Source organism: Streptomyces sp. NBC_00376 (genome assembly GCF_036077095.1).
GTDB lineage: Bacteria > Actinomycetota > Actinomycetes > Streptomycetales > Streptomycetaceae > Streptomyces.
Genome location: NZ_CP107960.1, coordinates 8,551,038 through 8,666,380, shown reverse-complemented (window position 1 = coordinate 8,666,380; position 115,343 = coordinate 8,551,038). Strand labels below are relative to the sequence as shown.

The 115,343-nt window shown below is 68.1% G+C and carries 100 protein-coding genes and 20 pseudogenes (1 of these 120 only partly in view); 64 read left to right on the top strand and 56 right to left on the bottom strand.

Features of this window, described 5'->3' with window-relative positions:
• Both OG842_RS38940 and OG842_RS38935 read left to right on the top strand, forming a co-directional pair.
• Positions 1-359, top strand: partial view of a hypothetical protein gene (locus tag OG842_RS38940; protein WP_266734151.1) — the 3' portion only. The gene continues 4 nt to the left of window position 1, outside the view; only the last 359 of its 363 coding nucleotides appear in the window; its start codon lies beyond the left edge, outside the window; the stop codon is at positions 357-359.
• 523 nt (positions 360-882) lie between these two features.
• Positions 883-1,470 carry a hypothetical protein gene (locus OG842_RS38935; RefSeq protein ID WP_266734152.1) on the top strand — a complete coding sequence of 196 codons (588 nt, stop codon included), beginning with the start codon at positions 883-885 and terminating at the stop codon, positions 1,468-1,470.
• Between the two features lie 72 nt (positions 1,471-1,542).
• Here OG842_RS38935 and OG842_RS38930 read toward each other — a convergent pair whose 3' ends face one another.
• The 3 genes from OG842_RS38930 to OG842_RS38920 form a co-directional block, all read right to left on the bottom strand.
• Positions 1,543-2,649, bottom strand: coding sequence for a trypsin-like serine peptidase (locus OG842_RS38930; protein WP_266734154.1), 1,107 nt, complete (start codon positions 2,647-2,649; stop codon positions 1,543-1,545).
• 572 nt (positions 2,650-3,221) lie between these two features.
• The gene (locus OG842_RS38925; RefSeq protein WP_266734156.1) at positions 3,222-4,079 is read right to left on the bottom strand and encodes a class I SAM-dependent methyltransferase; all 858 of its coding nucleotides are present in this window, start codon (positions 4,077-4,079) and stop codon (positions 3,222-3,224) included.
• 784 nt (positions 4,080-4,863) lie between these two features.
• Positions 4,864-5,883, bottom strand: a complete 1,020-nt coding sequence (locus tag OG842_RS38920; protein WP_266734158.1) for a carbon-nitrogen hydrolase family protein — start codon at positions 5,881-5,883, stop codon at positions 4,864-4,866.
• Between the two features lie 119 nt (positions 5,884-6,002).
• On the opposite strand from OG842_RS38920, the pseudogene OG842_RS38915 reads away from it, so the two are divergent.
• Positions 6,003-6,170: pseudogene (locus tag OG842_RS38915) on the top strand (IS5/IS1182 family transposase); the annotation flags it as partial.
• Positions 6,171-7,108: 938 nt separating this feature from the next.
• Here the strand turns inward: OG842_RS38915 and OG842_RS38910 are convergent.
• The 3 genes and pseudogenes from OG842_RS38910 to OG842_RS38900 all read right to left on the bottom strand — a co-directional run bounded on the left by OG842_RS38910 (position 7,109) and on the right by OG842_RS38900 (position 9,320).
• A pseudogene (locus OG842_RS38910) lies at positions 7,109-7,688 on the bottom strand (transcriptional regulator).
• A 385-nt stretch (positions 7,689-8,073) separates the two neighbouring features.
• Positions 8,074-8,823: a transposase gene (locus OG842_RS38905; protein WP_266734159.1), complete on the bottom strand. Its 750-nt coding sequence runs from the start codon at positions 8,821-8,823 to the stop codon at positions 8,074-8,076.
• A gap of 182 nt (positions 8,824-9,005) precedes the next feature.
• Positions 9,006-9,320, bottom strand: coding sequence for a hypothetical protein (locus tag OG842_RS38900; RefSeq protein ID WP_266734161.1), 315 nt, complete (start codon positions 9,318-9,320; stop codon positions 9,006-9,008).
• Positions 9,321-10,215: 895 nt separating this feature from the next.
• Between OG842_RS38900 and OG842_RS38895 the strand changes: the two are divergent.
• Both OG842_RS38895 and OG842_RS38890 read left to right on the top strand, forming a co-directional pair.
• Positions 10,216-10,461, top strand: a pseudogene (locus tag OG842_RS38895) (transposase family protein); the annotation flags it as partial.
• A 519-nt stretch (positions 10,462-10,980) separates the two neighbouring features.
• Positions 10,981-12,192 carry an IS110 family transposase gene (locus OG842_RS38890; protein ID WP_266731358.1) on the top strand — a complete coding sequence of 404 codons (1,212 nt, stop codon included), beginning with the start codon at positions 10,981-10,983 and terminating at the stop codon, positions 12,190-12,192.
• Between the two features lie 35 nt (positions 12,193-12,227).
• Here OG842_RS38890 and OG842_RS38885 read toward each other — a convergent pair whose 3' ends face one another.
• From OG842_RS38885 to OG842_RS38875, 3 genes are all read right to left on the bottom strand, one after another.
• Complete coding sequence (locus OG842_RS38885; RefSeq protein ID WP_053639247.1) at positions 12,228-12,563, bottom strand: hypothetical protein; 336 nt, start codon at positions 12,561-12,563, stop codon at positions 12,228-12,230.
• 762 nt (positions 12,564-13,325) lie between these two features.
• A complete protein-coding gene (locus tag OG842_RS38880; protein WP_266734163.1) occupies positions 13,326-13,751 on the bottom strand; it encodes a hypothetical protein in 426 nt (141 codons plus the stop codon).
• Positions 13,748-14,323: a hypothetical protein gene (locus tag OG842_RS38875; protein WP_266734165.1), complete on the bottom strand. Its 576-nt coding sequence runs from the start codon at positions 14,321-14,323 to the stop codon at positions 13,748-13,750. Before OG842_RS38875 ends, OG842_RS38880 begins: the two co-directional genes overlap by 4 nt.
• Positions 14,324-14,402: 79 nt before the next feature.
• Between OG842_RS38875 and OG842_RS38870 the strand changes: the two are divergent.
• Together OG842_RS38870 and OG842_RS38865 are read left to right on the top strand one after the other, a co-directional pair.
• Positions 14,403-14,588 (top strand): annotated as a pseudogene (locus OG842_RS38870) (transposase); the annotation flags it as partial.
• A gap of 93 nt (positions 14,589-14,681) precedes the next feature.
• Positions 14,682-15,227, top strand: coding sequence for an MOSC domain-containing protein (locus OG842_RS38865; protein WP_266734167.1), 546 nt, complete (start codon positions 14,682-14,684; stop codon positions 15,225-15,227).
• A 19-nt stretch (positions 15,228-15,246) separates the two neighbouring features.
• On the opposite strand, the pseudogene OG842_RS38860 reads toward OG842_RS38865, so the two are convergent.
• A pseudogene (locus OG842_RS38860) lies at positions 15,247-15,543 on the bottom strand (transposase); the annotation flags it as partial.
• Between the two features lie 155 nt (positions 15,544-15,698).
• Entirely contained in the window at positions 15,699-17,135 is a 1,437-nt protein-coding gene (locus OG842_RS38855; RefSeq protein ID WP_443064048.1) for an IS1380 family transposase, read from the bottom strand.
• Between the two features lie 511 nt (positions 17,136-17,646).
• Between OG842_RS38855 and OG842_RS38850 the strand changes: the two genes are divergently transcribed.
• The gene (locus OG842_RS38850) at positions 17,647-18,909 is read left to right on the top strand and encodes an IS110 family transposase (RefSeq protein WP_266734169.1); all 1,263 of its coding nucleotides are present in this window, start codon (positions 17,647-17,649) and stop codon (positions 18,907-18,909) included.
• 20 nt (positions 18,910-18,929) lie between these two features.
• Here the strand turns inward: OG842_RS38850 and OG842_RS38845 are convergent.
• From OG842_RS38845 to OG842_RS38835, 3 genes and pseudogenes are all read right to left on the bottom strand, one after another.
• A pseudogene (locus OG842_RS38845) lies at positions 18,930-19,632 on the bottom strand (transposase); the annotation flags it as partial.
• Positions 19,633-19,869: 237 nt separating this feature from the next.
• Positions 19,870-21,054, bottom strand: a complete 1,185-nt coding sequence (locus tag OG842_RS38840) for an IS701 family transposase (RefSeq protein WP_266726591.1) — start codon at positions 21,052-21,054, stop codon at positions 19,870-19,872.
• A 64-nt stretch (positions 21,055-21,118) separates the two neighbouring features.
• Entirely contained in the window at positions 21,119-22,252 is a 1,134-nt protein-coding gene (locus tag OG842_RS38835) for an IS630 family transposase (protein WP_328512621.1), read from the bottom strand.
• A 147-nt stretch (positions 22,253-22,399) separates the two neighbouring features.
• Between OG842_RS38835 and OG842_RS38830 the strand changes: the two genes are divergently transcribed.
• Positions 22,400-23,331, top strand: a protein-coding gene (locus OG842_RS38830; RefSeq protein ID WP_443064038.1) for an IS5 family transposase whose coding sequence is annotated in 2 segments (ribosomal slippage) — positions 22,400-22,765 and positions 22,768-23,331 — 930 coding nt in all. Because the reading frame shifts where the segments join, the coding sequence is not laid out codon by codon here.
• Positions 23,332-23,415: 84 nt separating this feature from the next.
• Positions 23,416-24,681 (top strand): IS701 family transposase, encoded by a 1,266-nt coding sequence (locus OG842_RS38825; protein ID WP_443063954.1) that lies wholly within the window; start codon positions 23,416-23,418, stop codon positions 24,679-24,681.
• Positions 24,682-24,914: 233 nt separating this feature from the next.
• Here OG842_RS38825 and OG842_RS38820 read toward each other — a convergent pair whose 3' ends face one another.
• Both OG842_RS38820 and OG842_RS38815 read right to left on the bottom strand, forming a co-directional pair.
• Positions 24,915-25,880 carry a hypothetical protein gene (locus OG842_RS38820; RefSeq protein ID WP_266734170.1) on the bottom strand — a complete coding sequence of 322 codons (966 nt, stop codon included), beginning with the start codon at positions 25,878-25,880 and terminating at the stop codon, positions 24,915-24,917.
• A 19-nt stretch (positions 25,881-25,899) separates the two neighbouring features.
• Positions 25,900-26,427 carry a SigE family RNA polymerase sigma factor gene (locus OG842_RS38815; RefSeq protein WP_266734171.1) on the bottom strand — a complete coding sequence of 176 codons (528 nt, stop codon included), beginning with the start codon at positions 26,425-26,427 and terminating at the stop codon, positions 25,900-25,902.
• A gap of 81 nt (positions 26,428-26,508) precedes the next feature.
• Between OG842_RS38815 and OG842_RS38810 the strand changes: the two are divergent.
• The 4 genes and pseudogenes from OG842_RS38810 to OG842_RS38795 all read left to right on the top strand — a co-directional run.
• Positions 26,509-26,831, top strand: a pseudogene (locus OG842_RS38810) (hypothetical protein); the annotation flags it as partial.
• Positions 26,832-27,023: 192 nt separating this feature from the next.
• Positions 27,024-27,188: a hypothetical protein gene (locus tag OG842_RS38805; RefSeq protein WP_266734172.1), complete on the top strand. Its 165-nt coding sequence runs from the start codon at positions 27,024-27,026 to the stop codon at positions 27,186-27,188.
• Positions 27,140-27,367: pseudogene (locus OG842_RS38800) on the top strand (IS6 family transposase); the annotation flags it as partial. The gene OG842_RS38805 and the pseudogene OG842_RS38800, both read left to right, overlap by 49 nt.
• 181 nt (positions 27,368-27,548) lie before the next feature.
• Positions 27,549-28,919, top strand: a complete 1,371-nt coding sequence (locus tag OG842_RS38795; protein WP_266734174.1) for an erythromycin esterase family protein — start codon at positions 27,549-27,551, stop codon at positions 28,917-28,919.
• A 291-nt stretch (positions 28,920-29,210) separates the two neighbouring features.
• On the opposite strand, the gene OG842_RS38790 is transcribed toward OG842_RS38795, so the two are convergent.
• The 5 genes from OG842_RS38790 to OG842_RS38770 form a co-directional block, all read right to left on the bottom strand.
• Positions 29,211-29,606, bottom strand: coding sequence for a hypothetical protein (locus OG842_RS38790; protein ID WP_266737395.1), 396 nt, complete (start codon positions 29,604-29,606; stop codon positions 29,211-29,213).
• Positions 29,607-29,660: 54 nt separating this feature from the next.
• Positions 29,661-30,917, bottom strand: a complete 1,257-nt coding sequence (locus tag OG842_RS38785) for a cytochrome P450 family protein (protein ID WP_266734176.1) — start codon at positions 30,915-30,917, stop codon at positions 29,661-29,663.
• 467 nt (positions 30,918-31,384) lie between these two features.
• Positions 31,385-32,020: a hypothetical protein gene (locus OG842_RS38780; RefSeq protein ID WP_266734178.1), complete on the bottom strand. Its 636-nt coding sequence runs from the start codon at positions 32,018-32,020 to the stop codon at positions 31,385-31,387.
• A 50-nt stretch (positions 32,021-32,070) separates the two neighbouring features.
• A complete protein-coding gene (locus OG842_RS38775) occupies positions 32,071-32,781 on the bottom strand; it encodes a hypothetical protein (RefSeq protein ID WP_328512622.1) in 711 nt (236 codons plus the stop codon).
• Positions 32,782-32,872: 91 nt separating this feature from the next.
• Positions 32,873-34,092, bottom strand: a protein-coding gene (locus OG842_RS38770; RefSeq protein WP_266737211.1) for an IS3 family transposase whose coding sequence is annotated in 2 segments (ribosomal slippage) — positions 32,873-33,837 and positions 33,837-34,092 — 1,221 coding nt in all. Because the reading frame shifts where the segments join, the coding sequence is not laid out codon by codon here.
• A gap of 563 nt (positions 34,093-34,655) precedes the next feature.
• On the opposite strand from OG842_RS38770, the gene OG842_RS38765 reads away from it, so the two are divergent.
• The 11 genes and pseudogenes from OG842_RS38765 to OG842_RS38715 all read left to right on the top strand — a co-directional run bounded on the left by OG842_RS38765 (position 34,656) and on the right by OG842_RS38715 (position 41,392).
• Complete coding sequence (locus tag OG842_RS38765; RefSeq protein WP_266734180.1) at positions 34,656-35,168, top strand: methylated-DNA--[protein]-cysteine S-methyltransferase; 513 nt, start codon at positions 34,656-34,658, stop codon at positions 35,166-35,168.
• A 49-nt stretch (positions 35,169-35,217) separates the two neighbouring features.
• Complete coding sequence (locus OG842_RS38760) at positions 35,218-35,709, top strand: RNA polymerase sigma factor (RefSeq protein ID WP_266734181.1); 492 nt, start codon at positions 35,218-35,220, stop codon at positions 35,707-35,709.
• A 5-nt stretch (positions 35,710-35,714) separates the two neighbouring features.
• Positions 35,715-36,323 carry a methylated-DNA--[protein]-cysteine S-methyltransferase gene (locus OG842_RS38755; protein WP_266737212.1) on the top strand — a complete coding sequence of 203 codons (609 nt, stop codon included), beginning with the start codon at positions 35,715-35,717 and terminating at the stop codon, positions 36,321-36,323.
• Positions 36,320-37,034 (top strand): annotated as a pseudogene (locus OG842_RS38750) (2OG-Fe(II) oxygenase). Before OG842_RS38755 ends, OG842_RS38750 begins: the two are co-directional and overlap by 4 nt.
• Complete coding sequence (locus tag OG842_RS38745) at positions 37,031-37,321, top strand: Ada metal-binding domain-containing protein (RefSeq protein ID WP_266734183.1); 291 nt, start codon at positions 37,031-37,033, stop codon at positions 37,319-37,321. Before OG842_RS38750 ends, OG842_RS38745 begins: the two are co-directional and overlap by 4 nt.
• Positions 37,309-37,833, top strand: a complete 525-nt coding sequence (locus tag OG842_RS38740; protein ID WP_266734184.1) for a hypothetical protein — start codon at positions 37,309-37,311, stop codon at positions 37,831-37,833. Before OG842_RS38745 ends, OG842_RS38740 begins: the two co-directional genes overlap by 13 nt.
• Entirely contained in the window at positions 37,830-38,501 is a 672-nt protein-coding gene (locus OG842_RS38735) for an alpha-ketoglutarate-dependent dioxygenase AlkB family protein (protein WP_266734186.1), read from the top strand. Before OG842_RS38740 ends, OG842_RS38735 begins: the two co-directional genes overlap by 4 nt.
• A 4-nt stretch (positions 38,502-38,505) precedes the next feature.
• Complete coding sequence (locus OG842_RS38730) at positions 38,506-39,123, top strand: DNA-3-methyladenine glycosylase I (protein WP_266734188.1); 618 nt, start codon at positions 38,506-38,508, stop codon at positions 39,121-39,123.
• Positions 39,120-39,992 carry a DNA-3-methyladenine glycosylase family protein gene (locus OG842_RS38725; RefSeq protein WP_266734189.1) on the top strand — a complete coding sequence of 291 codons (873 nt, stop codon included), beginning with the start codon at positions 39,120-39,122 and terminating at the stop codon, positions 39,990-39,992. Before OG842_RS38730 ends, OG842_RS38725 begins: the two co-directional genes overlap by 4 nt.
• A 163-nt stretch (positions 39,993-40,155) precedes the next feature.
• Positions 40,156-40,629 carry a hypothetical protein gene (locus tag OG842_RS38720; RefSeq protein WP_266734191.1) on the top strand — a complete coding sequence of 158 codons (474 nt, stop codon included), beginning with the start codon at positions 40,156-40,158 and terminating at the stop codon, positions 40,627-40,629.
• Between the two features lie 313 nt (positions 40,630-40,942).
• On the top strand, positions 40,943-41,392 hold the full coding sequence (locus tag OG842_RS38715; protein WP_266734193.1) for an ester cyclase: 450 nt from the start codon (positions 40,943-40,945) through the stop codon (positions 41,390-41,392).
• A gap of 197 nt (positions 41,393-41,589) precedes the next feature.
• Here the strand turns inward: OG842_RS38715 and OG842_RS38710 are convergent, their stop codons facing one another.
• Together OG842_RS38710 and OG842_RS38705 are read right to left on the bottom strand one after the other, a co-directional pair.
• A complete protein-coding gene (locus tag OG842_RS38710; RefSeq protein ID WP_443064037.1) occupies positions 41,590-42,855 on the bottom strand; it encodes an IS701 family transposase in 1,266 nt (421 codons plus the stop codon).
• Positions 42,856-42,931: 76 nt separating this feature from the next.
• On the bottom strand, positions 42,932-44,065 hold the full coding sequence (locus OG842_RS38705) for an IS630 family transposase (protein WP_328512621.1): 1,134 nt from the start codon (positions 44,063-44,065) through the stop codon (positions 42,932-42,934).
• Positions 44,066-44,231: 166 nt separating this feature from the next.
• Between OG842_RS38705 and OG842_RS45350 the strand changes: the two genes are divergently transcribed.
• A protein-coding gene (locus OG842_RS45350; RefSeq protein WP_434350968.1) for an IS630 family transposase occupies positions 44,232-45,310 on the top strand; the annotation gives its coding sequence in 2 pieces (ribosomal slippage) (positions 44,232-44,733 and positions 44,733-45,310; 1,080 coding nt in all).
• A 24-nt stretch (positions 45,311-45,334) separates the two neighbouring features.
• On the opposite strand, the gene OG842_RS38690 is transcribed toward OG842_RS45350, so the two are convergent.
• A complete protein-coding gene (locus OG842_RS38690; RefSeq protein ID WP_266734194.1) occupies positions 45,335-46,468 on the bottom strand; it encodes an IS630 family transposase in 1,134 nt (377 codons plus the stop codon).
• Between the two features lie 145 nt (positions 46,469-46,613).
• Between OG842_RS38690 and OG842_RS38685 the strand changes: the two genes are divergently transcribed.
• Together OG842_RS38685 and OG842_RS38680 are read left to right on the top strand one after the other, a co-directional pair.
• Positions 46,614-47,798 (top strand): IS701 family transposase, encoded by a 1,185-nt coding sequence (locus OG842_RS38685; protein WP_266726591.1) that lies wholly within the window; start codon positions 46,614-46,616, stop codon positions 47,796-47,798.
• Positions 47,799-48,017: 219 nt separating this feature from the next.
• Positions 48,018-48,551: an IS5 family transposase gene (locus tag OG842_RS38680; RefSeq protein WP_443064036.1), complete on the top strand. Its 534-nt coding sequence runs from the start codon at positions 48,018-48,020 to the stop codon at positions 48,549-48,551.
• A gap of 165 nt (positions 48,552-48,716) precedes the next feature.
• On the opposite strand, the pseudogene OG842_RS45345 reads toward OG842_RS38680, so the two are convergent.
• Positions 48,717-48,845 (bottom strand): annotated as a pseudogene (locus OG842_RS45345) (DUF6332 family protein); the annotation flags it as partial.
• A gap of 99 nt (positions 48,846-48,944) precedes the next feature.
• On the opposite strand from OG842_RS45345, the gene OG842_RS38675 reads away from it, so the two are divergent.
• Positions 48,945-49,103, top strand: coding sequence for a hypothetical protein (locus OG842_RS38675; RefSeq protein WP_266737396.1), 159 nt, complete (start codon positions 48,945-48,947; stop codon positions 49,101-49,103).
• Here the strand turns inward: OG842_RS38675 and OG842_RS38670 are convergent.
• On the bottom strand, positions 49,063-49,908 hold the full coding sequence (locus OG842_RS38670) for an alpha/beta fold hydrolase (RefSeq protein WP_266734195.1): 846 nt from the start codon (positions 49,906-49,908) through the stop codon (positions 49,063-49,065). The two genes, OG842_RS38675 and OG842_RS38670, sit on opposite strands and share 41 nt — an antisense overlap.
• A gap of 439 nt (positions 49,909-50,347) precedes the next feature.
• Here OG842_RS38670 and OG842_RS38665 point away from each other — a divergent pair.
• A pseudogene (locus OG842_RS38665) lies at positions 50,348-51,882 on the top strand (ISL3 family transposase).
• Between the two features lie 171 nt (positions 51,883-52,053).
• Positions 52,054-53,286, top strand: a complete 1,233-nt coding sequence (locus OG842_RS38660; protein ID WP_328512620.1) for an IS4 family transposase — start codon at positions 52,054-52,056, stop codon at positions 53,284-53,286.
• A gap of 216 nt (positions 53,287-53,502) precedes the next feature.
• Here OG842_RS38660 and OG842_RS38655 read toward each other — a convergent pair.
• The 3 genes and pseudogenes from OG842_RS38655 to OG842_RS38645 all read right to left on the bottom strand — a co-directional run.
• Positions 53,503-53,736: pseudogene (locus OG842_RS38655) on the bottom strand (IS5/IS1182 family transposase); the annotation flags it as partial.
• 96 nt (positions 53,737-53,832) lie between these two features.
• Positions 53,833-55,089, bottom strand: a complete 1,257-nt coding sequence (locus OG842_RS38650) for an IS701 family transposase (RefSeq protein WP_443064035.1) — start codon at positions 55,087-55,089, stop codon at positions 53,833-53,835.
• 148 nt (positions 55,090-55,237) lie between these two features.
• Entirely contained in the window at positions 55,238-56,494 is a 1,257-nt protein-coding gene (locus tag OG842_RS38645; protein WP_443064035.1) for an IS701 family transposase, read from the bottom strand.
• Between the two features lie 91 nt (positions 56,495-56,585).
• Between OG842_RS38645 and OG842_RS38640 the strand changes: the two genes are divergently transcribed.
• A protein-coding gene (locus tag OG842_RS38640; RefSeq protein WP_266734197.1) for an IS5 family transposase occupies positions 56,586-57,403 on the top strand; the annotation gives its coding sequence in 2 pieces (ribosomal slippage) (positions 56,586-56,928 and positions 56,928-57,403; 819 coding nt in all).
• Between the two features lie 8 nt (positions 57,404-57,411).
• Here OG842_RS38640 and OG842_RS45340 read toward each other — a convergent pair.
• Positions 57,412-57,666: pseudogene (locus tag OG842_RS45340) on the bottom strand (transposase); the annotation flags it as partial.
• Entirely contained in the window at positions 57,579-58,112 is a 534-nt protein-coding gene (locus OG842_RS38635; protein ID WP_443064081.1) for an IS5 family transposase, read from the bottom strand. The pseudogene OG842_RS45340 and the gene OG842_RS38635, both read right to left, overlap by 88 nt.
• On the opposite strand from OG842_RS38635, the pseudogene OG842_RS38630 reads away from it, so the two are divergent.
• Positions 58,112-58,532, top strand: a pseudogene (locus tag OG842_RS38630) (transposase); the annotation flags it as partial. The gene OG842_RS38635 and the pseudogene OG842_RS38630 overlap by 1 nt on opposite strands.
• A gap of 573 nt (positions 58,533-59,105) precedes the next feature.
• Here OG842_RS38630 and OG842_RS38625 read toward each other — a convergent pair.
• Positions 59,106-59,321: a hypothetical protein gene (locus tag OG842_RS38625; RefSeq protein ID WP_266737398.1), complete on the bottom strand. Its 216-nt coding sequence runs from the start codon at positions 59,319-59,321 to the stop codon at positions 59,106-59,108.
• On the opposite strand from OG842_RS38625, the pseudogene OG842_RS38620 reads away from it, so the two are divergent.
• From OG842_RS38620 to OG842_RS38610, 3 genes and pseudogenes are all read left to right on the top strand, one after another.
• Positions 59,250-59,411 (top strand): annotated as a pseudogene (locus tag OG842_RS38620) (histidine kinase); the annotation flags it as partial. The gene OG842_RS38625 and the pseudogene OG842_RS38620 overlap by 72 nt on opposite strands.
• Positions 59,412-60,051: 640 nt before the next feature.
• Complete coding sequence (locus OG842_RS38615; protein WP_266737400.1) at positions 60,052-60,468, top strand: hypothetical protein; 417 nt, start codon at positions 60,052-60,054, stop codon at positions 60,466-60,468.
• Between the two features lie 74 nt (positions 60,469-60,542).
• A complete protein-coding gene (locus OG842_RS38610) occupies positions 60,543-61,196 on the top strand; it encodes a response regulator transcription factor (protein WP_266734199.1) in 654 nt (217 codons plus the stop codon).
• A 271-nt stretch (positions 61,197-61,467) separates the two neighbouring features.
• On the opposite strand, the gene OG842_RS38605 is transcribed toward OG842_RS38610, so the two are convergent.
• Positions 61,468-62,700: an IS4 family transposase gene (locus tag OG842_RS38605; protein ID WP_328512620.1), complete on the bottom strand. Its 1,233-nt coding sequence runs from the start codon at positions 62,698-62,700 to the stop codon at positions 61,468-61,470.
• A 766-nt stretch (positions 62,701-63,466) separates the two neighbouring features.
• Here OG842_RS38605 and OG842_RS38600 point away from each other — a divergent pair.
• From OG842_RS38600 to OG842_RS45335, 4 genes and pseudogenes are all read left to right on the top strand, one after another.
• Positions 63,467-63,694: a ferredoxin gene (locus OG842_RS38600; RefSeq protein ID WP_266734202.1), complete on the top strand. Its 228-nt coding sequence runs from the start codon at positions 63,467-63,469 to the stop codon at positions 63,692-63,694.
• Entirely contained in the window at positions 63,691-65,082 is a 1,392-nt protein-coding gene (locus tag OG842_RS38595; protein ID WP_266734204.1) for an NAD(P)/FAD-dependent oxidoreductase, read from the top strand. Before OG842_RS38600 ends, OG842_RS38595 begins: the two co-directional genes overlap by 4 nt.
• 12 nt (positions 65,083-65,094) lie before the next feature.
• On the top strand, positions 65,095-66,315 hold the full coding sequence (locus tag OG842_RS38590; RefSeq protein WP_266734206.1) for a cytochrome P450: 1,221 nt from the start codon (positions 65,095-65,097) through the stop codon (positions 66,313-66,315).
• 424 nt (positions 66,316-66,739) lie between these two features.
• A pseudogene (locus OG842_RS45335) lies at positions 66,740-67,072 on the top strand (DUF4158 domain-containing protein); the annotation flags it as partial.
• Between the two features lie 371 nt (positions 67,073-67,443).
• On the opposite strand, the gene OG842_RS38580 reads toward OG842_RS45335, so the two are convergent.
• Positions 67,444-67,980, bottom strand: coding sequence for a GNAT family N-acetyltransferase (locus OG842_RS38580; protein ID WP_266734208.1), 537 nt, complete (start codon positions 67,978-67,980; stop codon positions 67,444-67,446).
• A gap of 537 nt (positions 67,981-68,517) precedes the next feature.
• Here OG842_RS38580 and OG842_RS38575 point away from each other — a divergent pair.
• Positions 68,518-68,727 (top strand): annotated as a pseudogene (locus OG842_RS38575) (pyridoxamine 5'-phosphate oxidase family protein); the annotation flags it as partial.
• A gap of 452 nt (positions 68,728-69,179) precedes the next feature.
• Positions 69,180-70,865, top strand: a complete 1,686-nt coding sequence (locus OG842_RS38570) for a hydrogenase maturation protein (protein ID WP_266734210.1) — start codon at positions 69,180-69,182, stop codon at positions 70,863-70,865.
• A 22-nt stretch (positions 70,866-70,887) separates the two neighbouring features.
• On the opposite strand, the gene hypB is transcribed toward OG842_RS38570, so the two are convergent.
• A complete protein-coding gene (gene hypB / locus OG842_RS38565; protein ID WP_266734212.1) occupies positions 70,888-71,622 on the bottom strand; it encodes a hydrogenase nickel incorporation protein HypB in 735 nt (244 codons plus the stop codon).
• 54 nt (positions 71,623-71,676) lie between these two features.
• Positions 71,677-72,006: a hydrogenase maturation nickel metallochaperone HypA/HybF gene (locus tag OG842_RS38560; RefSeq protein ID WP_124719196.1), complete on the bottom strand. Its 330-nt coding sequence runs from the start codon at positions 72,004-72,006 to the stop codon at positions 71,677-71,679.
• Positions 72,007-72,264: 258 nt separating this feature from the next.
• Here OG842_RS38560 and OG842_RS38555 point away from each other — a divergent pair, with 258 nt between their 5' ends.
• The 14 genes from OG842_RS38555 to OG842_RS38495 are packed head-to-tail and all read left to right on the top strand — an operon-like array spanning position 72,265 to position 85,505.
• Positions 72,265-73,320, top strand: coding sequence for a hydrogenase expression protein HypE (locus OG842_RS38555; protein ID WP_266734215.1), 1,056 nt, complete (start codon positions 72,265-72,267; stop codon positions 73,318-73,320).
• Between the two features lie 46 nt (positions 73,321-73,366).
• Positions 73,367-75,160 carry a nickel-dependent hydrogenase large subunit gene (locus OG842_RS38550; protein ID WP_266734217.1) on the top strand — a complete coding sequence of 598 codons (1,794 nt, stop codon included), beginning with the start codon at positions 73,367-73,369 and terminating at the stop codon, positions 75,158-75,160.
• Positions 75,160-76,104: a NifU family protein gene (locus tag OG842_RS38545; RefSeq protein ID WP_266734219.1), complete on the top strand. Its 945-nt coding sequence runs from the start codon at positions 75,160-75,162 to the stop codon at positions 76,102-76,104. The genes OG842_RS38550 and OG842_RS38545 overlap by 1 nt, the downstream gene beginning before the upstream one ends.
• Positions 76,101-76,754, top strand: coding sequence for a DUF5947 family protein (locus OG842_RS38540; protein ID WP_266734221.1), 654 nt, complete (start codon positions 76,101-76,103; stop codon positions 76,752-76,754). The genes OG842_RS38545 and OG842_RS38540 overlap by 4 nt, the downstream gene beginning before the upstream one ends.
• Positions 76,751-77,392, top strand: coding sequence for a DUF6084 family protein (locus OG842_RS38535; protein WP_266734223.1), 642 nt, complete (start codon positions 76,751-76,753; stop codon positions 77,390-77,392). Before OG842_RS38540 ends, OG842_RS38535 begins: the two co-directional genes overlap by 4 nt.
• Positions 77,389-78,792 (top strand): hypothetical protein, encoded by a 1,404-nt coding sequence (locus OG842_RS38530; RefSeq protein WP_266734225.1) that lies wholly within the window; start codon positions 77,389-77,391, stop codon positions 78,790-78,792. Before OG842_RS38535 ends, OG842_RS38530 begins: the two co-directional genes overlap by 4 nt.
• Entirely contained in the window at positions 78,789-78,908 is a 120-nt protein-coding gene (locus tag OG842_RS45330) for a DUF6893 family small protein (RefSeq protein ID WP_401878856.1), read from the top strand. Before OG842_RS38530 ends, OG842_RS45330 begins: the two co-directional genes overlap by 4 nt.
• A 35-nt stretch (positions 78,909-78,943) precedes the next feature.
• On the top strand, positions 78,944-79,114 hold the full coding sequence (locus tag OG842_RS38525; RefSeq protein WP_266734227.1) for a hypothetical protein: 171 nt from the start codon (positions 78,944-78,946) through the stop codon (positions 79,112-79,114).
• A gap of 7 nt (positions 79,115-79,121) precedes the next feature.
• Complete coding sequence (locus tag OG842_RS38520) at positions 79,122-79,649, top strand: hydrogenase maturation protease (protein ID WP_266734229.1); 528 nt, start codon at positions 79,122-79,124, stop codon at positions 79,647-79,649.
• A 2-nt stretch (positions 79,650-79,651) separates the two neighbouring features.
• Positions 79,652-82,204: a carbamoyltransferase HypF gene (gene hypF, locus OG842_RS38515; protein WP_266734231.1), complete on the top strand. Its 2,553-nt coding sequence runs from the start codon at positions 79,652-79,654 to the stop codon at positions 82,202-82,204.
• A 57-nt stretch (positions 82,205-82,261) separates the two neighbouring features.
• Positions 82,262-82,558: a HypC/HybG/HupF family hydrogenase formation chaperone gene (locus OG842_RS38510; protein ID WP_266734233.1), complete on the top strand. Its 297-nt coding sequence runs from the start codon at positions 82,262-82,264 to the stop codon at positions 82,556-82,558.
• Positions 82,555-83,658, top strand: a complete 1,104-nt coding sequence (hypD, locus tag OG842_RS38505; RefSeq protein WP_266734235.1) for a hydrogenase formation protein HypD — start codon at positions 82,555-82,557, stop codon at positions 83,656-83,658. The genes OG842_RS38510 and hypD overlap by 4 nt, the downstream gene beginning before the upstream one ends.
• An 8-nt stretch (positions 83,659-83,666) precedes the next feature.
• The gene (hypE, locus tag OG842_RS38500) at positions 83,667-84,755 is read left to right on the top strand and encodes a hydrogenase expression/formation protein HypE (RefSeq protein ID WP_323185827.1); all 1,089 of its coding nucleotides are present in this window, start codon (positions 83,667-83,669) and stop codon (positions 84,753-84,755) included.
• A complete protein-coding gene (locus OG842_RS38495; RefSeq protein WP_266734237.1) occupies positions 84,756-85,505 on the top strand; it encodes a DUF6390 family protein in 750 nt (249 codons plus the stop codon).
• 852 nt (positions 85,506-86,357) lie between these two features.
• On the opposite strand, the gene OG842_RS38490 is transcribed toward OG842_RS38495, so the two are convergent.
• Positions 86,358-88,385 (bottom strand): WD40 repeat domain-containing serine/threonine protein kinase, encoded by a 2,028-nt coding sequence (locus OG842_RS38490; protein ID WP_266734239.1) that lies wholly within the window; start codon positions 88,383-88,385, stop codon positions 86,358-86,360.
• Between the two features lie 455 nt (positions 88,386-88,840).
• Positions 88,841-90,073, bottom strand: coding sequence for an IS4 family transposase (locus OG842_RS38485; protein ID WP_266734240.1), 1,233 nt, complete (start codon positions 90,071-90,073; stop codon positions 88,841-88,843).
• 256 nt (positions 90,074-90,329) lie between these two features.
• Here OG842_RS38485 and OG842_RS38480 point away from each other — a divergent pair, with 256 nt between their 5' ends.
• The 3 genes from OG842_RS38480 (at position 90,330) to OG842_RS38470 (ending at position 93,483) form a co-directional block, all read left to right on the top strand.
• Positions 90,330-90,563, top strand: a complete 234-nt coding sequence (locus tag OG842_RS38480; RefSeq protein ID WP_266734241.1) for a hypothetical protein — start codon at positions 90,330-90,332, stop codon at positions 90,561-90,563.
• Positions 90,564-91,210: 647 nt separating this feature from the next.
• Entirely contained in the window at positions 91,211-91,909 is a 699-nt protein-coding gene (locus OG842_RS38475; RefSeq protein WP_266734242.1) for a TetR/AcrR family transcriptional regulator, read from the top strand.
• Between the two features lie 53 nt (positions 91,910-91,962).
• Positions 91,963-93,483 (top strand): FAD-dependent oxidoreductase, encoded by a 1,521-nt coding sequence (locus OG842_RS38470; RefSeq protein ID WP_266734243.1) that lies wholly within the window; start codon positions 91,963-91,965, stop codon positions 93,481-93,483.
• A gap of 1,092 nt (positions 93,484-94,575) precedes the next feature.
• On the opposite strand, the gene OG842_RS38465 is transcribed toward OG842_RS38470, so the two are convergent.
• From OG842_RS38465 to OG842_RS38445, 5 genes are all read right to left on the bottom strand, one after another.
• The gene (locus tag OG842_RS38465) at positions 94,576-95,013 is read right to left on the bottom strand and encodes a DUF4259 domain-containing protein (protein WP_266734244.1); all 438 of its coding nucleotides are present in this window, start codon (positions 95,011-95,013) and stop codon (positions 94,576-94,578) included.
• A 54-nt stretch (positions 95,014-95,067) separates the two neighbouring features.
• Positions 95,068-96,216, bottom strand: coding sequence for a transposase (locus tag OG842_RS38460; protein WP_443064080.1), 1,149 nt, complete (start codon positions 96,214-96,216; stop codon positions 95,068-95,070).
• A 159-nt stretch (positions 96,217-96,375) separates the two neighbouring features.
• Positions 96,376-96,663, bottom strand: a complete 288-nt coding sequence (locus tag OG842_RS38455; RefSeq protein WP_266734245.1) for a transposase family protein — start codon at positions 96,661-96,663, stop codon at positions 96,376-96,378.
• A 191-nt stretch (positions 96,664-96,854) separates the two neighbouring features.
• Positions 96,855-97,214: a DoxX family protein gene (locus tag OG842_RS38450; protein ID WP_266734246.1), complete on the bottom strand. Its 360-nt coding sequence runs from the start codon at positions 97,212-97,214 to the stop codon at positions 96,855-96,857.
• Between the two features lie 170 nt (positions 97,215-97,384).
• The gene (locus OG842_RS38445; protein ID WP_266734248.1) at positions 97,385-97,879 is read right to left on the bottom strand and encodes a cupin domain-containing protein; all 495 of its coding nucleotides are present in this window, start codon (positions 97,877-97,879) and stop codon (positions 97,385-97,387) included.
• 80 nt (positions 97,880-97,959) lie between these two features.
• Here OG842_RS38445 and OG842_RS38440 point away from each other — a divergent pair, with 80 nt between their 5' ends.
• Positions 97,960-98,811, top strand: a complete 852-nt coding sequence (locus OG842_RS38440; RefSeq protein ID WP_266734250.1) for a LysR family transcriptional regulator — start codon at positions 97,960-97,962, stop codon at positions 98,809-98,811.
• A 744-nt stretch (positions 98,812-99,555) separates the two neighbouring features.
• Here OG842_RS38440 and OG842_RS38435 read toward each other — a convergent pair.
• Positions 99,556-101,856 (bottom strand): M9 family metallopeptidase, encoded by a 2,301-nt coding sequence (locus OG842_RS38435; RefSeq protein ID WP_266734252.1) that lies wholly within the window; start codon positions 101,854-101,856, stop codon positions 99,556-99,558.
• 444 nt (positions 101,857-102,300) lie between these two features.
• On the opposite strand from OG842_RS38435, the gene OG842_RS38430 reads away from it, so the two are divergent.
• Positions 102,301-103,005 carry a GntR family transcriptional regulator gene (locus tag OG842_RS38430; RefSeq protein WP_266734254.1) on the top strand — a complete coding sequence of 235 codons (705 nt, stop codon included), beginning with the start codon at positions 102,301-102,303 and terminating at the stop codon, positions 103,003-103,005.
• 65 nt (positions 103,006-103,070) lie between these two features.
• Here OG842_RS38430 and OG842_RS38425 read toward each other — a convergent pair whose 3' ends face one another.
• The 8 genes and pseudogenes from OG842_RS38425 to OG842_RS38390 form a co-directional block, all read right to left on the bottom strand.
• Positions 103,071-103,325: a hypothetical protein gene (locus tag OG842_RS38425; RefSeq protein WP_266734256.1), complete on the bottom strand. Its 255-nt coding sequence runs from the start codon at positions 103,323-103,325 to the stop codon at positions 103,071-103,073.
• A 378-nt stretch (positions 103,326-103,703) separates the two neighbouring features.
• A complete protein-coding gene (locus OG842_RS38420) occupies positions 103,704-103,826 on the bottom strand; it encodes a hypothetical protein (protein WP_266734257.1) in 123 nt (40 codons plus the stop codon).
• A 173-nt stretch (positions 103,827-103,999) separates the two neighbouring features.
• Positions 104,000-105,022 (bottom strand): annotated as a pseudogene (locus OG842_RS38415) (proline racemase family protein).
• 213 nt (positions 105,023-105,235) lie between these two features.
• On the bottom strand, positions 105,236-106,237 hold the full coding sequence (locus OG842_RS38410) for a proline racemase family protein (RefSeq protein ID WP_266734258.1): 1,002 nt from the start codon (positions 106,235-106,237) through the stop codon (positions 105,236-105,238).
• A 1-nt stretch (position 106,238) separates the two neighbouring features.
• Positions 106,239-107,135, bottom strand: a complete 897-nt coding sequence (locus OG842_RS38405; protein WP_266734259.1) for a dihydrodipicolinate synthase family protein — start codon at positions 107,133-107,135, stop codon at positions 106,239-106,241.
• Positions 107,136-107,144: 9 nt separating this feature from the next.
• Positions 107,145-107,642, bottom strand: a complete 498-nt coding sequence (locus OG842_RS38400) for a (2Fe-2S)-binding protein (protein ID WP_266734261.1) — start codon at positions 107,640-107,642, stop codon at positions 107,145-107,147.
• Entirely contained in the window at positions 107,582-108,580 is a 999-nt protein-coding gene (locus tag OG842_RS38395; protein ID WP_266734262.1) for an FAD-dependent oxidoreductase, read from the bottom strand. Before OG842_RS38395 ends, OG842_RS38400 begins: the two co-directional genes overlap by 61 nt.
• A gap of 55 nt (positions 108,581-108,635) precedes the next feature.
• Positions 108,636-108,776 (bottom strand): annotated as a pseudogene (locus OG842_RS38390) (FAD-dependent oxidoreductase); the annotation flags it as partial.
• A 143-nt stretch (positions 108,777-108,919) separates the two neighbouring features.
• Between OG842_RS38390 and OG842_RS38385 the strand changes: the two are divergent.
• Positions 108,920-110,479: an aldehyde dehydrogenase (NADP(+)) gene (locus OG842_RS38385; RefSeq protein WP_266734264.1), complete on the top strand. Its 1,560-nt coding sequence runs from the start codon at positions 108,920-108,922 to the stop codon at positions 110,477-110,479.
• 52 nt (positions 110,480-110,531) lie between these two features.
• On the opposite strand, the gene OG842_RS38380 is transcribed toward OG842_RS38385, so the two are convergent.
• The 4 genes and pseudogenes from OG842_RS38380 to OG842_RS38365 all read right to left on the bottom strand — a co-directional run.
• Positions 110,532-110,669, bottom strand: a complete 138-nt coding sequence (locus OG842_RS38380; protein ID WP_266734266.1) for a hypothetical protein — start codon at positions 110,667-110,669, stop codon at positions 110,532-110,534.
• Positions 110,670-111,199: 530 nt separating this feature from the next.
• Positions 111,200-111,463: a phage tail sheath C-terminal domain-containing protein gene (locus tag OG842_RS38375; RefSeq protein ID WP_266734268.1), complete on the bottom strand. Its 264-nt coding sequence runs from the start codon at positions 111,461-111,463 to the stop codon at positions 111,200-111,202.
• A gap of 149 nt (positions 111,464-111,612) precedes the next feature.
• Entirely contained in the window at positions 111,613-111,864 is a 252-nt protein-coding gene (locus OG842_RS38370) for a hypothetical protein (protein ID WP_266734269.1), read from the bottom strand.
• 549 nt (positions 111,865-112,413) lie between these two features.
• A pseudogene (locus OG842_RS38365) lies at positions 112,414-113,441 on the bottom strand (IS256 family transposase); the annotation flags it as partial.
• Between the two features lie 173 nt (positions 113,442-113,614).
• On the opposite strand from OG842_RS38365, the gene OG842_RS38360 reads away from it, so the two are divergent.
• Together OG842_RS38360 and OG842_RS38355 are read left to right on the top strand one after the other, a co-directional pair.
• Positions 113,615-114,343, top strand: a complete 729-nt coding sequence (locus OG842_RS38360) for an SDR family oxidoreductase (protein WP_266734270.1) — start codon at positions 113,615-113,617, stop codon at positions 114,341-114,343.
• Positions 114,344-114,643: 300 nt separating this feature from the next.
• The gene (locus tag OG842_RS38355; protein ID WP_266737216.1) at positions 114,644-115,309 is read left to right on the top strand and encodes a nitroreductase; all 666 of its coding nucleotides are present in this window, start codon (positions 114,644-114,646) and stop codon (positions 115,307-115,309) included.
• Positions 115,310-115,343: the final 34 nt, after the last annotated feature.

Here is a 115,343-nt window from a genome sequence, read left to right as displayed (position 1 = left end):
ACAGCATCACGGTGTACGGCGCGCTTGGCGCCATCGCCTTCCTGGCGGTCGCCGTGGCAGCGAGCAGCGGTCACATGGTGAACACGTTCATGTGGGTCCGGACAGTCCTGCTCCCGGTGGCCGTCGTACTGATCTACCGGATGACCATTTCCGCTTCCCGGGGCTCTCGACGGGCCTTCGAGCGCGTGGGTACCCTCGCCGTGATCATGCCGATTGCGATCACCGGCGTCGACCTGATCCCCGGTGGCCGCCCACCGTGGTACGCAGCGATTCAGGCTGTCTGCATGCTGCCCGTCATCCGCGTCGCCTTCATGACCCGCGGCTCCGCACTGCGCGCTGTTTTCTTCGGGGGACGCTGACCGGGAAAGCACCATGACCATGGTGCAGATCGTGACGGCGTGAACGCGGTCGAGCGGCGCCAGCCCTCCACCGCTCAGGGGGGAGCCCCACTTCCTTCGCGGCGACCCGGTGTACAGCCGTCATCATCGCCAACTCGGTCTCCATCGGCGCCAGGGCCGCCACCGAGTCGAGCTCCCGCACCGACACGGACGGCTCCCCCAGCTCGCCTCGACATTCACGCTGCCGGGCGTGCGACGCGAGCGTCGGTGCCCGGTGCGGGGCCGCCGCGCTCTGCTCCCCCACCGCTTCGAACTGGGCGCGGTCGGCCCGGCGTGATGACCGGCGACGGCTGACGGCGCCTGCCGTCCGTGACGCCATCCCTGCGGGCTCCGGCGTGCCATCGCCCTGGCAGAGATCGCTGACTGAATCGGACCCGTGGCAGATTGTGGAACCCCGGCTGACGGATCGCGTACTCGATGTCAGTGCTCTGCGATAGACACTCCGTCAGTATCGTGAACGCGACACGCGGAAGAGGGACCCTCCATGGCAGACAACGCAATCTCAGGCACCACACCGGGAGAAGGCGTGATGGATCCGGCACCCGGGCTGACCGGGCGCATCGGCGTCGTCGGCGGTATCGAGTCGCTGACCCTCGACGGCCGCCGCCTGTGGTTCGGCTTCGATTTCACCTCCGACCAAGTACTCTCGCCCCTGATCGACGACGCAGGGACCATGGCTCGGTACGCCGCGCGGCACATGCGCCAGCGCACAGGTGCCCACGACGAGTCCTACTGGGCCCAGCTCGTCCAGGCCGCCGTGGAGAACTCAGATCTGGTGCGGTACGACGAGCAGCGAACCTTCACCACGCAATCACTGGAAGCAGGGGACTCCGGCCCCGCACACGGGCACCTGCTCTACCTCCTCGACGCGGCAACGGAGGACCCCGCTGACGGCGACCCCGTCGACACCGGGACCGGATCCCAGGAGCCGGCCACTCGGTCCGGCCTCCGGCCCGACGAAGTGACCCCCGACAACGAGGACGGGGAGTTGGGGACGACACTGGCCCGGACCACGGTCGGCAACTGGTCGCTGCTGTTCGCGCCGTACGCCCGCAGCGCACAAACCGCCTGACCGCCGGCTCGGACTCACCGCTGCGTCGGCCCGGCCGGCGGCGGGAACCGAACCGTGTTTCAGAGGAGGGGCCTAACGCGACTGCGCCCATTCGTAGAGACGGTGGGCGCTGTCACCGAAGCGCGTGGCGTAGAGCGTGGGTGCATGTCCGCCCGCGAGTTCCTCATCGGTGGTGGTGACGCCCACGACAGTGCCGGTGCCGGTGCGGGTATCGAAGTGGGCCAGGTGAGGGCCACCGCTTGACCCGGCTGACATGTCGCAGGTCTCACCCCACAGCAAGGGGGCCTCGGGACCGGGGTGGCTCGTGCCCGCGCAGTGGATCATGCGGGATCCGACGTATTTGTCCCCGGGGTCGTTGAGTCCGTAGTTCGGGTACCCGAAGGCGTGGACGAACTCGCCCTCCACGGGCCGGCCGAACCCGATTTGCTGGCTTCCGGTGACGTCCGCGATCGGGCGCCCCCCGGCAGTGGGGTTCGCCACGAGGAGTCCCGTGTCGTAGCCGGCGGCAGCGACGTCCGACGAATCCGTGGTGTCCGGATCGGCGTCCCAGCGGGAAGAGGTGGCCATGGTCCTGATGCTGAAGCCGCCGTGCGGTTTCGTTCCGTTGCGATAGCCGGGCACGAAGTAGAAGTTGTGGTTCCAGGTATCGTCGACAGAAGGCGACCCGACGCCTCTCAGGCAGTGTGCTGCCGTGATGACGGTACTGCGGTTGGCGCTGGTGACGACCGTCGCGGTGCAACTGCCGTCATAGCCGTCGGAGAAGGTGAAGAACAGGCGGCCGACGTTCTTCTGCACCGCCCCTCCGTGTGTCCACACGGTCCCGGAGTCCGGCGTGTTCACGGGAAGCGGCCGCGGGTCGTCCGGCGTGTTGTCGTCCTCGGGAACGGGGGTGATCTCGGGGACCAGAGCGCCTGCCAGCTTCATCCGCTCGGGGGTCCAGTAGGCGTTGATCCGGTTGCTCTCTTGTGCGGTCGTGGCGCCGGCGTGGGTGGTGGTGTCCGGTCCCGCCGCGCTGCCGCTGGTGGACGACGGGTTGTGCGGCGCGGCGTCGGCGGCCGCGGTCGGCGTGACCAGTGCGACGACGGCCGCCGACACCGCGACGGTGGCGCCGATCGCGTGCCGGAGGGGCCTGCGGGTGCTGTCCTGGTGACCGCATGGGCGGTGAGGAGAGGTGCGCATGCGCGGGACAGTAGTCGCGCGGTGTCAGGAAGCGGTCAGAGGAGTGTGAAGGCGGTGTTCGCACGGCCGGTCGGCGGTTCGTGCCGGACACGGTCGGTTCTCGCGGGGAGGCACCGGGTCGTCAGGAAGGGCCGCCTGCGGCGCGGCTGGCCCCCGGCTGAGGGAGGGGCGGCCCGGCCCGTCAGCCGTCACACGTCATCTTCGGCTTGGCGTCAACCGCTGTACCGATGTTCCAAGCGCCGCCAATTGCATCGGATGCGAACTGGCAGCAGTATGCGCAGCGCGGCCGGTGACGTGGAGGCTGCTGTCGCTGAACCGTTGGGCGATCCGCTGGGCCAGCACCTGCCGCCAGGAAACGGCCGGTGGGCGTGACAGGAGCAGCACTGTCCTCCGACAAGCAATCTTGACCGTTTGCCAGGCTAGTTTGACCGGTCGGTTCCACGCTGAACCGTTCCCCCTTGCAGGCGACGGCCCGGCCAGCCCGGGGTGGCAGATGGCGATGGGGTGCTGTGCCGGGTGATTTTGACCTGGCGGCGACGGAAGCCCGGGAGTCGGGACGGGACTGGCCGCCGTCAGGTGGACTTCACGGCGTTGACCATGGTGTATCCCATCTTGTCCCGGCACAGGGCGAGGATGCGCGGGTAGACGACATCGAGCTGCTCCATCGCGTCGGTGCCCACCAGCGCCGCGATCTGGGCGCGCCTTGCGGCAAACAGGCGCGGGATCAGGTCGTAGGTGGGCTTGAACTCCCGAGACATGTCGCGAGTGACTTGGATGGTGAAGCCGGCCTCGCCGAGCATGCGCGAGTAGTCCTCGGGTCCGGCGGGAAGGCGGGAGAGGGCGAACGCGGCCTGGAAGAGCTGGACTTCCTCGGGTGTGAAGGGCACGGCTTCGTAGCAGTCCGCGAGGACGAAGCGGCCCCCGGGCCGCAGCACCCGCCGAACCTCGCGGATCGCGGCGGGGCGGTCGGAGAAGTGAGCGAAGGACTCGATGGCCCACGCGGCGTCGAAGGTCTCGGACTCCTGGGGCAGGGCCATGGCGTCCGCCTGTTCGAAGGTGACGCGGTCGGACAGTCCCGCCTTCGAAGCGCGGTCGTGCCCGGCCCGGACCTGCGCGGCACTGACTGTCACGCCGAGCACGCTCGCGCCCGACTCGGTGCCGATCCGCACGGTGGGCCGGCCTGTGCCGCAGCCGACGTCCAGCATCCGCTGTCCCGGCAGCAGCCCGATGACGTCGATGAGGGTGCCGGTCCAGGAATCCTGAGCTCGGGTGAGTTCCTCCCACATCTCGTCGGCCGTCAGCTCCCCCGTCTCCGTCCGCACGCCGTCGGCCCACATGCCCAGGTGCATGCTGTCGCCCATGGTCAGGCCGTACAGGCCCCCGAAGCGGTCGTACCATTTGCCGACCTCCCAGGCCGATGGATTGCTCATGTCCAACTCCTCGCTTTCGGGCGGCCCACCAGATGGGCTGGCGCCGCCGGGCCGACCCGGCCGATCGGCCCCGTCGCCCTCCACCTTCCCCAGGACGGGCGCGCAATGAGGCCACACGGCGGGGCGCACAGAAGCACGGATGGATCCATGCACTGAATCGCCCACATGCGGCAGGCACGCTTCGTTGGCCGTTGGCGCTGGTCAGGCTGCCGGCGCGGCGGCTTCTGTTGACGATCCCGCGTCTTGCAGCTTCAGATAAGTGCATGGCCTGGTTCGGGTTCAGTGCATTCATCGTTGGCACGGTCGGGATGTTGGTAGGGAGCAAGGGACAACGAGGGTGGGATACATGGTCCCGTCAGCAACGAGTCGTGTGCTCAGTTGGCTTCGTGCTCGTACTTGCCGGGCTGGCGATCGGCTGGAGTGGCTGACGACCAGGCCAACAGCGGCACGGCCGACGCCTCCGTCCGCTCGGGGTCAGCGCGCCTTTCCCACCGGCGCGCTGGTCCGCTTCCCGTCCCATGTAGGGTCTCGCGGCCCATGGCATTCACCGAGCTTCTGAGCAGCAGGTTTTCCGCAGTCTCACGGCGATGGTCCACGGCCGCCGTCTCACGAGGCGTGGCACATCCTCAGAAAAACCTCAGAACGGTTAGTAGCACGAGCCGCTTGTCCTGTCGCAGTACATCTGGCAAATAGTGGCTCGCTGACCTACAGAGGGCCGCCGGGGCAAGGCCGCCGCCAGACACTTCTTCCGCCACGTGATGCAGAAAAAACCGATGTCGTCTGCTCAGGCCGTTTCGGCTGCCGGGGCGGCGGCGCCGTCGCTCGGGGCGGCAGGCCATTCGCGGTGTCCTTCGTCATGCCAGAGAGGGCGTCGGTCGACCCGTAGGCCGAGGATCTCCGGTCGCGCGTAGTGGCCCCGGGAGTCGACCCAGACCTTGACCGCGTTGATGTCGGCGAGGTCGATCTCGGCGGTGACGAGCTGCTCTTCGAGGCCGGTGTGCGGGCCGGCGAGGTACTGATTGAAGGGGTGGATCACGGCCGACCAGCCACCACCCGCAGTGATGTGCTTCTGCGGTCCGACAGTGGACTCCATCCACTGCAGGCACGTCTCGTCCACCGGGTTTCCGGCGGAGATGACGAACGCCTGCGCCGTGAGCGCGTGGGTCTTCATCATGGCGTCGATCTGGACGTCGGCGACAGTCTCGAAGCCGGTCATGGTGGACAGACCGGGCCATGCAGCTGCGTGGATCTGCTGGCCCTGGGTGATCAGGGACTGCCGGGCCAGGTTCATGGTGTGTTCCCAGCAGGCCAGACCGCCGATCCGGCCCAGAGCGCTATCGAAGACGCTGAGGGTGGCGCCGCCGCCCTGAGCCCACACGATCCTTTCGGCGTAGGTGGGCTGGAGCTTGCGGTGAACTCCGAGAAGGGTGCCGTCGGGTTCGATGAAGACCTGGCTGTTGAAACACGTGCGGGTCCCCGTGAGCCTCTCGCTGACACCGAGAACGACGCCGACCCCGGCGCGGTCACAAGCGGCTTGGACCCGGGCGATCTGCGGACCGGGCACCTCGACGGACGCCTCGGCGTACGCGATGTTGGCGCCCTGCTGGTCCAGCGGGGCGTAGGCCTCGATCCAGTACGGGTAACCGGGCACGAAGGTCTCGGGAAACACCAGCAGGTCGATGCCTTCCCGGCCAGCCTGTTCGATGAAGCGGATGACCTTGCCGACGGTCGCCTCGGTGTCCATGAACACCGGAGCGGCGTGCACCGCCGCGACAGTTCGTTTCGTGGAAGTGGGAGATGACATGTGGGAGTCCTCCTCAGAAGTGGAGCGCACCGGCAGGAACAGGTCGTCGAGCGGTGTTCCGGGGCGCGCGATCCAAATGCGGATGGATGGGTGAGCCGGTCACGGGGAAGCCTGCCATCAACCTCGGGCCGATACTCGCCTTCCAGCCGCGCAAGAGGCTCGCCAAGGACGCCGTACTGATCGTGGACGGCGCCCTTGTCCCGACCCGCGACCACGCCATCGCCATCGCCGAGCAGTCGCAGAATCGGTACTCCACCAACCACCAGGTCCTCATCGACACCGACTCGGGCATGACGGCCTCCCGGGAGACCACGGTGTCGAAGTCGGTGATCGGTTTGGCGGCGCACCCGGGCACGCCGCCATCACTGGACTCGGGGTCTACCGCGATCCGCCGGGCCAGCAGTTCCCTGGCCTCCTCGTACCGCTTGAGATCGATGAGCAGGTCAGCCAGTTTCACGGCGGGGTGCGGGGTCGTGGTCACAGCTTGCGCCTCTTCTTCAAGTACCTCACCAGGTCGTCGTGCATGCCGCTCTGTTGGCGAACGTCGCCTAATTCCCCTGTCGTTTGTAGGCTTCCAGGCTCCATGACCACTCACCATCAGCGATGGCCACCGCGTAGCCAGTAGGGCAAGGTGGGAAGCCGCAGGTATATCGCCGCCTCCCGAACCGAGGCCGACGCGAGAACCAAGGAAGTGGGCGCGGTGGCTGGACGGCAACGCGTGGGCACCGGACGGGAGGACCGAAGAAGCCGCTGACCAGAGAGACAGAGCACCTGCGGGATCGATACATTCCGCACTTCTCGTGGGCCAGCGACTCGTCGCGGCCGGCCAGGGACGAGCCCGGTGGTGGCATCGGCTTCGAGGTGAGGTCACCACCGGGCGGGAGCGGCTCCACATGAGGGTAGACGGCCTGTCACCGCCTCGGCCCCACCAGCCGGAGCGCATGATCGGGCGCGGCAACAGGTTGCACAGGGGTTCGGCAGCAATGCGGGCTCATCGTGACAGCGCCCACGGCCGGGGTGAGCAAGTATGCATCAGCTCGCCGGGCGGTGAACCGCTGCTGCTCGTACGGTCGGGCATGAGTGCCCTGACAGGACGGTGCTCCCGGGACGGCCCTGCGGCCACTTCGCACGTTCCGCAGGGCCAACCCACCTTCCAGACGTGACCACCGGCCAACCGCCAGCCGACACCCGCCGCCCCTGGAGACACCGGGGCGGCCTGGTTCCACTACGCGGCGAAGCCGATGTTGGTGACGCAGTCGTACTGGCCCCACTGGGAACCGAGGTCGGGCGGAACGTCGGTGGCCCACTCGTCGTCAAGGCCCTGGAGATCGCCCGCAACCCAGGCCTCGACGATCCGGTCCCAGCGGCGGACGTTCATCGTCCGGTACTCCACCACCCTTTGCAGAGGCGTCGCCGCCTGCGCCTGGTTCAGCGGGTGGATCTCCACCCTGGTCCCGCGTCCTTCACGGTTGAGACGGGCCAGGAGATGCCGGGCCACATTGCGGCGGCGCACCGTCCGGTAGGCGGCGTCGATGTGCTCCAGGTCGGCGTTCGACGGCCGGCGTCGTTCGTCCAGCCACGCCTTCAGCGTGCGGTCGGTCACACCGTCAGCCCGGCGTCCCTGGCCGCCCTACGGCTGTGCTCCGTCCTCGTCAGGGAGTGCAGGCACGCCATCAAGTCACGCTTCACGGTCACCAGGGTGACAACGCCGTCCGCGCCAGCTCGTCGAGTTTGCGTGCGACGGCGTCACTGCCCTTGATGCCCCGCGCGCTGAACTTCCCGAAGTCGATAGTCCACTCCGGCAAGTCACTCCCTCTCCGAACTCGCGGACGCTGCCTTCGCAATTCTCACCGTATCCGGCTGTCCTCCTTGTCGACTGCGCCGTCGTTCTTACGGCCCGGGGCCAGCGGGTGGACGGGCCAGCCGCTCCCTGCGCACCAGCGGGCAACGTCGTAGGGACTGACGGTTCCTGCGGAGCGGGGACCGCTGGTCTCACGTTGACGCGGCACGCTGATCGTCCTTGCCGAGGGGCCAACAGCCTGTTCAGTCTCTTTCAGTCCCTACGGCATAAGGGCAGGTCACAGCACTGCTAGCACCCAGAAAGGGACTGAAAGTCTCTGTTATGAGCCGCTCAGGATAGAAGACGTTTGTACTCGCGTGTACGCGTACACACACGCGTAATGAGTGTTTTCAGCGTTGCCTCTCCAGGGTGAGGACGACCTTGGCGATTGACGTCATGCGGTTCGGGCTGCATCGCGATCTTCGGAAGATCCGCCAGGACTTGAGTCGCGCCATGCCGCGTTCGACGGGTGCCCGGGATGTGGCCAGTGCCCGGTTGACGGTCCGTTCTGTCGGGGTCAGCTGCCCGCGGGGCGGGCGTCTGCGTCCGGTGGTGACCCAGGGGCCGGCACCTGTGTAGGCGCGGTCGGCCAGGATAGGGATTCCCTGGCGTTCGCAGATCCGGATGATGCGGTGGGTGCGGGCGGCGGTCAGGTCGTGGCACCGGCCCGGCAGGGCCGGTGAGATCCACAGCACTTGGCCGACAGGGTCGGTTACGACCTGCACGTTCACGCCGTGGCGGCGGTGCTTGTGGGAGTAGTCGGCTTTCCCGTCGCCCACTCGGTCGCACTCGGCGAGCGTCCCGTCGAGCAGGATGTACTGCGGGTCGGTGTCACGCAGGACCTTCAGCAGGCCCGGTGACCGGTCGGCCAGGAGGTCGATGACGGCGGTGGCGTAGGCGTGGGCGGTGCCGACTGAGATGCCGAAGCCGGCGGCTATCTGGGTCAGGGTGTCGTGCTTGCGTAGGTACACCAGAGCGACGAGCGCGCGTTGGTGCGGCGGGAGCTTACAGCGGCGATCACCCTCGCGGGTGACGATGAGCATGGTCACCCACTCGACCAGTGCGTGAGACAGGTCGAGTGCGGCAGGATATGGAACCAACGAGGCACCTGCGCTGATGAGTTGAGACGTCGAACACCTCCCTCAACGGCATGGGCGCATCGTGCGTTGCGGCCTTCCCGCCGTCACCCGATCGGTGGCCGCTCTCAAAACGCTCATTCTATTAGGGTAGTTCGTGGTCGAGGGCTCTCGGATGTCGCAAGCCCGGATGGGGCACTTTCCTCTCAGATAGTGTACGAGTTACTGTTCTTCGCCATGAGCCACATGTAATACCACTGGTCGTCGCGTAGCGTCCTCGGACTGTTTTCTGCGGTATTCCGGATGATTTCCCAAACCCCACCGGCCCCGGCCGCGCCGATGAGAGGAAGCGCCGCCGTCATGGTTGGCCCATAGACTGCGACAAGCACGGCTCCTACAGTTCCAATGACTGCACCAGTGACCGATACTGCGCGCTTTCTGCGGGCAATATTCATTTGCGACTGAACGCGCCTGATCTCATCTTCCAGCTGATTTCCGATCTTGCGCAGTTCGTGCTCCATGTGGTCACTTTGAACGACTCCATCGAGATCTGTGAGGCTTTGCTGCAAGAATCATTTGGCCGCACGGTAGGAGCCGAATTCCTCGACCGTGATGCGACTAGCGGTAGCCATCGGTACGCCATCGATGAATGGAAGGTCCATCTGGAGAATAGGGCGCACCACGCGGCTCTGTACCGGTCCACTGCCAGAACCTTCCACCTCCTCGATGGCTCTTCCGTCCCGTACTAAGAAGTCAAGTGCCGTCCGAACTAGGCTGGCTTGACTGTCGGTGCGACTTACACCTTCTGGACTGGCGGAAATAACGCTACCGCACGCTTTGGATCGAGTATTTGGGCAGATACCAAACAAGTCCAGACCTGAGCAGGGGCTCAGAATCGGCGATCCACTGCCCCAAGGTAAAAAATGTTGTCGCACACCAGAGAGAGACGTTCCGGCCATTCGGTTACAGTAATTCCACTCTGAGGGTCAAAGGAAGTGCTACGCCTAGAAGGGAGGAAAATGCGCTCGAGGAGGTCCGTGCTCCTGCTCGGGGGAAGTTGAACGAGCTCGCGCGCACTCCCTGGTCCATGATGTGCTAACAATAGGGTGTCGGATACGAGCAGGCTTCGTTTGGTGAGGCGTTCAAATCCGCCTTCGCTCACCCCCAGACCAACATAAAACGGGGAGTGAGATAGTTTCTTATCGTCGACCAGCTCCCGGCGCCGCTCATGGAACAAGTGCCGCGCATATGCCTCCGCCATCAGGCTGGGATCTTTCCTCTCGTGTGCCGTCACCCCCTTGAAGAATCTTTTCATGTGCTTCGCGACGATCGGACTTTGAATTGCTTTCCGGTGACTGCACATAATGGCATGTTACCCCCTGCGAATTTACGGCGTCGCGTGATCTCGTTCTCCTTATCCTGGCCGACCGCGCCTACACAGGTGCCGGCCCCTGGGTCACCACCGGACGCAGACGCCCGCCCCGCGGGCAGCTGACCCCGACAGAACGGACCGTCAACCGGGCACTGGCCACATCCCGGGCACCCGTCGAACGCGGCATGGCGCGACTCAAGTCCTGGCGGATCTTCCGAAGATCGCGATGCAGCCCGAACCGCATGACGTCAATCGCCAAGGCCGTCCTCACCCTGGAGAGGCAACGCTGAAAACGCTCAATGAATGGAACAGGGATGTTCAGTCCCTCCAGTCCCCTGGCCAGGCAGAGCAGGCGCCCCTGAACTGCGCTTTTGTCAGGTCCGAACCAGGGACTCAGAGACCAGGGACTCAACAAGACCCCGGTGACCGGACACCGGAACAGCAATACCCAGCCACTCCCGACCTCAGCCCCGCGCGAGGCAGTCCATTTTGCGAGAATTTCGAGCCGGTCCTCGATCACCTTCAGGACCAGACGGTGGAGCTTGCCCCCGTTATCTTTTTCGCGGTCCTGCAAGAGGGCCGCTGGCCTCCGGGCCCGGCATGACTGTGTCCCCCTGTCGACGGGATGACCTGGGGGGTGGTGTCACCGAGTCCGGGGGTGTTCGTCGGAGACGCTGATCAGAGGTCCGGCCACCGCCCGGTCCGGCGCAACGCCGGACGGTTCGCGGGCGGCAGGTCTGCATAACGTGGATGCGCGAGCACGACACCCGAGCCGAGGCCGGCACCGCCAACACCCCCGAAAGGGCACGATGTTCGAGATCGAAGACGTGGGTGTGTTCCTCGGCCTGGACGTCGGAAAGTCCGCTCACCACGGCCACGGGCTGACCCCAGCCGGGAAGAAGGTCTTCGACAAGCCGCTGCCCAACAGCGAGCCGAAGCTGCGGGCCGTGTTCGAGAAGCTGACCGCGAAGTTCGGCACCGTCCTGGTCATCGTGGACCAGCCCGCCTCCATCGGCGCCCTGCCGTTGACCGTCGCCCGCGACGCCGGCTGCCGCGTCGCCTACCTGCCCGGCCTGGCCATGCGCCGGATCGCCGACCTCTACCCCGGCGAGGCCAAGACCGACGCGAAGGACGCGGCCGTGATCGCGGACGCCGCACGGACGATGCCGCACACCCTGCGCTCGCTGGAACTCACCGACGAGATCACCGCAGAGCTGACCGTGCTGACCGGCTTCGACCAGGACCTCGCCGCCGAGGCCACCCGCACCTCCAACCGGATACGCGGCCTGCTCACCCAGTTCCACCCCAGCCTGGAACGCGTCCTCGGCCCCCGCCTCGACCACCAGGCCGTGACCTGGCTGCTGGAACGCTACGGATCCCCGGCCGCCCTGCGCAAAGCCGGACGCCGCAGACTCGTGGAGCTGATCCGCCCGAAGGCCCCGCGCATGGCCACCCGGCTGATCGACGAGGTCTTCGACGCCCTGGACGAGCAGACCGTCGTCGTCCCCGGGACCGGCACCCTGGACATCGTGATCCCTTCCCTGGCCGGCCAGCTCACCGCCGTCCACACCCAGCGCCGGGCGATGGAAGCCCAGATCAACAGCCTGCTGGAGGCCCACCCTCTTTCCAAGGTCCTGACGTCGATGCCCGGCGTCGGTGTCAGGACCGCCGCAGTCCTGCTGGTCACCGTCGGCGACGGCACCAGCTTCCCGAGCGCCGCCCACCTGGCCTCCTACGCCGGACTCGCCCCGACCACGAAGTCGTCGGGCACCTCGATCCACGGCGAACACGCGCCCCGAGGCGGCAACCGCCAGCTCAAACGCGCCATGTTCCTCTCCGCCTTCGCCTGCATGAACGCCGACCCCGCCTCCCGCACCTACTACGACAAGCAACGCGCCCGCGGCAAAACCCACACCCAGGCCCTCCTCCGCCTCGCCCGCCAACGCATCAGCGTTCTGTTCGCCATGCTCCGCGACGGCACCTTCTACGAGTCACGAGTCCCCGAAACAGCTACCGCATGACCGGCCTCGGACTTGCGTAGCTGAACCAAACGGCCTCACAGGCAGTCGCATCCTGTGGAGTAGAGCAGCAGGAAGAGGGCCGTCATGGCGGTCACGGTGAACCCGACAGCGGTCAGGGCGGCGAGGCCCCGACGGCGCCCCTTCGCGGGGGTGCGGAAGGTCTGCCAGGCGCCGTGGGCGAGGAGGAGACTGAGCAGCCCAGCCCCCGCGATGGTGAAGCGCGGGCTGAGGGACCAGCTCAGGTAGGCGATCAGAGCCAGGCAGCCGAGCAGGGCACAGGCGAGCAGGCTGAGGATCACCTCGGCGACGGCTTCTCCCACCGTCTCGACCAGGAACTCGCCGACGCCTTTCGCTGCCCTGCGGACCCCCATGACGCTCCTCCCCCTTGCGTCGATGGCCCCGAGCGGGGCCTGGTATGGAGGACCCCCGCCGAGCCGGAATGGTTGCCGGGGTGCTCAAGAGTCGCCGACTGCGGCACACGGTCACACCTTGACGAAGGACATAGAGGCACCCCCCCGGCCTGGCTGCGTTATCACATTGTCGAGGGCGTCGGGGCGCGCTGAGGTCGGTTCCGGCCCCGAGCTCTGGCCACGGCGGGCAGGCCAGCGGTGCCGGTAATCTTTCTGAGATCATGAAACGGTCGGTCATTTCGGCGCGGTTGTCAGTGCATCACAGTTCAATCGCGCTGTGCTCGCTTGGATTCATGGTCGCGCGACGAACCCGGTTCGCAGGTTCATCCAGCAGTACGCCGTGCCGATGCAAGCTCCGGAGGGAGTCGGATACGTCTACGTGATTGCCTTCAGCGGCCCAGGCGCCTACGTGAAGGTCGGATCGACAGCCGCATCCCAGAACCGCCTCCTGACTCTCTACTACGTCGGCACGGACAATGGGCTGCGGTACGCGGGGTTGTGGCTCTCCCCCGCCCACCCGGACTACCGGGTCATCGAGAAGCGCGCCCCCACTGCCTGCTGGGCTGTCTCACCCTCAGCTTCACCGCGCAGCGAGTACTTCCCCGGGATGCCGTTCGAACAAGCAAAGCGGGAAACATCCAGGGCTGCCTACGGCTTCCGTAGCAAGCGGGAAAAATCTGCACGCCTGGCAGCACTTGATTCCCAAGGTGGGTGCAGGGGGCTTCAAGAACGAGAGTTTCGCTTTGAGTTGCCGACGAACGCTGCGGCGAGCGCCGCGACACCACCCCCGAGCATGCCCGCCGCGGGCACCGCAGCGCCGTGGTCGACGAAGTATTTGGCGACCCAGAGGTAACCAGCCACACCACCACTGCCGACGATCAGGCCGGTTGCGCGCAGCACCAGGTTGACCGTGTCCAAGCGGCGCTCATGAACGCGGTCGAGACACCACTGCCGGTGCTTCTCAGCCTGGCGCTCGAAGTCCTGCTCCACGATGCGCAGGATGCGTTCGCCAGCACCTGGGACTGCACGCTCCCACTCCTCCGCCTGACCAGCGGCTGGAAGAGCCGAGTACGGTGTCGGCATCTGGGTTGCCTGCGCACCTTCGTCGCCAACCGCAGTGTCCGACCCCTCGGGCGGTGTCATGGTCACCGCTCGCCCCCTTCGACTTCTCCGGGCCGGCGGCCGTGAACAGGGCCCGGCCACTGGGTCAATGCTTCGGGCGGTGCGCCGAGCCGACCGTACTTTCCGCGCAGCGCCTCCTCGACATTGCGTTGGCTCTGCTCGCGGGAGGGCCTGCCAACGGCCGGGCCAGCCAGTGCTCGATGACCAGGAGCAGCTGCTCCTGGGCCGGACCGGTAGGGCCACAGATCCCTCAGCCCATCCAGGAAAGCGCTCGAGCGGGTGGCGAGAATGCGATCTTGAGATTCCTGCTGCGGGAGACGTCCCACATGGTGGCTGCGGCGCGCTGAGAGAAGTCCTCCCGCCGCCAGCATGGCCCACACCACGAGGAAACTCCCCAGCGACCACCCGCCGTGTGCAGCAGGAAGAGCCTGCATCAGCAGGAACAGACCAGCCGTGAGCAGGGCAATCACGGACAGGACCAGAATGGGAAAGGCCAGGAGCCGAGCGGCACGGCGCTGGCGCCGCCGGACCGATTCGTTCAGGAACTCGGTTGCGACCAGACTGAGATCACGACCGTCTTCAAACGAACTGCTGGCCACTGCTAGGGCGCGTATCGGGTCGTGATCAATCTGCGGGATTCGCCCTCGCGGCGGGGGTTGGACCGGTAGACCTTCTGGCGTGACGTGCATGCAACTGACGGACGAAGAGTGGGAGTTCATCGGGCCGTATCTGCCGATCGGCGAGTACGTCCCGTACCCCGAGCGGCTGCGGCAGCAGTTCGAGGGGGTGATCTGGCGGTTCAGGACCGGCGGGCAGTGGCGGGACGATGCCAGTTGGGTCCCGTACCCTGGCGTATCCGCCCGATGAGGTCCGCTCACTGCATGCCTCCCTCACAAGGCTGGTTGCACCACCTTTAAGATCGACCGGCCGCAGAACGACAACAGGTGGGAGGGCGTGATGACTGGTCAGGTCGCCGCAGTGAGCCGTAACGAGGTGTACTCGTTCAGTAAGCCCAATCGCGATTCCATCACGCTGCTCACGGGGCTCGGAGTGGAAGGAGACGTTCACGCAGGTGAGACGATCCGCCACCAGTTCCGCATGACCTACGAGCCGGACCTGCCCAACCTGCGCCAGGTCCACCTGATGCACGAGGAACTCTTCGACGAGCTCGCGTTCAAGGGCTTCAAGGTCTCTGCGGGTCAGCTCGGCGAGAACATCACCACGCGCGGGGTGGACCTGTTGGGCCTGCCCACCGGCACTCTGCTCCATCTCGGAGAGCGGGCGGTGCTCGAGGTGACGGGACTGCGTAACCCGTGCTCGAAGATCAACGACTTCCACGAGGGGCTGCTCGGTGAGGTCTTCACCATGGACTCCGTGTCCGGCGAGTTCACATTCAAGTGTGGCGTCATGGCTGTGGTCCGCCGTGGAGGGATCGTCCGCCCCGACGATTCCATCCAGGTCGAAACCCCGCCCCTTCCCCACCGCTCGCTGGAACGGGTCTAGGGCGGATATCGGGTCGTGATCACGTGGCTCGTGTGAGGTCTTTGATCCAGATCATGGAGGCGCGGAGGTGGAGTCCAGCTTGGTAGCTTTCGGGGGTCTTGTCGTGGCGGGTGGCGATGCCGCGCCAGGCTTTTAGCTTGTTGATCAGGCGCTCGACGGTGTTCCTTGCCTTGTAGAGCTCGGCGTCGTGGCTGAGGGGCCGGCCGCCTTGGCGGCCCTTCTTCTTCCGGTTGACGGCCTGGTCCTTCTTCTCCGGGATGACCGCCTTGATCTGGCGTTTGCGGAGGTAGGTGCGGTTGCCGCGGGAGGAGTACGCCTAACCTCGCCGTTTCGGTTGGGTTGAGGCGGTGTCGCTGATCGCCAACTGCTGGGTGGCCGACGTGATTTCGGTTGTTGGGCAGGTCGGAGTCCCGACGCGGTGGTCAGGTTCTCCGGGTTCTTTCGGGTCGTGGGCGGACGGGGGTTTGCCGGTCAGCTGGCGGGTCGGGGCAGTCCGGCGAGGCGGTGGAAGGCCGTGGCCAGTTCGTTTCTCCAGGGCCAGGTCGCCGATATTCGCAGGTGGAGGCGTCGGCCGCCGTGGGTGAGGCGGCCGGCGACGTGCAGTAGCCGGTAGCGGAGTTTCTTCGGCTCGGCGGTGGCCAGCTCCCCGTCCAGGAGGAGGACACGGGTCCAGGCGAGCAGGTCGATCGCGGCGAGGCTGAGTTCGAGCCAGACGGCGTTGACGCCGAAGTCTCGGGAGGGGAAGCGGCCGAAGCCGGTGGTCTTGCCGCACCGGATGTGGTCCTCGATGGTGGCATGTCCGCGGTGGCGGACCTCCAGGAACTGCGCGGAGCCGCCACCGGAGTACGGGGTGTCGGTGAGGAACACCTGATGCCGTAGGCCTTCGTCCTGGTCGAACAGGGACAGCTGTGCTCCGGGGTGCGGCCGCTCCCGGCGCACGATGATGCGGGTGCCGGCCGGGTAGCCGTCCAGATCGACCATGCCGGTCAGCTCGGCGACCTCGGCGCTGGCGCGCAGTGTCCCGTCCTGGTTCAGGGCGGGATGCCAGAGGTGCTCAGGCATGGCCCGGACAGCGCGGCGGACCGGCGCGGTGATGGCGTATCCGACCGAGAAGAAGGTACGGATTCCTCGTTTCCGCACGTCGCGGACGTGGGCGAGGAAGGCTTTCGCGGATCCGGCACTGTCGGTGCGGACGAGGATGTCGGTACCGTGCCGGTGGGCGTCGGGGATCTGCGCGAGTGCCTGGTCGAGCACCGTGATGTGGTCGCTCGCGGTGTTGGCACCGGCATTCCCGGGCCGCAGTCGGCCCGACAGCGCTTCGCCGGTGTTGGCCAGGAAGCACAGCAGCGGGTGGAAGCCGAAGCCGCCTTTATAGGTGGGTGCGGCCTGCTCCTTCTCGGAGTGGCAGGTGATCAGCGTGGCGTCGAGGTCCAGGACCAGCCCGGGCAGCATGTGCCCCGCGGCCCGGGCTGCGGGTATGCCCTCGCCTTGCTCGGCGGCCTGCATCCAGGCGACTTCCCGGGCTCGGGCACGCGCCGGGCGCAGAGCAGCCAGTGTCCTCTCGTCGGTGTCGGCGAGCAGCCGCCAGGCCGTCGGTGTCGAGGCGACCGGACCGAACAACCTTGTCTGGTCCCGCAGTACGGCCAGGTCCGCGATGGCCTCACCGCCGTCGGCGAGCATCACCGCCAGGTCGGTGGCGATCCGGCCCGGATCATGCCCGGTCCCGCGCGGCCGAAGCGGCCTGAGAGCGGCGGAGTACGCAGCGGTCAGCCCCGTGGCATCGGCAAGATCAGCCAGTAACCGTGACCCGGCATGACCGACCACCCCCGAACCATCCGCACTGACATGGATCTTGGGACGCAACCCGATATCCTGCACGTAGAAAGTGCCCTCCGCCTGGACCGACAGAACCCCTCAGCAAGGTTCATCGTCCCAGGTCAGGAAGGGCACTTTTGCGTTTCCGCCCCAACATCCGCCGTACCCAAACGAAACGGCGAGGCTAATGGGAAGTGAAGGCCGGTGGAAACTGACCTTCAGGGGCGCGAGCCGAGCCTTGGAGTATGCCCGGGCCTGAGAGTCCTGTTGACAAGACGAGGCCGGCTCGCGCCCAGCAGTCTGGGCATGAGTGCTCGGATCCAGGTCCGGTTCTGTCTGTTCGGGCCTCGAAGTGGTCCTGTTGCTGCGGGCCGGCCCGTCTGCAGCCACCGGGCGGTTTGCTGTCCGTAGTCCGAGCCGGTTGTGCGGATCACCTCTCTGCTCTGCCTTGAGCTTTCAGCTCTGACGCGGACCGAGGGCCGCACGACTCGCTGGGGTTGCGAACGGCTGGTGGGATGACGTGCCTTGAGCACTTCCATTAGGGAGCACGCGCACCCTGCACAGGCTCTGGCCTGGAGAAAGAGACGCGACGAAGGAGGACCGGATGGCGATAGTCGAGTTACCGACGCCAGTGTTCTGTGGCGTGGACTGGGCCGAAGACCACCACGACATTGCACTGGTCGATGCCGGCGGAAAGCAACTCGCCAAGGTGCGGATCGGCGATGACGCTGCAGGGTTTACCCAGCTCACGGACCTGCTGGCCGAACATGGCGACAGCGAGGCCGCCCCGATCCCCGTGGCGATCGAGACCTCACGCGGACTCCTCGTCGCCTGCCTGCGGGCCACCGGGCGGCCGGTCTTCGCGATCAACCCGCTGGCAGTTGCCCGCTACCGAGATCGCCACTCAGTCGCCCGCAAGAAGTCAGACGCCGTCGACGCTGCGGCCCTGGCCAACATCCTGCGAACCGACATGGCCGCCCACCGGCCGCTGCCGGCGGACTCCGAGCTCGTCCAGGCCATCGCCGTGCTCGCCCGGGCCCAACAAGACGCCGTCTGGGCTCGCGGACAGGCCCAAAACAAGCTTCGCTCCCAGCTCAGAGAGTTTTACCCTGCAATCCTCGACGCCTTCGCCCAGCACAAGCACGGTCTGTGTTCGAGGGAAGCCCGCACCATCCTGGCGGCAGCACCGACCCCCACCATGGCCGCGAAGCTGACACGGCGACGCTTGCAGACACTGCTCAAGCAGGCCGGCCGAGTCCGCGGCATCCAGGCCGACGCCGAAAGGCTCCATGAGGTCTTCAAACGCGACTACCTCCACCAGCTCCCGCAGGTCGAGACGGCTCTCGGGCATCAGACCTCCGCTCTGCTCAGGCAGGTGAACACCGCCTGCGACAACGCCGACCAGCTCGAAGAAGCCGTCACACAGGCCTTCGAAGAGCATCCGGATGCACCGGTCATCCGCAGCTTTCCAGGCCTCGCCGCACTGACAGGCGCCCGAATCCTGGCGGAGATCGGCGACGACCGGGCCCGATTCGCCAACGCCGGATCTTTGAAGGCGTACGCGGGAAGCGCCCCGGTCACCAGAGCCAGCGGCAAGAGCTGCAAGGTCATGAGCCGGAAGGTCAAGAACCAGCGATTGGCTGCCGTCGGTTACGTCTGGGCCTTCGTCTCTCTCACCAGGTCACCAGGCGCCAGAGCCCACTACGACCGCCGACGAGCAGCTGGCGATCGTCACGTCGCGGCACAGCGGAACCTCTTCAATCGCTTCATGGGCATGCTGTTCCACTGCCTCCAGAACGGTCACACCTACAACGAAGCAATCGCCTTCCCGGAGCCCTCAGCCGGACATATCGCAGCGGCAGCTTGACGCTTATCCGCGTGGGATGTCTTGTCTCCGGCGACCGCGTCCGGCCGGGTGCGGGGACGGCCGACCGGGACACGGACCCGAACTTTGTTGAGCACAGGGATGAACTGAGGGCTGTCCGCGGCCTGTCCCGCGGTCAAGATGATCGCCAGCGGGCGGCATTTCCGGTCGGCGGCGAGGTGGACCTTGCTGGTTTGTCCCCCCTCGATCGTCCGAGCAGGGCGGCCTTCAGGCGGACTTTTCGTCGGCGCCGGATGCGTCTTCGTTCCTCCCGCGCGGGGTCTTTTCCGGCGCCCTGTCCGGCTTGTCCTTCCGGGCCGCCTCCTTTTGCCGGGCCTTCTCCTCCTCGGCAGCTGCCTTTTCCAGAGCGGTGAGGACACCGGCATCGAGGTGCATCCCGGCGGCATCATGGTGGGCCCGGACCGTGGTGGAGTCCACGCTGACCAGCGACAGGTCCACCTCGTCCCGCTTGGCGGCATCGGCGATCAGCCCTTCCAGCAGGGCTTCGAAGACACCGGCGTCCCGCCACTGCCGGAAACGGTTATGGACGGTGGGCCAAGGGCCGAACTCCTGCGGCATTTCCCGCCACTGCCCGCCCGTCCTGAATCGCCAGATCACTCCCTCGAACTGCTGCCGCAGCCGCTCGGGGTACGGGCCGTACCTGCCTATCGGCAGATACGGCTCGATGAACTCCCACTCCGCATCAGTCAGTTGCATCTGCGTCACAGACGACGATCTACCAGAACACGTCACCCTGCAGTGGAAAGTCCCGCAGATTGATCACGACTAGATACGCGCCCTAGTACTGCAACGGTGTTTGTCGTGACGGGTGGTCAGTCGGTGGGGCGTGGCCTCGTTGTTTGTAGTGGCTGGTTCGGGCTTGGTGTTGTCGTTTTCGGCGCCAGGTCGACCAGTGCAGGATGTGGTCGACGGGTGCGTGCCGTCGGTTGGTGAGGCGGTGGATCAGGCGTCTGATCTCGGCGAGGCTGAGGTGGATGAGCTGGGAGGATCCGTTTCTGCTTTCCCGGTGTCGAGCTGGCGGGCCCGCAGGACGGTGAGGCAGGCGTGGGCGGCCATGGCCAGGGTGATGTGGCGGTGCCAGCCGGGGTAGCGGCGGACCTGGTAGTCGTCCAGGCCGCACTCCTGCTTCGCGGTCTGGAAGCATTCCTCGATCGCCCAGCGGCTCCCGGCGATGTGGATCAGCTCGTCCAGGGTGGCGTCGGCCGGGCCGTAGGCGATGTAGTAGGAGAGCTCTTGGGGACGGGCAACGCTGCGACGGGCGATCACCCAATGCCGGCGGTCGGGCCGGTGCCAGGGGCGGACTTCGACGCGTGCCCAGTCATAGACGCGGGGCCCGTGGGAGCCCTGGCCGCACGAGCGGCGTTTCCATTTCTGCCGGGGCAGGGCGGGAAATAGATCGCTCACGGGGTGGTCGATGGCCCAGCGGGTGACGACCGTGTCGTGGCGGGTGGTGGCCATGACGTGGAAGACGTCCGCCTGTTCCAGCTCAGAGCGCCAGCCCTTGCTGTAGCCGTAGCCGGCATCTGCGGTCACCCAGCGGAACGGGATCTTGCCGGCGATCGCGCGGCGGACCATCTCCTTGGCCATCGCCACCTTCGTCGCGAAGCCGACCTCGTCGTCAATGCCGGCCCGGCGGCACCGCTCTCGGTCGTCCGTCCAGGAGGCAGGCAGATACAGACGGCGGTCGATCAGCGTTCGTCCGAGCGGGGCCGCATAGGCGAGGAAGACACCGACCTGGCAGTTCTCCGTGCGGCCCGCGGTGCCGGAGTACTGCCGTTGCACCCCGGCCGAACCGGTGCCCTTCTTCAGGAAGCCGGTGTCGTCCACGATCAGCACCGCACCAGGATCGCCGAGATGCTCGACCACGTAGTCACGCACATCGTCCAGAACCTCGTCGGCGTCCCACTCGATCCGGTTCAACAGCCGGTGGATGCGGTCCGGACCTGCGTGGCCGGCTTCTTCGGCCAGCGTCCAGCCGTTCTTCCGCTGCAACGGGGCTACGAGTCCCCGCATATAGGCAAGAGCTGACTCACGAGGCTCCGATCTGCCGAATCGGTGAAGAAACCGCCCTTGCACCGCACCCAACTCACCGGCCCACGACCTGACCTCAGCAAGATCCCCACCCATGACAACACCAACGATCGACCTGCCTACCCGTCACAGCAAACACCGTTGCAGTACTAGTGCCGGATCAGGCAACGTTTGCCCTGTTGACGACGGCGCGTAGGCGTTGGTCGTCGGCGTGACGGTTTCGCCAGATGATGTAGCGGCGGATCATGCTGCCCTGTTCCTTGTGGGCGGCATGGTCGGTGCCGTCGAGGGTGAAGTAGCGCAGGGCCGTGAACTGGGCCTCGATCCGGTTGAGCCATGAGGAGTTCGTCGGGGTGTAGGCGATCTCGACGTTGTTAGCCGCGGCCCAGGTGCCGACCCGTTGGCACCTCTTCGTGGTCAGATGCGGGGAAAAGTTGTCGCAGACGATCGCGATCCGCACCGTCGACGGGTACAGAGTGCGCAGGTAGCGGCAGAACTCGAGGAACTGCGTCCGCCTCTTGATCGGCTTGATGTGGCCGTAGAGCTTGTCCTTGGCCAGGTCCAGGGCGGCGAACAGGTGCCGCACTCCGCCGTAGCGGTTGTAGGTCGCCCGTCGCCGCCGGCGTGGTTCACGGTCGGGGCTCTTGTGCTTGCCGCCGCGTTCGGCCCACTGCCGGCCCGGGTGGGGCATCAGGTTGAGCGGCCCGAACTCGTCCATGCAGAAGATGACTTCGGGTTCGCCGTCCTCGGGTATGACCTCGCCGTCGGCGATGGCGTACAGGTGCTCGACGCGCGCTTTCTTGGCCGCGTAGTCCGGATCACGGGAGGTCTTCCAGGTCTTCAGGCGTTGAAAGGAGACTCCCTCCTCGCGGAGCAGGATGCGCAGGCCCTCGTGGCTGATGTCGTCGACCACCCCCTCGGCGACCAGGAAGTCCGCCAGCTTGGACAGGCTCCAGGTCGAGAACGGCAGGTCGTGCTCGGTGGGCTTGGACTTCGCGATCTTCTTGATCTCACGGCGCTCCGGCAGCGTGAACGTCTTCGGCCGACCACCGGCGTACTTCGGATACAGAGAGTCGAAGCCGTCGGCGTTGAAGTTGTGGATCACGTCCCGGACCCGGTCGTCGCTGGTGAACGACACCTCGGCGATCTTCGCCACCGGCATGCCCTGCGCGGAGAGCAGCACCATCTGGGCCCGCCGCCAGGTCACCACCGACCCGGTGCCTCTGCGGATAATCCGCAGCAGCCGCCGCCCGTCATCGTCATCGATCTCTCGGACACGCACTCGTTCTGCCACCCGGACAGAATGACGCCCACGCTCCGTCCACCACAGCACCCGGACGGCGCGTCACATCACAACAGGGCAAACGTTGCCGGTCACGGCACTAGGCACTGTTTCTCGGATCTCCTGACGCGGGTGGGGTGTTGGGGGCAGGCTGGCTGTATGGGCCGTGGTGATCTGACGAATGCGGAGTGGGATCAGCTGGAGTCGTACCTACCTCCTGGTGGTGCGCGTGGAGGTCGGTGGAGCGACCACCGCCGGGTCATCAACGGGGTTCTCTACCGGGTGCGGACCGGCGTGCAGTGGCGGGATCTGCCGGAGCGGTTCGGGCCGTGGGAAACGGTCTATAAGCGGCATCGCCGCTGGTCAGCCGATGGAACGTGGCAGATGCTGCTGTCTCGCATCCAGGCAGCCGAGGACGCGGTGGGCGCGATCGACTGGGACGTGTCGGTGGACTCGACAGCCGTGCGGGCCCACCAGCACGCCGCCGGCGCGAGGAAAGCGGCCCCGGCCGCCGTTCCTCAAAAGGGGGCCGGGCGGGGGACGAACCAGGTCGATCCGGTCTTGCGGAATCTGGCAGTCCGCCTGGAGGCGGTGGTCAGATCGGCGAGTGTCTGGGGCGTTCCCGCGGCGGATTCACCACTAAGATCCACCTCGCCGCCGAGGGACGCTGCAGGCCCCTCGCTTTCGTCCTGACTCCCGGACACTACGGTGACGGACCCCAGCTCGAGCGGGTGCTGGAGCAGGTCTCCGTCCCCTGGGCCGGAGTCGGACGGCCCCGCACCCGGCCCGACCATGTTCTGGCGGACAAGGCGTACACGTCCCGGAGCAACCGCCGTTACCTGCGACGACGCGGAATCCGGAACACCATCCCCGAACGCATCGACCAGCAACGGAACCGACACAACCGTGGTTCACGCGGCGGCCGCCCCACCGGGTTCGACAGTGAGCGCTACAAGAAGCGCAACACCGTCGAACGCGCCATCAACCGGCTGAAGGGCTTCCGCGCCGTCGCCACGCGCTATGAAAAACGCGCCTACATCTACCTCGGCACCGTCACCCTCGCGGCTCTCATGATCTGGCTTCGCACGTGATCCGAGAAACAGTGCCTAGTAGTGCTTGGTCATGTGCGGTCTGCGATGGCGTGTCTTCTTGATGGGTCGTGTCGTTGACAGGACGTGCTGAGTGGGGAGTTGGCTGCGGTCCGGTGTGATCTGGAGGACTTCGCGGCGGAGATGTTCGAGCCGTTCGCGCGAGCGGATCAGCGTCGGTGGGGTGGGGTCTATCTGCGGGGCCTGCTGCTGGACGGCGGGCGCAAGTCGGTGGAACCGATGGCCGCCCGCCTGGGCGAAGACGGGAACCGGCAGGCGCTGGCCCACTTCATCACCTCCAGCCCGTGGGATGCGGCGCATGTGCGGGCCCGTCTGGCCTGGCGTATGCAGCCGGTCGTCAAGCCCACCGCGTTGATCATCGATGACACCGGGTTCCTCAAGGACGGGGATGCGTCGGCGTGTGTGACCCGGCAGTACACCGGCACTGCGGGCAAGGTCACCAACTGCCAGGCCGGGGTGTCGCTGCACCTGGCTTCCAACGGCGCCTCGGCGGCGGTGAACTGGCGTCTGTTCCTGCCCGGGAGCTGGGATCCCGCCTCGCCGAAGGCCGATCAGGCCAAAGTGGCCCGCCGTGGCAAGTGCGCCATCCCTGCCCAGGTGGGCCATGTCGAGAAGTGGCAGCTGGCCCTCGACATGATCGACGAGACGCGGTCCTGGGGCATCGAGGTGCCCCAGGTCATCGCCGACGGCGGCTACGGTGACACCGCCGCCTTCCGGCTCGGCCTGGAAGAACGCGGTCTCGATTACGTGGTGGGCATCTCGACCTCGACCACCGCACAGCCCGAGGACGCACAGCCGTCTGCCCCGGCCTGCACAGGCCGGGGCAGACGGCCGGTTCCTGCCTACCCCGAGCCGGCCCGGAGGGTGAAGAGCCTGGTCATCGCGGCCGGAAAGTCTTCCGCGCGGCCGGTGCAGTGGAGGGAGGGATCACGGCCGGGCAGTGGCCGCAGCGGGCACAAACGCATGTACTCGCGCTTCGTGGCCCTGCGGATCCGGCCCGCCGGACGCGAGATCCGCAAGGCCACGGCCGCCACCGAGCTTCCGGTCCGCTGGTTGCTGGCCGAATGGCCCGCCGACCAGGACGAGCCCGTGCAGTTCTGGCTCTCCAACCTGCCCGCAACCACCCCGTTGCCCGTCCTCGTGCGCACCGCGAAGCTCCGCTGGCGCATCGAGAACGACTACCGCGAGATGAAACAGGCCCTGGGCCTGGCCCACTTCGAAGGCCGAACCTGGCCAGGCTGGCACCACCACGTCACCCTCGTCTCGGTCGCCCACGCCTTCTGCACCCTGCAGCGACTGAGCCGATCCCCAAAAGAGACGGCGTCGGCCTGAGCCTCTACCGAGTCGTCCACGAGCTGCAGATACTCCTCGCGATCTGGACCGGCGCCTGCCCCACCTGTCACCGCAACATGCCAGACCCCGCACCAACATGACCAAGCACTACTAGCTGCAATACCGGTGATTTAGGTGACCTTTTGGCATCTACTGAGCTGCATCTGCTGGCGGTTGGCGGGCGCGACTGCCCCGCGATGGCCGTGATCGGCGTGGTCCGCCTCTGGGACGGATCAGTGCCTGGCCGAGCTGGACGGCTTCGCCGTGGTGCCCCGAGAGTCGTCGGTGGGAATCGAGCCGTCGGCCGGGATCTGCTGGCTCCGGTCCGTGTGCGGCTTGAGACTTTTCGCCTTCTGGTTGACCTGCGAGTCTACGAAGTACTGCCAGCGCGAACTCGTCACGATCGAACGCAACTCGTCCAGACTCAGCGGCGGGTCGAGATCGACGACGGGCCCGTCTTCGATGTCCGCGCCGTTGGACGTGCCCACGACGACCCGCATCCCGTCCGTACGGAGCAGATCCGCGTGCCGCCTCAGCAGCAGCCCGGACTGGTCCTCGTACACCATCAGTACCGAGCCGTCGCGCAGGTTGGAGACCCCGCAGGCGGACATCTTCCCGCCCTCCGGCACGCGATGCTCGCAGGAGTAGAACCCCTTCAAGGTGTGCGCCGGCTCCGTCCCGTGCTGCTGGACGAACATGTCGCGCCCGAAGCTCAGCTGCAGATTGACCTGCACCTCCGCCCCGGCCGGCCAGCCCTCGGTTCTGAGCCGGCCGAAGACCTCATACCCCATCGGGGGACTCTGCTGGCTCTCGTACCCCGAGGTCCGTTCCTGGGGCATCAGCTCTTTCAGCGTCTGCACGGTCGCCCGCCCCGTGATCCGCTCTGTCCCGGCCGGCGGCTGCGGATTCTTCGGCAGCTTCGAGAAGTCAGGGATTGTCACCTTGCCCGGCTTGGCGCCTGGCCCCGCCGAAAGCGTCTCCACATCGACCGTATACGTCGGGAAGTACGCGCCGAACAGCGACGCTCCCGCCACCACCCCGGCGACCGCGAGCACGCCCACGCCGACCGCGATCCGGCGTCGGCTGCGCATCCGCCTGCCCTGGCGCGTCGCTCCGTCGACCAGGGCGCGCGTCGGCGGTCGCACATCGCCGACGGCTTCCCCCATGACCTTGTTCAGTTCGTGCTCGTCCAGCTTCATGTCTGTCTCTGCCCCTCTCTCAGATCGTGGTGAGCGATTCGCGCTCGCTGCCGAGCAGTTCGCGGAGCCTGGCCAGCGCGGCCATGCTGCGATTGCGCACCGTGCCCGGCCGCAGGCCGAGTTCCGAGGCGGTCTGCTCGACACTGCGGTCCTCCCAGTAACGCAGCACCAGCACGGCCCGGTCCTTGGGCGATAGCTGGGCCAGGGCCGCGAGCAGTGCCACGCGCAGGGCCGGGTCGCCATGAACGTCCAACGCACTGTCGGGCACCGCCTCGACGGGCCGCTCCGTGCTGCGCCGCAGCCGCCGTTGCGAGAGATGGACGCGGACCAGGACGGTGCGGACGTAGGCGTCCCGGCTGTCCGCGCGCCGCACTCGTCCCCAGGAGGCGAAGGCCCTGGCCAGCGCCGTCTGCACCAGATCCTCCGCCTGGTACCAGTCCCCGCCGGTCAGCAGCAGCGCCGTACGGAAGAGCCAGGGGCCGGCCGTGCTCGCGAACTCCTGGAACTCCGCCAGCCGGTCGTCGTGTCTGCCGCCGAACGCGCCCATGCGATCCGTGTCCTCCCCTTCCGGCCGCGCTCTCGCGAACCGCTCTCACCTCTAAGACGCCACGGACGGTTCACCTTGTCACTGGCGGAGCGGGGGAACCCGTTCCGCCGGTCCATCTTCGCGCGAAAGTGGCGAAGGGCCCGGGCGGAGGTTGGCCGGCCTGCAACTTTCGCTTCTACGACCTTCGTCACACTGGGCACACCCTGGCCACCCGGTCTGCGGCCACCCTCAAGGACACGATGGTTCGCGCCGGCCAGTCGTCGGAGAAGGCCGCGCTGATCTACCAGCGCTCCGACCTTGAACGCTCCCGGTCGGTGGCCTGCGACGCATTGGCCGATCACCCCTTGTCCGCGGTCTGCCCGCCCCGGCTCCGGTGTCCGTTTTGGCCCTTGACCACCCCTTGACCGCACGGCTCGTCCGTGGCCGACGCCACACCGCCTGACACCGGTTCTCGCCAACAACCGCCCATAGAAGACTCCATCGCGCGTACCTGCGCACCGCTCCCCGCACTACCTCACCGACTCCCTTCAACCCGAGCAAGACACTTTCCGCCCCCGGCAGTGCCGGGGGCTTCGTGCTTCTTGGAGGACTCCGTCGTGCCGACCTACGAGGCCACGCCCCGCTTCACCGCCGACCTTCACCGCCTCACCCCCGACCAGCGTCAACGTTTCCGCCGCATCGTGAAGCGGGCCTTCGTACCCGACCTCCGCTCCGGACACAGAACTCCCATCAGCCGACGAGGCAGCGCGAACGCGCGATGAAGGGCTTCCGCACAGTCGGCAGAACCCAGAGGTTCCTGTCCGCGTTCAGTCAGATCTCACCGCACTTCCGGCCCCGCCGCCACCGGATGACCGCCACCGGCTACCGAACCGAGATGCGCCACCGCTTCGGAACCTGGAACGAGATCACTGGCACTACCGCCATGCCCACCGAGGCCTGAACCAGAGGCGGAACCAAGCCCAGCACACCCCCGCACACCCTCAAGTAACCGCACACCAACAAGTTGACAATGCCCGGGGGATATCCCCCGGGGCATTTCGGAGGCTGGCCTCAGCGCGCGGCGGGGCAATCACAGGCGAGGATCCTTCTCAAGCACAAGAAAGCAAGTTGAGGGGTACGACATGACGAGGCACCGGAAGCACATCGGCCGGCGCGTATTGTTCGCGGCGGCGGCCGTCGCGGCGGGAGCGGTCCTCGTTCCTGTGGCGGTCCAGGCCGCCACCGCCGAGAACGCGGCCACCGCAGGCGCGGGCGGCGGGAAGCAGAGTCCCGTCCAGGCGCTGGAGCAGGCGGCACACCAGCTGCGCTCGACCGAGCCGGGCGGGAACACGGCCGACCTGCGGGCCCTGAGCGCGATGGTCGGCGACGCCAAGGTGGTCGGGCTCGGCGAGGCCACCCACGGATCCCACGAGTTCTTCACCATGAAGGAACGGGTCTTCCGCCACCTCGTCGAGAAGAAGGGCTTCACCACCTTCGCCCTGGAGCTGAGCTGGTCCGGGGGGCTCGAGGTCGACGAGTACCTCCAGACCGGCAAGGGCGACGCCCGCAAACTGGCCAAGAAGGTGTTCGCCAACTCCCCCTGGGAGCGCGAGGAGTTCCTCGCACTCATCGAGTGGATGCGTGACTACAACAGCCAACACCCCGACCGCCCCGTCCACTTCATGGGCGACGACATCGGCGCCCCCGCGATGGACGACGAGTTCTTCGGCCGGGTGACCGGCTATGTGGAGGAGAACCACCCGGATGTGCTGCCGAAGCTCAACGAGCTCTACACCGGACTGCGTCCGATCGACGACGTCTTCGCCTACCTGGGCAAACCACTCACGGAACGGCAGCAGCTCGCCGCCAGGGCGCAGCAGGCCCTGGAACTGATCAGTGGCCTGAAGGGCTCGGACGGCGAGGCATTCGACTGGGCCGAGCAGAACGCCCGCTCGATCGCCCAGACGGCCAAGTTCCTCACCATGAACCCCGCCGACACGAACTCGCTGGCCGATTTCCAGCGCTTCCGCGACGAGGTGATGGCCCAGAACGTCACCTGGTGGCAGAAGAAGACCGGTGGCAAGATCCTGCTGTCGGCGCACAACGACCACGTCGGCTACCTCGCCAGCAACCCGCAGGTGTACCCGAAGACACAGGGATCGTTCCTGCGCGACACGATGGGCCGGAGCTACCTTCCCATCGGCTCCACCTTCAACCAGGGCTCCTTCCTCTCGAAGGAGGACGCCGTCGGCGGTGAGTGGAAGAAGTACACCGTGGGCACGGCCGGCCCCGGCAGGAACGAGCACACCCTCGACCAGGTGCGTTACCGGGACTTCTATCTGGACCTGCGTACCGCCCCGGCCGCGGCGCGGACCTGGCTGAACGTCGCCCGGCCCACGCTCGGTGTCGGCACGCAGTTCCCCGTGGAGCCGCGCGACGTCGCGCTCGCCAAGTCCTTCGACGTCCTCATTCACCTCCACGAGGTCCGGGAGGCCGACAAGCTGAAGCCGTGACGGCCCGGCGCTTCGAACCAGAGGGAGCCGAGGTCATGGCCGGGCGCGAGCCATGTCACGCCCGCACGCCCCGAACACCTCCCGCGTCGTGGCGCATCTCACCCGTCCGTGTCCGTCACGCCCCCGTTCCACCGCATTCGAAGCCCCGCCGCCCCCACCGCCCGGCGTTCCCACGGCGCCGGGCGGTGGGGGCATGGCGATGGAAGACGGGGAGGGTACCCGGATGGGGCAACCGGAGGGGAAAGGCCGGGCGGTGCGCGGGGTGCGGTCGTAAGCTCCCAGACATGCAGGTCATCCAGTCCACGAAGCTCGCCAATGTCTGTTGCGAGATCCGGGGCCCCGTGCTCGAGGAGGCACGTCGGCGCGTACCTGCGGGGTGACGTGTTCGACGTCGCCGCCCAGGTAATACAGCCGCACCCCGTCGCGGCTGGCGTCGCACAGGATGGCGTGGGCCTTCTGCACGAGCGTCATGTAGAGCTGCGGGACCGGTGCTTTGATGAGTTCGTCGATGACGGCTTCGTAGTCGGCGCCGAAGTCCGCCCAGTCCTTGCCCTGTTTGCAAAACCAGAGGGTGGCGTCGGAGAAGAAGATGGCTTTGCCGGGCCCGTCGTTCGGGTCGCGGGCCAGGCCGGTCGCGAGGTCGAGCGCGATGCCGGCGCTCTTGCTGACGAGGTGGTGGGGGATCAACCTCAGCTCCTTGGGGGCACGTGTCAGCGGTGGCCATGGTGTTGGGGTGGTGGTTCATGGGCGGGCCTGGTTCAGGTGGGTGGGGAGGGTTTGGACGGAGTTGGAGATCAGGGACGGCACGGGCACGAGGGATTCGGGGTTGGTGGCGAGTGAGAGTCCGGGGTACGCGCTGAACAGGGCTTCGAGAGCAATCGCGGCTTCCATACGTGCCAGGGGTGCGCCAAGGCAGACGTGGGGGCCACCGCCGAAGGCCAGGTGCCGGGACTGAGTTCGGGTGAGGTCGAACCGGTCGGCGTCCTGGCCGTGCTGGGCGGTGTCGCGGCCGGCCGCGCTGTAGGGGGCGAGGATGGCGTCGCCAGCGGGTATGGTCACGCCGCCTATGTCCAGGTCCTCGCGTGGGTAGCGGGCGAGGAAGTTTCCGATGGGGGCGTCCCAGCGCAGAGTTTCCTCGACGACGTCGGGCCAGACGGAGGGGGCGGAGCTCAGCGCGAGATCGAGTTGGCCGGGGTGGGTGAGCAGGGCGCGCAGCGCGTTGGTGATGAGGCTGAGGGTGGTTTCGTGACCGGCGGCGACCATCAGCCAGAGGGTTCCGGTCAGCTCTGCGTCGCTGAGGATGCCGGGGTTGTCCCTCTGGGCGGCGATCAGGGCGCTGGTGAGGTCGTCGCCCGGTGTGCGGCGCTTGTGTGCGACGACCTTGTCGAGGAGTTCGTAGATGAGGCGTTGTGTCGAGAGGACTTCTTCAGGCTCTGCGGTGGAGTCGAAGATGGACCGGACCAGGCGCCGCAGCTGGAACCGGAGCGGGCCGGGGACTCCGATGATGTCGCAGATGACGTTCATCGGCAGCGGGTAGGCCAGGTGCTCACGCAGGTCGACCGAGCCGTCCGGGCCGGTGCGCTCGGGCAACGCCTGGACGAGGCCGCGGGCGAGTTCGGTCACTTGCGGGCGCATGGCCCGGACACGTTCGGGGGTGAGGACCTGGGTGACGACGCGGCGCAGGCGGCGATGGTCGTCGCCGTCAGCCGTCACCATGTTGGTGATTTTGACCATGCCGGTCAGCGGCCAGTCCTCGGGAATCCGGTTGGTGCGGATGTCCGTCCACCGGTGCCAGTCCTTGCTGACCCGCGGATCAGTCACCAATTCCGTGACGAGCTGGTGCGTGGTGACGGCCCAGGCTTCCACGTCGCCGGGCAGTATCACCTTCACGACCGGGCCGAGCTCTCGCAGCCGTGCGGCTTCGCCCTGGTGGTCGGCGCCGGTCGGGTCCAGGCGCAGGACCGGGACATGCTGGGCAGTACGTTGTTGTGCCGTCATGAGCTACCTCCGGTACACGGTGCGAGAGCGGGCGGGCTGGGCTATCGAGCGGACTGAGCGTGGTGGCAAGCATGTCTTTGTAGCGCCCGGCGGTCTCGGCGTAGTTGGTGTCGGTGGTCCGTCTCGCCTCTCGTAGAGCCCGGAGGGTCTCGGTCCTGGTCTGGTGGCAGGCTGCACTGCGGCTGAGGAGTGCTGCGGTGGCACCCGTCGCCGCTGTACCGAGGGCTCCGACGGTGGCGCCGAGCACGGCGGCGAGTCCTGCGTCCATCGCGCCACTGTGGCGGCCGCCGTCCGGGCAGCGCGAGACGGAGACCAGCCATCCGCATTCGGACAGCTTCGCGGCACGCCTGGTGGTGGTCGGTGCCGGAAGCCGGCCGGGACGCCAATCGCCTTTCGTGGGCTGACGCGAGGGTGACGGGATGCACTCACATCTGCGGGTTCAAGGGGTGGTTTACGGCTAAGACCCTTTAAGCCTCCCACCAGCCTTCGAGTTCGTCCGGCCGGAAACGCATCATGACGGAGGCGGTCCAGAAGAGTACGACGAATACGCCGCTCACGATCTCCCAGACGAGGCGGAAGACGTCCCTACCGGGTCTGGGACCGAGGGCCGGGCGGACCTTGCGCTGCGGGTCGATGGTGATGAGATACCGACCTCCGGTCCGCAACTCCCTGCTCACTGTGGACAGCTCGCGCTGACGCAGGTTCCCCGGGTAGGCGACGGCGTAGGTGTAGGTCGTGATGCCGTCCGGGTCGAAGGACGAGGAGGTCTCCTCCTCTATCACGCCGTACACCTCCCGGCCCCGGTCGTGCAGGGCGTTGGACGAGAGGTACTGCATGTGCAGAGCGCAGAAGAACCCGGCCGCTATCCCTCCCAGCAACCCCCACGAGTACCCGATGCCGGTGCCCAGTCGCGTGAGTGTCAGGGCGCAACCGACGGCAATGCCACTCCCCAGCAGCAGCAACAGTCCGAGCGTGCTCTCCCAGGTGTAGAGGGCATGACCGAGCAGGGCCAGCAGCCACAGTGTCACCAGCCCGGCAGCCGGGCCGAGCACGATCCCCGCGCACAGCCGAACACTTGGAACTCTCACTCCGCGGCGCGGCATTGACGACTCCCTGACGACGCTGGTCCGGTCCCTTCCGATCTCCTATGGACTCATGAGTCCAGCGGTGGCGTCCAGAGCTTATGGAACTGTTGGGTGAGCTCACTGGCGTGGTCATAGAGTGGCGCGGTGAGGTCGCCGACGAGATCACCGCACCGGGCAGCCTCGACGCCCACCCCTACCGGGCCCAGCGGCCGATGCCGGCCCCGCACATCGACGACGTCCTCGCCCAGGGAGCCGCCCGGGGACTGCTGGAGCACCTGTTGCAGGCCGGCGGGCACCTCTCGCTCGCCCAGCAGGCCGAGTTCGCCGCCTTCACCAGCCTCGCGCTGGCCCCGGAGCCGGCCTCTCCGACGCCGCCACCCCCGCCGACCTGGCCCGCCGCCTGCCCGCCACCGACAGGTGCGCTCCCGTGCATCCAGAACACCGCGGCGACCATCCGGAACCGGGCTGGTCCGACGCCGCAGCGAGAACGGGTTCTCCCGGACGAAGGGCCGCTCGGCCAGCCGCATCGCCGGTGCCTCGTGGGTCATTCCCGCGGCCCGGGTCGCCAGGTTCAGATCGAAAGAGTCGAGCAGGGCGACAGAACGCAGGACGTGCCGTTCGTCGGGGGTGAGGTCGGTCAGGGTGCGGGCGATCAGGGCGGGGAAGTCGTGGTCGAATTCGGCCGGCTCCGGGGTGCGGTTGGTGCGGCGGATCTCCAGGAACCGCATCACGGACAGATCGAGGTACAGCGGAAGTCCGTGGGAGTGGTCGGCGATCACGGCACGTACGGGTTCACTGATCAGGGGCCGGCCGTCGCGGGTCAGCCGGCGGGCGAGATTGAGGTGTCCCCCGGAGTGTGGACACAGGGGCTCATGCCGCAATTGAGAGTTTAGCTGCTCGCAGATGCTGCTGTTCGAACTCGGCTGGTGAGAGGTAGTTGAGGGCGCTGTGGCGCCTGCGGGCGTTGTAGTAGGTGAGCCACTGGAAGACTTCCAGCCTCGCCTGACGCATCGTGGAGAACAGCCTCTGGCGCACCGTCTCCCTCTTGAGTCCCTGCCAGAACGACTCGGCGAGGGCGTTGTCGTAGCTCGAACCGACCCGGCCCATGCTCCTGCGGATCCCGAAACCATCGCAGACCTGCGCGAACGCAGCCGACGTGTACTGGGCGCCCCTGTCCGCGTGGAAGATCACTCCGGCGACGTTGCCGCCGCGCGCCGTGACCGCCATCTTCAGCGCGTCGATGACCAGCTCGGCGCGCATGTGCGAGGCCATCGAGTAGCCGAGCACCCGGCGTGAACAGATGTCCAGGACACAGGCGAGATACATCCACGCGCCACCGACCTGCACGTATGTGATGTCGCCGCACCACTTCTCGTCCAACTGCCCGGCAGAGAAGTCGCGCTGGACTAGGTCCGGGGCCGGTGGTGCGAGCCGGTCGGCGATCGTGGTGCGCTTGCGCCGCCGCAGGTGCCGGCCCTCAAGCCGGTGCTTGCGCATCAGGCGCTCGACACGCTTGCGGTTGACGGTGTGCCCGAAGCCGCGCAGTTCGGCGTGGACGCGGCGGACCCCGTAGGTGCCCTTGTGCGCGGTGTGGACCTCGCGGATCTCCGCGACCAGGGCGTCCTCGGCAGCCTGCCGCCCCGCGCGGGCCTTCGCGCCGGTGATCCACCGGTAGTAGCCCGAGCGCGAGATCTGAAGAACCCGACATATCCGCTGGACGCCGAAGGATGAGGCGTGGGCGGAGACGAAGTCCCAGCGGCGGGTCTTCACTTCATCTCCTTCGCGAAATAGGCCGCCGCCCGGCGCAGGATCTCCCGCTCGAGCTCCCACTCCTTCTCCGCTTTGCGCAGCCGGCCGTTCTCCGCGCGAAGCCGGGCCAGTTCCTCATCCTGGCCCTGCGCGGTCTGGTCCTCGCGGCCGTGATCCCGGCCTGCGTGCTCGTCGGCCTGGCGCACCCAGCTCCGCAGCGTCTCGCCGGTCACCCCGACATCCGCCGCGACCGCCGCATACGTACGCTTCCCACCCGCCGACCGGTACAGCGCGACCGCGTCATTCCTGAACTCCGCCGGATACGGAGATTGCCGTCCCACCAGGACACCCTTCCTCGGATCCACAAGATCCATTGTCAGAGTGTCCACACCACCGGGGGCACCTCATCAAGCACCTGCAACCCAACAACGTGACAGCACCCGTTGGTGCGTTCGATGACCCACCTGCGGCGGCCGAGCCGCTCGCTGGAGGGTTGGCAACCTCGACGAGGCGATCCGCGTCCCCGAGCGTCTCTTCCAGGTGATCGAACGTCGGCAGGCGACAACCGTCGCCTGCTTCGTCGGTGTTCGGTCCGGCTCGCCGGGCGGCAGGACCCCGCCGCCCGATCGCCGCAGCATGGAAACGCGGACTTCCGACGGCGGGTGTTTCATAGGGGGTCGCTCTGCGTGTTCAGCCTTGGGACTCGGTCGCCGAGCTGATCCGGCACCCGGCGCTGCCAGGCCGGGCTGTGGTCTCCAGCTCGACCGGTCGAGCATGTCGGTTGCGCTCACGTCCTGGAGCGCCTCCGCCACACGCCCTGGCACGGTGATCGGCAACAACTCCACATGAAATCTCACGTTCTGCGGGGGGTGTCCGTCTACCGGTCAAGAGAGGGGAGATGCAGATGAGCACTCGACATGTCGTGGTCGAGACGTACCTTGGACCGGTCACGATCGTTGCCAAGGACGAGACGATCAGCGGTCTGTACTTCAGGCATCATGTCCGTCGGCCCCCGCAGGAGGTGTTCGGCTCCGAGGTCAGCGACTCGACGGACTCGTTGCTGAACGAAGCGGTCCGCCAGCTGTGCGACTACCTGGCGGGGCGGCGCAGGCAGTTCGATCTTCCGCTCGAGGCAGAGGGCGACTCGTTCCAGCACGCCGTCTGGGACATCGTGAAGACCATCCAGTGCGGGGACACGACCACCTACGGCCGTATCGCTGAGCAGGTCGGAGACCGCGGTCTCGCGCAGAAGGTCGGACAAGCCGTAGGTGCGAACCCGCTGTGCATCTTCGTCCCGTGCCATCGCGTCGTCGGTTCCACCGGGGCCCTGACCGGATACGCCGGCGGGCTGAAGCGCAAGCAGGCGCTGCTGGGGCTCGAGGAGCCGCCCGCGGGCGACGCCGGACGGTTGTTCTGACCGGGAATCTCACGTTTGCCGCCGCACGTACGTCTTCAATGGGATGGACATGAAACAACCGTTCGAGAGCGTGGTGGCGCAGCACGGCGCGACCGTGCTGCGTGTCTGCCGGGTCGTCCTCGGCCCGCATGATGCGGACGACGCGTGGTCGGAGACTTTCCTGGCCGCCATGCGCGCCTATCCCGATCTGCCGGAGACGGCGAACGTGGAGGCGTGGCTGGTGACGATCGCGCACCGCAAGGCGATCGACGTGCTGCGTGCCGCGAAGAGGAATCCTCTACCGGTCGACGAGGTACCGGAAACACCGACAGAGCAGGGCATCCCAGACTCCGGGGACTCTGGCCTGTGGGCCGTGGTGAAGGAACTGCCCAGCAAGCAACGTCAGGCTATCGCCTACCGGTATGTGGCGGGGCTGGCGTACGCCGAGATCGCGGAGATCCTCGGCGGCACCGTCGAGGCGGCCCGAAGAGCCGCCGCGGACGGGCTCAAGAATCTCAGGGAACATTATCCGGGCGCGATCACGAAAGGAGCATCGTCGTGAGCGACATGCGCAACGATGACGACATGGCCGTCCTGCTGTCGACACCTGTGGACGCCGGCACTCTCCGTCGCCTCCACCGCCGTCTGGAGCAGGCCGCGGAGCAAGCCGACCTGATCGATGTCGCTTACACGACCATCGACTCGCCCGTCGGCAAGCTGCTGCTCGCCGCCACCCCGAAGGGGCTGGTCCGTGTGGCGTACGCCGGCGAGGACCACGACCGGGTCCTGGAAGCCCTCGGCCACAAGCTCAGCCCGCGGATCCTGCGCGCCCCGAAGCGGCTGGAAGAGGCGGCTCGCGAGATCGACGAGTACTTCGCCCGCCGCCGCCGGGTCTTCGACCTGACGCTGGACCTGTCCCTGTCGCACGGGTTCCGGCGCCTGGTGCAGACGCATCTGCCCGAGATCGGGTACGGCCAGACCCGCAGCTACCGCGACATGGCCGAGCTCGTCGGCAACCCCAAGGCCGTCCGGGCGGTGGGCACCGCCTGCGCGACCAACCCGCTGCCGATCGTCGTCCCGTGCCACCGCGTGCTGCGCACCGACGGCACCCTCGGCGGCTACATCGGCGGACTCGCCGCCAAGACCACGCTGCTGGACCTGGAGGCCGCCGCATGAGCACCACGACAGCGACCAGGAAGAAGACGGATCGCTGGCACCAGCGTGTCGAGTCCGGTGACTGGAAGGCGATCACTGCGGAGGTCGACGAGTACGGCGGCGCGCTGCTGCCGCAGTTGCTGACCCCTGAGGAGACCGTGGAGATCAGGGAGCTGTACGAGCAGGACGGCCTGTTCCGCAGCACCGTCGACATGGGCCGGCACCGCTTCGGTGAGGGCCAGTACCGGTACTTCAACGCGCCGTACCCGCAGCCGGTCGAACGGCTCAAGCAGGCGCTGTACCCGAGGCTGCTGCCCATCGCCCGCGACTGGTGGACCAAACTCCGCAGGCCCGCGCCGTGGCCGGACTCACTCGATGAGTGGCTGCAGATGTGCCACGACGCCGGCCAGACGAAGTCCACGGCGATCCTGCTCCGTCACAGGGAGAGGGACTGGAATGCTCTGCACCGCGACCTGTACGGCGACCTCGTGTTTCCCGCTGCAGGTCGTGATCAACCTCAACGAGCCCGGTGTGGATCACGCGGGCGGCGAGTTCCTGCTCCTGGAACAGCGCCCGCGCGCCCAGTCCCGGGGCACGTCCACGCTGCTGCCGCACGGCCACGGGTACCTGTTCACCACCCGCGACCGGCCGGTCAAGTCCGCCCGCGGATGGTCCGCCATCCGGTCCGGCGAACGTCACACCCTTGCCCTCGTCTTCCACGACGCCGCATGAACGACGCGATGAACACCTACACCCTTCTCGGGGCCGACGGCCGTCCCTACCGGTCGCCGGTGAAGGGAGAGTGGGGCGGCCACCGTGGCTCGAAGGTCTACGGACGGCTCGACTGCCCTGCAGCGCGGCGGGCCATCGCCCGCGGCGGCTACGTGAGGCACCGGGTCTTCTTCGCCGACGAGGCCACGGCGGTCGCCGCCGGGTTCCGCCCTTGCGGCGCCTGCTGCAAGGACCGCTATCAGCGGTGGAAGACCGCCCGAGAGAACGGCCGATCATGGACCCCCTGACCAGCCCCCTGCTGAAGAGGCCGGCGAGCTACGACGCAGACCTGACGGCCACGGACGCCGAGGTCGCGGCCATCGTCCACCTGGCTCGCGACCGCCGGGCCCACACCATCGTGATCGGCTCCGGCCGCACCCCGCACGCACGGGAGACCTCACGCCTGATCGAATCGGCCTGGGATAGCGCGGGAGGCGCAACCCTCGGCACGATCACCTGGCCCGAGACCGGGGCCTCCTGGCTGCGTCACGCGTCACGTTTCGCCGCCGCCAACCCCGACCTGTGGGTGATGGCCGGCCCGGCGACCGGCTGGGCGCAGATGACCCGGCGGCTGCTGTGGTCGACCCCGTGGCGTCCCGAGCGCACACTGGCGACCGTCGCGATCGGCGATCCGCGCACGCTCGCGCTCGTCGGCCTGATCAATCTGAACGGCCTGGCCGGCGCGACCGCCCACGGCACCACCTGGCTCGTCGAGGACGACTCCCTCCAGCACCCCACCCACACGGAGGACCGGCCATGACAGCACTGTTCACTCCACAACTGCCCGAGCGCAACGCGGGAGAGATCACCCCGGGCGCCACCCACCTCCCGAACTGGCTGCCCCTGGAACAGCAGAAATGGATCGCGGACCGGTTCCACGAGTGGGTGCGAGGTCCTGTTCCCCTGCGCGCCGCAACGGTCCGCGGACACCAGATGTCCGTGCGCACCGTATGCCTGGGCTGGCACTGGCAGCCGTACCAGTACACGAGAGCGGCCACCGACGTGAACGGAGCCCGTGTCCTCCCGTTCCCCGACTGGATGATCCGGCTGGGACGCCACGCCCTTCAGGCCACCGGACACGACACGGCCACGATCGGCTCGTACACGCCCGACACCGCGCTGGTGAACCACTACGACACCAGTGCCCGCCTGGGCATGCACCAGGACAAGGACGAGGAATCCCGTGCCCCGGTCGTGTCGCTGTCCATCGGCGACACCTGCACGTTCCGCTTCGGCAACACCGAAAGCCGCAAAAAACCCTATACGGACCTGCTGCTGGCCTCCGGTGACCTCTTCGTCTTCGGAGGACCCGCCCGCCTCGCCTACCACGGTGTCACCAAGGTGCACCAGGACACCGCCCCCGCAGGGTGCGGCATCAGCAGCGGCCGGATCAACATCACGATGCGCATGACAGGGCTCAACGGGTAATCGCATGACACAGAAAGCCACCACCACCGACCCCGGCGTCGTCGTCGGAGAGGACGGACTCGCCCGGCCCGCATGGGCGGCCGTCGACCCCCTGCTGCGTGACTACTACGACGGTGAATGGGGCATGCCGGTCACCGACGAACACGGCGTCTACGAGCGCGTCAGCCTCGAAGGATTCCAGGCGGGCCTGTCCTGGGCGACGATCCTGCGCAAACGACCCGCATTCCGCACGGCGTTCAACAACTTCGATCCGGACGTGATCGCCGCGTACACCGAGACCGACGTCGAACGGCTGATGGCCGACGCCGGCATCGTACGCAACCGGCAGAAGATCCAGGGGACCATCGCCAACGCCCGCGCCACCATCAGACTGCGCGAGGACATGGGCCTGGCCGGCCTGGTGTGGTCCTTCCAGCCCGAGACCACCCCCCGCCCCCAGGTCTTCGCGGAGATCCCCACGAAGTCCGCCGAGTCCATCGCACTGTCGAAGGAACTACGACGGCGCGGATTCGCCTTCGTCGGCCCGACCACCATGTATGCGCTCATGGAGGCGATCGGCATCATCGACACCCACCTGCTGGACTCGCACCGGCGCGGCAGCTCCGGAATCTGGACGTCGTGACCCTGCTCCGCCTCTTCCCCCAAGGCCCCACCGACCCTGAGACCGCGCTGCGGATGCTGGCCGCCCACTCGATCCCAGGAGCCGAAGAAGCAGACATCCCGAGCCGCACCTACACCCGGCTCCTGCCCCACGCAGGAGCGTCCGTGCGGGTGACAGTGACCTTCACTGAGAACCAGGTCGCCGTCGACCTGCCCGACGAGATCCCCGACCCCGACGGCCTGGCGGTGCCGATACGCCGCTGGCTGGACCTCGACTCCGACACCACGCGGATCGCCGACGCCCTCGCCGCGGACCCGCTGATCCGGCCGCTGGTCGAGCACCGGCCCGGCATCCGGCTCATCGGCTACCCCGACGAGTTCGAAGCGGTGACCGCGACGGTCGTCGGCCAGCAGGTCTCGCTCGCCGCGGCCCGCACCTTCATGGGCAGGCTCGTCGCCGCCTACGGGACGCCGGCAGCCGGGCTGAAAGCTCTCCCCGCACCGCAAGATCTCGCGGTGATCCCCGACGCGGAACTCCAGGCGGCCATCGGTCTCACCGGCGCACGAACCCGCACCCTTCGGGCCGTCGCCCAGAAGTGGGCGGACGGATTCACCCTCGCGCACCTCACCGCCGACGAGGCGCGCCGAGCCCTGCTCGCGCTCCCCGGCATCGGTCCCTGGACCGTGGACTACCTCACCGTGCGCGCACTGCAGCACCCCGACACCTTCGCCCCCGGCGCCCTGGTCGCCCGCAGGGCACTCGGATCCATCACCGCCGACCAGGCCCGGATCACCGCTGAGAGGTGGGCGCCATGGCGCTCCTACGCGCTCATGCACCTGTGGGCGGACGCCGCTTACGCAGCGCCCAAGCGGGGAGGAACGCACGCCTGAAGCCAGATCCGGATCTCACGCTTCTACGCGAACCGACGTCTTCCTCATGCCGGGAGGCAATCGCCCGGCGCCGCTGACCTCAGTCAGCTCAGCGTGCCCGTGGCCGTCACGCGCCCGACGGCCATGGGCACCGCCGCTACAAGAGGCGTGCAGGAGGAAAAGAATGGCCGATCGACAGGGCAAGAAGTACGACCTGACCGATTTCGATGCCGAAAAATACGGGGCGGAGACGCAGCGCGCGACCGCTGCCATGCGCTCCTTCCCGAACCTCTCAGAGGAAAGAGCCCGGTCGGCCCAGCTCGGCAGTGCGGTCGGAGATCTTCTCCAGTCCGCCATGTTCTTCGATGGAATCGACGTGATGCCCTTCACGATCCGCAACGAAAGCCTCGTCGCCGTAGCGTGCCAGGGTAACGAAAGGGTCGGCCTCTCGGTCATCGACCCGACCGGCGACGCTGCTCGCGATGTCGTGACCTGGATGGAGCCCACCCAGGAGACATGGGTGGCGCACGTGCTCAAGATCGAGCTTCTGCGCAACGCCCGCGCGGCGGGCATCGACTACGTGATCGTCCAAGGCGGCACAGCGACAGAGGCCATCTACGAGGCCCTCGGCCTGCACTCCATCGAGGCAGCCGCCTGACCGGAGGCTCCCGCCGCGCAGCCTTTGCCCACACCTCTCTCGCCACCGGCCAGTTCACCGGCCTTGCCGCGGCCGGCCGTGAGAGCACCACGGCCATGAAGACCCATTCATTTCATGCCATCCGCAGAGCCGACGTCCATGCGCTCTGAACTGCCTGAACTCGCTGAACGGTTCCGCACGCCCGCACCGCCAGTTCTTCAGTTCGATTCCATAAATCTTCACCGCCGATCTCACGTATCTGATCCGGCCAACGTCTTCGGAATGTCACCACGCCCGCTGGCGAATCGGTGACAACAACAGAAAGGACAAACCCATGTCGCTCGAGCAGAACAAGGCGATCGTCGGCCGGTGGTTCACTGAGTTCTGGGGCAACCCCTTCAACCCCGACATCATCGACGAGCTCGCCGCCCCGGACATCCGGTTCGAGTACTCGCTGCACAAGCCCATGCGAGGCCGAGACCAGGTGCGCGCCTTCGCGACCAACTTCCGCACCGCGTTCCCGGACCTCAACTTCTGGGGCACCGCGGACCTCATCGCCGAGGGCGACTACGTCGTCGGGCAGTGGGAGGGCGGCGGCACGCACACCGGGCCGATTGTCTTCGACGACCTTCCCATCGGCTCCGTACCGGCGACATCCGGCAAGACGCTCCGCTTCACCGGCAAGACGGTGCTCAAGGTCCAGGACGGTCTCATCGTCGAGGAGCTCGGACTCGACGACGGCGTGAAGGTCCTCCAGCAGCTCGGCATCATCCCGACCGCCTGAACCTGAGCGCCTGCATCCAGCAGCGAGCCGGAGGGGCCTGTTCTGCACGGCAGCCCCCTCCGACCGCCGCGCACGTCAAGCGCTAGTAGTGCTTGGTCATGTTGGTGCGGGGTCTGGCATGTTGCGGTGACAGGTGGGGCAGGCGCCGGTCCAGATCGCGAGGAGTATCTGCAGCTCGTGGACGACTCGGTAGAGGCTCAGGCCGACGCCGTCTCTTTTGGGGATCGGCTCAGTCGCTGCAGGGTGCAGAAGGCGTGGGCGACCGAGACGAGGGTGACGTGGTGGTGCCAGCCTGGCCAGGTTCGGCCTTCGAAGTGGGCCAGGCCCAGGGCCTGTTTCATCTCGCGGTAGTCGTTCTCGATGCGCCAGCGGAGCTTCGCGGTGCGCACGAGGACTGGCAACGGGGTGGTTGCGGGCAGGTTGGAGAGCCAGAACTGCACGGGCTCGTCCTGGTCGGCGGGCCATTCGGCCAGCAACCAGCGGACCGGAAGCTCGGTGGTGGCCGTGGCCTTGCGGATCTCGCGTCCGGCGGGCCGGATCCGCAGGGCCACGAAGCGCGAGTACATGCGTTTGTGCCCGCTGCGGCCACTGCCCGGCCGTGATCCCTCCCTCCACTGCACCGGCCGCGCGGAAGACTTTCCGGCCGCGATGACCAGGCTCTTCACCCTCCGGGCCGGCTCGGGGTAGGCAGGAACCGGCCGTCTGCCCCGGCCTGTGCAGGCCGGGGCAGACGGCTGTGCGTCCTCGGGCTGTGCGGTGGTCGAGGTCGAGATGCCCACCACGTAATCGAGACCGCGTTCTTCCAGGCCGAGCCGGAAGGCGGCGGTGTCACCATAGCCGCCGTCGGCGATGACCTGGGGCACCTCGATGCCCCAGGACCGCGTCTCGTCGATCATGTCGAGGGCCAGCTGCCACTTCTCGACATGGCCCACCTGGGCAGGGATGGCGCACTTGCCACGGCGGGCCACTTTGGCCTGATCGGCCTTCGGCGAGGCGGGATCCCAGCTCCCGGGCAGGAACAGACGCCAGTTCACCGCCGCCGAGGCGCCGTTGGAAGCCAGGTGCAGCGACACCCCGGCCTGGCAGTTGGTGACCTTGCCCGCAGTGCCGGTGTACTGCCGGGTCACACACGCCGACGCATCCCCGTCCTTGAGGAACCCGGTGTCATCGATGATCAACGCGGTGGGCTTGACGACCGGCTGCATACGCCAGGCCAGACGGGCCCGCACATGCGCCGCATCCCACGGGCTGGAGGTGATGAAGTGGGCCAGCGCCTGCCGGTTCCCGTCTTCGCCCAGGCGGGCGGCCATCGGTTCCACCGACTTGCGCCCGCCGTCCAGCAGCAGGCCCCGCAGATAGACCCCACCCCACCGACGCTGATCCGCTCGCGCGAACGGCTCGAACATCTCCGCCGCGAAGTCCTCCAGATCACACCGGACCGCAGCCAACTCCCCACTCAGCACGTCCTGTCAACGACACGACCCATCAAGAAGACACGCCATCGCAGACCGCACATGACCAAGCACTACTAGTGCCGGATCAGGCAACGTTTGCCCTGTTGACGACGGCGCGTAGGCGTTGGTCGTCGGCGTGACGGTTTCGCCAGATGATGTAGCGGCGGATCATGCTGCCCTGTTCCTTGTGGGCGGCATGGTCGGTGCCGTCGAGGGTGAAGTAGCGCAGGGCCGTGAACTGGGCCTCGATCCGGTTGAGCCATGAGGAGTTCGTCGGGGTGTAGGCGATCTCGACGTTGTTAGCCGCGGCCCAGGTGCCGACCCGTTGGCACCTCTTCGTGGTCAGATGCGGGGAAAAGTTGTCGCAGACGATCGCGATCCGCACCGTCGACGGGTACAGAGTGCGCAGGTAGCGGCAGAACTCGAGGAACTGCGTCCGCCTCTTGATCGGCTTGATGTGGCCGTAGAGCTTGTCCTTGGCCAGGTCCAGGGCGGCGAACAGGTGCCGCACTCCGCCGTAGCGGTTGTAGGTCGCCCGTCGCCGCCGGCGTGGTTCACGGTCGGGGCTCTTGTGCTTGCCGCCGCGTTCGGCCCACTGCCGGCCCGGGTGGGGCATCAGGTTGAGCGGCCCGAACTCGTCCATGCAGAAGATGACTTCGGGTTCGCCGTCCTCGGGTATGACCTCGCCGTCGGCGATGGCGTACAGGTGCTCGACGCGCGCTTTCTTGGCCGCGTAGTCCGGATCACGGGAGGTCTTCCAGGTCTTCAGGCGTTGAAAGGAGACTCCCTCCTCGCGGAGCAGGATGCGCAGGCCCTCGTGGCTGATGTCGTCGACCACCCCCTCGGCGACCAGGAAGTCCGCCAGCTTGGACAGGCTCCAGGTCGAGAACGGCAGGTCGTGCTCGGTGGGCTTGGACTTCGCGATCTTCTTGATCTCACGGCGCTCCGGCAGCGTGAACGTCTTCGGCCGACCACCGGCGTACTTCGGATACAGAGAGTCGAAGCCGTCGGCGTTGAAGTTGTGGATCACGTCCCGGACCCGGTCGTCGCTGGTGAACGACACCTCGGCGATCTTCGCCACCGGCATGCCCTGCGCGGAGAGCAGCACCATCTGGGCCCGCCGCCAGGTCACCACCGACCCGGTGCCTCTGCGGATAATCCGCAGCAGCCGCCGCCCGTCATCGTCATCGATCTCTCGGACACGCACTCGTTCTGCCACCCGGACAGAATGACGCCCACGCTCCGTCCACCACAGCACCCGGACGGCGCGTCACATCACAACAGGGCAAACGTTGCCGGTCACGGCACTACTGACTTCGGCTCGTCAGGGTGAACTTTCCCGAAGTCCCTGACAGGCTTGGTGTGGTGGCTGTATTCGATGGTGTGTGAGGTATTCGGATGGGGGCGGGCTGACCGTTGCGGGACGGGTGCGTCGGGAGTCGGTGCGGATGCAGGCGGCCGAGCTGTTCGAGCAGGAGGTCAAGCCACCGGAAGTGGCACGGCGTCTGCGGGTGAGTCTGAAGTCGGCTTATCAGTGGCACCAGTTGTGGCGCGAGGGCGGGGTCGGGGCGCTGTCGTCACGCGGTCCGAGTGGGTCGCGGTGCCGGCTGTCTCCGCGCTGCTTGGAGAAGCTCGCCGCGTATCTGGAGCAGGGTCCGGCCGCGCACGGCTGGGTGGAGGACCAGGTGTGGACCGCGGCGAGGGTGGCCATGCTGATCGGGCGGAAGTTCCACGTCTCGTACAGCGTCTCGGGCGCCACGAGGCTGATGCACCGGCTCGGCTTCAGCCCGCAGGTCCCCGCGCGCAGGGTGGCCGAGCGGGACGAGCAGGCCGTCACCGCATGGAAGGAGGCGACCTGGGCGGAGGTAAAAGGGCCCGGGCGGCCTGCGGGGGCTACATCTGCTTCGAGGACGAAGCAGGCTTCACCCGCCGACCGCCCCGAGGCCGGACCTGGGGACGACGCGGACACACCCCGGTCGTGACGGTGAGCGGACGCCGCTCGGGGCGGCTGTCGGTGGCCGGGCTGATTGCGATGCGGCCCGGCTCACGGACCCGGCTGTGCCACCGCCTGCGCACCCACCCCTCGGGCAAGGGCAAGCGCCGCAGCATGAGCGAGCGCGACTTCATCGCTCTGGTCGACGGCGTGCACCAGCTCGTCAAGGCGCCGATCGTGCTGGTCTGGGACCGCCTGAACACCCACGTCTCCCACGCCATGCGCGAGTTGATCGCCGAGCGAGCCTGGCTGACGGTGTTCCTGCTGCCCGCCTACTCGCCCGACCTCAACCCCGTCGAGTGGGTATGGGCGCACGTCAAACGCAGCCTGGCCAACCTCGCCGTCATGGCCCTCGACCGACTCGAGGCCCTCGTCCGCAACCGGCTCAAGCGCCTGCAGTACCGCCCCGACACCCTCGACGGCTTCATAGCCGGCACCGGCCTGACCCTCGACACCCTGACCTCACCCTGACGAGCCGAAGTCAGTAGTGCCGGATCAGGCAACGTTTGCCCTGTTGACGACGGCGCGTAGGCGTTGGTCGTCGGCGTGACGGTTTCGCCAGATGATGTAGCGGCGGATCATGCTGCCCTGTTCCTTGTGGGCGGCATGGTCGGTGCCGTCGAGGGTGAAGTAGCGCAGGGCCGTGAACTGGGCCTCGATCCGGTTGAGCCATGAGGAGTTCGTCGGGGTGTAGGCGATCTCGACGTTGTTAGCCGCGGCCCAGGTGCCGACCCGTTGGCACCTCTTCGTGGTCAGATGCGGGGAAAAGTTGTCGCAGACGATCGCGATCCGCACCGTCGACGGGTACAGAGTGCGCAGGTAGCGGCAGAACTCGAGGAACTGCGTCCGCCTCTTGATCGGCTTGATGTGGCCGTAGAGCTTGTCCTTGGCCAGGTCCAGGGCGGCGAACAGGTGCCGCACTCCGCCGTAGCGGTTGTAGGTCGCCCGTCGCCGCCGGCGTGGTTCACGGTCGGGGCTCTTGTGCTTGCCGCCGCGTTCGGCCCACTGCTGGCCCGGGTGGGGCATCAGGTTGAGCGGCCCGAACTCGTCCATGCAGAAGATGACTTCGGGTTCGCCGTCCTCGGGTATGACCTCGCCGTCGGCGATGGCGTACAGGTGCTCGACGCGCGCTTTCTTGGCCGCGTAGTCCGGATCACGGGAGGTCTTCCAGGTCTTCAGGCGTTGAAAGGAGACTCCCTCCTCGCGGAGCAGGATGCGCAGGCCCTCGTGGCTGATGTCGTCGACCACCCCCTCGGCGACCAGGAAGTCCGCCAGCTTGGACAGGCTCCAGGTCGAGAACGGCAGGTCGTGCTCGGTGGGCTTGGACTTCGCGATCTTCTTGATCTCACGGCGCTCCGGCAGCGTGAACGTCTTCGGCCGACCACCGGCGTACTTCGGATACAGAGAGTCGAAGCCGTCGGCGTTGAAGTTGTGGATCACGTCCCGGACCCGGTCGTCGCTGGTGAACGACACCTCGGCGATCTTCGCCACCGGCATGCCCTGCGCGGAGAGCAGCACCATCTGGGCCCGCCGCCAGGTCACCACCGACCCGGTGCCTCTGCGGATAATCCGCAGCAGCCGCCGCCCGTCATCGTCATCGATCTCTCGGACACGCACTCGTTCTGCCACCCGGACAGAATGACGCCCACGCTCCGTCCACCACAGCACCCGGACGGCGCGTCACATCACAACAGGGCAAACGTTGCCGGTCACGGCACTAGTACTGCAACGGTGTTTGCTGTGACGGGTAGGCAGGTCGATCGTTGGTGTTGTCATGGGTGGGGATCTTGCTGAGGTCAGGTCGTGGGCCGGTGAGTTGGGTGCGGTGCAAGGGCGGTTTCTTCACCGATTCGGCAGATCGGAGCCTCGTGAGTCAGCTCTTGCCTATATGCGGGGACTCGTAGCCCCGTTGCAGCGGAAGAACGGCTGGACGCTGGCCGAAGAAGCCGGCCACGCAGGTCCGGACCGCATCCACCGGCTGTTGAACCGGATCGAGTGGGACGCCGACGAGGTTCTGGACGATGTGCGTGACTACGTGGTCGAGCATCTCGGCGATCCTGGTGCGGTGCTGATCGTGGACGACACCGGCTTCCTGAAGAAGGGCACCGGTTCGGCCGGGGTGCAACGGCAGTACTCCGGCACCGCGGGCCGCACGGAGAACTGCCAGGTCGGTGTCTTCCTCGCCTATGCGGCCCCGCTCGGACGAACGCTGATCGACCGCCGTCTGTATCTGCCTGCCTCCTGGACGGACGACCGAGAGCGGTGCCGCCGGGCCGGCATTGACGACGAGGTCGGCTTCGCGACGAAGGTGGCGATGGCCAAGGAGATGGTCCGCCGCGCGATCGCCGGCAAGATCCCGTTCCGCTGGGTGACCGCAGATGCCGGCTACGGCTACAGCAAGGGCTGGCGCTCTGAGCTGGAACAGGCGGACGTCTTCCACGTCATGGCCACCACCCGCCACGACACGGTCGTCACCCGCTGGGCCATCGACCACCCCGTGAGCGATCTATTTCCCGCCCTGCCCCGGCAGAAATGGAAACGCCGCTCGTGCGGCCAGGGCTCCCACGGGCCCCGCGTCTATGACTGGGCACGCGTCGAAGTCCGCCCCTGGCACCGGCCCGACCGCCGGCATTGGGTGATCGCCCGTCGCAGCGTTGCCCGTCCCCAAGAGCTCTCCTACTACATCGCCTACGGCCCGGCCGACGCCACCCTGGACGAGCTGATCCACATCGCCGGGAGCCGCTGGGCGATCGAGGAATGCTTCCAGACCGCGAAGCAGGAGTGCGGCCTGGACGACTACCAGGTCCGCCGCTACCCCGGCTGGCACCGCCACATCACCCTGGCCATGGCCGCCCACGCCTGCCTCACCGTCCTGCGGGCCCGCCAGCTCGACACCGGGAAAGCAGAAACGGATCCTCCCAGCTCATCCACCTCAGCCTCGCCGAGATCAGACGCCTGATCCACCGCCTCACCAACCGACGGCACGCACCCGTCGACCACATCCTGCACTGGTCGACCTGGCGCCGAAAACGACAACACCAAGCCCGAACCAGCCACTACAAACAACGAGGCCACGCCCCACCGACTGACCACCCGTCACGACAAACACCGTTGCAGTACTAGGCACTGTTTCTCGGATCTCCTGACAGGACTGGGGTGTTGAGGTCAGGGTGGTGGGATGGGTCGTGGGGATCTGACGAATGCGGAGTGGGACCGGCTGGAGTCACTCCTGCCTCGTGGTGGTGGGCGCGGGGGTCGGTGGAGTGACCACCGTCGGGTGATCAACGGGGTTCTCTACCGAGTGCGGACGGGTGTCCAGTGGCGGGACCTGCCGGAGCGGTTTGGGCCGTGGGAGACCGTCTACAAACGGCATCGTCGCTGGTCAGCTGATGGAACCTGGAAGATGCTGCTGTCTCGCATCCAGGCCGCCGAGGATGCCGCGGGCCGGATCGACTGGCATGTGTCCGTGGACTCGACCGCCGTGCGAGCCCACCAGCACGCTGCCGGCGCGCGGAAGGCGTCGGCGGCCGAGGGTCCTCAAAAGGGGAACGTTCGGGGGACGAACCAGGTCGATCCGGTGCTGCGGAAACTGGCCGTCCAACTGGAGGAGGTGGTCGGATCGGCGAATGCCCGGGACGCTCCCGAGGCGGATTCACCACCAAGATCCACCTCGCCGCCGAGGGACGATGCCGCCCCCTCGCCTTCGTCCTGACACCCGGCCACTACGGCGACGGCCCCCAGCTCGAGGCCGTGCTGGAGGAGATCTCCGTGCCCCGCAGCGGAGTCGGGCGGCCCCGCACGGCCGCGGGGGTGCCTACGGCACCACATGCTGGAACAACCGCCGGCGGGCTACCGACCCCAAGGAGGAGGCCTGCGGTCAGTAACCTTTACGGCGCTGTGCGTCGAACCGACGCAGCACCCGCACCAGACGCCACACTCCGGCCGCCGCTCCGAGCAGCGCACCCCCCACCAACGCGCCCTTCCCCGCTGGACCAGAGACGCCAAAAACCCAGCCCGGAGGCCGAGGCGGCCCGAAAGGCGGAAATCGAGCGGCTCTACGGCCCGCGCCGTGAGCGGGCCGTAGAAGGCCAAGACCGAGCCAGCCATGGCCGCGCAGCTGAAGTACCTCGCCACCCTGATGGAGAAAGTCGGCAAGAAACGGTTCGAGGCCGAGCGCGCCAAGGCGGCCAAGGAGACCGGCATGCTTGACGGCTGCGTCGATGTCAGGAGCCACTTGCAGCCGCGGTGGCACCCTGGAGGATGAGGTCGGCCACGGCGTCAGGGCGGGCGATGAGGGACACGTGGCAGGAGTCGATCTCCTTCGTGTGGGAGTGGGCCCGTTTGGCCTCGAAGCGCTCCTGCTGGGGACTGATGGTCATGTCCTGCCGTCCCACCAGGGCCCAGGATGGAATCTCCTTCCAGGCCGCAACCTTGGCCGTCTCGGAGAACGCGGTCGTGGCTGCCGGGCGCTGGGTGACACCCAACAGGTTCGCCTGGCTCTGCGGCAGGCAGTTGGCGAAGACCTGGTGGACCTTGTCCCGCTTGAGGTACAGGTCGGTGCCGCTGGCGTCGGCCGTCCGATACGGTACGGAGTTCGTGGCGGTGCCCAGGGCGGTGGGGAAGCGGGCGGACAGCGACATACCGCTCTCACCGACGTCGGGCATCTGCGCGTTGATGTAGATCAGGGATTTGACCTGGGAGTTTCTCGCTGCGGCAGTACTGATGACGGCACCGCCGTAGGAGTGACCGGCCAGTACGATCGGGCCTTTGATCGTCTTCAGGACGGAGGCGATGTATGCGGAATCGCTGTACAGGCCGCGCAGCGGGTTGGCCGGGGCCATCACGGTGTAACCGCGGCGCTGCAACCGCTCGATCACCCCGTTCCAGCTGGAGCTGTCCGCGAAGGCGCCGTGGATCAGGACGACGGTCGGCTTGGCGGCATTCGCACCGTCATTCGCTGCCACAGGGACCGTGGTCAGCGCGGACAGGGAGGCGACCGCGCACCCTGCCGTCGCCACGCGCAGCGCTCTGCTTCGGAGCAGTGAGCCGCGTATCGCGGGTACTGTCATGCCGACCTCCCTCGATAGGGCCTACGTCACCTCAGCGTTCACGTGGTAGACCGAACGGGCCAGGCAATGACATCCAATCGGGTGACTTTGGCACGGCATCGGAGTGACATCCCGCATCAGCCGTGGTCGCCCGAGCTGGGGTGGCCAGCGCACCCTCGGGGGCGCGTTTGTCGCGCAGGGGCTGTATTCCGTCGGCAGGCCGGGCAGTCGGAATTGGAGTGCCAGCCGAGCATGGTTGTGGCAGCGGGCGGACGAGCAGGGGCGGGCCGTGTCCTCGCCGCGGACCTCGAAGCCGTCGGTGCGTTTCTTTGACGAGTGAGGCATCAGCGGGGTCGGGGTGCCGTTTCGAGGCCCGCTCAGCCGCTTGTGGGTGTGTCAATTTAACGGCTCTGTTCCGTAGTCGGTGGTGACGACATGTGACGAGTCTCGTTGACATCACATGTGCGATGCCAACTCCCTTGTGGGAAAAGTGTTTTCGGGGCTCGCTGCGCTGGTCATCGAGGAGGTGGTGGATGGCGGTGAGGTGATCCGGATCGCGGCCCGGACCCGGGATGTTCCTTTGCCCTGCCCGGTGTGCGGGGTGCTGACGGGGAAGGTGCACGGGTACCACAGCCGGACCGTGGCGGATGTGCCGGTCGACGGCCGAAAGGTCGTGATCCACGTCCAGGTACGACGCTTGGTCTGCCCGGTCCTGGGATGCCGGCGGCAGACCTTCCGTGAACAGGTCCCCGGGCTGCTGGAGCGTCTCCAGCGCCGCACCACGCGTCTGACCGGCCAGGTCTCCGCGGTGGTGAAGGAGTTATGCGGCCGGGCGGCCGCCCGGCTCACACGGTCGCTGGCCGCGCCCGTGTCGTTCGCCACCGCCCTGCGGCTGCTGCGGCGCATCCCCGTACCAGCGGCACGGACCCCGCGAGTGGTCGGGGCCGACGACTTCGCCCTGCGCCGCCGACACCGGTACGCCACGATCATCATCGACGCCGAAACAAGCGCGCGCATCGACGTGCTGCCCGACCGCGAGGCCGCCGGGCTGGAAGCCTGGCTGCGCACGCATCCCGGCGTCGAGGTCGTGTGCCGGGACGGGTCGGCCACCTACGCCGAGGCGATCCGTCGGGCGCTGCCCGACGCGGTGCAGGTCAGCGACCGATGGCACCTGTGGCGGAATCTGTGCAACAAGGTCCTGGCCGAAGTGCGGGCCCACGCCCCCTGCGGGGCAACCGTGAATGCGCCCCGCCCCGGCGGGGTCCACGAGCAGACCACCCGCGAGCGCTGGCGCAAGGTCCACGACCTCCTCGGCCAGGGTGTCGGACTCCTGGAATGCTCCCGCCGCCTGAACCTGGCCCTGAACACCGTCAAGCGCTATTCCCGCATCCCCGAGCCGTCGGCCGAACGCATCACCCCTCGCTACCGGACCACCCTGGTCGACCCCTACCGCGAGCACCTGCGCACCCGGCGCGCGGCCGAGCCCGCGGTGACCGTCACGCAACTGTTCCGCGAGATCAAAGCCCAGGGCTATACCGGCAGCCACAACCTCCTGGTCCGCTACCTCACCCAGGGACGAGCCGAAGGCAACCGGCCGGTAACCACCCCACGCCACGCCACCCGGCTCCTGCTCACTCACCCCGAACACCTGTGGACCAAGGACACCGCCCTCCTGTCGACCCTCACCACCGCATGCCCCGAGATGGCCGAACTCGCCCGACTCGTCGCAGAGTTCGCCCAGCTGCTGACCCCGTCGAAGGGCAACGACACCCGGCTCACAAGTGGATCAGCGCCGCCCGTGTGGCCGGCCTGCCCCACCTGCACAGCTTCTGCAACGGCCTGGAACCCGACCGCGCCGCCGTCAACGTCGGCCTGACCCTGCGCTTCCACAACGGCCGCACCGAAGGCGTCAACACCCACACGAAGAGAATCATGCGCCAGATGCACGGCCGAGCAGGATTCGACCTCCTCCGCCACCGAATCCTTCTGTCGTGACAACAGAACGTCACCACCGACTACGGAACAGAGCCGTTAAATTGACACACCCCTCCAGCCATCGAGCGCGAGACTGACGTGGCCTGACAGGTGGGGACGAAGAAAGGTACGCGATTGGGGATCTAGGCACAATACCGGTGACTTTGTTGGTGGTGGGTCGTTGGGTGTGGTGTGCCAAGGCCTGGACAGGTGAAGTCGTCGGGTGAGCGGTTGTCGGACCGGATCGCTCTGGGTGTGCTGACGCGGGTGTTTCCGCCCGAGTTGGTGGATGAGGTGGTTGTTGGGTGTGGGCGTCTGGAACAGCGGTCGCGGCTGTTGCCGGCCCGGGTGGTGGTCTATTTCGTGCTCGCGATGTGTCTGTTCTCCGGGCAGGGCTATGAGGAGGTGGCCCGACTGCTGACGCAGGGGCTGGAGCGGGTGCGGCGGTGGGAGAAACCGTGGCAGGTGCCCACGACAGCGGCGATCGGCCGGGCCCGCCGGCGATTGGGGCCGGAGCCGTTGAAGGTGCTGTTCGCGCGAGTGTGCCGGCCGGTGGCCGCCCCGGACACTGCTGGTGCCTGGTATCGGCAGTGGCGTCTGGTTGCGGTGGACGGCACGGTCTTCGATGTGCCGGACACCGGGGCGAACAGCGATTTCTTCGGCCGGCCCGGCTCGGGCCGGGGACAGCAGCGCAGTGCCTACCCGCAGGTGAGGGTCGCTGCACTGGTGGAGTGCGGGACACACGCGGTGTTCGCCGCGGCGACCGGCCCGCTGTCGGTTCATGAACAGCAGTTGATTCCCGGCCTGCTGGGCCGGCTCGAGCCGGGAATGCTGCTGATGGCCGACCGCGGCATCACCGGCTTCGAGCTGTGGCGGGCCGCCTCGGACACGGGCGCGGACCTGTTGTGGCGCGTCCGGAAGAACATCGTGCTCCCGGTCCTCGAAGCCTTCGACGACGGCTCCTACCTGTCCGAGATCGTTGCGGCAGGCGACCGCAAGCACCGGGACCCGGTCCGGGTCCGCGTCATCGAGTACACCCTCGGCCGCGAGGACGACGACACGGTCTACCGGCTGATCACGACCATCTGTAACCCGCAGGAGGCCCCTGCGGCCGACCTGGCGGGCCTCTACCATCAACGCTGGGAGATCGAGAACACCCTGGACGAGATCAAGACCCATCAGGGCGGACACCGCCTCGTCCTCCGCTCCCAGTACCCCGATGGCGTCGAGCAGGAAATCTACGGTTTCCTTCTTGTCCACCACGCACTCCGGGACGTCATGCACCACACCGCTCACCAGGCCGGCCTCGACCCCGACAGACTGTCCTTCACCCGCACCCTTCGCATCGCTCGCCGCCACGTCACCGACCAGGCGGCACTTTCCCCCCTCACGACTCAGTCGAGCCCTGACCCACACCATCCGTGAGCTGCTGGAACGACTCCTGCCACCCCGCAGGCAACGCTCCAACCCCCGTGTCATCAAACGCAAGATGGCCAACTGGCACCTCAAACACACCCACCACCGCAACCCACCCCGACCACCCGCAGCAGCAATCACACTCATCCCGCCCACCAAACCCGCCAGCAGACGCCAGAAGAGCACCTAAATCACCGGTATTGGATCTAGGCACTGTTTCTTGGATCATGTTCGGAGCCAGATCGCGAGGGCCGCGAGGGTGACGGTGCCAAGGTAGATGTAGGCGCGTTTCTCGTAGCGGGTGGCGACCGCTCGGAAGCCCTTCAGCCGGTTGATGGCCCGTTCGACGGTGCTGCGTTTCTTGTAGCGCTCGCTGTCGAAGCCGGTGGGCCGGCCGCCTCGGGAGCCCCGATTCTGCCGGTGTTTCTGCTGGTCGAGGCGTTCGGGGATGGTGTGCTTAGTACTCCAGTCAGATTTCGTGTCCTGAGCTGGCTCTTTTCATGTAGTGGCATCGTTGGGCGATGGCTTGGTGGCGTCTGCGCCAGTGGGACCATCTCAGGGCATGCTGACGTTGGTTGAGTTTGGGTCTGGGGTGAGGCAGGAGAGCGTCCAGGAGCCGTCGGATTTCCGCCACGGTGAGGGAGACGAGGCTGGTCGGTTCGTTTCTGCGGTTTCCCGGTGGGCGGCTTGGGCGGCTTGGGCGGCCAGGGCGGTGAGGAAGGCATGGGCGAGCATGGCCAGGGTGATGTGCCGGTACCAGCCCGGATAGCGGCGGACCTCGTACTCGTCCAGGCCGCACTCGTTCTTCGCGGCCTGGAAGCATTCCTCGACCGCCCACCGACTGCCGGCGATCCGGGCGAGTTCGTCGATCTCGATGCCGACGGGTGCGTGGGCGAGGTAGTAGGCGATCTCGGTGGGATCGGACAGACTGCGGCGGGCCAGCACCCAGCGATGATGGGTTGGCGGATCCGGGTCGAAAATGATGTTGGCGGGCAGTTTCGCCGCGGCCCAGTCATAGACGCGTGGGCCCTTCGCTCCGTTGCCGCAGGACAGCTGCTGCCAGGCATCGGCGGGGGCTTCGTCAATGAGCTGGTCGATGCGCCAGCAGCCGGCCAGGGACTTGATCTGCTGGGACTTGGGCACCGCAACCACGTAGCCGATGTCGAGTTGCTCGAGCAGGCGTCGGAAGTTCCAGTCCTGCCCGTAAGCCTCGTCCGCGGTCACCCAGGCGGCCGGCAGGCCTGCGGCCAGGCAGCGGCGCACGACTTCCCGGGCAAGCTCCCCCTTGGTGGCAAAGCCGCGTTCATCAGGGATTTTCGCTGCCCGGCACCGATCACGGTCGGAGGTCCAGGATTTCGGCAGGTAGAGCTCCCGGTCAACCAGAGCCCGGCCCGAGCTGGTGGCGTAGGCGGCGAACACGCCGATCTGGCAGTTGTCGATCTTCCCCGAGGTGCCGGTGTACTGCCGGCCCACCCCGGCCGAGGTGGTGCCCTTCTTGACGAACCCGGTGTCATCGATGATCAGCACCCCGCCCGGACCGAGCCGCTCGGCGGCGTAGTCCCGCACGTCGTCGCGAACGGCATCGGCATCCCAGCGGGCACCGTTCAGCAGGTGTTGCAGGCCCGCCGGATCACGGTGGCCAGCCCATTCGGCCAGCTGCCAGCCGTTCTTCCGCCCGACCGGCGCCAGCAGACCCCGCACGTAGTCACGCATCCGCCACCGCAGATCCGCCCGCCCGAACCGGCCCGCCACCCGGGCGAAGGCCGACTCCAACTCGGCCTTCCAGCCATCGGCTTCAGGTATCACGTTCATACCCGAACAACGACAACCAGCAGCTCAGGACACGAAATCTGACTGGAGTATTAGTACTCCAGTCAGATTTCGTGTCCTGAGCTGGCTCTTTTCATGTAGTGGCATCGTTGGGCGATGGCTTGGTGGCGTCTGCGCCAGTGGGACCATCTCAGGGCATGCTGACGTTGGTTGAGTTTGGGTCTGGGGTGAGGCAGGAGAGCGTCCAGGAGCCGTCGGATTTCCGCCACGGTGAGGGAGACGAGGCTGGTCGGTTCGTTTCTGCGGTTTCCCGGTGGGCGGCTTGGGCGGCTTGGGCGGCCAGGGCGGTGAGGAAGGCATGGGCGAGCATGGCCAGGGTGATGTGCCGGTACCAGCCCGGATAGCGGCGGACCTCGTACTCGTCCAGGCCGCACTCGTTCTTCGCGGCCTGGAAGCATTCCTCGACCGCCCACCGACTGCCGGCGATCCGGGCGAGTTCGTCGATCTCGATGCCGACGGGTGCGTGGGCGAGGTAGTAGGCGATCTCGGTGGGATCGGACAGACTGCGGCGGGCCAGCACCCAGCGATGATGGGTTGGCGGATCCGGGTCGAAAATGATGTTGGCGGGCAGTTTCGCCGCGGCCCAGTCATAGACGCGTGGGCCCTTCGCTCCGTTGCCGCAGGACAGCTGCTGCCAGGCATCGGCGGGGGCTTCGTCAATGAGCTGGTCGATGCGCCAGCAGCCGGCCAGGGACTTGATCTGCTGGGACTTGGGCACCGCAACCACGTAGCCGATGTCGAGTTGCTCGAGCAGGCGTCGGAAGTTCCAGTCCTGCCCGTAAGCCTCGTCCGCGGTCACCCAGGCGGCCGGCAGGCCTGCGGCCAGGCAGCGGCGCACGACTTCCCGGGCAAGCTCCCCCTTGGTGGCAAAGCCGCGTTCATCAGGGATTTTCGCAGCCCGGCACCGATCACGGTCGGAGGTCCAGGATTTCGGCAGGTAGAGCTCCCGGTCAACCAGAGCCCGGCCCGAGCTGGTGGCGTAGGCGGCGAACACGCCGATCTGGCAGTTGTCGATCTTCCCCGAGGTGCCGGTGTACTGCCGGCCCACCCCGGCCGAGGTGGTGCCCTTCTTGACGAACCCGGTGTCATCGATGATCAGCACCCCGCCCGGACCGAGCCGCTCGGCGGCGTAGTCCCGCACGTCGTCGCGAACGGCATCGGCATCCCAGCGGGCACCGTTCAGCAGGTGTTGCAGGCCCGCCGGATCACGGTGGCCAGCCCATTCGGCCAGCTGCCAGCCGTTCTTCCGCCCGACCGGCGCCAGCAGACCCCGCACGTAGTCACGCATCCGCCACCGCAGATCCGCCCGCCCGAACCGGCCCGCCACCCGGGCGAAGGCCGACTCCAACTCGGCCTTCCAGCCATCGGCTTCAGGTATCACGTTCATACCCGAACAACGACAACCAGCAGCTCAGGACACGAAATCTGACTGGAGTATTAGACCGTGTCCTATGTGGTGATCACTCGTTGAGCTGTTCATGGGGCGGGATACGTGGAGTTGGATTGTTCCGGACGGGCTGTGGGAGATCGCGAAGCCGTTGATCCCACCATCGAGGGTGCGTCCGCAGGGCGGCGGGACGCAGGACACGCCTGATGAGACGCTGTTCGCGGCTATCGTCTACGTGCTGGTGAGCGGGTGTGCCTGGCGGGCTCTGCCTCCGTGTTTCGGGGTCTCGAAGTCGACTGCACACCGGCGCTTCGCCATCTGGTCCAGGGCCGGTGTCTGGGGCCGGCTGCACGAGGCGGTGCTCGACCGCATCGACGAGTGCGGCTTGCTCGACGTGACCCGCGTGGTCCTGGACTCCGCCCACGTACGGGCCAAAAAGGGGGCGAACTCACAGGCCCCAGCCCCGTGGACCGGGGTAAACCGGGTTCCAAGATGCACGTCCTGTCGGACGCGAACGGACTGCCCCTGGTCGTCGGCGTCTCCGCCGCCAACACCCACGACAGCCAGGGTCTGAAGCCCATGGTGGCCGGTCTCCAAACGAGACACGACCCTCACCGCATCTGGCACTACAGACCCGGCAAGCTTCACGCCGACAAGGCTTACGACATCCCCGACCTGCGGAAATGGCTGCGCGGTAAACGTATAGGCGTCCGCATAGCACGCAAAGGAATCGAATCCAGCGAACGGCTCGGACGCCGCAGATGGGTCATCGAACGCACCATGTCGTGGCTGACCGGCTACCGCCGACTCAACCACCGCTACGAACGCCACCCTCGCAACTACCTGGCCTTCCTCGGCCTCGCCGCCGCCCTCTGCTGCTACAAACGACTCGCCCGACTCACCACATAGGACACGGTCTTAATGCCGCGTCGTCGCAGGTGGCGACGGTTTCTTCGGGACGTGTAGGCCTTGTCCGCCAGGACGTGGTCTGGTCGGGTGCGGGGCCGCCCGACTCCGCTGCGGGGCACGGAGATCTCCTCCAGCACGGCCTCGAGCTGGGGGCCGACGCCGTAGTGGCCGGGTGTCAGGACGAAGGCGAGGGGGCGGCATCGTCCCTCGGCGGCGAGGTGGATCTTGGTGGTGAATCCGCCTCGGGAGCGTCCCTGGCATTCGCCGATCCGACCACCTCCTCCAGCCGGACGGCCAGTTTCCGCAGCACCGGATCGACCTGGTTCGTCCCCCGAACGTTCCCCTTTTGAGGACCCTCGGCCGCCGACGCCTTCCGCGCGCCGGCAGCGTGCTGGTGGGCTCGCACGGCGGTCGAGTCCACGGACACATCCCAGTCGATCCGGCCCGCGGCATCCTCGGCGGCCTGGATGCGAGACAGCAGCATCTTCCAGGTTCCATCAGCTGACCAGCGACGATGCCGTTTGTAGACGGTCTCCCACGGCCCAAACCGCTCCGGCAGGTCCCGCCACTGGACACCCGTCCGCACTCGGTAGAGAACCCCGTTGATCACCCGACGGTGGTCACTCCACCGACCCCCGCGCCCACCACCACGAGGCAGGAATGACTCCAGCCGATCCCACTCCGCATTCGTCAGATCCCCACGACCCAGCGCTCGCGCCCTGGCGCAAGTCCAGAGCGGTGCACGGCCTCGGAAAGATGCTGCCGGTCATCGCACTCGGCGTCGCTCCGGGCGGCGACTGCCGCCGTCTTCGGACCGGTCGCGTCCGATCAGACCGCCTCCCGTTTCCTCGACATGCTCGCCGCGGCCGGTCCCCACGCGCTCGCGGCCGTCCAGCGCGCGCGAAGTGAAGTCCGCGAGCGGGCCTGGCGCTTGGCGGGCCAGGCGGCCCCGAACGCGGGCGGCGAGGTGATCGTGGACATCGACGGAGTCCTGGTCCTCGCGCACTCGCAGAAGGAACACGCGGCCGCGACCCGGCGGAAGGCCTTCGGCCATCACCCGCTGTTCGCGTTCGTCGACCACGTCCGGGCAGGGTCCGGCGAGCCCGTCGGCGCTCTGCTGCGGCCGGGGGTCTTGTGAGTGGCCCACGGATGCCGGGCCGCCGCGCCAGGTTGGACTTTCGTCGTTGGCCGTCGCGACCAATGGCCGACTCGGAGCGGGTTGATAAGGTCTTAACGTAGCCGGGTGACTCGTGTGGAATCTACGGCCCTTAAAGCATCGGCTCGCCAGGCACTGGCGGCGAGGCTGCGTTCGGCGACCCCGCGGCTGGCTGCCCCGGGCAGGGCTCTCTTGGCTCCCGGAATGTGGTCTCCCTGGCGTATCGTGTGCGAATCGCTGCTGAGCGTAGCGTTCGGGCTGCTGGGAGCAGGTCTCGCGGCCCTGGACCACGGCGGCACCGTACGGATCGCTGCCGCCGGGCTGGCGATCGCAGGGCTGTCACTTTTGCGCCGGACGCTGCCCGCGACCGTGCTGCTGGTGACCGCCGTCGGCTCTGTCCTGTTCGGCGGTCTCGCTCCGTTGGTCCTTGTCGCCGCATGGTCGGCGGGGCGGCGGATCGACGGGGTCGGCAAGGCCGTCGGCACCTTCGCCCTCGCATACGTCCTCAACCTCGGCCTGGCAGTCGTACAGGCGCTGCCTCACCTCTCACTGCCCCGCTTGGTCTTCGATGTCCTGTGGCCGCTGGTCGCGATCACCGCGCCCGGCCTGGCCGGCCGCTACCGGGCGCAGCACCATACGCTGACCGACACGCTCCGGGAGTACGACGCCCAGCAGCAACGCGAGCGCGCGATGATCGCCGGACAGGCCCGGGCGCGGGAGCGTCAGCGCATTGCGCAGGACATGCACGACAGCCTCGGCCATCAGCTGGTGCTCATCTCGGTGCACGCGGGTGCGCTGGAGGTGGACCGCGAGCTGACCGGACGGCAGCGGGAGGCAGTGGGAGTGCTGCGCGAGGCGTCGGTGGCCGCGATGCACGAGCTGCGCGAGGTGGTACAGGTGATGCGGGACAACACGGAGGCCCCGCACGAGGACCGCACCACCCCAGGCGTCGCGGCTGCGGCGGCGGAGGACGCCACGGCGCTGTCGCGGGGGGTGGCGGGTATCGAGGGCCTGGTAGGAACGTCCCGGAGCGCGGGCGCGGCCGTGGAGCTGCGGCACTCCGGCGAGCCGTGCCCGCTTCCCCCGACCGCCGATCACGCGGCGTACCGCATCGTCCAGGAGGGCCTGACCAACGCCCACAAGCACGCCCCGGGCGCCCCGATCACCGTCGAGCTGCGGTATGAGCCGGACTCGCTGGTCGTGGAGGTCGCCAACGGACCCGCAACCGGGACGACGGACAACGGCCGGGGCGTGGTGAGCGGCGGCCAGGGGCTGACCGGGCTCGGTGAGCGGACCCGGCTCATCGGGGGCATGATGCACGCGGGCCCGACGGCGGGCGGAGGCTTCCGGCTGGCGGGCGTGCTGCCCTACACATCGCCGGAAGGCGGTGTCCCGAACCCCGCGCCCGGCATCGTGGCAACGACGTTCGTTGATCCAAGGCGCCTTTTGGCAGCAGACCCCGGGGGACTCCTTGGACGAGGGTGGTCCCGTCATGAACGGGAACGGTCTGAAGGAGCTGGCCAAAGCAATGAGCAGGAAGAACGGAAGCGGCATAGCCATCGGCTGCGGGCTGGCGGTACTGATCCCTCTGCTGCTGGTGATCGCCGCCGTCGGCGTCGGGGGATACGTCCTCCTGAACAAGGCGGAAAAGGCCAGGATCGAGCCGAAGCAGTACGACGCGGTGAAGGTGGGCCAGTCCGAGGCAGAGATCCGCAAGCAGTTGCCCAAGGAGAACTCCTTCGTGACCGACGGCCTGGAAATGGGTGCGCCGCCCGTGCCCAAGGGCGCGAAGTGCCTCAGCCTGACTTCCACGGAGTCCAGCAACGATCCGAATACGGAGCAGGTCTTCCGGTTCTGCTTCAAAGACGGCAAGTTGACCGAGAAGAAGTCCTTCGAGGTGAGGAACTGAGGAGTAGCGGGCGTTCGATCAGGGATGATGGCGAGTGACCGCAGGTAGAAACTCAAGGACCGCGCAGGGGATTCATGATCAGGGTTCTCGTCACGGATGACGAGCCGCTCATCCGGGCAGGCGTCAGGATGATTCTCTCCTCCGCCGACGACATCGAAGTCGTCGCCGAGGCGGTGAACGGCCGTGAGGCGGTCGAACTGGCCCAGACCCGCCGCGTGGACGTCGTGCTGCTCGACATCCAGATGCCGGTCATGGACGGACTGACGGCCCTGGCCGAGTTGCACCGGACCGTGCCTGACACGCGGGTGCTGATCCTGACAACCTTCGGGGAACAGCAGAACGTACTGCGCGCCCTGACCGGGGGCAGCGTGGGCTTTCTGCTCAAGGACTCGGCGCCCGCGGAACTCATGCGCGCGGTCCGGGCTGCCGCAGCCGGAGACGCGTACTTGTCGCCGGGTGCCACCCGCCGTGTCGTGGACTCGTTGGCGTCCAGCCAGAGCGCCCACCGTGCCGAGCGGGCCCGCCGCCGGCTGGACGCGCTGACCAACCGCGAGCTGGAGGTCCTGGCGCTACTGGGTGAGGGCCTGTCCAACGCGGACGCCGGTCAGCGGATCCATATGAGCGAGGCCACGGTCAAATCGTACGTGAGCCGGATCCTGACCAAGCTGGACTGCGAGAACCGAGTGCAGGCCGCGCTGCTGGCACGAGACGCCGACCTGGGAACCTGACCACACCACTCGATGACGTTGATGTAGAGCCCTCTGCGGGTGGATCTCAACGGACAGGTCCGAGCCTCATTTAGGGACAATACCGGTGATTTAGGTGCTCTTCTGGCGTCTGCTGGCGGGTTTGGTGGGCGGGATGAGTGTGATTGCTGCTGCGGGTGGTCGGGGTGGGTTGCGGTGGTGGGTGTGTTTGAGGTGCCAGTTGGCCATCTTGCGTTTGATGACACGGGGGTTGGAGCGTTGCCTGCGGGGTGGCAGGAGTCGTTCCAGCAGCTCACGGATGGTGTGGGTCAGGGCTCGACTGAGTCGTGAGGGGGGAAAGTGCCGCCTGGTCGGTGACGTGGCGGCGAGCGATGCGAAGGGTGCGGGTGAAGGACAGTCTGTCGGGGTCGAGGCCGGCCTGGTGAGCGGTGTGGTGCATGACGTCCCGGAGTGCGTGGTGGACAAGAAGGAAACCGTAGATTTCCTGCTCGACGCCATCGGGGTACTGGGAGCGGAGGACGAGGCGGTGTCCGCCCTGATGGGTCTTGATCTCGTCCAGGGTGTTCTCGATCTCCCAGCGTTGATGGTAGAGGCCCGCCAGGTCGGCCGCAGGGGCCTCCTGCGGGTTACAGATGGTCGTGATCAGCCGGTAGACCGTGTCGTCGTCCTCGCGGCCGAGGGTGTACTCGATGACGCGGACCCGGACCGGGTCCCGGTGCTTGCGGTCGCCTGCCGCAACGATCTCGGACAGGTAGGAGCCGTCGTCGAAGGCTTCGAGGACCGGGAGCACGATGTTCTTCCGGACGCGCCACAACAGGTCCGCGCCCGTGTCCGAGGCGGCCCGCCACAGCTCGAAGCCGGTGATGCCGCGGTCGGCCATCAGCAGCATTCCCGGCTCGAGCCGGCCCAGCAGGCCGGGAATCAACTGCTGTTCATGAACCGACAGCGGGCCGGTCGCCGCGGCGAACACCGCGTGTGTCCCGCACTCCACCAGTGCAGCGACCCTCACCTGCGGGTAGGCACTGCGCTGCTGTCCCCGGCCCGAGCCGGGCCGGCCGAAGAAATCGCTGTTCGCCCCGGTGTCCGGCACATCGAAGACCGTGCCGTCCACCGCAACCAGACGCCACTGCCGATACCAGGCACCAGCAGTGTCCGGGGCGGCCACCGGCCGGCACACTCGCGCGAACAGCACCTTCAACGGCTCCGGCCCCAATCGCCGGCGGGCCCGGCCGATCGCCGCTGTCGTGGGCACCTGCCACGGTTTCTCCCACCGCCGCACCCGCTCCAGCCCCTGCGTCAGCAGTCGGGCCACCTCCTCATAGCCCTGCCCGGAGAACAGACACATCGCGAGCACGAAATAGACCACCACCCGGGCCGGCAACAGCCGCGACCGCTGTTCCAGACGCCCACACCCAACAACCACCTCATCCACCAACTCGGGCGGAAACACCCGCGTCAGCACACCCAGAGCGATCCGGTCCGACAACCGCTCACCCGACGACTTCACCTGTCCAGGCCTTGGCACACCACACCCAACGACCCACCACCAACAAAGTCACCGGTATTGCATTTAGGGACTGTTTCTTGGATCATGTTCGGAGCCAGATCGCGAGGGCCGCGAGGGTGACGGTGCCGAGGTAGATGTAGGCGCGTTTCTCGTAGCGGGCGCTCCGTCCGCGGGTACGGACACGATCGCCGCCCGGACTCCAACGTCCGGGCGAGCGCCGCGCGTTCACCCGGCCCGGCTGTGTGGTGCAGGGCGAGATTCAGGTCGTGCCGACGCGCCTCGGCAACGAGCCCGGCGAGCCGGCGTGGGGCGGAGACCGCCGGTACGGCCAGCCGGAACCGGCGTCGCTTGGCACACTCGGCGTCGTGCTCCATCGCCTCGACGGGCGTTGTCACGTTGTCGGGGGCGTGATCGTCTGTGGGCGAGCGGGGGCCGGGGCGGCCTGTTGTTCAGACCCTGGCGGGCAGGCCGGTGATGTGGTTCCAGACAGTGAAGCGGATGGTCATCTCGAGGCGGTGGCGGCCAGCGGCCATGTGGTGCGGGCGGCGTATGCCCGGGATAGGCTGTTTGGCAGGAAGATCTGGATCTCCAACGGTTTTACCGACTGGTCGCCCTTGTACGCGCAACCAAATCTTTTCTGCGACGACCCGACGAGCGCGGCGCCCCCTCGCAGCCCGCGAAGGTGGGCAACGGCGAAATCCCTTATCTTCGGCCGTCTCGCGCCTTGCGCGCCGGAATGGCGTCGGCTTCCGGGCCCGCAGTTGCAGTCCCTGTGGAGGTCGGGATGAGAGTTGTCGTTGATCTTTCCCGATGTGAAGGGTACGCGCAGTGCGCCTTCCTGGCTCCGGACGCGTTCCGGATGCACGGCGAGGAAGCGCTGATGTACGACCCGAACCCCGATGACGCCCGGCGCAAGCAGGTGCTGCGTGCCGCGGCAGCCTGCCCTGTCCAAGCAATTCTGGTCGACCAGTTGGAGGGCCGTGACGTGTCGGCGGAGGAGCCGCCGTCATGACCAGTGCCGAAAATCTGCAAGCGTTCAAGCGCGATGGCCGCGTAGTGGTCGTCGGGGCATCACTGGCGGGGCTGCGGGCCGCGGAGGCGCTGCGCGACGAAGGTTTCGCCGGGTCGTTGACCATGATCGGCGATGAGCTGGGCGAGCCCTACGACCGGCCCCCTTTGTCCAAGCAGGTACTGACCGGGTGGGTGCCGGCCGGGAACACCGAGCTGCCGCGCCGTCGTGACATCGATGCGGACTGGCTGCTGGGCGTGCCCGCCAGCGGGCTGGACCTGGCGGCCAACCAGGTGCGTCTCGCGGACGGACGTGAGGTTCCCTTCGACCGGGTGTTGATCTCCACCGGAGTTCGAGCCCGGCCCTGGTTCGTCGAGAGCGAGGCGGCTCTGGACGGAGTGTTCGTCGTGCGCACGCGCGAACACGCCGAGGGCCTACAACGAGCCCTCGCCGCTGAGCCCTCTCGCGTTCTGGTCATCGGTGCGGGGTTCACCGGATCCGAGATCGCCTCCATCTGCCGCGAACGGAACATCCCGGTGACCGTCGCCGAACTCGCGCCGGCCCCGCTGGTCGGGGCACTCGGCGCCATGATCGGTGAGGTCGCGGCGGACTTGCAGCGTACTCACGGTGTGGACCTGCGCTGCGGCGTCAAGGTGACCCGGCTGGAGGGCAACGCGCAGGGGCGGCTTCGCCGTGCCCACTTCGACGACGGCAGCACGATCGACACCGACGTGGCGGTGGTGGCACTCGGGGGCATCCGTAACACCGAGTGGCTGCGAGACTCGGGCCTGGCAGCGGGTGTCTGGGGAATCGCCTGCGACACGGGCTGCCGCGCTCTCGACCTCAACGGCCTGGTCACCGACGACGTCTTCGTCGCCGGAGACGTGGCACGCTGCCCGAACCCGATCTACGAGTACCGACTCATCTCGCTGGAGCACTGGGCAAACGCCGTGGAGCAGGCCCAGGTCGCGGCACACAACATGGTCAGTGCACAGGCGGACCGCTGGCCCCACCTGTCCATACCGCGGTTCTGGTCGATCCAGTTCGGCGTCAATATCAAGTCCGTCGGCGTGCCGACCTTCGCCGACGAGGTGGTCGTCACCCAGGGATCGGTGCCCGACCACCGCTTCGTCGCCGCATACGGCTATCGGGGCCGCGTCACCGCGGCAGTGAGTTTCAACAACGCGAAGTGGCTGGATCACTACCGAGGGCTCATCGAGACGGCTGCACCTTTCCCGCCCCCCTGTCCCACGCCCGACCAGCCCGCCGACATGAAACCAGTGCCCGTCGACTTCCCCGGCCCCGTCCTGCTCGCCCAGGGCGCCACCGTGGTCGTCACCGGCCACGACCCGAGTGAGCGACGCGTCACGGCCGCGTTCCAGCACCGATAGGAGGGAAGCGAGATGACCACGACCGAGACGCCCGACATGCTGCGCCGGATCCTCGACTACTCCTCCCGGGCCGACCCGTACCCGCTCTACGCCGAGCTGCGCAGGACGCCGGTGGCCCGGCAGGCGGACGGCAGCTACGTCATCAGCACCTATCGCGAGATCGCGGACATCCTGCACAACCCGCAGCTGAGTTCGGACACGCGCAATCTTTCCCATCCGACGGCCGGAGCCGAGGAACAGACCAAGCCGGCGTTCATCAACCTCGATCCTCCCGAACACGACCGCCTGCGGCGTATGGCGATGCGCCATTTCGGCCCCCCGCACACCCCGGGGCTGGTGGCCGGCATGGAACCTTCCCTGACCGCCACCGTCAGCAGCCTGATCGACGACTTCGCGGACAAGGAGCAGATCGACATCGTCGACGACTTCGCCTACCCGTTCCCCGTCACTGTGATCTGCCACCTTCTCGGCGTGCCACGCGAGGACGAACCGAAGTTCCACTTGTGGGTCGACGACATCGTCAATTCGATCGACTACGACCCCAAGACCGACCCGAAGGAAAAAATGGACAAGGGCTTGCAGGCCCGTAAAGACCTTCGCCAGTACCTCGGCGGGCTTCTGGAGCAACGCCACGGCCGACCGGGCGACGACCTGTTGTCACGGCTGGCCAATGATGACGGGCCCGACGGGCGGATGACCGACGAGGAAATCGTCGCCACCGCCAACCTGCTGCTGATCGCCGGCCACGAGACCACCGTCAATCTCATCACCAACGGCATGCTGACTCTGCTGCGCCACCCGCAGGTGCTGCAACGACTGCGCGACGAGCCGGACTTGGTCGTGCCACTGGTGGAGGAACTGCTGCGCTACGAACCTCCCGTGCACATCATTCCCTGGCGGGCGGCGTACAGCGACATCACCGTCGCCGACACCGTTGTCCCCAAGGGCTCACAGATCATGCTGATGCTGGCCTCGGGCAGCCGCGATCCTGACCGTTTCCACGATCCCGACCGCTTCGACCCCGATCGGCGTGACAACCAGCACCTCGGCTTCGGCAGCGGCATCCACTTGTGCTTCGGCGGCCCGCTGGCCCGGCGCGAAACACAGATCGCACTGACCGAGCTCGTACGTCGCCTCGATCGCCCCAGCCTGGTTGCCGACCCGCCACCGTACCGGCGCAGCCCCGTTCTTCGCGGTCCGATCCATCTCCACGTCGAGCAGGGTGGCGAGTGACGCGATCGCCGAGGCCATCAAGGCCATACGGGCCGGCCCGTCGGGTCCGGCCTGGTGCGCGCAGCTCGGGGCAAGAGCTCGGCTCCAGGGCCGGGCGCGAGTGCCGGTTTGGTGTCGAGTGTGACCTCTCCGCTGTGCCCGCGCGGCCGCCGGCCGGTCGGTGTGCTCGCGTTCGCTCACTGGGCGAGGGGCGCCAGGCCGCGATGGAACGCCTGCTGCGCCTTGCTCGGCCTACTTGGCCCGGTTCTCGTAGAGCTACGGCGAACGGACATGTAGCGCCGTGTGACTTTCGCGGCCTCGTTTCCCCTCGCTGAGTGTCTCGTCGAGCTGAACGAGTGATCTCGGTCAGGGGCGGAGGGCTACGAGTGCGGCAGGACTGGCGCCGGAGGACCTGATCGAGGTCTGGACGCTGCTCGAAGAAGAGGTGCGGAACAAGTCCGGGGCGACTCGGCTCGGGTTCGCGCTGCTGCTGAAGTTCTTCGAGGTGAAGGCTCGGTTCCCGGAGTCGGCCAGGGAGGTGCCGGCCGCCGCGGTGGAGTACGTGGCCCAGCAGGTGAAGGTGCCGGCCGAGGCGTGGGCGGACCACGACTGGCAGAGCAAGGCGATCCAGCGGCATCGGGGCGAGATCCGGGCGGTGCACGGATTCCGGGCGAACACCGAGGAGGACCAAGAGCGGCTGGCCGGGTGGCTGGCCACCGAACTGTGCCCGGTGGAGCTGTCGCGGGACCGGTTGGCGGCCGCGGTGGTGGCCCGGTGCCGCAATGACCAGGTCGAGCCGCCGACGCCGGGGCAGGTCCGGCGCCTGGTGGGCAAGGCGGTCAAGGAGTTCGAGGCGCGGTTCTGCCGCAGCACGTTGGACCGGCTCAACCACACGACCTGGTTGCGACTGAAGGACCTGATCGCGAGTGACCGCCCGAAGGACGGCGCGGTGTCCGGCGGAGGCCGGTCGCACTTCGCCGAAGGAGTACCCGGCGAACCTGGAGCGGATGAAGCCGCCACAGCGCCTGACGCTGCTGGCCACGCTGTGCGTACCGGGCAGCGGGGTGACTGCCGCCGCACGCTACGCGCTCTTCAGCGACGGTGTGCTCGGCAAGACCGAGCGGGACTGCAAGCGGAAGCTCCGGCTGTTCATGCCCGGGGCGTCCAATCGTTCACGAGGAGGCCAAGGATGGCCTCGTCTGCGTATGCGCCGTACACCCAGGCGGAGTGCCGCAGCGTTCCCTCTCGCGTGAACCCCACCCTGGTTGCCGCTGCGATCATCGGGGTGTTGTCCGTGAGGGTCTCAATCTGCAGGCGCTGCAGTCCACGTACGGCGAATCCGTATTCACACAGTGCCTGCAGGACATCGGCGCCGAGCCCGCGGCCGCGGAATGCGGGTCGCAGGGAGATCCCGATGTGAGCCGTCCTGTTGTGTGTGTCGATGCCCCATAGAAGGGCCTCGCCGACCAGCTCCTGCGACTCCAGCTCCACTACGGAGAAGCAGGCTGCCTCGTCCGACGGCTCGGCCACTGCGTAGGGCGACTGCCCCGAGCCCGGCGGGATGGGCTGCCAGGGGCGGGAGTCGGCGCGTGACCGTGTAGCCACATCGTCGTACAGCTCGGACTGGAGAACTGGGACGTCGCTCTCGTGCCGGGCGCGCAGCCCGATCTTTTCGCCATGTATCACAGCGCATTGCTATACGAGGGGAAGCGGCCGATCAACTGCTTTTGCCCCGGCGGTTCCACGCGGGTGACGGTCATGCGAGCCCATGGAGGGCGAGTGGACGTTCCGGGTCGCGGGCGTTGTGCTGCAGGGCAGCGGCGATGCCGGGTGCTCCCGGAGCGGCGGGGCGTGTTCGTCGGGCTTCCTGTGTGCCGCGCGCAGCGACTCCGGGCGGGAGCCTGGAGGTATGGCATGCCGCATTACGTACGCCGACCACCACCAGCACCACAGCGATGCCGTGCGGAAGTTGTCGGCATCCGCCAGGCCCCTGACCGGCCCCCTTGACCGCAGGTCAGACCCCTTGACCACGGGCCCCCGTACGGTGACCTCTGGAGGCACGTTGTACGACAAGTTGCAGGGCAGGCCGACCCGCTGAATGACCCACCAGAGCCGCCACTGACACACAACAAAGCCCCACTCGTCTCAATGGATGAGGGCCCCACTCGGCCGAAAGGACCGATCAGCTCGCGGTGAACCGGACGAGGGGCGCGGTCCGGTCGCTTCGAGGTCGACCACGTGGACGATGCCCTGAGCCAGGGCTGGAGCGTGCTCGCCGTCGGCCCCGCGAGCACCGTGACGGATTCCGACACCTTGCGCAGGCTCGCCCGAGACGCCCACACCAGACCATGGGCGGGCGGGGAGTGCGAGATGTGGGTGTCGATCCGGCCCACGAGTCTCACGGGCCGTCGGATCACTTCGGCCGACCAGTAGCCCGGAGCCCTCATCGGGCGCGCACAGCCGCATCCGTCGTGAGGCCGTTCAATCGCGTTCGGCTTCCACCCTGCGAGTCGCTCTCCGTGCGAGCGTGCAGAGTAATCGGCGGCGGTACCCCCGTAAGCGATCCTGGTCAGCCAAGAAGCCCAGCCGCACCTGGCGGCCGGGGTCGGCGACGTTCGTGTCCGTCGAACTCCGTTGAGGCAACCATTGGCCGCACGTCCCTGACCACCGGCATCCGGGTCGTGCCCGCGGTGCAATCCCGCCGCTTCCCGGGCATCCCCTGCACCTCGATGCAGGAATTCGGCGAGCGGAGCAGCGCGTCGGCTCCCTGTCCGCCCTGTGCGCTTCGGGTGAATTCCCGGCATGTTCCCGCCGGGTGAGTCCCGCCGGGCAAGGGCCCACGCTCACGCTCGATCAGGACGGACCGCAGCCACCGGGAGATCGCCATGCACATCCTGCTTGTCGCAAGCGCCTTCAACAGCCTTACCCAACGTGTCCAGGCGGAGCTGAGGGACCGCGGGCACTCCGTTGCCGTGCAGCTCGCGCACGAGGAAGACCTGGTCCGGGAAGCCGTCCGCCGGGAGTGCCCGGACCTTGTTGTGGCTCCGTATCTGAAGACCGCGATCCCTAGGGACGTCTGGTCGGTCCACACCTGCCTCGTCGTCCATCCGGGGCCGGTCGGCGACCGCGGGCCCTCCTCCCTGGACTGGGCCGTCCACGAGGGAGCGGACCGCTGGGGCGTCACCGTGCTTCAGGCGAACGCGGAGATGGACGCGGGCGACGTCTGGGCGTCCGTGACCTGTCCGCTGCCCCCGGTGGCCAAGAGCGACCTGTACCGCAACGAGATCTCGGACGCCGCCGTGGAGGCGGTGCTCCTGGCCGTCGGACGCTTCGCGTCGGGGACGTACACCCCGGCGCCGCAGGCCTCCGGCGCCGGCGAAAACTGCCGCCCCATGTTCCGCCAATCGCTGCGTCGCATCGACTGGCGGTCGGACTCCACCGCGACGGTGGTCCGCAAACTCAGGGCGGCGGACTCCCAGCCCGGTGTGCTCGACGAGTTGCTGGGCGGCGAGTGGTTCCTGCACGGCGGGTATCCCGAGTCCCGGCTGGGCGGGCGTCCGGGGGATGTGGTGGCCACCCGGGACGGCGCGATCTGCCGGGCGACCACCGACGGCGCGGTGTGGATCCCCGAGCTGCGGCCACGGCGGGCGCCGGGCGGCCCGGCCACCTTCAAGCTCCCCGCCACCTCGGCGGTGGCCGGGCGACTGTGTGCCGTGCCCGAGCAGCCGGCTCCGCTGCACCGGACCGGGGACGACGACACCTGGTCCGAGATCGGCTACCGGGAGGAGGCCGGGACCGGCTTCCTTTCGTTCTCGTTCCGCGGCGGTGCGATGAGCACGGAGCAGTGCCAACGCCTGCTGCGCGCCTACCGGTTCGCCTGCTCCCGGCCCACCTCGGTACTGGTCGTCGGCGGCGGCCGGGACTTCTTCTCCAACGGCATCCACCTCAACGTGATCGAGGCAGCGGCCGACCCCGGCGCCGAGTCCTGGGCCAACATCAATGCCATGGACGACCTGGTGGAGGCGGTGCTGACCACCACGGACCGGCTCGTCGTCGCCGCCCTGGCCGGGAACGCCGCGGCGGGCGGGGTGATGCTGGCCCTCGCCGCCGACGAGGTGTGGTGCAGGGCGGGCGCGGTGTTCAATCCGCATTACCGCCTGATGGGGCTTTACGGATCGGAGTACTGGACGTACACGCTGCCGCGGCGGGTGGGGGCGCCGGCTGCCGACCGGCTCATGCGGGACGCCCTGCCGGTCAGCTCCACCGCGGCCCACCGGCTCGGACTGGTCGACAGGGTGATCCCGTGCGCACCCCAGTCGTTCGACTCGGAGGTCGGTGCCCTGGCGACCCGCCTGTCAGCCCTGCCCGCGACGCAGTCCCGGATCCACGCGAAGAAGGAGGAGCGGGACCGGGTCGACCTGGCCCCGTACCGGGAGGCCGAACTCGTCCGCATGTACCGCATCTTCGCGGACCCGCACCACCCGTACCACGGGCTGCGCCGGGCGTTCGTCCGCAAGGAGCGCCCGGCGTCCGCCACCGCGGTCCCGCAGCCCTCGTTCCCCCGGGGCTGACCGCGGTGCGGCGGCGGAGCGGCTACCGCTGCTCCGCCAGCCAGTCGTACCAGTGGGCCAGGCCCTCGCCGGTGGTCGCGGAGACCGTCAGCACGCGCACGTCCGGGTTCACCGAGCGCGCGTGCTGCGCGCACTGCTCGACGTCGAAGTCGACATGGGGCAGGAGATCGGACTTGTTGATCAGGATCAGATCGGCAGCGGCGAACATGTACGGGTACTTCAGCGGCTTGTCCGTGCCCTCGGTGACCGAGATGATCACGACCTTGCTGCGCTCCCCCAGGTCGAACAGGGCGGGGCACACCAGGTTTCCGACGTTCTCCACCATGAGTAGCGATCCCTCGGCCGGGGACAGTGCAGTGAGTGCGTCCCGCATCATCTCCGCGTCGAGGTGGCACCCCGCCCCCGTGTTCACCTGCACCACGGCGCAGCCCGTACGCCTGATCCGGTCGGCGTCGAGCCTCGTCTCCTGATCGCCCTCGATGACAGCCACCGGCCGGCGGCCGCCGAGGTCGGTGACGGTGCGTTCCAGCAGGGTGGTCTTGCCTGCGCCCGGCGAGCTCATCATGTTCACGGCCACGACGCCGCGATCGGTCATCCACGTCCGGTTGCGTTCCGCGAGCAGGTCGTTCTTGGCGAGTACTTTCTGCTCGATGGTGACGGTCTCACCGGCTCCACTCGGCTGACGACGCTCGTGCGGATGAGAGTGCGGGGTCGGATGCGGATGCCCGTGGTCCGGTGCATCATCCTCCCGCAGCATCACCACCCTGGTCCCACCGGACTCCTCGGCACAGCCGCAGGTACCGCACATGGTTCAGCCCACTTCCATGGAGACGATCTGCAGTTCCTGTCCCGATGTGATCTCCACATCCGCGCTGCCGCAGGGACACAGCAGAATCAGGTCGGTCAGGGTGAATGCGACGGCACAGGTGCGGCAGCGGCCGGCGCCGGGCGGCTGGTCGATCTCCAACTGCGCGCCCTCGGCGGCCGTTCCCTCCGTGACCAGGCCGAAGCAGAACCGCATCGAGTCGGGCACCACGGCCGTGAGCACGCCGACGCGGACGCGGACCGAGCGGACCGGACGCCCCCCGGCGCGTTCGCACACCGAGTCGACGACGCTCTGTGTGATGGCGAGCTCGTGCACCGGTGCCTCGTCCTTCCGCGGGTGCCTCCGACCGTAGGGCCACGGGAGGACCGTGGCGCCGACCGACGGGACCGGTCCCCCGCCCGGACCACCCGAGCGGCCCACAGCATGCCGTCATTCGGCCCCCGGTGAGGAGCCGGGGCGGCGAATTCCCCTGTTGCCGGTGCCCACGAATCGAGGCGTGATGGTAGCAATGTGCGTACCCACCCGTGGGGGCCGATGGCCGGTTGGGCCGTCATCCTGAAAGGCGACACTGCCATGCCGACAAAGGAAGCGGTAAAGGCGGAGGACACACTGATCCACGTGCTGTGGATCAACGCAGGGCTGAGCTGTGATGGCGATTCCGTCGCCCTGACCGCAGCCACGCAGCCGAGCATCGAGGAAATCGCGCTCGGCGCCCTGCCAGGACTTCCGCAGATCGCCGTCCACTGGCCGCTCATCGATTTCGAATGCGGTCCGAACGGCGGCGCCGACGATTTTCTCGAATGGTTCTTCAAGGCCGATCGAGGAGAACTGGAACCGTTCGTCCTGGTGGTCGAGGGATCCATTCCGAACGAACGGCTGCACGACGAGGGCTACTGGTGCGGGTTCGGCAACGACCCCGCCACCGGCCAGCCGATGACGACCAGCGAGTGGCTCGACCGGCTGGCTCCGAAGGCGACCGCGGTCGTCGCGGCCGGCACCTGCGCGACGTACGGCGGCATCCACGCCATGGCGGGCAACCCGACCGGCGCAATGGGGGTTCCCGACTACCTGGGCTGGGACTGGAAGTCCAAGGCCGGGATTCCGATCGTGTGCGTCCCGGGGTGCCCGATCCAGCCGGACAACCTCTCGGAGACGCTCACCTACCTGCTCTACATGGCCACCGACCAGGCGCCGATGATCCCGCTCGACGACGCGCTGCGGCCGACGTGGCTGTTCGGGTCGACGGTCCACGAGGGCTGCGACCGGGCCGGGTACTACGAGCAGGCCGACTTCGCGACGGAGTACGGCTCACCGAAGTGCATCGTCAAGCTGGGCTGCTGGGGCCCCGCGGTCAAGTGCAACGTGCCCAAGCGCGGCTGGATGAACGGCATCGGCGGCTGCCCCAACGTCGGTGGGATCTGCATCGGCTGCACCATGCCCGGGTTCCCGGACAAGTTCATGCCGTTCATGGACGAGCCCCCCGGCGGAAAACTCTCGACCAACGCGGTCGGACTCTACGGGTCGACGATTCGGCGGCTGCGCCGCCTCACCACCCACGCCCTGGACCGCGAACCGAAATGGCGCAAGCCCGGCAAGAAACTCACCACCGGCGCCACACGCACCTGGTGAGTGACCGCGTACATCACCGCAACGGACAGAAGGAAGAGGCGGCGCAATGACCGCGACGCAGCACAAGGGTGCCGGGGGCGGCCAGGGAAAGAACGACCTGGTCGAAATGGCGTGGGATCCCATTACCCGGATCGTCGGCAGTCTGGGTATCTACACGAAGATCGACTTCAAGCAGAAGGTGGTCGCCGAGTGTCACAGCACCAGCTCCATCTTCCGGGGATATTCGGTCTTCATGAAGGGAAAAGACCCCCGGGACGCGCACTTCATCACGAGTCGCATCTGCGGGATCTGCGGTGACAACCACGCCACATGTTCCTGCTACACGCAGAACATGGCGTACGGGGTGAAGCCGCCGCACCTCGGCGAATGGATCGTGAATCTCGGCGAGGCTGCGGAGTACATGTTCGACCACAACATTTTCCAGGAGAACCTGGTCGGGGTCGACTACTGCGAGAAGATGGTCGCGGAGACCAACCCCGGGGTGCTGGAACAGGCCAACCGCACCCCTTCCCCGCACGCCGACGCGCACGGATACAAGACGATCGGCGACATCATGCGATCGCTGAACCCGTTCACCGGCGAGTTCTACCGCGAGGCGCTCCAGGTCAGCCGGATGACCCGGGAGATGTTCTGCCTGATGGAGGGCCGGCACGTGCACCCCTCCACGCTCTATCCCGGCGGGGTCGGCACCGTGGCGACCGTCCAGCTGATGACGGACTACATCACCCGCCTCCAGCGGTACGTCGAGTTCATGAAGAAGGTCGTGCCGATGCACGACGATCTCTTCGACTTCTTCTACGAAGCCCTGCCTGGGTACGAGCAGGTCGGCAACCGGCGGATCCTGCTGGGCTGCTGGGGCTCCTTCCAGGACCCGGAGCACTGCAACTTCGAATACAAGGACATGACCGACTGGGGCCGGAAGATGTACGTCACCCCCGGTGTCGTCGTCGACGGGAAGCTGGTCACCACAGACCTGGTGAAGATCAACCTCGGCATCCGGATCCTGCTCGGTTCGTCGTACTACAACGACTGGGACGAGCAGGAGACCTTCGTCTCCCACGACCCGCTCGGCAATCCGGTCGACCGGCGCCACCCCTGGAACCAGCACACCAACCCGCAGCCGCAGAAGCGGGACCTGGACGACAAGTACAGCTGGGTCATGTCACCGCGATGGTTCGACGGCAAGGACTACCTGGCGCTCGACACGGGCGGCGGGCCGCTCGCGCGGCTGTGGACCACTGCGCTGGCCGGTCTGGTCGACATCGGTTACATCCAGGCCACCGGCCACAGCGTCAAGATCAACCTCCCCAAGACCGCCCTCAAGGGGCCGGTGGAGCTGGAGTGGCACGTCCCGAAGTGGAGCAACACCATCGAGCGCAACCGGGCGCGCAGCTACTTCCAGGCCTACGCGGCAGCCTGCGCGCTCCACTTCGCGGAGAAGGCTCTGGCGGAGATCCGCTCCGGGAACACCAAGACCTGGGAGAAGTTCGAGGTGCCCGAGGAGGGCGTGGGCTGCGGTTTCACCGAGGCGGTCCGCGGTGTCCTCTCCCACCACATGGTGATCAGGGACGGCAAGATCGCGAACTATCACCCGTACCCGCCGACTCCGTGGAACGCGAGCCCCCGTGACACGTACGGCACGCCAGGCCCCTACGAGGACGCCGTGCAGGGCCAGCCGATCTTCGAGGAGAACGACAGGGAGCACTTCAAGGGCATCGACATCATGCGCACGGTGCGCAGCTTCGACCCCTGTCTGCCCTGCGGTGTGCACATGTATCTCGGCGAGGGCAAGAAGCTGGAGCTCCTGCACTCCCCCACCCAGTCCGCGGGCAGTGAGTGATGGCGCGGGAGGATTCCCCGGCCGCACCCGACTGGCGGACGACCGGTGAACGCATCGACACCCTGATCGCCGCCAGCGGCTCGGGCGGCGCGGTCGCCCGCGAGCGCAGCGAGGAACTGGTCCGGCTCGTCGCCGACTTCTACGGTGCCGGGCTGGAACGGCTGCTCGACCTGGTGCACGAACAGGGGCGACTGGACGACGACCTCCTGGCCGCCCTGGCCGACGACGAGCTGGTGGCCGGCGTCCTGCTGGTCCACGGGCTGCATCCGTACGGCGTGGAGACCCGGGTCGAGCGGGCTCTGGAGAGCGTACGACCGTATCTGGGTTCGCACGGCGGTGATGTGGAGCTGCTCGCCGTCACCGATGAGGGAACTGTCCGGTTGAGGCTGCTGGGCAGTTGTGACGGCTGCCCGTCGTCCTCGGTCACGCTCAGGCTGGCCGTACAGGGTGCTGTGGAGGGGGCGGCGCCGGAGATCACCTCGATCGAGGTCGAGACCGCGGCCGACGAGGACGTCGGGGCAGCAGGGCCGCTGGTACCGGTGGACTCGCTGTTCGCCCGGCTGCACGCGGAGTCCGGGACGGCCGGCGACGACGGCGCCTCGTGGGAGGTCGTGCCGGAGCTGTCGGGCCTGGAGTCCGGCGCCGTGGCCCGGTTCGATGTCGGCAGGATGCCGGTGGTGGCCTGTCGGGTGGGCACGGATCTCTTCGCCTTCGAGGACCGGTGCGCGCGCTGCGAGCGGCCGTTCGAGGGTGCCACGCTGGCACGGCGGCTGGGCGGCCGGTCCGGGGACGCGATCCTGCGCTGCGCCGGGTGCCATGCGCACTACGACGTGCGGCAGGCCGGGATCTGCCTCGACGGGGAGAGTGTGCACCTGGCCCCGCTGCCCCTGCTGTCGGACGGTGCCGCGGTCTCGGTGGCGGTCCCCGCGGCGGTGGCACCGTGATCGCCGCCGGCCGTTCCGCCTCGCCGGCCTCCACCCTGCTGCGGCTCAGGCGCAACCGGCCGCGGCCGATTGCCGGTGAGCGCTGCGAGATGTGCGCGGAACCGATCGTCGAGAGCCACTCCCATGTGGTGAACCTCGACAGCCGCTCCCTGATGTGCTGCTGTCGGGCCTGTTACCTGCTGTTCACCGACGAGGAAGCGGAGCTGCGCTACCGGGCGGTCCCCGAGCGATATCTGCACTTCGCCGGGCTGACCGTGGACGGGCGAGCCTGGGACGAGCTGCAGATTCCCGTGGGGCTCGCCTTCCTGTTCCGCAACTCGGTCCAGGACCGGATGGTCGCGTTCTACCCCGGGCCCGCCGGGGCCACCGAGTCGGAACTGCCGCTGGACGCCTGGGCTGCCGTCGTCGAGTCGAGCCCGGAGCTCGCCGTGTTGCGTCCGGACGTGGAGGCGCTGCTGATCCGGCGTACGGCCCAGAGCGATGGTTCGTGCCATCTGGTACCGATCGACGCCTGTTACGAGTTGGTGGGGCAACTGCGCTCGCTGTGGCGCGGGTTCGACGGCGGCACCGAGGCCCGTACCGCGATGGACGGCTTCTTCGCGCGGGTGGCGGACCGCAGCCGGCCCGCCGCTGGGATCGGGGCGTCGTGAACGACTTCGAGTTCTCCGTGCTCGACGTCGTCGCCGAGCCGTACGCGGCCGCACCGCAGTTGACCGCGCGGCTGCGGATCGAGGAGCGGACGGGCCGGCGGATCCACGCCATCGCGCTGCACTGCCAGGTCCGCATCGAGCCGCAACGACGTCATTACGACGAGGCCGAACAGAGCGGTCTGGTGGCGCTGTTCGGCCTCCGGGACCGCTGGACGGACACCCTCAAGCCGTTCCAGTGGATGAGCTGCGACACCACCGTGCAGGGGTTCAACGATACGACCGAGGTCGATCTCGCCCTGCCCTGCACCTACGACTTCGACGTGATCGGTTCCCGCTATCTGCATGCCCTGGGCGAGGGGTCGGTCCCCCTCGTCCTGATGTTCTCCGGCACGGTCTTCACCCGCGGCAGCAAGGGCTTCGGGGTCGAGCAGGTTCCGTGGGACTGCGAGGCCCGGCACCGGATGCCGATCGAGGTGTGGCGACGCATGGTGGCGGCGCACTACCCGAACACCGGGTGGATCCGGCTGGACCACGAGGTGCTGGCACGCTTCGCGGACTTCCGGGCCCGGCGCGGGCTGATCAGCTGGGACGAGACGGTCCAGACCCTCCTGGCCGAACACGACGAGGTGGTCCTGTGAGTCTCGACCAGGTGCGTTCGATCGCCGACGCCGTCCTGTACGAGGGGTACCTCCTGTACCCGTACCGGGCGAGCTCGCACAAGAACCGGTCGCGCTGGCAGTTCGGGGTCCTCGGCCCGCCGCACGCCACGGCGGCGAGTTTCGGCGAGGAGCCGGAGATGGAGATGCAGTGCCTGCTGGCACCGCACGACGGACCGGCGGCCGTCACCGTGCGTCTGCGCTTCCTCCAGCTCCAGGTCCGCGAGGTGCGGAGCACGGGCGAGGACGGGGTGGAGGTACCGGTCGAGCAGCTCGTCGTCGACGGGGTGCCGGTGATGTCCTGGGACGAGGCCGTCGAGCGTGAAGTCGCGCTGACCGCCCTGCCGTTGGGGGAGGTGGCGGACGCCGTCCACGAGGTCCTGGGCGGCGAGGACACCGAGCCGGTGACCGACGCGCGGGGCGTGGTGGTGGGCCGGATCGTGCGGCGGCGGTTGCCGTTGGCGGTCCGGGTCCGCACGCGGGCCGTCGTCGACGACGGATACGTGCGCCTCTCGGTGGGGGTGCGCAACGAGCATCCGGAGCCCGCGGCCACCAAGGACGCCGCGATCCGGTCCTCGCTGATCGGCGCGCATCTGCTGCTGCGGGCGCACGACGCCGAGTTCGTCTCGCTGCTCGAACCGCCCGCCGGGGCGGCAGCGGCCGCCGGCCGTTGCCGCCAGCGCAGATGCTGGCCCGTACTGGCCGGACCGAAGGGGACGACGGACACCCTGCTCGGTGTGCCGATCATCCTGTACGACTACCCGGAGGTCGCCGAGCAGAGCCCCGGCGCGCTCTTCGACTCGACCGAGATCGACGAGATCCTGACCCTCCGCGTGATGACCATGACGGAGGAGGAGAAAGCGGAGGCGCGGGCCACCGATCCCCGGGCCCGGGAGATCATCGACCGGTGCGACGGCATGTCGCCCGCCGACCTCCAGCAGCTGCACGGCCTGCTGCGCGACCCGCACCCGCCGCAGCCCGCGGCTCCCGCGGGGCCGGCGGCCGACGTACGGGATGTGGAACCCGCCGCCTTCGACACCGCGGGCGCGCCCTGGTGGGACCCGGCGGCCGACGCCTCGGTACGGCCCGGGAGCGACGCTGTCGTGATCGACGGGGTCCGGGTGGCCAAGGGCAGCCTGGTCCGCGTCCACCCCTCCCGGCGGGCGGACGCGCAGGATCTGTTCTTCGCCGGCCAGGTGGCCCGGGTGACGGCGGTTCTCTCGGACGTGGACGGTGGTACGCACATCGCCCTGGTCCTCGTCGACGACCCCGCGTCGGACCTGCACGACTGGTACGGCCGCTACTTCTACTTCGCGCCCGACGAACTGACACCCCTGAGCGTCGAGGAAACGACGCAGCACCGAGAGGAGAACCGCTCGTGAAGACCCTGGGCATCATCACCGCTGGAGCGGCCGCGGCCGTGGCACTCGTCGCCGTGGCGGTCGGGATCAGCTCGATCCCCGACATCCGCCGCTACCTGCGCATCCGTTCGATGTGAATCCCGATCCGAGTGAAGTGAGCGAGGAGCACCCCATGGCCAAGTCACCGGAGGAGAACAGCGACGTCGAGGAGGGCCCGAAGGGGTCCCGCGGCACCGGCTCGGGCCGGCCCTCGGGCACGCCGGACGAACGCTCCGTCACCTCCGTACGCCCGCAGAGTACTCAGGAACCGGCATCGCCCGGCTTCCGGTCCGGGGGCGGCTGAGCCGGCGATGACGAAGGAACCCGACACCGCCCGGGTGCTGGTCGCGGGCATCGGCAATCTGTTTCTCGGCGACGACGGCTTCGGCCCGGAGGTCGTGCGCCGGCTGGCCCTCGGCGACGAGGTGCCGCCGCAGGTCCGGGTGGTGGACTACGGCATCCGCGGCATGCACCTCGCGTACGACCTGCTCGACGGGTACGACGCGCTGGTCCTGGTCGACGCTTACCCGGGGGGCGGCGCCCCCGGGGAGGTGACGGTGCTCCGCATCGGTGTGGAGGACCTCGGTTCGGGTGAATTCGACGCCCACGGGATGAATCCGGTTACTGTCCTGGCAAATCTGGATCAACTGGGCGGTACGCTTCCGCTCACCTACCTCGTCGGCTGCACACCCGCCGGAGTCGAGGAGGGCATCGGGCTCGGCGAAGCCGTCGACAGCGCGGTGCCCGAGGCGATGCAGGCAGTGCACACCCTGATCCGGCAGCTCGTGCCGGCCCTACCCACCGCGTCCGTGAACAGCACCCGACCCCGGAGATTCTGATCATGTGCCTAGGCATTCCTGGCCGCGTCGTGGAGATCGTGGACGGGTATGCGGGTCAACTGGCCCTGGTGGACGTGGAGGGCGCCAGGCGCCGTGTCAACATCGGCATGCTCGACGAGGCACCCGGTCGCGACGACTGGGTGCTTCTCCACATGGGCTTCGCCGTCGAGCTCATCGACCGGGCGAAGGCCCGGGAGGCCCTGTCGGGGCTGGAGATGATGGGTCGCGGCCGGGAGCAGCGAATCCGGCGCAGATTCGAGGTGCGCGGCGTCGTGCAGGGCGTGGGCTTCCGGCCCTTCGTCTATGTCACCGCCTCGGAGCTGCTGCTCACGGGCTCGGTGACGAACACCGGCGACGGAGTGCTCGCCGAGGTCGAGGGGACGGCCGGGGCCGTGGAGGAGTTCGGCCGCCGTCTGAGCGCCGACGCCCCTCCGCTCGCGGTCGTCGAGGACGTGCGTACGACAGAACTGCCGACGCGCGGCGGTACGGGCTTCGCCATCGAGCGCTCCAGCACGTCCGACCGGGCCAGGACACTGGTCTCGCCCGACATCGCCACCTGCCGGGACTGCCTCGACGAGCTGGGCGATCCGTCGAACCGGCGCTACCGCCACCCGTTCATCACCTGCACGCACTGCGGCCCCCGGTTCACGATCGTCACCGGTCTTCCGTACGACCGGGCCGCCACCACGATGGCGGACTTCGAGATGTGCGGGGCCTGCCGGGCGGAGTACGAGGACCCGAGCGACCGGCGCTTCCACGCCCAGCCGATCGCCTGTTCCGACTGCGGACCGCGGCTCGAACTGGTCGGCGGGGAAGGCGTGTCCCTGTCCCGTGACCAGGACGCTCTGCATATGGCCCGCAAGCTCCTCGCCGAGGGCGGGATCATCGCGGTCAAGGGACTCGGCGGCTACCACCTGGTGTGCGACGCTCGCGACGACGCTGCCGTGGCCGAGCTGCGCCGGCGCAAGCGGCGCGGCGGCAAGCCGTTCGCGGTGATGGTGCCGGACCTCGACGTCGCGCGGCGGCTGGTGACCGTCACGGCGGACGAGGAGGAGCTCCTGTCCGGCGGCCGCCGCCCGATCGTGCTCCTGCCCCGGCACCCTGCCGGGCCCGGGGCCGGGGTGGCCGACGCCGTGGCGCCCGGCAGCCCCCACCTCGGGCTGCTCCTTCCGTACACCCCGTTGCACGTCCTGCTCTTCGGGATCGGGGACGACGATCCGGGCCCGGACGCACTGGTGATGACGTCGGCCAATCTGTCGGGCGAGCCGATCGTCACCGACGACGGCGACGCGCTGGCCGTTCTGGCACCGCTGGTCGATGCCTGGCTACGGCACGACCGGCGCATCCACGTGCCGTGCGACGACTCGGTCAGCCGCTGGGCCGCCGGTGCCGAGCTGCCGCTGCGCCGCTCGCGCGGATACGCCCCGCTGCCGCTCGCACTGCCCTTCGACGTGCCCCCGACGCTCGCCGTGGGAGCCGACCTGAAGAACACCTGTGCGCTGGCCGAGGGCCGCTACGCCTGGCTGAGCCAGCACATCGGCGACATGGACGACCTGTCCACGGTCGGCGCTCTGACCCGGACCGAGAAGCATCTGGAGGACCTCACCGGGGTGGCGCCCACCCGGCTGGTGGCCGACCGCCACCCCGGCTATCACTCCGGCGACTGGGCTCGCGCCCACGCGGCCGGGCGGCCGGTCCGCACCGTGCAGCACCACCACGCGCACATCGCGTCCGTCATGGCGGAGCACGGCCTGGGCGCGGACGAGCGCGTGATCGGCATCGCCTTCGACGGCACCGGCCACGGCGCCGACGGGGCGGCCTGGGGCGGCGAGGTCCTGGTGGCCGGCTACGCGTCGTTCAGCAGGGCCGCCCACCTGGGTTACGTACCGCTGGCCGGGGGCGACGCGAGTGTGCTGCGGCCGTACCGGATGGCCCTCGCGCATCTGCACGCGGCCGGCATCCCCTGGGACGACGACCTGCCCGCGGTGCGTGCCTGCCCGCCCGCCGAACGCGACGTACTGGCCCATCAGTTCACCACCGGATTCGGCTGCGTGCCCACGTCGGGCGTGGGCCGGCTCTTCGACGCGGTCGCGTCCCTGGCCGGCGTCCGGCACGTGGTGGCGTACGAGGCGGAGGCAGCCATGGAACTGGAAGGGCTGGCCCGTGCCGCTGCCGCCTGCCCCGCGGCACCGGAGCGCGGCTACCGCTTCGGCATCCGGCCCGGGAAGAGGGGGGAACCCGCCGTCGCGGATCCGGGCCCGGTCATTCGGGCCGTGGTGTCCGACCTACGGGACGGCGTCACGGCCGGGCTGATCGCTGCGCGCTTCCACACCGCCGTCGCCACTCTGGCCGCCCGCCTCGCGGACCTCTGCCGCTCGCGCACCGGCCTCTCCACCGTGGCACTGGGCGGTGGCGTCTTCCAGAACGCCGTACTGCTCGAGGCGACGCAACGCGGCCTGACCGAGAGGAGTTTCACCGTCCTGCGGCCGCGCCTGCTTCCCCCGAACGATGGCGGGATCGCCCTCGGCCAGCTCGTGATCGCCGCATCGGGCTGACGCTGCGGCCCGACCGTACCGCCGTACTTCAAGAGGAATCCACAGAGAGGAGGGACCATGTGTCTGGCTGTTCCGGGGCGTGTCCTCAGTACCGCCGAAGTCGACGGCACCGTGATGGCCGAGGTCGATTTCGGCGGGGTGCGCAAGGAGGTGTGCCTCCAGTACATCCCCGATGCGACCGTCGGTGAATACGTCATCGTGCACGTCGGTTTCGCCATCCAGCGCCTCGACGAACGATCGGCCCTGGACACCCTTGCCGACTTCGAGCGGCTCGGCATCCTGGCCGAGGAGTTCGGGGACGGCTTCGAACGCGCAGCCCAGCAGGGTGCGCCTCCCGAAGGAGTCGGCCGGTGAAGTATCTCGAAGAGTTCAGTGACCCCGATCTCGCGAAGAAGCTGATCGAGCAGATCCACGCGGCCACCACGCGGAAGTGGGCGCTGATGGAGGTCTGCGGCGGCCAGACCCACTCCATCATCCGGCATGGCATCGACCAACTGCTGCCGGACAGTGTGGAGATGATCCACGGACCGGGATGTCCCGTCTGTGTCACCCCGCTGGAGACCATCGACCGGGCACTGGCGATCGCCGCCCGCCCCGGCGTCGTCTTCTGCTCGTTCGGCGACATGCTGCGCGTGCCCGGCAGCAGCCAGGACCTCTTCTCCATCAAGAGCGCCGGCGGCGACGTACGTGTGGTGTACTCGCCCCTCGACGCGCTGAAGATCGCCCGGGAGAACCCCGACCGCGAAGTCGTCTTCTTCGGAATCGGGTTCGAGACGACCGCTCCCGCGAACGCCATGACGGTGTATCAGGCCCAGCGGCTCGGGGTTCGGAACTTCTCGCTGCTGGTGTCCCATGTGCTGGTGCCGCCCGCGATCGCCGCGATCATGGAGTCCTCGACGTGCCGGGTGCAGGCGTTCCTCGCCGCAGGCCACGTATGCAGTGTGATGGGGACGGCCGAGTACCCGGCGCTGGCCCGGAAGTACAAGGTGCCGATCGTGGTGACCGGCTTCGAGCCTCTGGACATCCTCGAAGGCGTCCGCCGAACCGTCGTCCAGCTGGAGGCGGGCCGGCACGAGGTGGAGAACGCCTACCCCAGGGCCGTACGCGAGGAGGGCAATGTGCCCGCCATGGAGATGCTCGCCGATGTGTTCGAGGTGACCGACCGGACCTGGCGCGGCATCGGGGCGATTCCCCGCAGCGGATGGCAGCTCTCCGAGAAGTACCGGGCGTTCGACGCGGAGCAGCGGTTCGACGTGACGGACATCCACACCGCCGAGTCGTCGCTCTGCCGCTCGGGCGAAGTCCTCCAGGGCCTGATCAAGCCGCATCTGTGCGAGGCGTTCGGCAAGGAGTGCACGCCGAGGAATCCGCTCGGCGCGACCATGGTGTCGTCCGAGGGCGCATGCGCCGCCTACTACACCCACCGCCGCCTGGAACTGGTCGATGCGAAGTGACTGACGCGATGCAAGACGTGACCGCCGTGGTGGACGACGTACCCGACCTCGACTTCGAGGGGTGGGTCTGCCCGGTACCGCTGCGGGACGTCCCGTCCGTAGTCATGGGACACGGCGGCGGCGGTGCGATGTCCGGTGAGCTGATCGAGCACCTGTTCCTGCCCGCGTACGGTGCCGCGGCCGCCGCCGACCTCGGTGACTCGGCCGTGCTGACGGTCGGCTCAGGCACCCGTCTCGCCTTCTCCACGGACTCGTTCGTGGTGAAGCCGATGTTCTTCCCCGGTGGGTCGATCGGTGAACTGGCGGTGAACGGCACGGTCAACGACCTGGCCATGTCGGGTGCGACGCCCCTGTTCCTGTCCACCGCCTTCATCCTCGCGGAGGGCACCGCGCTGAGCGATGTCGGCCGGATCGCGCAGGCCGTGGGCCGGGCCGCCGAGGACGCCGGCGTACGCCTGGTCACCGGGGACACGAAAGTCGTGGAGCACGGCAGTGGTGACGGCGTCTACCTCAACACCTCGGGCATCGGCGTGATCCCTCCCGGCGTCGACGTCCATGCGCGCCGGGCGCTCCCCGGCGACGCGGTGCTCGTCAGCGGCGACATCGGTGTGCACGGTGTGGCCGTGATGAGCTGCCGGGAGGGCCTCGAATTCGGTACGACGGTGAAGAGCGACACCGCCGCGCTGCACGGGCTGGTCGCCGCCATGCTCGCCACCGGTACCGACCTCCATGTGCTCCGGGACCCCACACGCGGGGGCGTCTCGGCTTCGCTGAACGAGATCGCCCGCGCCTCGGACGTGGGCATCGAACTGGTCGAGCGGCTGCTTCCCGTGCCGCCCGCGGTGCACGACGCGTGCAGCCTGCTCGGGCTCGACCCGCTCCAGGTGGCCAACGAGGGCAAACTGATCGCGATCGTCCCGGCCGGGGACGCGGACCGGGTGCTGGCCGCCATGCGGGCCCATCCCCTGGGCAGGTCCGCCTGCCGGATCGGCAGCTGCGTTCCGGATCACGCCGGGATGGTCGTCGCGAAGACAGGACTGGGCGGGAGCCGGGTGATCGGGCTGCCGATCGGCGAACAACTACCGAGGATCTGCTGAGTGAGTGCCGAGGGCGCCCTGCTGTTCGCGCGATACGCCTACCCGCCCAACGAGCTCGGCTACTGCGGCCCCGCCGACGCGGCGGCCCTCCTGCGCCGTGACGCGACCGCCGACATCGAGCGGCGCGCCCGGCAGTTCGAAGGGGCCTGGTGCTATCTCCAGTTCCTCGCGGAGACGGCCGGGCTGGCGGACCCGCTCGACGTGCGGGTGGTCGAGGCGTACTGGATCGGCAACGAGCTGCTGGACCGGGCCGATCCCGCCGCTCTTGTGGAGCGCATGGCCGACCGGTTCCGGGGACAGCCCGGCGGCACCTGGCGCGACGCCGGCCGGCGCGCCCTGGCCCACCACAGCTTCCAGGTGTTCGAGGTGTATCCGTGGGCCCCGCTGCTGCGGTCGAGCGGCCATCCGACCGCCCTGTCCGTGCTCGACCAGTGCCGCGTCCGTACGGGAGTGGTCGTGGCCGCCGACAGGGACTTCGCAACCGTGCGGTCACGCCCGCTGTGCTGGGACGGTGCGGGGCTGACCGACGGCGCGTGGCAGGAGGAGACCGTACGCTGCTCGGCCGGTGGACTGACGCTGCTCGACGGCCTGTCCGCAGGCGACCGGGTGGCACTGCACTGGGACTGGGTGTGCGATGTGATCACCGACGAACAGGCCCGGCGCATCGAATTCCTCGAGGAGCGCCGGCGCACCGACTTGGGCCTCTCGTCCTCTGAGCCGAGCATCGGCATCCACGGTGCTCCGGGCTGATGGCCGAGCAAAAACCGTCGGGGGTACTGGCCCAGCTTGTGGCGGGTGGTTCCAACCGCCCCGGTACGGCACCAGGGTGGGGGTCGCCGCAAGTACGGGGACCGGCAGGTGCTGGCCGCCGTCGTGTTCGTGGAATCGTGTCACGTGCCCGGCAACGGAATGAGTGGAATGAGTTCGGGGTTATCGCCCCGTTGAATGCCGAGGGTGCGGTGGCGCGGTTCTCGGCCCAGGAGTGGACGCCCGGGGACAAGCCCCGTGACGGCGTGGAGACATCGTGGGACAAGGACGGCGTCGGGGGCCGGATCCAGACGTTGGGCGGTGGGGTGGTCTGCGTCTCGTTCGCCGTCTGGATCCGCGACGTCGACGAGTCGGGCTACTTCGAGGACGTGGATGCCGTCCACGAGCAGGAGGAGCAGGCGCCGGCCGACTTTCTGCCCGAGATCGAGGAATCTCCTCTCAGGCGTGGTCCAGCATGGCATCGATCTTCCGGTGATGGTCGTGGTGGCGGTGGAGGAGCCGGACCCTGCCTGACCCACCCCACCCCGCACGCCAGAACGCCCGCGCCTCTACCGGGGACCGCGGGCGCCCTGGTGTGCACGACTCGACGGCCCTCCGCCCGGGCGTGGGGAGAATCGGCTGACGTGGACAACTTCATGCCGATGCCGCCCTCGGGAGCACGGCCGATGCCGCCCTCGGGAGCACGGCCGATGCCGCCTTCCGCGGAGAACTCCCAGGTCAGTCCGTCGAGCGACCTGCGGTGTTTGTGATCAAGTTTGAGTCTTTTCCTCCTTTTCTTCTGTTGTCTCTTCTCGTTCGAGCCGCTGCACGTTTCTGCGCGACTCTCCAGGGACTTCATGCGAGGTTCCAGAGCTGAATTTCGGTCGAGGTTCGCTTGCTTGTGGTGGCGAGGGTTGTGCCATCCGGACTGAGCGCCAGCCAGTAGTGTGCGCTGTCGTCCAGTACGGAGCCACGCCCGGTGGCCACGTTCCACACCTTGAGCCCGTCCTTGCCGGCACTGGCGAGCGACTTTCCGTCAGGGCAAAACGCCACGGAGTACACGATCTCCTCGGCAAGTGTGGTGGTACGGCCGGTAGTGGCGTCCCACAGCCAGATGCCGCCGCGGCCGGTACTGGCCGAGGCCTCGTAGCTGGATCCGTCGCAGCTGGCGAGAGTCTTGCTGTCGGGGCTGAACGCCACCGCGTTGGTGTAGGTCACGGAGTCGCGGAGGGCGGTGACGCGGTGGTTCGAACGGTCCCAGAGGCGTACTCCGGACTCGCCGCCGGCAGCGATGGAGCGTCCGTCGGGGCTGAACGCCACGTGGAAGAAGGCCCCTTCGTGCCTGCCGTCAAGTGCCGTGCCGACGGGACGTCGTCCCGACAGGTCCCACAGCCGGATTTGGCCCTCGCCTCCCGTTTTGTAGTCCTGGCCGCTGACGGCGAGCGTCTTGCCGTCGGGGCTGAACGTCAGCGCGTTCGTCCAGGACCACGAATCGTCGTCGAAGTCCCACTCACGCTTGAGGGTGGTCTGGACTCGCCCCGTGGCCATGTTCCACAAGGTGACGCTGTCCGAACCGGCACTGCCAACGGCGAGGGTCTTGCCACTGGGGCTGAATGCCACCGCGTTCGGCAGGAAGTCCGATTCCCCGAGGGTCAGGGTGGAGAGCCGACGGGTCGCCATGTCCCAGAGTTGGATGCAGCCGCTGTCCCCTTTATCGCCCGATCCATCGTCCGTCGAGGCTCTGTAGCTGGAAGCAGCGACTGTCCCGCCATCGGGACTGTACGCCGCCCCTACCACTGGGACCTTGCCGTTGAGCTCGCCTGCGGTGGGCTTTTTCGGTCCTGCCTTTTCCGGCGCCTTCCCCGCTCCGTTCTGCTGTCCCGTGTCCTTCTTGTCCCTGGGCCAGAAGACCACCGCGGGGACGGCTACCGCGGCCGCCGCGACACCGCCGAGCAGGATGGCGCGCCGTCCCGGGCCGCGGCGCAGGCCTGATTTCCGTGATTCCGGCAGGGCAAGCGGTTCTGTTAGGGCAAGCGGTTCCGTCGGTTCCGGGGTGGCTCCCGGTTCCGTGCGGATGTGGGGCGATGGTCCGGTGCATCGCAGGATCTCGGCGATCTCCGGTCGATGCGCCGGTTCCTTGGCCAAGCATGCGGCGATCAGCTCGCGCAGTGGGTCGGCGAGGCCGTCCAGACGCGGTGGCTCATCGAGGATCCGCCGTACGATCGCGGGAATGTTCGGGGCGTCGAAGGGGCCATGACCATTCGCGGCGAAGGCAAGCACACAGCCGAGCGAGAACACGTCGCTCGCCGGGCCCACCTCCTCTCCTCGCACCTGCTCCGGGGACATGAACGCGTATGTGCCGATCGGTGCGCCCGTAACCGTCAGGGCGCTGGCGTTGCCGACCTGGGCGATGCCGAAGTCGATGATGCGCGGACCGTCGTCCGCCATGATCACGTTGCCGGGCTTCAGGTCCCGGTGGACGAGGCCGCACGCGTGGATCGCACCCAGGCCTTCGGCCAGACCCGCACCCAACTCGCTCACCGCCTGGGGGGCGAGCAAAGTGCCGCCGTGCACCAAGTCCTGCAAGGAGGGACCGCTGATGTAGGCGGTCACCATCCATGGGGCCTCGGCATCCGGGTCGGCATCGATGACCTGCGCGGTGTGGAATCCGCCCACACGCCCGGCGGCCTGCACCTCCAAGGAAAAACGCTCCCGGAATTGAGGGTTGCGGGCATAGTCGGGACGGATCAGCTTGACCGCGACCTTGCGGCCGCCGCCCGGGGAGAGTGCCAGGAACACCTGGCCCATACCGCCTGCGCCCAGCCTGGCTTGCAGGCGGTACGGGCCGATCCGGCGGGGGTCACCGGGTTGCAGGGGGTCCATCCATACCGCCCATCATCGAGGAGATCAGTTGCTCGCATTGTGCCAAGCAGCATCGGTCTCGGGAGCAGAACAGTAACGGCCGATCCGACGACCAAGAGAAGGGTAGGAAACCGGCCATTCCGTCCCGGTCCGGGCCCCGGCAAACCTGCCGAACACCCTTGTGTGCTGCCCGGTATCCCGTCATGGCATCGCGACGTGCACTGTCTCGGCACCATGGTCCTGCCCCAGCTCGCCGACGCCGTCCAGAACGAGACCTAGACCCAATACCGGTGATTTAGGTGCTCTTCTGGCGTCTGCTGGCGGGTTTGGTGGGCGGGATGAGTGTGATTGCTGCTGCGGGTGGTCGGGGTGGGTTGCGGTGGTGGGTGTGTTTGAGGTGCCAGTTGGCCATCTTGCGTTTGATGACACGGGGGTTGGAGCGTTGCCTGCGGGGTGGCAGGAGTCGTTCCAGCAGCTCACGGATGGCGTGGGTCAGGGCTCGACTGAGTCGTGAGGGGGGAAAGTGCCGCCTGGTCGGTGACGTGGCGGCGAGCGATGCGAAGGGTGCGGGTGAAGGACAGTCTGTCGGGGTCGAGGCCGGCCTGGTGAGCGGTGTGGTGCATGACGTCCCGGAGTGCGTGGTGGACAAGAAGGAAACCGTAGATTTCCTGCTCGACGCCATCGGGGTACTGGGAGCGGAGGACGAGGCGGTGTCCGCCCTGATGGGTCTTGATCTCGTCCAGGGTGTTCTCGATCTCCCAGCGTTGATGGTAGAGGCCCGCCAGGTCGGCCGCAGGGGCCTCCTGCGGGTTGCAGATGGTCGTGATCAGCCGGTAGACCGTGTCGGCGTCCTCGCGGCCGAGGGTGTACTCGATGACGCGGACCCGGACCGGGTCCCGGTGCTTGCGGTCGCCTGCCGCAACGATCTCGGACAGGTAGGAGCCGTCGTCGAAGGCTTCGAGGACCGGGAGCACGATGTTCTTCCGGACGCGCCACAACAGGTCCGCGCCCGTGTCCGAGGCGGCCCGCCACAGCTCGAAGCCGGTGATGCCGCGGTCGGCCATCAGCAGCATTCCCGGCTCGAGCCGGCCCAGCAGGCCGGGAATCAACTGCTGTTCATGAACCGACAGCGGGCCGGTCGCCGCGGCGAACACCGCGTGTGTCCCGCACTCCACCAGCGCAGCGACCCTCACCTGCGGGTAGGCACTGCGCTGCTGTCCCCGGCCCGAGCCGGGCCGGCCGAAGAAATCGCTGTTCGCCCCGGTGTCCGGCACATCGAAGACCGTGCCGTCCACCGCAACCAGACGCCACTGCCGATACCAGGCACCAGTAGTGTCCGGGGCGGCCACCGGCCGGCACACTCGCGCGAACAGCACCTTCAACGGCTCCGGCCCCAATCGCCGGCGGGCCCGGCCGATCGCCGCTGTCGTGGGCACCTGCCACGGTTTCTCCCACCGCCGCACCCGCTCCAGCCCCTGCGTCAGCAGTCGGGCCACCTCCTCATAGCCCTGCCCGGAGAACAGACACATCGCGAGCACGAAATAGACCACCACCCGGGCCGGCAACAGCCGCGACCGCTGTTCCAGACGCCCACACCCAACAACCACCTCATCCACCAACTCGGGCGGAAACACCCGCGTCAGCACACCCAGAGCGATCCGGTCCGACAACCGCTCACCCGACGACTTCACCTGTCCAGGCCTTGGCACACCACACCCAACGACCCACCACCAACAAAGTCACCGGTATTGTGCCTAGACCGGCTGTTCGGCCGGCCTGCCCGATGCCCCGTACCGGGCGGCGGCGGATGCAATCAACAACCAGGCCACGGCCCTCCTCCCGACCCCCGCCACCATCTCGCAGGGCATCAACGACATGGTGTTCTCCGGGCGGTGCCCGCGTGGGAGACCGACGCACTGTGGCAGGTCCTCGTCGCCCTGCGGCGCGCACGGGACGGGGAACCGGATGCCGCCGCGCTCGGCGAACTTCTCCGGGAAGCAGGCCGAATACCGCCACCCGCCCCGGTCCGCAGCCGACATCGTCGCCCAGCTCAACCGCGTGCTCTCCGTTCTGCTGCTCGACATCCCCGCCGTCCGCACACTCGCCACCGCACTGGCCCTCAACACACCCCAGGGCACCCATATCCAGACCGCCTATGGCCAGATCCGAACGGTCCGGAGAACAGCCGGAATCCGCTGATCACCGCTGCCCCGGCCCAACCAGCAGCAGTCGGCCGACGAGGTCACGGGCCGACGCGGGCGCAGGGACGGCGTCGGCGACAGCGTTCGTCGGCCCCGCACTCGAAGTGCTGCACCGCCCTGCGGGAACAATCTGCACGCCGGCGACGCTCGATGCCCAAGGTGGGTTCAAAGGGCTTCAAGAACGAGGGCTTCGCTTTGAGTTGCCGACGAACGCTGCGGCGAGCGCCGCGACACCACCGCCGAGCATGCCCGCCGCGGGCACCGCAGCGCCGTCTGGAACGAATCATCGGTCATGTGTGGAGGCTGCGAGGTGAGCGGCTGAATCGGGCCGCCGGGGTTCGTGACCACCCTTTCAATCGAACAACATCGTCACCCTCCGCGACCGCTCCCCAAGATCCAAGTCAACTATCTCCAACCAGCGAGAAGAGATCGCAGAACTCAGCCAGTTGGTGACCAACCTGACCCTGGCCGGCGCGGTTCCATCCAGCGGGAAGAGTCGGCGCCGCCGACAACGTCGTTCCGTTCCGTCCACCCTTCACCTGACGTCAGTCGAACAAGCGCCTGGGTACTTTCGGAAGGTACGCTGACAGATTTGGAGCACCACACTAATTTGGAATGACACTCCAAATGTGCCACGGTGGAGGCATGACAACGAGAACCCGCCGGCCTCAGCGGCGTAACCAAGTGCTCTCCCAGGAGCAGATCATCGAGGCTTCGATCGAGCTGCTCGATGCGGGTGGCGAGAGCGGGCTGACCACTCGAGCGCTGACCGAGCGCCTGTCCACCGGGTCCGGGGCGATCTACTACCGGGTGGGCAGCCGTGACGAGCTGCTGGACATGGCAACGGAAACGGTCGTCACCGCTGCGCTGGCAGCCAAGCCCGCCGCGGCCGCAGCCGCGGCCACGCCCGAGGACAAGATCCGCAGCGTCGCGCTGGCACTGTTCGACGCGATCGCCGAGCACCAGTGGCTCGCGACACGACTGACTCTGCAGATCGTCCGGAAGCCATTCGGCCCGGTGATGGTGGGGATCTTCGAGAGGATCGGCCGTCAGGTGGGCGCGCTGGGTGTGCCACAGGTTTCCTGGTTCGACGCCACCGCGACGCTCGTGCACTACATCCTCGGGGCGGTCAGCCAGAACGCCCGCATCGACGGTGACACCTCGACCGTCCAGCCCAGCCGTGCCGAGTTTCTCGGAGCGACGGCGACGGCCTGGCAGGACCTCGCTCCCGAGGACTACCCGTTCATGCACGCCATCGTCGGTCAGATAAGGGAGCACGACGATCGCGAGCAGTTCCTCACCGGCATCGCCATCGTCCTCGATGGCCTGACCCGGCTCGGCTGACCTGTCCCATCCGGCCCGCGTCCCCGGCGTGCGTTTTCAGGAAGGTATCTCCCATGCGTGACGTAGTGATTGCAGGCGGCGGACCGGTCGGTTTGTTCCTGGCCACCGAGCTCGCCCTGGGCGGCTGTTCCGTCCTGGTCCTGGAGCGGGACGAGGAGGTCGCCTCGCCCTACAAGGCGCTCCCGCTCGGATTGCGCGGCCTGAGCGCAGGATCGGCCCAGGTGTTCTATAGCCGCGGCCTGCTCGAAGCGGTGATTGACGCTTCCGGCGCCGATGCGAAGAAGGTTGGCGCGGCCTCCGACGCGATCGAGGCGCCGGCTCCCCGGGACGTGAGCCATTTCGCGGGCATGGGCCTGGACGTGGCCGACATCGACGCGTCCGCCTTCCCGTTCCGGCTGCCCAGCCCGGCGATGGAAGGTTTCATGACCAGCCTCGAAGCGGTCAGCAAGGTCCTGGCCGAGCGTGCCATTGCGCTCGGCGTGGACATCGTCCGCGGCGCTCCCGTCACGGCTGTGACGCAGGACGACCAGTCCGTCGTCGTCACGGCAGCCGGACAGGAGTACCAGGCGCGCTACCTGGTGGGGTGTGACGGCGGCCGCAGCACGGTGCGCGGCCTCGCAGGCTTCGACTTCGTCGGCACGGATCCGCTCTTCACCGGCTACGTCGCGCGCGTCACCTTCACCGACCCGCAACAGCTGCCACTCGGCTTCAACCTGACACCGAACGGCATGTACCTGCGTACGCCCTTCGAGGGGCACCTGGGCATGATGGACTTCGACGGCGGCGCGTTCGACCGTTCTCAGCTACTGACCCGTGAGCACCTCCAGGAAGTCCTGCGCCGCATCACCGATACCGACGTGACGCTGACCGATGTTCATCTGGCATCGAGCTTCACGGACCGCGCGATGCAGGCGACGACCTACCGCAAGGGCCGCGTCCTGCTCGCCGGCGACGCCGCGCACATCCACTCCCCCCTCGGCGGCCAGGGGGTCAACCTCGGCATCGGCGACGCCGCCAACCTCGGCTGGAAGCTCGCCGCGACCGTGCACGGCACCGCGCCCGAAGGACTGCTCGACACTTACACCAGTGAGCGCCACCCCATCGGCGCCGCCATCCTGGACTGGTCACGCGCCCAGGTCGCCACCATGAAGCCCGGCCCCAATGCCCCCGCGCTGCGGCAGCTGGTCCACGAACTGCTGAGCACCACGGACGGAACGACCCTCGCCTACCGGAAGACAACCGGGTTCAACCGCTACGACCTGGGCAGCGCGCAGCCGCTCGTCGGCGGTACCGCCCCCGACTTCCGCTTCGAGGACGGCACTCGCCTCGGTGACCTGTTGCGCCAAGGCCGGGGCGTGGTCCTCGACTTCACCGGCGACCACGCGCTGCAGCGTGCGACCATGGGATGGCAGGGCCGGATCCAGTACGCGACCGGCACGGCACGCAACGACCTCGGATTCAACGCCCTGCTCATCCGCCCGGACGGCGTCGTGGCCTGGGTAGACGATCAGGCTCTCGACCTTAGGGCGTTCCAGCAGGCCGCGACCCGCTGGTTCGGCAGCCCGCAGAAATAGAAGCCACGGGCCCGCTCCGGCTGGACGGATCGCTGCGCAAAACTGCTGCAGGCGCCGCCGCTGCGGCGGGCCGTCGCCGGGCTCGCGCCCGGGACAGGTAAGCCCCGGTGGCGGCCTTTGGCCGACGTATACAGGGCAACTCCCCTCCATCAAGCGCCCGTTCGCACCACGATGCCGCCCGCAGCCCGGGGGGAGTCGGCAAGGTCGTCACCTTCGCCGCGGCACCACGCCCTGAGCGGCCCCGGCCCGTTCCCGCACGGCCGCCCCCTCCCATCGCGCGCCAGCGGGGGCCGGCTACGCCCCCGTGCCACGTACCGATGCCCCTCTTCGGCCCTTTGGAGATGAACACGACCACACGTCAGCGTCGCACCATGTCAACGAAAGCCAAGGCAACAGTCGCTTCCATGGCTGCGATCGCCATGGTCGGGCTCGCCGTGCCGGCAATCACTTCCGCACAGGCGGAGCCCCCACTCAAGCCGACACTGCGTCCGCCCTCAGCGCCGTACAGAGTAGACACCCTGACGCCCGCTGTGACGAGGTGCAGGTCCCGGTAACGGTCAGGCAGATAGGCAAGGCCCACATATACGGAGAGCTGTGTCAGCCGCGCAATGGCGGCAAGACGAGCAAGACCGTTCAACTGCTGGTGCCGGGCTCCACCTACAACCACAGCCAGGGCCGGTCGCGGAAGAGCAGGGTCACAGACAGTCGTTGTGACATCCCAGCAGGTCTCTTCCGGGAAGGGATCCTCACTCTGTGACGGAGAGGGTGTGAAGATCGGCGGCGGAGGTTCGTAGACGGTCGACTCCCGATGGGATTGGTTCTGTTCACGAGTTGCGGTTCTGGCGCAACTCCTGTGATTACGGCCTGTCGATCGCTGCGCCGGCTCGGGAGGCGCACGGAAACAACAGGTCAGTGGGTTGACCCGGCGCGAGCACGAGAAGAGGCAGAACGGCATCACAGAAGTTGTGCCAGAACCCGAGTTGCGACAGCAGATGTACGCCTCACAGAACAGCGCGTGGATCGCGGCGTGTTCGATGTTCATGAGAATTGGTTCTGGCTCAAGTTCTGTGGTCCGTGACTGTGGGTCACCGATTAGATCTCGAAGAGGGCTTCCTCTTGTGGCGGGATCGGAGGGTCAAGGACGTCGCGGAGGCGGGTGATGTCTTGGCGCCACTTCGACCAGTTCGCGGCTTCGGCCCACAGCTCGGCGAGTTCAGACCGGTTGGAGACCACTTGGTCCAGGGCGTCGACGGCGAGCATTCGAAGGTCTGCAGGCAACTCCGGTAGCGGCTCTGATGGGCCATAGTTCGAACACGCCGGATCGCCGTCAGGATGCTGGGCGACGACCAGGGCCGCCGCGGCCACTGCACGCTCGCCGTCGTAGATACCCAGGAAGTCCACAGGCCCGGCGGCACGTTTGAGCACGCTCCGGATCATGGCTTCGCGTTCTTCCAGTGCTGTCTCGTCCAGGTCACCGCCGAAGTCGGCGGCGGTGTCGTTGTCGAAGGGGCCGATGTCCCAGGTACCCATGTCTCTCCTTGCGTGGCTGCCTGGGGATCGTCGCATTGGCCGCCGACAGCGAGGTCAGTAGGCGAGCAGTACCCGCTTGCGCAGAAGTTTGAAGCCAGCTCGTCCATACATCTGCCGCTTGATCATTTTGATGCGGTTGACATGGCCTTCGACGACGCCCGAGCTCCAGGGCAGGGTCAGGCCAGCAGTGACGGCCGCGAGGTCGCGTTCGAGGCCGTTGATGAAGGTGTGCATGCTGGGCAGGTCGTCGGCTCGGACCGCCGCAATCCACTCGGGGAGCCGTTCTCCCTGGAGCTGGGTGAGCATCTGCCCGAAGGAACGGACGTGCCCGGCGAGGGCGTCCAGCTCGGGGCAGTGGGCCAGAACGGACTTCAGCTTCAGTCGTTCCCTCTCCGGCAGGGTGTCAGGGTGGGTGAGGATCCACCCGGCCACGGCCCTGGGCGACGCCGGCCGTCCCTCCGGCGCGGCGTCCCGAAAGGGACGAAGGTAGGCCCGGACGGCACCGTATCCACCTGCGTATCCGTGGCTCTGGATCTCCTTCCAGAGAGTCCAGGCATTCGTGCAGCCCCCGGCCCACTGCTCGTGCAAGTACGGCTTGAAGTCGTCGAGCTTCGTTCTGCGGTTCTGCCACTGTCCTTGGAAGAGTTCCTCCGGGCTTGCCGCGTCGGCCAGGCGCTGAACGGTTCGGTAGGTCGTCCGGAGTTCGCGGGCGACCACCCGCCGACTGTGTCCTTCGCCAAGCATTCCGTGCACGATGGCGTGTTTCTCGCGGGTTCGATCGGCGAAGCGGTGTCCAGTCGGCCACGGTGACGCGCCAGCTTCGGGAGCCGGTGGTGCGGTGACGCCCTCGGAGCCGGGAACCGTGAATGGCGCTCGCAGACAGGTGCGATGGCGCGATACGCATCGCTCGGTGGCTTCGCCGAGGTTGCGCCAGAGATGGAAACGGTCTGCGACCTGCACCGCGGTGGGAGCCCCGGTGCTGGCGCCTTCGGCGAAGAAGGGGGCGCGGTCGCGACAGACCACCTCAACCTCAGGACACTCAGCAAGCCAGGCGGCGACAGTGGCTGCCTCACGGTCCGGCAGCAGATCCACGGGCCTGCCGGTTTCGACATCGACCAGCACAGTCCCGTAGATACGGCCCTTGCGCATCGCGTACTCGTCGATACCCACTACCCGCGGGGCCGACGGCTGAGGGTCAGGCATCGCATCGACCAACCGAAGCACCGTGCTGCGGCTGGCGGAGATGCCGAAGACGTCTGCAAGACGGACTCCAGCGCGGCCGGCCAACGCAAGACCCACCTCGGCCAAGGCCGAACGCAGCCGGTCAGTCCGCTGAGCGTGACGGCGGGTCAGTCCCGGGATCTACTCAACGAAGGTCTGCCGTCCGCAGGAGGTGTCCGCACAGATGAACCGGCGGACCTGCGGGCGCAGCACCACACGTCTTCCCGCGCTGGGCAGATCAGCAGGAAACCGCAGGTAGGACCCATGAAGCCGGTTCGACCACCTTCCACAGCCCGGACACTCAGCACCAGCAGACTTGCGGGCGATGCCAATCCAGATCGCCTCGCCGTCGTCCTCCGCTGACATCACCGCGACTTCAGGGTCCGACAGGAACAGGAGCTCTTCCAGACGCAGCAGCACTTCGTTCACGGCCCCGAACTTTCGGGCACGACACGACAGCCATGGGGCATTTCAGGACGATCGAGCGAGAGCCGCTATGGAGATCAACAGTCACGCAGCGTGGATGCTCCACAGAAGTTGAGCCAGAACCTGAGAAATTGACAGCGGCCGTGGGGCAGCTGGTCCCGGATTCGCATCCTCCGGTCGGGAACTGTGCTCGATCACAGCCTGGTGGCCAGCCAGATGGTCATGGCCGCGGTGGCGGTGAGCCCGACGTTGAGTGCGATCCGGCGGTCTTCGCCGGTCAGGTGGACGACGATCGCACCGGTCTGCAGGAGGACGAGGCCGATGGCAGCGGCCGGCGCCAGCGAGGGCGCGATGCCGGTCAGCGGTGGCAGGAGCAGGCCGGTCGCGCCGAGTATTTCGGCCGTCCCCAGCGCCCTGAGTGCGGGCAAGGGTATGCGGTCGACCCAGGCCATCATCGGTCGGAGTTGATCGCGGCTGCGGATCACCTTCAGCGTGCCTGCATAGAAGTATAAGAGGGCGAGCAGTCCCGCGACGATCCAATAGGCGATGTTCATCGTTCCCGTTCATGGGCCACCGGTTCACGGGGCCCTCGATTGCGTCAATGGCCGGAAAGGTCCTGGAGAAGGCATGGTCCGTCGTCCGAGGGGTCGGCCCCGCCGAAGGACGGAAGTGGCACGGCCCCGCGGTCGAAAGGAGGGCGGCCGGGCCGTGCCATCCGTCGACTTCAGGCGAGGTCGGTGGCGGGCACGGTCGCGTAGCGGCTCATCGCGTCGATGTTGGCCTGTCGCGTCAGCTGCCGGCCGCCGGCGAGCACCTCCTGGAGGTCTCGGAAGTACTGCACGTACAGGTCGGGGGTGAAGGTGCTGAGCATGACGGCGGGCTGGTCGGTCGGGTTGGCGAAGGTGTGAGGGGTACCGGGCGGAACCATCACGAGCGTGCCCGTGGTGGCGTCGCAGTCCTCGTCGCCTACGGTGAACCGCACGGTGCCGGAGAGGATGTAGAAGCCCTCGTCGTGTTGGGCGTGGCGGTGCTGCGGCGGTCCCTGGGTGTGCGGGGCGAGGACGGACTCGGCGATCGCGAGGCGGTGCCCGGTGTGGCTGCCGTCCTCCAGAACTCGCATGCGTGTGGTGCCCAGAACGATCGTCTCGCCGTCGCCGGGACCCACCACCGATACGCCGGGGTCGGCCTGCGGCTCGCTGGTCTTCGCTTCTTCGGTCATGCCACAAGTGCACCGCCGGGACCCCGCCAGTGTCCAGGACCCATCCCGCAGCGCTGATACCCCGTGGGTATCGTTGCAGCGTGGAGCTACGGACCTTGCGCTACTTCGTGGCGGTCGCCGAGGAACTCCACTTCGGCCGGGCCGCCACCCGACTGCACATGAGTCAGCCGCCGCTGAGCCGGGCGATCAAGCAGTTGGAGGCCGATGTCGGGGCCCTGCTCTTCGCCCGCTCGCCCACCGGCGTCACGCTCACATCGGTGGGCACGATGCTGCTCGACGAGGCGCGGGCTCTGCTCGACCACGCCGACCGCGTCCGTGTACGCGTGAGCACTGCGGCCGGCGTCGCGACCATCACTGTCGGCATCCTGGGCGATGGCACCGACCCGGGAGTGTCCAGGCTGGCCGCCGCCTACCGTCGAAGCCACCCCGGCATCGACATCCACATCCGCGACACCGACCTGACCGACCCGACGTGCGGGCTGCGCGCCGAGCTGGTCGACATCGCCCTGACCCGGGCGCCGTTCGACGAGACTGCCCTGACGGTGCGTGCGCTGCGAACCGATCCGGTCGGTGTGGTCCTGCGCGCCGACGATCCGCTGGCCCGCCGCGACCGGCTGCGGCTGGCCGAGCTGAGCGACCGCCGCTGGTTCCAGTTCCCGCAGGGCACCGACCCCATCTGGCAGTCGTACTGGAACGGCGGCAGGCCGCGCGAGGGCCCAGTGGTGCGCGCCATCCAGGAATGCCTGCAGGCCGTGCTGTGGAACGGCACGGTCGGCCTGGCCCCGCTCGGACACGACCTGCCCGCAGAGCTGGCCGTGGTACCGCTGATCGACATGGCGCCGAGCCGAGTGGTCGCGGTGTGGAACGAAGGTGACACCAACCCATTGATCCGATCCTTCGTCGAGATCGCGACAGCCGCGTACCGCCTCTGAGCAACGGCAACCGGCGCTGCCGCATCCCGTGAACAATTCGAACGCCGCGGCCCTCGGACCTGCCTCCCAATGGGGTGAACATCTGCTGTCCCTTCTCGGTTCTGGCACAGACCTTGGGGAGCGATCGCGGAGAGTCATCGTGGCGTTCGAGGATGTGGGAGGTTGAGCATCGGCTCCATGCCTGATGTTCTGCCTCACCGAGCTTTGACGGTGGTCCGACGATGCTGGCATCCCGCGCATGGACCTGTGCTGGGTCGAGGTGAAGTTCGTATGCGGTACAACACTCGCTGATCTCTGTTCCTACGGCATGAGCAAGAGACTATTGCCGGGCTACTGCAGCAGGATCATCTTCCGGAGCAGGTGGAAGCCGGCTCGACCATAGAGCTGCCTCTTGAACTTTCTGATGCGGTTCACGGAGCCTTCGATGCTGCCCGAGCTCCAGTCCGGGGTGAGGCCGGCGGTCACGGCGCCTACCGCTGGCGGATCGGCGCCTCTTGATCCAAGGACCCATCGCTGCGGTGGCTCCGCACGACGGGCCATTGGCGATCACGCCGGCGAGCCCGGTGGCGGGCAGCCGTGGTGGGCCGGCGACTGAGTGAGGCATCTCGCTGATCGGGCGGGACCGGCACTGCGTCCCGCCGCCTGACGGCAGGGGGACGCACGCCCAAGGACCGTTTCCCGACAGTGTCGCGCCGGCGGGGCCCTCCCTTCTCAGCGGACCTCGGTGGGTTCCGGTGGAGGGGCCTACTGGTACTGCGTGGTGACGCTCACGCCGCTGAAGTCCTGCTGTCCGGCGTCGAGGCTGAAGTAGACCCAGCCGGACGGCGGGTTGTCGATGGTCAGCGTCTCGTTGTTGCCGGCGCTGGTGGACTTCGCCTGGTACGAGGTGGTGGTGGCCCAGCTGGTGCCGTTGTAGTACAGGTCGGCATTGCCAGTGCCGCCGGTGCTGGTGATGGTCAGCTGCTGAACACCGGCCGGCAAGTACAGGAAGTGGTTACTGTGGTCGCCGGTGGTGGCCGCGAGGTTGTCCCGGCGGCAGTTCTTGTCGAATTGGCGCGTGTCTGCGTTGGTGCAGAGCGGGGTGGACCGGGCCTCCGGCAGGGGGCCGCAGTCGTCGGTCGCGCAGGTGGTCGTCAGCCAGGTGGCGAAGCCGGCGTCGTAGCCGGTGCCGATGGTCTGCTTCAGGAAGGTGCGGGCACCGTTCCAGTCGCCGGTGCGGTACTTGCCGAGCACGGTCTCGATGTCCGCGGGGTGCGCCTGCAGCATGTAACGGACCGCCAGGAAGCCCCACTGATAGACCCGGGCCGAGTTGACGTCGGGGTCGTCGTCCTGGCCGTAGACGGTGTCGAACAACTCACTGAGCTCGTACGTTTTCTTGCCGGCTGCGGCGATCGCCTTGGCGTTGCGCTCCTGGCGGTAGCCGTACGAGATGTTCTCGGCGATGCCCTCGACCCACCAGATGGTCGGCGTGGTCTGGCCGGCTTCGAAGTCGCCGTGCATGTTGTAGCGGCCGTCGAGGTAGTGGGTGTACTCGTGGTTGAGGTTCCAGATCTCGAACTTGGGGCGCAGCCAGGACGCCTCGTGGGCGATGAAGCGGGCCTGGTTGCCCGGCTTGGTCGGGTCGCCCTCCTCGTACATGCCGCCGTTGTCGACGTCAATGTCATAGATGGCCCAGGCGTACAGCGAGTACTGGGTGTAGTCGTCGAAGGCGACGACCTCCAGGTTGGTGTTCACGTCACCGGGGATCGCACCCTTGTCACCGATCACGCGGTGGAAGTAGACGTCCTGGTTGATCAGGCTGGTGCAGGTGTTGGCCAGCTGCCCGGGTGACATGTCCTGGGCGCGGATCTTCAAGCCCGGGCTGCAGGTGTGCTGGATCGGCAGGACCACCGGGAGCACGCGGCTGCCCAAATCGCAGATGCCGTAGGCCGCACAGTTGCCCTTGTCGTACTGACGTGTGGCCCAGCCCAGGTTCATGGTGATCGGGGCGGTGGGGCCGACGTTCGGGTAGCGGTTGATCAGGTCCTTCAGCAGCGGCCGGACCCGGTCCTTGAGCTCGGGAACATCGAGGGCGTAACCGAGGAAGCGGCCGACGTTGCTGACGACGTCCAAGCGGTTCAGCTGCGTCTCGTTGCGGGTGATGAAGTCGGCCCAGGTGTTGAGGATCGCGGGGTCGGCCTTGAGCGCGGCCCGCCAGCCCCGGCCGTCGTTCTTGGTATCGAAGCCATTCTCGACGACGCGCTCGGCGTTCTCGAGGGAGAGGGTCATCCGGCTCGGCCAGGTGGCGTCGTAGTTGGCGAGAAGCCACTTGACGACGCCGACGTACCGGCCGGCCTCGTGGGTGCTGTCGATCAGCGTGACGACCTCGTTGAGCGTATCGCCGTTGGCGTCGGTGACGTCCTTGCTGCGCGGGGCGGCGAAGAAGGCGTCCAGGGCGCCGCGGGCCGATGCCTGCAGCGCCGTGCCGTAGTCACCGACGACATCCTGGTGGTTGTCCTGCACGTAGTAGCCGGCGCGCAGGAACATCACCAACTGGCCCACGGAGGTGCTGTTGTCGCCCGGGTAGGTGGCAGAGGCGTCGCGCAGCGCGTTGGCGACGGTCACCATCTGGGCCTCGCGGAACGTCTTCCCGGCGTCGGTGCCGGTGAGGTTGAACAGCGGGTAGGTGCAAGTGACCTCGGGGAGGGCCTTGAGCTGCTGAATCAGCGCGCTGCCCGTGGCGTTGATCACTCCGGACAGGTCGCTGCATTCGTCCCCGTCCGCGGCGGCCGAGAACCGCTTGCCGGCCTTGACGGGCTCGGCGGTCGGGGCGGCCGCCGGGGCGGACTCTTCGGTGGAGTCCTGCGAGGAGATCTTGAAACCGGAGCCGTCGGTCGTGGCGTCGGGCGACTTGGGGACCGGAATCGACCGCGGCGCCGAAGCCACGGGGCCGGCAGCGTTGGCGCCAACCTGGGGCACGGCACCGACGGGGGTGGCCTGGCTCTGCGGCGTGAGCAGGCCGAACGCGATGAAGAAAGCGGCGCCGAGCGCAGGGAGCCTGCGCACGTTGGCCGTTGATATCCAGGAGGGGCGCATCTGTTGGGGCCTCCGGGGCCGTCGTGGCCGCACGTTGAGCATGCGGCCATTGATGTGTGACATGTAAAATTGCACATGTCGCATCGCACGGGAAGATCCCGGACCGGATTGCCGTCCAACATCTTTGCGTTTGCCCCTGCTGAACGACGCGGAACTTCTCTCTGCCGCGCTGCCCTGCACGGCCGACGGCATCGAGGACTGGATGGCCCGGCTCCTGGATGACTGCCCGGCTGCAGGGCAGCGGCGCGGCCCGGCGCCACGGTGCGGACCGGACGCCGCGGGGCACGGGGCCGAGTTCCATGTCATTTCTGCGGCACTGCCAGCAGCACCCCGCATCGTCTACCGAAGGGCGATACCGGGTGCTGCGCAACGTGACATTGTATAGTGCACTAACAAATCGTCGAAAGGGACTGCATGAGTGGGCTGAAGTCCCCCAAACTCCTCTCCGTGCAGGAGCACCTGCGCGACCGGGTGGCCAACGCCCTGCGCGCTGCGCTGATCTCGGGAGACCTGCAGCCCGGCGTGATCTACTCGGCGCCCACGTTGGCTGCCGAATACGGCGTCTCCGCCACGCCCGTGCGCGAAGCCATGCTGGATCTCGCCCGCGAGGGCCTGGTCGAGGCGGTGCGCAACAAGGGATTCCGCGTCACCGAACTCTCCGACCGCGATTTGGACGAGTACACCGAGATCCGCTCACTCATCGAGATCCCCACCATCGGCCGCGTGACCCGGTCCGCCTCACGCGAGCAGCTGGAGGCGCTGAGGCCGATGGCCGAGGAGATCGTGGCCGCCGCAGACCGGGGCGACCTGATCTCCTACCTGGAGTCGGACCACAACTTCCATCTCGGCCTGCTCGCCCTCGCGGGGAACGCCCGCCTCCTTGAGACAGTGGTCGACCTGCGCAAGCGCTCTCGGCTCTACGGGCTCGCCGACCTGTCCCAGGAAGGGGCGCTGGCGGGGTCGGCGCGGGAGCACACAGCACTTCTGGACATCATGATCGCCGGGGATGCAGAGGGCGCCGAGGAGCACATGCGCCACCATCTCGCGCATGTGCGGACCCTGTGGGCGGCGCGGAAGCGGGAAGCCGAGCGCCCGGCCCGCACGTGCGGCTCCCGCTGACGCCGAGGCTCATCCGGCATGACCGGGGGTACTGCCCCGGACCCGGCACCGACGGGCCGGAAAGGTCAGGTCCGCTCCCCCGGAGTTCCCCCCTTCCGCCGGTAGGCCGCGACGGCGACCACCAGGTCCTGCCTTGCCATCCCGCATGTCTTCACGACCAGCGGGCGGTCGGCCGGGGCGACGGACCGCGAACCGATCAGGTCCGCCATGGTCACCAGGGAGCCCGGGGCAAGCGAGCCCTCGCGCCTCGCCATCACGACGTCGCCCGCCTCGCGGAGGGCGGTCTCCCAGCACTCCACGAGGACCGTAGCGCGACCCATCAGCGCGCTGTCGATCTCCCTCGGTCGGTTCGTGCGCGCCGACCGCCAGCACCGCGCCGTCGCGCACCCGACGCCCGTCGACCACCGGTTCACGGGCGGATGTCGCAGTGACGACCGCATCCGCGCGACGTACCAGAGCCGCCGTCTCCGCGCCGTCCGCCGACGTATGCCGGTCCGCCCATCCAGGGACGGGGCCCCCGCGCCGCGTGACGGCCGTGACGTCAGCCGCCGGAACGTGGGCCCGGACGGTGGCGACGTGCCCCTCCTCCTGGAGGCCCGCACAGAAGACCACCAGACGCAGTCCTCCGTAGGCGTCTGCGAGCCCGCACAGCCGGTCCAGGCAGGCCGCGACCGAGATGGCGGGGGTCCGCAGGGCCGTCAGCGCCACCCCGCCCAGGAGCGCCACCGGGTCAGGGTCGCGCTGTCGTGCAGCAGACAGGTGACGTTGATCCGCCGCAGCCTACGCGCGGCATTGCCGGGGGCGACGGTGGCGATCTTCACACCGAACCACCCACCGTATTCCGAGGGCCTGAGCAGTCTCTGACCGTGGGCCAGCGAATGATCGCGCGCGGCACGTCGCCGTCCGGGTCGAGCCCCCTGGCCGGCACTTCCCGGACTGCGGCGACGGCTCCGACCGGGGCGCGCGAACACGTCCTCCTCGTCGAGCATTGTCGTCATCGCAGCACGAAGCCCGGCAGGAGGCTGTCGTCGGGTTCGACGGTGAAGCGGCAGGTCCCGGTGGCGTACGCCGTGCCCGTCACGGCCGGGACGACCGCGGGGACGCCGTGGCCGGTGGTCAGGTGGGCAATCCGGGCGCGGAAGACGGATCCCACCGCTGACTCGTTCCGCAGTTCGTCACCGGGGTGCAGTTGTCCGGCGTCGGCGAGCAGCGCGACCCGTGCGGCGGTGCCCGAGCCGCACGGGGAGCGGTCGACCTCACCGTCCGCGAACACCGTGACGTGACGGTGGTGCACCGCCGGGTGCCGTCGGGCCAGTGCGGCGGCCTCTTCGGTGAACACCGTCCCGTAGACGCCGGACAGCCGGGGAACCTGCGGGTGTTCGGCGGCGCCGGCGGCGTTGAGCGCGTCGCAGATCTCGCGGCCCGCCGCGATGGGCTGGGGGATGTCCTCCGGTCGGACCCGCAGCCCGAACCGCTCCACCGGAAGCACGGTGTACATGGCGCCACCGAAGGCGATGTCGACGGTGACGGCCGCGCGAGGTTGCCACCTCGACCCCACGCGCGTGGACGCAGCCGGGGACGTTGATGAATGTCACGTCCGCGACCCGGCCGCCGACGGTGCGCACGCTCGCCGTGACACGGCAGGGAGGTACGTCGATCACAACGTCCCTCGTTCCGTCGGCGGACGCCGGGACCAGGCCCGAGGCGACCGCCCAAGCGCCGAGGTCGATCGCGCCGTGGCCGCAGGCTGTGGAGAAGCCGTCCTTGTGCCGGAAGAGGGCGCCGAGGTGGGCGTCGTCCGGCGGCATCAGGAAGGCCCCGTACATGTCGGCGTGGCCGCGCGGTTCGCTGCACGGCAGGGCCCTCGTCCACTGAACCTCGTCGCCGGCCATGGCGGCCGTGCGCCGCTCGGCGACGGTGAGCCCGGCCCCGGTCACGGCTGGCGGGGCCTGCTGCACGATCCGGAACGGTTCGCCCCGGTGTGCCAGTCCACCGTCTCGATCGGCACGGTGCCCAGCGGCCCGCGCGCCACTGCCGTCTCCGGCCTCTCCGCCCTCCCGTGCCCTTCCGAAATGTCAGCCGCCTTCGGTCTTTCCAGTGTCACCCGCATCACGCTCCCTGATGTCACGACATTCCGTGGGCCGGTCCGTCAGGCGGTGTCCGGACAGGTGGGCGCGATGGACCGGACACCGCACGGGCGGCCGGCCCATCGCACGACCGCTCAAGCGGTTCACACAGTGAACCCCGCCGGGTAGGGGTCCGTGGGATCGAGCAGGTACTGCGCGGTCCCGGTGATCCAGGCGCGGCCGGTTACGGAAGGCAGTACGGCGGGCCGGCCGCCGACCGTGGTCTCTGCCAGGATCCGGCCGGTGAAGCGGGAGCCGATGAGGGACTCGTTGACGAAGTCCCGCCCGGTCGGTAGCAGCCCCCGCGCGTGCAGTTGGGCCATCCGGGCGCTGGTTCCCGTCCCGCAGGGCGAGCGGTCGAACCACCCGGGGTGGATCGCCATGGCGTGCCGCGAGTGCTCGGCGGTCGAGCCTGGCGCCTCCAGATAGACGTGGTGACAAACGTCTATGGAGGGATCCTCCGGATGCGCCACCGGGTTCTGCGTGTTGATCGCCTCCATGACGGCCAGGCCCGCGTCGAGCAGCCGGTGCTTCTCCTCCCGATCGAAGGGGATGCCGAGGTCCTCGGTGCGCACGATGGCATAGAAGTTGCCGCCGTAGGCGATGTCGTAGCGGACCGGGCCGAAGCCGTCGACCTCGACGACCTGGTCCAGCCCGTGACTGTAGGACGCTACGTTCTCCAGGGTGACCGACTCGGCGCGGCCGTCCCGCACAACGACCCGTGCCGTGACCAGCCCGGCGGGCGTGTCCAGGCGGATGAGGGTCTCCGGCTCGACCACCTCGACCATGCCCGTCTCCACGAGAACCGTCGCCACGCCGATCGTGCCGTGCCCGCACATGGGCAGGCAGCCGGAGACCTCGATGTACAGGACGCCGAAGTCGGCGTCGGGCCGGGTCGGGGGCTGGAGTATCGCTCCGGACATGGCCGCGTGCCCGCGCGGCTCGCACATGAGCAGGGTGCGCAGCTGGTCGCGTTGCTCGACGAACAGCTGCCGCCGCTCGGCCATCGTCGCGCCCGGCAGGACGCCGACCCCGCCGGTGACAACCCGGGTCGGCATCCCCTCGGTGTGCGAGTCGACGGCGTGGTAACAGGCGACCGAACGCATGTCAGTTCACCCCGGCGTCGATGAGGACCTGGGTGGCGGCACGTACGAGGGCTTCGGTCTCCGGGTCCAGCGCCTGCCGGGGCGGACGGCAGGCACCGCCGGTCCGGCCGATCATGTCCTGGCCGAGCTTGATGGCCTGTACGAACTCGGTTTTGCTGTCCCAGCGCAGTACGGAGTGAAGTCGGCGGTAGAGGGGGATCGCGGTGTCGAGATCGCCTGCCAACGAGGCGTTGTAGAGGGCGAGGCAGGCGCGCGGAAAGATCTGGGGGTAGCCAGCGACCCAGCCCTTGGCGCCGGCGAGACCGACCTCCAGGAGGGTGTCGTCGGTGCCGATCAAGAGGTCGAGCCCGGGGGCGAGCTCGCTGATGGCATAGCACCGCCGGACGTCGCCGGAGAACTCCTTCACACCCACGATGAAACCCTCGGCATGCAGCTTGGCCAGCAGCTCCGGGCGCAGGTCGACCTTGGTGTCGATGGGATTGTTGTAGGCGGTGACGGGGAGTCCGGCCGAGGCCACCATCCGGTAGTGCTCGAGAACGGCGCGGTCGTCAGCTCTGTAGGCGTTGGGCGGCAGGCACATGACGGCCTGGCAGCCGGCGTCCTTGGCGAACTGCGCGTGCCGCTTCGCCTCGACCGCGCCGTAGGCCCCGACGCCCGGCATGACGGTGAAGCCCTCGGGGGCGTTCGCGACGGCGGTCTCCACGACGCGGTCGCGTTCCTCGTAGGTCAGGGTCTGATACTCGCCCAGCGAGCCATTCGGGGCAACGCCGTGCAGGCCCTGCTCGGCGAGCCAGGCCACGTTGTCCCCGTAGGCGCCGTGGTCGACGGCGAGGTCGTGGTCGAACGGGAGGCTGGTCGCGACGATGACGCCGTGCCAGGGCATGCGGTTCTGGGTCATTTGAACTCCTCAGGTGTGATCGGTGGTGGACTCGTCGAGACCGACGAGCCCACCGAGGGTGGCGGGGGTCGCGATCAGCCGTTCCGCGGGCGCGTACGGCTGATCGCGGGCCACGAGACAGTGCACGGCGGGCCCGCAGATCCCGCCCTGGCACCACCCCATGCCGGCTCTGGTCAACTGCTTGACTTGCCGGTGGTCGGATGCCGATCCGTCGGCGCAGGCGGCCCGGACCGCCCCTGCGGTGGCCTCTTCGCACCGGCAGACCAGCGTGTCGTCGGTCAGCCAAGAGGACCAGGCCGTTGGCAGAGGGTACGCCTGTGCCATCGCACGGACGAAGGCACGGTGCCTGGCCACCTCGGCACGCTTCGCGGCCAGGCGCCGGGCGTTCGGCAGGCCGGGCGACCGGAGGTAGGTGAGCACCGGCACGGCGGCGATCGCGCCCTCGCTCACCGCGAGCACGGCACCGCCCACGCCGCAGGTCTCGCCTGCCGCGTAGAGCCCGGGCACACCGGTGCGCTGTCCTGGTCGACGGCGGCGGCCATGGTGCTGTCGCCCGCGTCGGCGAGGTCGCAGCCGAGGGGAATGAGGAGGTCGAGCTGGGGTGCGAAGCCCCAGCCGACGCCCACGGTGTCGGCCTCGATCCGGCGCTCCGTACCCGGGCTCGGGCTGCCGTCGGCATCCAGGGAGGCGACGCGCACCATGGCGACCCTCCCGTCTCCTTCGGCGCCGACGATCGCGGTGCGGGTACGGACCGGGACGCGGTGCCGGGCGAGCGTGCCCGCGTACCGCGCGGCCTCAACCCACTTGGCGGGGTTGCGCAACAGCGGTACGGGGTGTCGCAGCCAGGCCGAGGGCGCAGCCGCCTCGCACACGGCGGCGACCTCGGCCCCGCGTGCAGCGAGGGCCGCGGCGACCGGCAGCAGGAAGGGGCCTGTACCGCCGAGCACCACCTGGCGGCCGGCGGCGACTCCCCCGCCCTTGAGCAGCGACTGGAGACCCCCGATGGTGAGCACGCCGGGCAGGTCCCAGCCGGGGAAGGGCAGTTGGCGGTCGTGGGCGCCGGTCGCCACCAGCAGTGCTGGTGCGCGCAGCACCACGGCGGTCTCCTCGGGCGCCCGGCTCCGGTCCATGGCGTGGACGGCGAACCCGTCGCCCTCACGGGCCGTGGTCCACACGTGGTGGTTCAACAGCAGCGTGAGCCGGCCGGTGCGCGCGTGGGCGGACAGTGTCGCGCACAGCGCCCGGTACGTGGGCAGTCCGTGGTGCAGATCCGTGGTCGGGATGGCGTGGCGCGCCTGTTGCGGGAGGTGGCGCGAGAACTGGCCGCCCGGGGCAGCGCCCGAGTCGATGAGAAGGACACGCAATCCGCCGTCCAGGGCGGTGGCGGCAGCCGCCATGCCGGCCGGGCCGGCACCCACCACCACGAGGTCACCGGATTCACTCATCGTCGCCCTCCCCGGTCGTGATGGCCATGCCCGTGCGGGCCTGCACGAGGCAGTGGACTACGTTGCCCTCCCCCCGACTGGTCGTGCCGGCGCCGACGGGCCCCCGGTCGAGAACCGTGACGCCGAAGCCCGCCGCGGCGGCGTGGAACGCGCATGCAGCGCCCACGATGCCCGCGCCCACGACAACGACTTTCATAGCCACCCCTCAGTGCAATGTCACATGCTACAACTAGGCTATACATCGGACTGATCCGAAGGCAACGCCGCCGACCGGGTGATCTTCGCCCGGCGCCCGACGACGGCGCGCTGCCCACCGTGCACACAGGGAGATGAATCGTTGTGAACCTGACCGGACACTCGATCCTGGCCGGCCGTGACGCCCCCGGTACGGGGGCCGCCTGGCACGCGATCGCCGCCGCGACCGGCGAGCCGATCGGCCCTCCGCTCCGGGACGCGTCGGCGGAGCAGATCGCCGAGGCAGCCCGGCTCGCCGAGGCTGACGCCCGCGCCTTCCGCGCCCTGCCGATGGAGCGCCGGGCGAGCTTCCTCGACGCCTGCGCGGAGGAGATCGAAGCGCTCGGCGACGCCCTTCTGGAACTTGCGGCCCACGAGACCGGGCTCTCTTCGGTCCGGCTGGCCGGTGAACGGGGGCGGACCTGCGGGCAACTGCGCCTGTTCGCCGATCTGGTCAGAAGTGGAACCGCGCTCGGTGCCCGGATCGACACCGGGGCCTCGCGAACGGATGTACGGCTGCGCCGGATTCCCGTCGGTCCGGTAGCGGTGTTCGGCGCGAGCAACTTCCCGCTGGCGTTCTCGGTCGCGGGCGGAGACACCGTGTCCGCACTGGCCGCCGGCTGCCCCGTGGTGGCCAAGGCACACCCGTCCCACCCGGGCACCAGCGAGGCGGTGGCCCGCGCCGTCACGACGGCCGCCGCGCGCACAGGCGTGCCGGCCGGTGTGTTCTCGCTACTGGTGGGCCGCGGCAACGAGGCCGGTCTCGCCCTGGTCGGTGATCCACGGATCGCTGCCGTGGGCTTCACCGGCTCCCGGGCCGGCGGGCTGGCGCTGATCGCCGCCGCGCAGTCCCGCCCGTCGCCCGTCCCGGTCCACGCCGAGATGTCCGCAGTCAATCCCGTGATCGTGCTCGACGGGGCCCTCGCCGAGCCGGGACCGGCGGCCGAGGGATACGTGGCGTCGCTGACCAACGGCGCGGGGCAGTTCTGCACGAACCCCGGCCTCCTGCTGCTGCCGGCCGGGCCGACGGGCGACGCTTTCCTCTCCACCGTGACTCAGGCCGTGGCGAGTTCGGAGGGCCAGGTCATGCTCACCCCGGGAATCGCCCGGGCGTACACGGAGGGGGTGCAGCGGTGGGCGGCTGTCGAAGGGGTGCGGGAGGTGGCCCGGGGCACAGCCGGGGACGGTCCGTACGCGCCCGCCCCCGTGGTCCTCGAATGCGACGCGGCCACGTACACCGCGCACGAGGATCTCACCGGCGAGGTCTTCGGCTCCGCGGGGCTCATCGTGCGCTGGTCCGGGACGGAAGAACTCCTCTCCCTGCTGGAGAATCTGGAGGGCCAACTGACGGCCACCCTGCAGGCAACTGACGCCGACCTGGCCACGGCGCTGCGACTGCTGCCCGTGCTGGAGGAGCGGGCGGGCCGCATCCTGTGGGGCAGCTGGCCCACCGGGGTCGAGGTCTGCCACGCGATGGTGCACGGGGGGCCGTGGCCCGCGACGAGTTCACCCGGAACGACGAGCGTCGGCACCCTCGCCATCGAGCGCTGGCTACGCCCGGTCTGCTACCAGTCCTTTCCCGAGCCCTTCCTGCCCCCCGAACTCCGCGACGACAACCCCCTGCGGGTCCCCCGCCTCATGAACGGCGCCCACCTGACCCGGTAAGCCAGCGGACCGTCCGCGCCCGTCAACTGCAGGCCCCGGCCTGGGCCCGTCCCTACAACTCATGGATCAGCTGGTCGTCCGCCAGCGTCGTCGACTGCGGCTCAGGCGTCTGGACCGCCTCGGCCTCGGTCATGTTCGTACAGGTCGTCGGTGCATCTTGCTTGTGAAGTTTCGCCGTGCCCTTGAACATTCGATGGTTGTGCCGCGAGGGTGTGTTGATGCCGCATGGTCTCGGCAGGGGTGAGGTAGCCGAAGGTCTTGTGTTTGCGTAGGCGGCGGTTGCAGAAGGTCTCGATGAAGGTGAGGGCCTCGGCACGGGCGGTGGCCCGGTCGGGCCAGGTGCGGGCAGCCCGCGGCAACAGCGCCAACTTCTCGACCGCCGGATGGCCGGCCACCGGCCTCGGCAACAAGGGACATCTCCGGCCACGTCGTCGAAGGCCATCACGGTCTTCGGGCCGCCCAGTCCCGTTCGACGTCGGCACCCGAAGCGTCAAAGTCGCCAACGTTTCTCCAGGGCGCCGAGAGCGTTTGGTTCGATTTCGCGCAGACCAGAGGCGGTCACAACGACCATGGCGGGCGCAACAGGTGTGGTGCACGGACGTGTCTCTCGGGTCGTCTGCTTCGCCGGACAGGACCCACGATCGGCTGCCTTGTTGATCACTCGGCTCAGCCGGCGAGGATGCTGTCTGCCCCGCCGGGGCGGGGCAGACAGTTGGGCCGTCAGGTGGTCTTGCCGCTCTGGCCGACGATCCGGGTGATGGTGAAGTGGACGAACTCGGCAGGGCGCACGGGTGCGACGCCGATGTCGCAGACGACCTTGCCGTCGTTGGTCTCGGCATTGTTGTCGGTGGCGTCGCAGATCACGTAGAACGCCTCGTCCGGTGTGCGTCCCACGAGGGCGCCCTGTCGCCACTGGTCGGTGAGGAACGAGGTGACGGAGTGCCGCAGCGACGCCGACAGCCGCTCGTCGTTGGGCTCGAACACCGCCCATGTCTAGGACTGGCGGATGGAGTCGGAGAGGCAGGAGACCAGGCGGCGGACGTTTAAGTCGCGGGTGGTCGCCCTGGTCCGGGCGCCCCACATGAGCAGGCCCCTGTCCTGGAAGTCCCGCAGGCAGTTGACGCCCTTCGCGTTCAGTTCGCCGTGCTGGTCGTCCGTGAGGAGGGTTTCGATCTTCGATGCGCCGCGGAGGTTCTGGTTGGCGGGGGCTTGAAGACGCCTCGTTCGGCGTCGGTGCGGGCCCAGACGCCCGCCACGTGGCCGCACGGCGGCACGGTGCGCTCGACGGCGCCGATGCCCGGGACCGCGATCCACGGGTAGTACAGGGTGGTGAAGGCGGCGGCGTCGGAGTCGCGCGAGTCGAGGGTGTCGACGAAGGCATCCACCTGGGCCGAGGTCGGCCTCGATGGCGGGCCAGTCCACGCGCGGCTTGGGTATCGGTTCCCAGCCGGTGACGATGCGCAACTTCTCGGCCCAGGACGCGCCTTGCGGGAAACCGGCAGCCACCGGGTCCTCGCGGTGGCTGATCACGACAACAGCCCGTGGGCCGTCGGGGGACGCGACCATGCCACACCCGACCCAGCGGTTCCGGTAGCCCCAGCCTCGCATCTCCAGCAATTCCCCAGCCCCGAAGGGCTCGACCAGCGGCAAGCCGGTGCGTTCGCTGAGCGACGGATCGACGAACCCGCCCGCTGCCAAGTTCCGGTGCTGCCCCGCCCAGCGGCCGAATTCCGCGACGAGTTCACGCAGATTCGTGCCCGGCGGGGCCTCCAGGATGATGGGTTCATTCAGATTAGGGGGATTCCTGTTGATTAGGCGCCAGACGCTGTTGACGAATGCATTGGTTCCCACGGCCGACAGTCAACCTCATGCCACTGACATCCCTGCGGTGACCAGGCCCGCCACAGGCCGCGCGTCCGGGGGCATCGGGGTCGTCCTCCTCGGGCAGCCAGAGATTCGGTGCTCTCGACCAGGACTCCGCGTTCAAATCGGGCCCCGGCGCGCACGAGGGCAACGACGTGGGGTGCACTCAGGGCCCGTCACCGCTGCTGGGCGGACTCGACGAGATTGAAGACCATGGCGAGTTCGGCGGCCGCACTGCCGGCGCCCCGGGTGACTTCGTGCGGAGCCTGACCGTGGCGAAGGTGGACTCGATGGGATTCGTGGTGCGTAGGTGGATCCAGTGCTCGGCGGGAAAGTCGTAGGACGCGAGCAGCTCGTCCGTGGCGTCGGTGATCTTCTTGACGGCCTTGGGGAAATTCGCCCCATAGGTCTTGGCGAACGCGGCGACGGCATTCAGCCCATGCTCGCGGTCTTCGGCGTTGCAGATCTCCCGCAGGGCCTTCATCGCGCCGGGCCGAGCGGAATTCGGCAGAGCGTTCGCAACGTTGGCGATCTTGTGAACCCAGCACCTCTGGTGCCGGGACTCAGGGAACACCTCGGCCAGGGCCTTCCAGAAGCCGAGCGCCCCATCACCGACTGCGAAGACGGGCGCACGCATCCCACGCCGAGCACAGTCGCGCAGCAGATCCGCCCAGGAGTCGGCTGATTCACGGCAGCCGTCACTCATAGCGATCAGCTCCTTGGCGCCGTCCGCACGCACGCCCATCAACACGAGCACGCATGACTTCGCCTCGCGCAGGCGTATGCGCAGGTGGATGCCGTCGGCCCAGACGTATACGTAGTCGCTGCCCGACAGGTCGCACCCGCTGAACGCAACGTGGTCAGCCTGCCACTGCGGGGTAAGCCGGGCGATGGCGGCCGGGGACAGGCCGACCGCCGAGCCGAGGGACTGCTCGAGTGCGGGCACGAAGTCCCCGGAGGACAGGCCATGCAGATAGAGCAGAGGCAGCACCTCGCTGATCTCCGGGGACTTGCGGCACCAGGGCGGCAGGATCGCCGAGGAGAACCGCTTGCGCTCGCCGGTCGTCTCGTCGATGCGCTTGTCGGTCACCCGTCCGACGGTGCAATGTCGGCCTACTCGATGACCAGAAGTCGATCATTCGGGAAGGTATGCCCTTCGCGTCCGCTCCGAGGTCGATCCACAGGTCATGAGCACTACTCGCTGTTTCATGCCGGACCCATATAGCGGTTCATATGCCATATTGCGCACGTAATCCCAACGAAAGGCATGCCATGAAGTTCGCAGTCATCGGCGGTACCGGGCTGATCGGGGCGCAGGTCGTCAAGGATCTGAACGCCGCCGGACACGAGGCGGTACCTCACTCGCAGTCCACCGGAGTGGACGTCATCAGCGGCCAGGGACTGGACGAGGCGGTGGCGGGGGCCGGCGTCGTCGTCAATCTGACGAACTCCCCGACCTTCGACGAAGCGTCCCCGGCCTTCTTCCGGACCTCGATGGACAACCTTCTGGCCGCGGCCCAGAAGGGCGGCGTCGGCCACTTCGTCATCCTCTCGATCGTCGGCACGGACCAGGTCCCGGAGCTGGACTACTACCGCGCCAAGACGCTCCAGGAGAACATCCTCGCGGCCGGGCCGATCCCCTACTCGATCGTCCGGGCCACTCAGTTCATGGAGTTCATGGACGCCGTCCTGTCCTGGACCACCGACGGCGACACCGTCCGGCTGCCCGCCACTCCGATCCAGCCGATCGCGTCCAAGGACGTGGCCGGCGCGGTGGCGGAGGTCGCCGCGGGCGCCCCGCTGAACGGCATCCGCAACATCGCCGGCCCCGAGATCTTCAGCCTGGACGAGCTGGGCCGGATCACCCTCTCCCACAAGGGCGACGACCGCACCGTCGTCACCGACCCCACCGCCGGCATGTTCGCCGCCGTCAAGGGCGACGTCCTCACCGACAAGAACGCCCACCTCGCCCCCACCCGCTACACCGACTGGCTCTCCTGACATCCCCGCCTCCCGCGTGTCCTGTCCCAGCCCGGCAGTCTTTCCGTCGCACGCGCAGGGTGTCGCGCCTTGAGCCGGATGGGAATCCGGCTACGGTCCCCCGATCCCACGTCAGGCGGGACTCACATACAGCCCTTCGATCCCGGGATAGACGGGCCGCGGCTCTCGGGGTGGGACGGGCCAGTGGACGTCGCGACGGTCCACCACCCGCATGGTGCTGGATGCGCCGGTGCCGGTGAGCCGGGCGGTCCGGATTGTCACTGAGTGGACAGGTGAAGCAGATGAGGGAGGCAGATGATCTTGGATGTCTATGAGGCGGTCACGAGCCGACGGGCGGTGCGCGGGTTCAGCGACCAGCCCGTTACGAGGCAGGTGCTGGAGCGGGTCCTGTCCGCCGCGGCTTGGGCCCCGTCCGGATCGAACGTCCAGCCGTGGTGCGCCTACGTGGTGACCGGTAGGCCGCTGGCCGAGCTCAAGAGGCGCGCCGGTGAGCGTGTGGCGGCAGCCGACCCCTGGGACGAGCGGGAGTACGAGATGTACCCGCCCGCACTGAAGTCTCCGTACCATGAGCGCCGATCTACCTTCGGCCATGAGCGCTACAGCGCACTTGGTATTGGGCGCGTGGACTGGGAGGCGCGCCAGAGGGCTGCTGCCGCGAACTGGGACTGTTTCGGCGCGCCCGCCGCACTGTTCTGCTACATCGACCGCGACATGGGCCGGCCTCAATGGTCCGACGTCGGCATGTATCTGCAGACCGTCATGCTGCTGCTGCGCGCCGAAGGGCTGCACAGTTGCCCGCAGATGGCGTGGTCGGTGTATCGCAAGACTGTCGCGGAGATCCTGTCACCACCGGACGAACTCATACTCTTCTGCGGCATGTCAATCGGGTTCGAGGACGCCACGGTGGGTTACACCCGTACGGGCCGGGCGCCGCTCGATGAGACCGTCACGTTCGTCGAGGGGTAGATTGGCGACTGCGTGACGATCACGGCCGGCCGGG

Coding starts and splice junctions, on each gene's coding strand:
- OG842_RS38935 (WP_266734152.1), top strand. CDS start 883: ATGGCAGACAACGCAATCTCAGGCACCACACCGGGAGAAGGCGTGATG.
- OG842_RS38930 (WP_266734154.1), bottom strand. CDS start 2,649: ATGCGCACCTCTCCTCACCGCCCATGCGGTCACCAGGACAGCACCCGC.
- OG842_RS38925 (WP_266734156.1), bottom strand. CDS start 4,079: ATGAGCAATCCATCGGCCTGGGAGGTCGGCAAATGGTACGACCGCTTC.
- OG842_RS38920 (WP_266734158.1), bottom strand. CDS start 5,883: ATGTCATCTCCCACTTCCACGAAACGAACTGTCGCGGCGGTGCACGCC.
- OG842_RS38900 (WP_266734161.1), bottom strand. CDS start 9,320: ATGGAGCACGAACTGCGCAAGATCGGAAATCAGCTGGAAGATGAGATC.
- OG842_RS38890 (WP_266731358.1), top strand. CDS start 10,981: ATGTTCGAGATCGAAGACGTGGGTGTGTTCCTCGGCCTGGACGTCGGA.
- OG842_RS38885 (WP_053639247.1), bottom strand. CDS start 12,563: ATGGGGGTCCGCAGGGCAGCGAAAGGCGTCGGCGAGTTCCTGGTCGAG.
- OG842_RS38865 (WP_266734167.1), top strand. CDS start 14,682: ATGACTGGTCAGGTCGCCGCAGTGAGCCGTAACGAGGTGTACTCGTTC.
- OG842_RS38850 (WP_266734169.1), top strand. CDS start 17,647: ATGGCGATAGTCGAGTTACCGACGCCAGTGTTCTGTGGCGTGGACTGG.
- OG842_RS38840 (WP_266726591.1), bottom strand. CDS start 21,054: ATGGGTGGGGATCTTGCTGAGGTCAGGTCGTGGGCCGGTGAGTTGGGT.
- OG842_RS38820 (WP_266734170.1), bottom strand. CDS start 25,880: ATGAAGCTGGACGAGCACGAACTGAACAAGGTCATGGGGGAAGCCGTC.
- OG842_RS38815 (WP_266734171.1), bottom strand. CDS start 26,427: ATGGGCGCGTTCGGCGGCAGACACGACGACCGGCTGGCGGAGTTCCAG.
- OG842_RS38795 (WP_266734174.1), top strand. CDS start 27,549: ATGACGAGGCACCGGAAGCACATCGGCCGGCGCGTATTGTTCGCGGCG.
- OG842_RS38785 (WP_266734176.1), bottom strand. CDS start 30,917: ATGACGGCACAACAACGTACTGCCCAGCATGTCCCGGTCCTGCGCCTG.
- OG842_RS38780 (WP_266734178.1), bottom strand. CDS start 32,020: ATGCCGCGCCGCGGAGTGAGAGTTCCAAGTGTTCGGCTGTGCGCGGGG.
- OG842_RS38765 (WP_266734180.1), top strand. CDS start 34,656: ATGAGCACTCGACATGTCGTGGTCGAGACGTACCTTGGACCGGTCACG.
- OG842_RS38760 (WP_266734181.1), top strand. CDS start 35,218: ATGAAACAACCGTTCGAGAGCGTGGTGGCGCAGCACGGCGCGACCGTG.
- OG842_RS38755 (WP_266737212.1), top strand. CDS start 35,715: ATGCGCAACGATGACGACATGGCCGTCCTGCTGTCGACACCTGTGGAC.
- OG842_RS38745 (WP_266734183.1), top strand. CDS start 37,031: ATGAACGACGCGATGAACACCTACACCCTTCTCGGGGCCGACGGCCGT.
- OG842_RS38740 (WP_266734184.1), top strand. CDS start 37,309: ATGGACCCCCTGACCAGCCCCCTGCTGAAGAGGCCGGCGAGCTACGAC.
- OG842_RS38735 (WP_266734186.1), top strand. CDS start 37,830: ATGACAGCACTGTTCACTCCACAACTGCCCGAGCGCAACGCGGGAGAG.
- OG842_RS38730 (WP_266734188.1), top strand. CDS start 38,506: ATGACACAGAAAGCCACCACCACCGACCCCGGCGTCGTCGTCGGAGAG.
- OG842_RS38720 (WP_266734191.1), top strand. CDS start 40,156: ATGGCCGATCGACAGGGCAAGAAGTACGACCTGACCGATTTCGATGCC.
- OG842_RS38715 (WP_266734193.1), top strand. CDS start 40,943: ATGTCGCTCGAGCAGAACAAGGCGATCGTCGGCCGGTGGTTCACTGAG.
- OG842_RS38685 (WP_266726591.1), top strand. CDS start 46,614: ATGGGTGGGGATCTTGCTGAGGTCAGGTCGTGGGCCGGTGAGTTGGGT.
- OG842_RS38680 (WP_443064036.1), top strand. CDS start 48,018: ATGGGTCGTGGGGATCTGACGAATGCGGAGTGGGACCGGCTGGAGTCA.
- OG842_RS38675 (WP_266737396.1), top strand. CDS start 48,945: ATGGCCGCGCAGCTGAAGTACCTCGCCACCCTGATGGAGAAAGTCGGC.
- OG842_RS38670 (WP_266734195.1), bottom strand. CDS start 49,908: ATGACAGTACCCGCGATACGCGGCTCACTGCTCCGAAGCAGAGCGCTG.
- OG842_RS38650 (WP_443064035.1), bottom strand. CDS start 55,089: ATGAACGTGATACCTGAAGCCGATGGCTGGAAGGCCGAGTTGGAGTCG.
- OG842_RS38645 (WP_443064035.1), bottom strand. CDS start 56,494: ATGAACGTGATACCTGAAGCCGATGGCTGGAAGGCCGAGTTGGAGTCG.
- OG842_RS38625 (WP_266737398.1), bottom strand. CDS start 59,321: ATGGCCGAGGCTGTCGTGCATGTCCTGCGCAATGCGCTGACGCTCCCG.
- OG842_RS38615 (WP_266737400.1), top strand. CDS start 60,052: ATGAACGGGAACGGTCTGAAGGAGCTGGCCAAAGCAATGAGCAGGAAG.
- OG842_RS38610 (WP_266734199.1), top strand. CDS start 60,543: ATGATCAGGGTTCTCGTCACGGATGACGAGCCGCTCATCCGGGCAGGC.
- OG842_RS38600 (WP_266734202.1), top strand. CDS start 63,467: ATGAGAGTTGTCGTTGATCTTTCCCGATGTGAAGGGTACGCGCAGTGC.
- OG842_RS38595 (WP_266734204.1), top strand. CDS start 63,691: ATGACCAGTGCCGAAAATCTGCAAGCGTTCAAGCGCGATGGCCGCGTA.
- OG842_RS38590 (WP_266734206.1), top strand. CDS start 65,095: ATGACCACGACCGAGACGCCCGACATGCTGCGCCGGATCCTCGACTAC.
- OG842_RS38570 (WP_266734210.1), top strand. CDS start 69,180: ATGCACATCCTGCTTGTCGCAAGCGCCTTCAACAGCCTTACCCAACGT.
- hypB (WP_266734212.1), bottom strand. CDS start 71,622: ATGCTGCGGGAGGATGATGCACCGGACCACGGGCATCCGCATCCGACC.
- OG842_RS38555 (WP_266734215.1), top strand. CDS start 72,265: ATGCCGACAAAGGAAGCGGTAAAGGCGGAGGACACACTGATCCACGTG.
- OG842_RS38550 (WP_266734217.1), top strand. CDS start 73,367: ATGACCGCGACGCAGCACAAGGGTGCCGGGGGCGGCCAGGGAAAGAAC.
- OG842_RS38545 (WP_266734219.1), top strand. CDS start 75,160: ATGGCGCGGGAGGATTCCCCGGCCGCACCCGACTGGCGGACGACCGGT.
- OG842_RS38525 (WP_266734227.1), top strand. CDS start 78,944: ATGGCCAAGTCACCGGAGGAGAACAGCGACGTCGAGGAGGGCCCGAAG.
- OG842_RS38520 (WP_266734229.1), top strand. CDS start 79,122: ATGACGAAGGAACCCGACACCGCCCGGGTGCTGGTCGCGGGCATCGGC.
- hypF (WP_266734231.1), top strand. CDS start 79,652: ATGTGCCTAGGCATTCCTGGCCGCGTCGTGGAGATCGTGGACGGGTAT.
- OG842_RS38510 (WP_266734233.1), top strand. CDS start 82,262: ATGTGTCTGGCTGTTCCGGGGCGTGTCCTCAGTACCGCCGAAGTCGAC.
- hypE (WP_323185827.1), top strand. CDS start 83,667: ATGCAAGACGTGACCGCCGTGGTGGACGACGTACCCGACCTCGACTTC.
- OG842_RS38490 (WP_266734239.1), bottom strand. CDS start 88,385: ATGGACCCCCTGCAACCCGGTGACCCCCGCCGGATCGGCCCGTACCGC.
- OG842_RS38480 (WP_266734241.1), top strand. CDS start 90,330: ATGCCGCCGCGCTCGGCGAACTTCTCCGGGAAGCAGGCCGAATACCGC.
- OG842_RS38475 (WP_266734242.1), top strand. CDS start 91,211: ATGACAACGAGAACCCGCCGGCCTCAGCGGCGTAACCAAGTGCTCTCC.
- OG842_RS38470 (WP_266734243.1), top strand. CDS start 91,963: ATGCGTGACGTAGTGATTGCAGGCGGCGGACCGGTCGGTTTGTTCCTG.
- OG842_RS38465 (WP_266734244.1), bottom strand. CDS start 95,013: ATGGGTACCTGGGACATCGGCCCCTTCGACAACGACACCGCCGCCGAC.
- OG842_RS38460 (WP_443064080.1), bottom strand. CDS start 96,216: ATGCCTGACCCTCAGCCGTCGGCCCCGCGGGTAGTGGGTATCGACGAG.
- OG842_RS38450 (WP_266734246.1), bottom strand. CDS start 97,214: ATGAACATCGCCTATTGGATCGTCGCGGGACTGCTCGCCCTCTTATAC.
- OG842_RS38445 (WP_266734248.1), bottom strand. CDS start 97,879: ATGACCGAAGAAGCGAAGACCAGCGAGCCGCAGGCCGACCCCGGCGTA.
- OG842_RS38430 (WP_266734254.1), top strand. CDS start 102,301: ATGAGTGGGCTGAAGTCCCCCAAACTCCTCTCCGTGCAGGAGCACCTG.
- OG842_RS38425 (WP_266734256.1), bottom strand. CDS start 103,325: ATGGGTCGCGCTACGGTCCTCGTGGAGTGCTGGGAGACCGCCCTCCGC.
- OG842_RS38410 (WP_266734258.1), bottom strand. CDS start 106,237: ATGCGTTCGGTCGCCTGTTACCACGCCGTCGACTCGCACACCGAGGGG.
- OG842_RS38405 (WP_266734259.1), bottom strand. CDS start 107,135: ATGACCCAGAACCGCATGCCCTGGCACGGCGTCATCGTCGCGACCAGC.
- OG842_RS38395 (WP_266734262.1), bottom strand. CDS start 108,580: ATGAGTGAATCCGGTGACCTCGTGGTGGTGGGTGCCGGCCCGGCCGGC.
- OG842_RS38380 (WP_266734266.1), bottom strand. CDS start 110,669: ATGTTCAAGGGCACGGCGAAACTTCACAAGCAAGATGCACCGACGACC.
- OG842_RS38360 (WP_266734270.1), top strand. CDS start 113,615: ATGAAGTTCGCAGTCATCGGCGGTACCGGGCTGATCGGGGCGCAGGTC.